107 protein-coding genes and 2 pseudogenes (2 of these 109 only partly in view) are annotated in these 115343 nt (G+C 70.8%); 66 read left to right on the forward strand and 43 right to left on the reverse strand.

Annotated features, from left to right (window positions below; translation table 11 throughout):
- The 5 genes from V6U86_RS07580 to V6U86_RS07600 all read left to right on the forward strand — a co-directional run.
- Positions 1-534 carry the 3' portion of an Fpg/Nei family DNA glycosylase gene (locus V6U86_RS07580; RefSeq protein WP_124778497.1) on the forward strand. 327 nt of this gene lie to the left of the window's left edge, so 534 of the gene's 861 nt are visible here — the last part of the coding sequence; its start codon lies off the left edge, out of view; it ends in the stop codon at positions 532-534.
- A 262-nt stretch (positions 535-796) separates the two neighbouring features.
- The gene (locus V6U86_RS07585; RefSeq protein ID WP_334500795.1) at positions 797-2368 is read left to right on the forward strand and encodes a sugar transferase; all 1572 of its coding nucleotides are present in this window, start codon (positions 797-799) and stop codon (positions 2366-2368) included.
- 39 nt (positions 2369-2407) lie between these two features.
- On the forward strand, positions 2408-3634 hold the full coding sequence (locus V6U86_RS07590) for a sensor histidine kinase (protein ID WP_334500082.1): 1227 nt from the start codon (positions 2408-2410) through the stop codon (positions 3632-3634).
- Positions 3635-3657: 23 nt separating this feature from the next.
- The gene (locus V6U86_RS07595; protein WP_124778501.1) at positions 3658-4419 is read left to right on the forward strand and encodes a LytR/AlgR family response regulator transcription factor; all 762 of its coding nucleotides are present in this window, start codon (positions 3658-3660) and stop codon (positions 4417-4419) included.
- Between the two features lie 65 nt (positions 4420-4484).
- Positions 4485-5147: a DUF5701 family protein gene (locus tag V6U86_RS07600; RefSeq protein WP_334500084.1), complete on the forward strand. Its 663-nt coding sequence runs from the start codon at positions 4485-4487 to the stop codon at positions 5145-5147.
- 70 nt (positions 5148-5217) lie between these two features.
- On the opposite strand, the gene V6U86_RS07605 is transcribed toward V6U86_RS07600, so the two are convergent.
- The 3 genes from V6U86_RS07605 to V6U86_RS07615 all read right to left on the reverse strand — a co-directional run bounded on the left by V6U86_RS07605 (position 5218) and on the right by V6U86_RS07615 (position 7969).
- Positions 5218-6480, reverse strand: a complete 1263-nt coding sequence (locus tag V6U86_RS07605; RefSeq protein ID WP_334500086.1) for a WD40/YVTN/BNR-like repeat-containing protein — start codon at positions 6478-6480, stop codon at positions 5218-5220.
- A complete protein-coding gene (locus V6U86_RS07610) occupies positions 6467-6988 on the reverse strand; it encodes an RNA polymerase sigma factor (RefSeq protein ID WP_334500088.1) in 522 nt (173 codons plus the stop codon). The genes V6U86_RS07605 and V6U86_RS07610 overlap by 14 nt, the downstream gene beginning before the upstream one ends.
- 429 nt (positions 6989-7417) lie before the next feature.
- Entirely contained in the window at positions 7418-7969 is a 552-nt protein-coding gene (locus V6U86_RS07615) for a Uma2 family endonuclease (protein WP_334500091.1), read from the reverse strand.
- A 214-nt stretch (positions 7970-8183) separates the two neighbouring features.
- On the opposite strand from V6U86_RS07615, the gene V6U86_RS07620 reads away from it, so the two are divergent.
- Together V6U86_RS07620 and V6U86_RS07625 are read left to right on the forward strand one after the other, a co-directional pair.
- A complete protein-coding gene (locus V6U86_RS07620) occupies positions 8184-8597 on the forward strand; it encodes a hypothetical protein (RefSeq protein WP_334500094.1) in 414 nt (137 codons plus the stop codon).
- Positions 8598-10238 carry a sodium/solute symporter gene (locus V6U86_RS07625; protein ID WP_334500096.1) on the forward strand — a complete coding sequence of 547 codons (1641 nt, stop codon included), beginning with the start codon at positions 8598-8600 and terminating at the stop codon, positions 10236-10238.
- A 35-nt stretch (positions 10239-10273) separates the two neighbouring features.
- On the opposite strand, the gene V6U86_RS07630 is transcribed toward V6U86_RS07625, so the two are convergent.
- Positions 10274-11116 (reverse strand): hypothetical protein, encoded by an 843-nt coding sequence (locus V6U86_RS07630; RefSeq protein ID WP_334500098.1) that lies wholly within the window; start codon positions 11114-11116, stop codon positions 10274-10276.
- The gene (locus V6U86_RS07635; protein WP_334500100.1) at positions 11109-11609 is read right to left on the reverse strand and encodes a SigE family RNA polymerase sigma factor; all 501 of its coding nucleotides are present in this window, start codon (positions 11607-11609) and stop codon (positions 11109-11111) included. The genes V6U86_RS07630 and V6U86_RS07635 overlap by 8 nt, the downstream gene beginning before the upstream one ends.
- Before the next feature lie 176 nt (positions 11610-11785).
- On the opposite strand from V6U86_RS07635, the gene V6U86_RS07640 reads away from it, so the two are divergent.
- Positions 11786-12550 carry an ABC transporter ATP-binding protein gene (locus tag V6U86_RS07640; RefSeq protein WP_334500103.1) on the forward strand — a complete coding sequence of 255 codons (765 nt, stop codon included), beginning with the start codon at positions 11786-11788 and terminating at the stop codon, positions 12548-12550.
- Positions 12535-14229: an ABC transporter permease gene (locus tag V6U86_RS07645; protein ID WP_334500106.1), complete on the forward strand. Its 1695-nt coding sequence runs from the start codon at positions 12535-12537 to the stop codon at positions 14227-14229. Before V6U86_RS07640 ends, V6U86_RS07645 begins: the two co-directional genes overlap by 16 nt.
- On the opposite strand, the gene V6U86_RS07650 is transcribed toward V6U86_RS07645, so the two are convergent.
- The gene (locus tag V6U86_RS07650) at positions 14226-14441 is read right to left on the reverse strand and encodes a DUF397 domain-containing protein (protein WP_334500799.1); all 216 of its coding nucleotides are present in this window, start codon (positions 14439-14441) and stop codon (positions 14226-14228) included. The genes V6U86_RS07645 and V6U86_RS07650 overlap by 4 nt on opposite strands.
- Positions 14442-14653: 212 nt before the next feature.
- Between V6U86_RS07650 and V6U86_RS07660 the strand changes: the two genes are divergently transcribed.
- The 12 genes from V6U86_RS07660 to V6U86_RS07715 all read left to right on the forward strand — a co-directional run bounded on the left by V6U86_RS07660 (position 14654) and on the right by V6U86_RS07715 (position 26562).
- A complete protein-coding gene (locus V6U86_RS07660) occupies positions 14654-15286 on the forward strand; it encodes a flavin reductase family protein (protein ID WP_442934904.1) in 633 nt (210 codons plus the stop codon).
- A 176-nt stretch (positions 15287-15462) separates the two neighbouring features.
- Positions 15463-15828 (forward strand): DUF485 domain-containing protein, encoded by a 366-nt coding sequence (locus tag V6U86_RS07665; RefSeq protein ID WP_334500108.1) that lies wholly within the window; start codon positions 15463-15465, stop codon positions 15826-15828.
- Positions 15806-17497, forward strand: coding sequence for a solute symporter family protein (locus V6U86_RS07670; protein WP_334500110.1), 1692 nt, complete (start codon positions 15806-15808; stop codon positions 17495-17497). The genes V6U86_RS07665 and V6U86_RS07670 overlap by 23 nt, the downstream gene beginning before the upstream one ends.
- 90 nt (positions 17498-17587) lie before the next feature.
- Positions 17588-18565, forward strand: a complete 978-nt coding sequence (locus tag V6U86_RS07675) for an NAD-dependent epimerase/dehydratase family protein (RefSeq protein ID WP_334500112.1) — start codon at positions 17588-17590, stop codon at positions 18563-18565.
- Positions 18566-18641: 76 nt separating this feature from the next.
- Positions 18642-19868 (forward strand): LCP family protein, encoded by a 1227-nt coding sequence (locus V6U86_RS07680; protein ID WP_334500114.1) that lies wholly within the window; start codon positions 18642-18644, stop codon positions 19866-19868.
- Positions 19869-20243: 375 nt separating this feature from the next.
- The gene (locus tag V6U86_RS07685) at positions 20244-21296 is read left to right on the forward strand and encodes an LCP family protein (RefSeq protein ID WP_442934894.1); all 1053 of its coding nucleotides are present in this window, start codon (positions 20244-20246) and stop codon (positions 21294-21296) included.
- A 261-nt stretch (positions 21297-21557) separates the two neighbouring features.
- Positions 21558-22433, forward strand: a complete 876-nt coding sequence (locus V6U86_RS07690) for an LCP family protein (RefSeq protein WP_442934895.1) — start codon at positions 21558-21560, stop codon at positions 22431-22433.
- A gap of 58 nt (positions 22434-22491) precedes the next feature.
- The gene (locus tag V6U86_RS07695) at positions 22492-22827 is read left to right on the forward strand and encodes a rhodanese-like domain-containing protein (protein ID WP_030487745.1); all 336 of its coding nucleotides are present in this window, start codon (positions 22492-22494) and stop codon (positions 22825-22827) included.
- A 9-nt stretch (positions 22828-22836) separates the two neighbouring features.
- A complete protein-coding gene (locus tag V6U86_RS07700; protein WP_334500124.1) occupies positions 22837-23625 on the forward strand; it encodes a glycerophosphodiester phosphodiesterase in 789 nt (262 codons plus the stop codon).
- A gap of 55 nt (positions 23626-23680) precedes the next feature.
- The gene (locus V6U86_RS07705; protein ID WP_334500126.1) at positions 23681-25135 is read left to right on the forward strand and encodes a PAS domain-containing sensor histidine kinase; all 1455 of its coding nucleotides are present in this window, start codon (positions 23681-23683) and stop codon (positions 25133-25135) included.
- Positions 25136-25195: 60 nt separating this feature from the next.
- Positions 25196-25615 carry an ATP-binding protein gene (locus V6U86_RS07710; protein ID WP_334500128.1) on the forward strand — a complete coding sequence of 140 codons (420 nt, stop codon included), beginning with the start codon at positions 25196-25198 and terminating at the stop codon, positions 25613-25615.
- Between the two features lie 59 nt (positions 25616-25674).
- On the forward strand, positions 25675-26562 hold the full coding sequence (locus V6U86_RS07715) for a DUF5926 family protein (protein ID WP_334500131.1): 888 nt from the start codon (positions 25675-25677) through the stop codon (positions 26560-26562).
- Between the two features lie 27 nt (positions 26563-26589).
- Here the strand turns inward: V6U86_RS07715 and V6U86_RS07720 are convergent, their stop codons facing one another.
- On the reverse strand, positions 26590-27807 hold the full coding sequence (locus V6U86_RS07720) for an arginine deiminase (RefSeq protein WP_334500132.1): 1218 nt from the start codon (positions 27805-27807) through the stop codon (positions 26590-26592).
- A 163-nt stretch (positions 27808-27970) separates the two neighbouring features.
- Between V6U86_RS07720 and V6U86_RS07725 the strand changes: the two genes are divergently transcribed.
- The 5 genes from V6U86_RS07725 to pheA all read left to right on the forward strand — a co-directional run bounded on the left by V6U86_RS07725 (position 27971) and on the right by pheA (position 31423).
- Positions 27971-28708 (forward strand): hypothetical protein, encoded by a 738-nt coding sequence (locus V6U86_RS07725; protein WP_334500134.1) that lies wholly within the window; start codon positions 27971-27973, stop codon positions 28706-28708.
- A gap of 166 nt (positions 28709-28874) precedes the next feature.
- A complete protein-coding gene (locus tag V6U86_RS07730) occupies positions 28875-29333 on the forward strand; it encodes a hypothetical protein (protein ID WP_334500136.1) in 459 nt (152 codons plus the stop codon).
- Between the two features lie 75 nt (positions 29334-29408).
- Entirely contained in the window at positions 29409-29792 is a 384-nt protein-coding gene (locus V6U86_RS07735; protein ID WP_334500138.1) for an ACT domain-containing protein, read from the forward strand.
- A 169-nt stretch (positions 29793-29961) separates the two neighbouring features.
- Entirely contained in the window at positions 29962-30456 is a 495-nt protein-coding gene (locus V6U86_RS07740) for a hypothetical protein (protein WP_334500803.1), read from the forward strand.
- A 10-nt stretch (positions 30457-30466) separates the two neighbouring features.
- Positions 30467-31423, forward strand: coding sequence for a prephenate dehydratase (pheA, locus tag V6U86_RS07745; protein WP_334500141.1), 957 nt, complete (start codon positions 30467-30469; stop codon positions 31421-31423).
- Between the two features lie 49 nt (positions 31424-31472).
- On the opposite strand, the gene V6U86_RS07750 is transcribed toward pheA, so the two are convergent.
- From V6U86_RS07750 to V6U86_RS07760, 3 genes are all read right to left on the reverse strand, one after another.
- Positions 31473-32195, reverse strand: coding sequence for an AIM24 family protein (locus V6U86_RS07750; protein WP_334500143.1), 723 nt, complete (start codon positions 32193-32195; stop codon positions 31473-31475).
- A gap of 101 nt (positions 32196-32296) precedes the next feature.
- Positions 32297-32644, reverse strand: coding sequence for a metallopeptidase family protein (locus V6U86_RS07755; RefSeq protein ID WP_334500806.1), 348 nt, complete (start codon positions 32642-32644; stop codon positions 32297-32299).
- Positions 32645-32809: 165 nt separating this feature from the next.
- Positions 32810-33241, reverse strand: a complete 432-nt coding sequence (locus V6U86_RS07760; RefSeq protein WP_130405704.1) for an OsmC family protein — start codon at positions 33239-33241, stop codon at positions 32810-32812.
- A 131-nt stretch (positions 33242-33372) separates the two neighbouring features.
- Here V6U86_RS07760 and V6U86_RS07765 point away from each other — a divergent pair, with 131 nt between their 5' ends.
- The 3 genes from V6U86_RS07765 to V6U86_RS07775 all read left to right on the forward strand — a co-directional run bounded on the left by V6U86_RS07765 (position 33373) and on the right by V6U86_RS07775 (position 35907).
- On the forward strand, positions 33373-34110 hold the full coding sequence (locus tag V6U86_RS07765; RefSeq protein WP_334500150.1) for a hypothetical protein: 738 nt from the start codon (positions 33373-33375) through the stop codon (positions 34108-34110).
- A gap of 163 nt (positions 34111-34273) precedes the next feature.
- Complete coding sequence (locus V6U86_RS07770) at positions 34274-35095, forward strand: HAD family hydrolase (RefSeq protein WP_334500153.1); 822 nt, start codon at positions 34274-34276, stop codon at positions 35093-35095.
- Positions 35095-35907, forward strand: coding sequence for an HAD family hydrolase (locus V6U86_RS07775; RefSeq protein WP_334500155.1), 813 nt, complete (start codon positions 35095-35097; stop codon positions 35905-35907). Before V6U86_RS07770 ends, V6U86_RS07775 begins: the two co-directional genes overlap by 1 nt.
- Before the next feature lie 2 nt (positions 35908-35909).
- Here V6U86_RS07775 and V6U86_RS07780 read toward each other — a convergent pair whose 3' ends face one another.
- Positions 35910-36512, reverse strand: a complete 603-nt coding sequence (locus V6U86_RS07780; RefSeq protein WP_334500157.1) for a bacterial proteasome activator family protein — start codon at positions 36510-36512, stop codon at positions 35910-35912.
- 84 nt (positions 36513-36596) lie between these two features.
- On the opposite strand from V6U86_RS07780, the gene V6U86_RS07785 reads away from it, so the two are divergent.
- Both V6U86_RS07785 and V6U86_RS07790 read left to right on the forward strand, forming a co-directional pair.
- Positions 36597-37394, forward strand: coding sequence for an alpha/beta hydrolase family protein (locus V6U86_RS07785; RefSeq protein ID WP_334500160.1), 798 nt, complete (start codon positions 36597-36599; stop codon positions 37392-37394).
- 81 nt (positions 37395-37475) lie between these two features.
- On the forward strand, positions 37476-38663 hold the full coding sequence (locus tag V6U86_RS07790; protein WP_334500162.1) for an ABC transporter substrate-binding protein: 1188 nt from the start codon (positions 37476-37478) through the stop codon (positions 38661-38663).
- A gap of 157 nt (positions 38664-38820) precedes the next feature.
- Here V6U86_RS07790 and ddaH read toward each other — a convergent pair whose 3' ends face one another.
- Positions 38821-39654, reverse strand: coding sequence for a dimethylargininase (gene ddaH, locus V6U86_RS07795; protein WP_334500164.1), 834 nt, complete (start codon positions 39652-39654; stop codon positions 38821-38823).
- Positions 39655-39713: 59 nt separating this feature from the next.
- Here ddaH and V6U86_RS07800 point away from each other — a divergent pair, with 59 nt between their 5' ends.
- Complete coding sequence (locus V6U86_RS07800; RefSeq protein WP_334500167.1) at positions 39714-40169, forward strand: Lrp/AsnC family transcriptional regulator; 456 nt, start codon at positions 39714-39716, stop codon at positions 40167-40169.
- A gap of 125 nt (positions 40170-40294) precedes the next feature.
- Here V6U86_RS07800 and V6U86_RS07805 read toward each other — a convergent pair whose 3' ends face one another.
- The 3 genes from V6U86_RS07805 to mobA form a co-directional block, all read right to left on the reverse strand.
- A complete protein-coding gene (locus V6U86_RS07805) occupies positions 40295-41401 on the reverse strand; it encodes a T3SS (YopN, CesT) and YbjN peptide-binding chaperone 1 (RefSeq protein WP_334500170.1) in 1107 nt (368 codons plus the stop codon).
- 81 nt (positions 41402-41482) lie between these two features.
- Positions 41483-41749 (reverse strand): DUF6457 domain-containing protein, encoded by a 267-nt coding sequence (locus tag V6U86_RS07810; RefSeq protein ID WP_334500172.1) that lies wholly within the window; start codon positions 41747-41749, stop codon positions 41483-41485.
- Complete coding sequence (mobA, locus tag V6U86_RS07815) at positions 41746-42513, reverse strand: molybdenum cofactor guanylyltransferase (protein ID WP_442934905.1); 768 nt, start codon at positions 42511-42513, stop codon at positions 41746-41748. Before mobA ends, V6U86_RS07810 begins: the two co-directional genes overlap by 4 nt.
- 355 nt (positions 42514-42868) lie before the next feature.
- On the opposite strand from mobA, the gene fdhD reads away from it, so the two are divergent.
- A complete protein-coding gene (fdhD, locus tag V6U86_RS07820; RefSeq protein ID WP_334500177.1) occupies positions 42869-43732 on the forward strand; it encodes a formate dehydrogenase accessory sulfurtransferase FdhD in 864 nt (287 codons plus the stop codon).
- A 13-nt stretch (positions 43733-43745) separates the two neighbouring features.
- Here the strand turns inward: fdhD and V6U86_RS07825 are convergent, their stop codons facing one another.
- Positions 43746-44462 carry a GAP family protein gene (locus V6U86_RS07825; RefSeq protein WP_334500179.1) on the reverse strand — a complete coding sequence of 239 codons (717 nt, stop codon included), beginning with the start codon at positions 44460-44462 and terminating at the stop codon, positions 43746-43748.
- Positions 44463-44687: 225 nt separating this feature from the next.
- Between V6U86_RS07825 and V6U86_RS07835 the strand changes: the two genes are divergently transcribed.
- Positions 44688-44891: a DUF397 domain-containing protein gene (locus tag V6U86_RS07835; RefSeq protein ID WP_334500182.1), complete on the forward strand. Its 204-nt coding sequence runs from the start codon at positions 44688-44690 to the stop codon at positions 44889-44891.
- 18 nt (positions 44892-44909) lie between these two features.
- On the opposite strand, the gene V6U86_RS07840 is transcribed toward V6U86_RS07835, so the two are convergent.
- The 3 genes from V6U86_RS07840 to V6U86_RS07850 form a co-directional block, all read right to left on the reverse strand.
- A complete protein-coding gene (locus V6U86_RS07840; protein WP_334500184.1) occupies positions 44910-45308 on the reverse strand; it encodes a hypothetical protein in 399 nt (132 codons plus the stop codon).
- Positions 45305-45556, reverse strand: coding sequence for a hypothetical protein (locus V6U86_RS07845; RefSeq protein WP_334500186.1), 252 nt, complete (start codon positions 45554-45556; stop codon positions 45305-45307). The genes V6U86_RS07840 and V6U86_RS07845 overlap by 4 nt, the downstream gene beginning before the upstream one ends.
- Positions 45557-45617: 61 nt before the next feature.
- Positions 45618-46661, reverse strand: a complete 1044-nt coding sequence (locus V6U86_RS07850; RefSeq protein WP_334500188.1) for a DUF4192 domain-containing protein — start codon at positions 46659-46661, stop codon at positions 45618-45620.
- A gap of 173 nt (positions 46662-46834) precedes the next feature.
- Between V6U86_RS07850 and V6U86_RS07855 the strand changes: the two genes are divergently transcribed.
- From V6U86_RS07855 to V6U86_RS07875, 5 genes are all read left to right on the forward strand, one after another.
- Complete coding sequence (locus V6U86_RS07855; protein ID WP_334500190.1) at positions 46835-47749, forward strand: fructosamine kinase family protein; 915 nt, start codon at positions 46835-46837, stop codon at positions 47747-47749.
- Complete coding sequence (gene moaA / locus V6U86_RS07860) at positions 47746-48759, forward strand: GTP 3',8-cyclase MoaA (protein WP_334500192.1); 1014 nt, start codon at positions 47746-47748, stop codon at positions 48757-48759. The genes V6U86_RS07855 and moaA overlap by 4 nt, the downstream gene beginning before the upstream one ends.
- Before the next feature lie 2 nt (positions 48760-48761).
- The gene (locus V6U86_RS07865) at positions 48762-49016 is read left to right on the forward strand and encodes a MoaD/ThiS family protein (RefSeq protein ID WP_334500194.1); all 255 of its coding nucleotides are present in this window, start codon (positions 48762-48764) and stop codon (positions 49014-49016) included.
- Positions 49017-49029: 13 nt separating this feature from the next.
- Positions 49030-50274, forward strand: a complete 1245-nt coding sequence (locus tag V6U86_RS07870) for a metallophosphoesterase (RefSeq protein ID WP_334500197.1) — start codon at positions 49030-49032, stop codon at positions 50272-50274.
- A 61-nt stretch (positions 50275-50335) separates the two neighbouring features.
- On the forward strand, positions 50336-53515 hold the full coding sequence (locus V6U86_RS07875; RefSeq protein ID WP_334500199.1) for a UvrD-helicase domain-containing protein: 3180 nt from the start codon (positions 50336-50338) through the stop codon (positions 53513-53515).
- Positions 53516-53680: 165 nt separating this feature from the next.
- Here the strand turns inward: V6U86_RS07875 and V6U86_RS07880 are convergent, their stop codons facing one another.
- Both V6U86_RS07880 and V6U86_RS07885 read right to left on the reverse strand, forming a co-directional pair.
- Positions 53681-54334 carry a prepilin peptidase gene (locus V6U86_RS07880; protein ID WP_334500201.1) on the reverse strand — a complete coding sequence of 218 codons (654 nt, stop codon included), beginning with the start codon at positions 54332-54334 and terminating at the stop codon, positions 53681-53683.
- Between the two features lie 10 nt (positions 54335-54344).
- Complete coding sequence (locus V6U86_RS07885; protein ID WP_334500203.1) at positions 54345-55349, reverse strand: EamA family transporter; 1005 nt, start codon at positions 55347-55349, stop codon at positions 54345-54347.
- Positions 55350-55748: 399 nt separating this feature from the next.
- On the opposite strand from V6U86_RS07885, the pseudogene V6U86_RS07890 reads away from it, so the two are divergent.
- The 3 genes and pseudogenes from V6U86_RS07890 to V6U86_RS07900 all read left to right on the forward strand — a co-directional run.
- A pseudogene (locus tag V6U86_RS07890) lies at positions 55749-56237 on the forward strand (LppU/SCO3897 family protein); the annotation flags it as partial.
- A 458-nt stretch (positions 56238-56695) separates the two neighbouring features.
- Positions 56696-57142, forward strand: coding sequence for an LppU/SCO3897 family protein (locus V6U86_RS07895; RefSeq protein WP_334500808.1), 447 nt, complete (start codon positions 56696-56698; stop codon positions 57140-57142).
- Between the two features lie 158 nt (positions 57143-57300).
- Positions 57301-58542 (forward strand): ATP-binding protein, encoded by a 1242-nt coding sequence (locus tag V6U86_RS07900; RefSeq protein WP_334500205.1) that lies wholly within the window; start codon positions 57301-57303, stop codon positions 58540-58542.
- A 24-nt stretch (positions 58543-58566) separates the two neighbouring features.
- On the opposite strand, the gene V6U86_RS07905 is transcribed toward V6U86_RS07900, so the two are convergent.
- Complete coding sequence (locus V6U86_RS07905) at positions 58567-59115, reverse strand: GNAT family N-acetyltransferase (RefSeq protein WP_334500208.1); 549 nt, start codon at positions 59113-59115, stop codon at positions 58567-58569.
- A gap of 133 nt (positions 59116-59248) precedes the next feature.
- On the opposite strand from V6U86_RS07905, the gene V6U86_RS07910 reads away from it, so the two are divergent.
- Together V6U86_RS07910 and V6U86_RS07915 are read left to right on the forward strand one after the other, a co-directional pair.
- On the forward strand, positions 59249-59794 hold the full coding sequence (locus V6U86_RS07910; protein WP_334500210.1) for a DoxX family protein: 546 nt from the start codon (positions 59249-59251) through the stop codon (positions 59792-59794).
- A 215-nt stretch (positions 59795-60009) separates the two neighbouring features.
- The gene (locus V6U86_RS07915; protein ID WP_334500212.1) at positions 60010-61476 is read left to right on the forward strand and encodes a glycosyltransferase 87 family protein; all 1467 of its coding nucleotides are present in this window, start codon (positions 60010-60012) and stop codon (positions 61474-61476) included.
- A gap of 22 nt (positions 61477-61498) precedes the next feature.
- Here V6U86_RS07915 and V6U86_RS07920 read toward each other — a convergent pair whose 3' ends face one another.
- The 5 genes from V6U86_RS07920 to V6U86_RS07940 form a co-directional block, all read right to left on the reverse strand.
- Positions 61499-61927 carry a molybdenum cofactor biosynthesis protein MoaE gene (locus tag V6U86_RS07920; protein WP_130405760.1) on the reverse strand — a complete coding sequence of 143 codons (429 nt, stop codon included), beginning with the start codon at positions 61925-61927 and terminating at the stop codon, positions 61499-61501.
- Positions 61924-63180: a molybdopterin molybdotransferase MoeA gene (locus tag V6U86_RS07925; protein WP_334500216.1), complete on the reverse strand. Its 1257-nt coding sequence runs from the start codon at positions 63178-63180 to the stop codon at positions 61924-61926. Before V6U86_RS07925 ends, V6U86_RS07920 begins: the two co-directional genes overlap by 4 nt.
- A gap of 77 nt (positions 63181-63257) precedes the next feature.
- Positions 63258-63728, reverse strand: a complete 471-nt coding sequence (locus tag V6U86_RS07930) for a MogA/MoaB family molybdenum cofactor biosynthesis protein (protein WP_334500218.1) — start codon at positions 63726-63728, stop codon at positions 63258-63260.
- Positions 63725-64216, reverse strand: a complete 492-nt coding sequence (moaC, locus tag V6U86_RS07935; RefSeq protein WP_334500220.1) for a cyclic pyranopterin monophosphate synthase MoaC — start codon at positions 64214-64216, stop codon at positions 63725-63727. Before moaC ends, V6U86_RS07930 begins: the two co-directional genes overlap by 4 nt.
- Before the next feature lie 214 nt (positions 64217-64430).
- The gene (locus V6U86_RS07940) at positions 64431-67577 is read right to left on the reverse strand and encodes an AfsR/SARP family transcriptional regulator (RefSeq protein ID WP_442934896.1); all 3147 of its coding nucleotides are present in this window, start codon (positions 67575-67577) and stop codon (positions 64431-64433) included.
- Positions 67578-68181: 604 nt separating this feature from the next.
- Between V6U86_RS07940 and V6U86_RS07945 the strand changes: the two genes are divergently transcribed.
- From V6U86_RS07945 to V6U86_RS07965, 5 genes are all read left to right on the forward strand, one after another.
- Positions 68182-70710 (forward strand): putative bifunctional diguanylate cyclase/phosphodiesterase, encoded by a 2529-nt coding sequence (locus V6U86_RS07945; protein ID WP_334500225.1) that lies wholly within the window; start codon positions 68182-68184, stop codon positions 70708-70710.
- 50 nt (positions 70711-70760) lie between these two features.
- Positions 70761-72110 (forward strand): glycosyltransferase family 87 protein, encoded by a 1350-nt coding sequence (locus V6U86_RS07950; protein ID WP_334500228.1) that lies wholly within the window; start codon positions 70761-70763, stop codon positions 72108-72110.
- A gap of 41 nt (positions 72111-72151) precedes the next feature.
- Positions 72152-72784, forward strand: a complete 633-nt coding sequence (locus V6U86_RS07955) for a phosphoribosyltransferase (protein ID WP_334500230.1) — start codon at positions 72152-72154, stop codon at positions 72782-72784.
- Between the two features lie 22 nt (positions 72785-72806).
- Positions 72807-73184: a TFIIB-type zinc ribbon-containing protein gene (locus V6U86_RS07960; protein ID WP_334500231.1), complete on the forward strand. Its 378-nt coding sequence runs from the start codon at positions 72807-72809 to the stop codon at positions 73182-73184.
- Positions 73185-73289: 105 nt separating this feature from the next.
- On the forward strand, positions 73290-73967 hold the full coding sequence (locus V6U86_RS07965; protein ID WP_334500233.1) for a maleylpyruvate isomerase N-terminal domain-containing protein: 678 nt from the start codon (positions 73290-73292) through the stop codon (positions 73965-73967).
- Positions 73968-73987: 20 nt separating this feature from the next.
- Here the strand turns inward: V6U86_RS07965 and V6U86_RS07970 are convergent, their stop codons facing one another.
- Positions 73988-78073 carry a replicative DNA helicase gene (locus V6U86_RS07970; RefSeq protein ID WP_334500810.1) on the reverse strand — a complete coding sequence of 1362 codons (4086 nt, stop codon included), beginning with the start codon at positions 78071-78073 and terminating at the stop codon, positions 73988-73990.
- Between the two features lie 414 nt (positions 78074-78487).
- Here V6U86_RS07970 and V6U86_RS07975 point away from each other — a divergent pair, with 414 nt between their 5' ends.
- Positions 78488-80032 (forward strand): hypothetical protein, encoded by a 1545-nt coding sequence (locus V6U86_RS07975; protein WP_334500235.1) that lies wholly within the window; start codon positions 78488-78490, stop codon positions 80030-80032.
- A 147-nt stretch (positions 80033-80179) separates the two neighbouring features.
- On the opposite strand, the gene rplI is transcribed toward V6U86_RS07975, so the two are convergent.
- The 4 genes from rplI to rpsF all read right to left on the reverse strand — a co-directional run bounded on the left by rplI (position 80180) and on the right by rpsF (position 81827).
- Positions 80180-80626 (reverse strand): 50S ribosomal protein L9, encoded by a 447-nt coding sequence (rplI, locus tag V6U86_RS07980; protein ID WP_334500238.1) that lies wholly within the window; start codon positions 80624-80626, stop codon positions 80180-80182.
- A gap of 14 nt (positions 80627-80640) precedes the next feature.
- Positions 80641-80922 (reverse strand): 30S ribosomal protein S18, encoded by a 282-nt coding sequence (rpsR, locus tag V6U86_RS07985; protein ID WP_051723758.1) that lies wholly within the window; start codon positions 80920-80922, stop codon positions 80641-80643.
- Entirely contained in the window at positions 80922-81455 is a 534-nt protein-coding gene (locus V6U86_RS07990; RefSeq protein WP_030331808.1) for a single-stranded DNA-binding protein, read from the reverse strand. Before V6U86_RS07990 ends, rpsR begins: the two co-directional genes overlap by 1 nt.
- A gap of 81 nt (positions 81456-81536) precedes the next feature.
- Positions 81537-81827 (reverse strand): 30S ribosomal protein S6, encoded by a 291-nt coding sequence (rpsF, locus tag V6U86_RS07995; protein WP_036391391.1) that lies wholly within the window; start codon positions 81825-81827, stop codon positions 81537-81539.
- Between the two features lie 631 nt (positions 81828-82458).
- Between rpsF and V6U86_RS08000 the strand changes: the two genes are divergently transcribed.
- The 3 genes and pseudogenes from V6U86_RS08000 to V6U86_RS08010 all read left to right on the forward strand — a co-directional run.
- Positions 82459-83250 carry a deoxyribonuclease IV gene (locus V6U86_RS08000; RefSeq protein ID WP_334500260.1) on the forward strand — a complete coding sequence of 264 codons (792 nt, stop codon included), beginning with the start codon at positions 82459-82461 and terminating at the stop codon, positions 83248-83250.
- Positions 83247-85541, forward strand: a complete 2295-nt coding sequence (locus tag V6U86_RS08005) for a hypothetical protein (RefSeq protein ID WP_334500262.1) — start codon at positions 83247-83249, stop codon at positions 85539-85541. Before V6U86_RS08000 ends, V6U86_RS08005 begins: the two co-directional genes overlap by 4 nt.
- 181 nt (positions 85542-85722) lie before the next feature.
- Positions 85723-86145: pseudogene (locus V6U86_RS08010) on the forward strand (hypothetical protein); the annotation flags it as partial.
- 123 nt (positions 86146-86268) lie between these two features.
- Here the strand turns inward: V6U86_RS08010 and V6U86_RS08015 are convergent.
- From V6U86_RS08015 to V6U86_RS08025, 3 genes are all read right to left on the reverse strand, one after another.
- The gene (locus tag V6U86_RS08015; RefSeq protein WP_334500264.1) at positions 86269-87771 is read right to left on the reverse strand and encodes a glycosyltransferase family 87 protein; all 1503 of its coding nucleotides are present in this window, start codon (positions 87769-87771) and stop codon (positions 86269-86271) included.
- 126 nt (positions 87772-87897) lie between these two features.
- The gene (locus V6U86_RS08020) at positions 87898-90834 is read right to left on the reverse strand and encodes a transglycosylase domain-containing protein (RefSeq protein ID WP_334500266.1); all 2937 of its coding nucleotides are present in this window, start codon (positions 90832-90834) and stop codon (positions 87898-87900) included.
- Positions 90835-91031: 197 nt separating this feature from the next.
- Positions 91032-91481: a DUF5318 domain-containing protein gene (locus V6U86_RS08025; protein ID WP_334500268.1), complete on the reverse strand. Its 450-nt coding sequence runs from the start codon at positions 91479-91481 to the stop codon at positions 91032-91034.
- A 175-nt stretch (positions 91482-91656) separates the two neighbouring features.
- On the opposite strand from V6U86_RS08025, the gene V6U86_RS08030 reads away from it, so the two are divergent.
- Entirely contained in the window at positions 91657-92295 is a 639-nt protein-coding gene (locus V6U86_RS08030) for a PadR family transcriptional regulator (protein WP_030331823.1), read from the forward strand.
- 23 nt (positions 92296-92318) lie between these two features.
- Complete coding sequence (locus V6U86_RS08035) at positions 92319-93398, forward strand: inositol-3-phosphate synthase (protein ID WP_030331825.1); 1080 nt, start codon at positions 92319-92321, stop codon at positions 93396-93398.
- A 101-nt stretch (positions 93399-93499) separates the two neighbouring features.
- Here V6U86_RS08035 and V6U86_RS08040 read toward each other — a convergent pair whose 3' ends face one another.
- The gene (locus tag V6U86_RS08040; protein ID WP_334500276.1) at positions 93500-93979 is read right to left on the reverse strand and encodes a methylated-DNA--[protein]-cysteine S-methyltransferase; all 480 of its coding nucleotides are present in this window, start codon (positions 93977-93979) and stop codon (positions 93500-93502) included.
- Between the two features lie 136 nt (positions 93980-94115).
- Here V6U86_RS08040 and V6U86_RS08045 point away from each other — a divergent pair, with 136 nt between their 5' ends.
- Both V6U86_RS08045 and V6U86_RS08050 read left to right on the forward strand, forming a co-directional pair.
- Positions 94116-94637, forward strand: coding sequence for a hypothetical protein (locus tag V6U86_RS08045; RefSeq protein ID WP_334500278.1), 522 nt, complete (start codon positions 94116-94118; stop codon positions 94635-94637).
- A gap of 26 nt (positions 94638-94663) precedes the next feature.
- Positions 94664-96166 carry a flotillin family protein gene (locus tag V6U86_RS08050; protein ID WP_334500280.1) on the forward strand — a complete coding sequence of 501 codons (1503 nt, stop codon included), beginning with the start codon at positions 94664-94666 and terminating at the stop codon, positions 96164-96166.
- A 143-nt stretch (positions 96167-96309) separates the two neighbouring features.
- Here the strand turns inward: V6U86_RS08050 and V6U86_RS08055 are convergent, their stop codons facing one another.
- Complete coding sequence (locus tag V6U86_RS08055; protein ID WP_334500282.1) at positions 96310-97770, reverse strand: CCA tRNA nucleotidyltransferase; 1461 nt, start codon at positions 97768-97770, stop codon at positions 96310-96312.
- 126 nt (positions 97771-97896) lie between these two features.
- On the opposite strand from V6U86_RS08055, the gene murJ reads away from it, so the two are divergent.
- From murJ to V6U86_RS08090, 7 genes are all read left to right on the forward strand, one after another.
- Positions 97897-99645, forward strand: a complete 1749-nt coding sequence (murJ, locus tag V6U86_RS08060; protein ID WP_334500283.1) for a murein biosynthesis integral membrane protein MurJ — start codon at positions 97897-97899, stop codon at positions 99643-99645.
- A 445-nt stretch (positions 99646-100090) separates the two neighbouring features.
- Complete coding sequence (locus V6U86_RS08065; RefSeq protein ID WP_334500286.1) at positions 100091-101698, forward strand: protein kinase family protein; 1608 nt, start codon at positions 100091-100093, stop codon at positions 101696-101698.
- A gap of 34 nt (positions 101699-101732) precedes the next feature.
- Positions 101733-102449, forward strand: coding sequence for an RNA polymerase sigma factor SigM (gene sigM / locus V6U86_RS08070; RefSeq protein ID WP_334500288.1), 717 nt, complete (start codon positions 101733-101735; stop codon positions 102447-102449).
- Positions 102446-103444, forward strand: coding sequence for a hypothetical protein (locus tag V6U86_RS08075; RefSeq protein WP_334500290.1), 999 nt, complete (start codon positions 102446-102448; stop codon positions 103442-103444). The genes sigM and V6U86_RS08075 overlap by 4 nt, the downstream gene beginning before the upstream one ends.
- A gap of 183 nt (positions 103445-103627) precedes the next feature.
- Positions 103628-104578, forward strand: a complete 951-nt coding sequence (gene trxB, locus V6U86_RS08080) for a thioredoxin-disulfide reductase (RefSeq protein WP_334500292.1) — start codon at positions 103628-103630, stop codon at positions 104576-104578.
- Positions 104579-104609: 31 nt separating this feature from the next.
- Positions 104610-104933 (forward strand): thioredoxin, encoded by a 324-nt coding sequence (trxA, locus tag V6U86_RS08085; protein WP_030331849.1) that lies wholly within the window; start codon positions 104610-104612, stop codon positions 104931-104933.
- Between the two features lie 170 nt (positions 104934-105103).
- Positions 105104-106267: an N-acetylmuramoyl-L-alanine amidase gene (locus V6U86_RS08090; protein ID WP_334500297.1), complete on the forward strand. Its 1164-nt coding sequence runs from the start codon at positions 105104-105106 to the stop codon at positions 106265-106267.
- Between the two features lie 13 nt (positions 106268-106280).
- Here V6U86_RS08090 and V6U86_RS08095 read toward each other — a convergent pair whose 3' ends face one another.
- Positions 106281-106946: a GNAT family N-acetyltransferase gene (locus V6U86_RS08095; protein WP_110564833.1), complete on the reverse strand. Its 666-nt coding sequence runs from the start codon at positions 106944-106946 to the stop codon at positions 106281-106283.
- 293 nt (positions 106947-107239) lie between these two features.
- Here V6U86_RS08095 and V6U86_RS08100 point away from each other — a divergent pair, with 293 nt between their 5' ends.
- Together V6U86_RS08100 and V6U86_RS08105 are read left to right on the forward strand one after the other, a co-directional pair.
- Positions 107240-108553, forward strand: a complete 1314-nt coding sequence (locus V6U86_RS08100; protein ID WP_334500300.1) for an aminotransferase-like domain-containing protein — start codon at positions 107240-107242, stop codon at positions 108551-108553.
- A 7-nt stretch (positions 108554-108560) separates the two neighbouring features.
- Positions 108561-109562, forward strand: coding sequence for a D-alanine--D-alanine ligase family protein (locus tag V6U86_RS08105; protein WP_334500302.1), 1002 nt, complete (start codon positions 108561-108563; stop codon positions 109560-109562).
- Positions 109563-109653: 91 nt separating this feature from the next.
- On the opposite strand, the gene V6U86_RS08110 is transcribed toward V6U86_RS08105, so the two are convergent.
- The 5 genes from V6U86_RS08110 to V6U86_RS08130 form a co-directional block, all read right to left on the reverse strand.
- Positions 109654-110514: a hypothetical protein gene (locus V6U86_RS08110; RefSeq protein WP_442934906.1), complete on the reverse strand. Its 861-nt coding sequence runs from the start codon at positions 110512-110514 to the stop codon at positions 109654-109656.
- Between the two features lie 1107 nt (positions 110515-111621).
- A complete protein-coding gene (locus V6U86_RS08115; RefSeq protein WP_334500307.1) occupies positions 111622-112638 on the reverse strand; it encodes a ParB/RepB/Spo0J family partition protein in 1017 nt (338 codons plus the stop codon).
- Between the two features lie 27 nt (positions 112639-112665).
- Complete coding sequence (locus V6U86_RS08120; protein ID WP_442934907.1) at positions 112666-113739, reverse strand: ParA family protein; 1074 nt, start codon at positions 113737-113739, stop codon at positions 112666-112668.
- A gap of 509 nt (positions 113740-114248) precedes the next feature.
- Complete coding sequence (gene rsmG / locus V6U86_RS08125) at positions 114249-115103, reverse strand: 16S rRNA (guanine(527)-N(7))-methyltransferase RsmG (RefSeq protein WP_334500311.1); 855 nt, start codon at positions 115101-115103, stop codon at positions 114249-114251.
- Between the two features lie 4 nt (positions 115104-115107).
- Positions 115108-115343, reverse strand: partial view of a Jag family protein gene (locus V6U86_RS08130; protein ID WP_334500313.1) — the final stretch only. The gene runs 388 nt beyond the window's last position; the window shows 236 of its 624 coding nt (coding positions 389-624); its start codon lies beyond the right edge, outside the window; it ends in the stop codon at positions 115108-115110.

Here is a 115343-nt window from a genome sequence, read left to right on the forward strand (position 1 = left end):
TTCGACCTCACCGAGGCGGGCACCCAGAAGAAGCTGGCCGCGTACCTGGTCACCGACCTTGCGGCGGTCCCCGGAGTGGCCAAGCTGGGCCCGGACGCGCTCGCCGCGGATCTGCCCACCTTCACCGAGCGGCTGCGGAGCCGGCGGGGGCAGGTCAAGGGGGTGCTGACCGACCAGTCGGTGCTCTCCGGGGTGGGCAACGCGTACTCCGACGAGATCCTGCACGCCGCCAAGCTGTCCCCGTTCGCGATCACCGATCGGCTCACCGACGCCCAGATCGCCACCCTGCACGCCGCCACCCGACAGGTCCTCGGCGACGCGGTCGAGCGCTCCCTCGGTCAGCGGGCCGCCGAACTCAAGGGCGAGAAGCGCTCCGGTTTGAAGGTGCACGCGCGCACCGGTCTGCCCTGCCCGGTGTGTGGGGACACCGTCCGTGAGGTGTCGTTCGCCGATTCCAGCCTGCAGTACTGCCCGACCTGCCAGACCGGTGGCAAGCCGCTCGCTGACCGTCGGTTGTCCCGTCTCGTACGGTGAGTAATTCCACTCGGTGATTACGGAGCGGAATCGCCCTGACTGTGTCGAAGCTCCGGTCTGCCGGTCCCGTCTTTCGGGTATCCATCGGTATAGTGGCCCGGTCCCCGGCTTCTGATTGGTGTGGAGCCGGCCAGTTCCCGCCGCAACCATCGGTCGCCAATCTCCTTCGGGGCGGCAACCGGTCGGGCCCGCGTGGGAGACTGGGACGGTGGGCGACCCGGGCCTTCACGCCGAGTGAGCGGCCCGTGTCATGCGGGAGGACATGGGTGAGGTGACGACAAGCCTCCAGCGCCCGGTAACCAACGAAGGCCGGAGCAAACTCGTGCGGCACGTCGACAGCTTCGAGATCCAGCCGCCGACGCCGAATACGCACAACGGTGTACCCCGGTCGGCGTGGGCCAGGGCGCGACGTCGCGTCTCCCGCTGGCACCGCCCCTACACGGCGATCCTGCTGTTGCTCGACTTCAGCGCGGCCGCGTTCGCCAGCTGGATCGCGATTCAGCTCTTCGACCAGGCCGCCTCCGGGTTCTCCGGCACCAAGCAGGACCCGACCTGGTTCCACACCATCTCCTACGTCCTGCTTCCGCTCGGCTGGGTCGTCATCCTCTGGGGCAACCGGGCGTACGACCGGCGCTATCTGGGGCTCGGGCCCGACGAGTACAAGCGGGTGATCCGGGCGTCGGTGACGGTGGCCGCGAGTGTCTCCTTCCTCGCCTTCGCCACCGTGACCCAGCTCTCCCGGTTCACCGTGGGCACCGCGCTGGTCGGTGCGGCGCTGCTGATCCTCTGGGGTCGGTTCGTAGCCCGGTGGGCCCTGCACTACATCCGCCGGCAGGCCGGCCAGGCCGCGCACCGGATGGTGCTGGTCGGCACCCTGCCGGAGTGCCTGGAGGTCTACGCGGCGGTCACCCGCAGCCCGTCCGCCGGGCTGATGCCCGTCGCCATCCACCTCACCAACGGGTACGCGGCGGCGCGGGGGATGCCGACCCCGGTGCCGGTGTACTCCGGCCGAGACGTGCTGGCCCTGGTCCGTGAGGTCGGCGGGGACACCATCGCCGTCTGCGGGTCGGCCAGCGCCGAGCCGGGCGAGCTGCGGCGGCTGGCCTGGCAGCTGGAGGGTTCCGGTGTCGACCTGGTGGTCGCCCCGCAGCTCACCGACATCGCCGGCCCCCGGGTGCACATCCGGCCGATCGAGGGTCTGCCGCTGCTGCACGTCGAGGAGCCGACCCTTTCCGGGCCGGCGCTGCTGGCCAAGAACCTGCTGGACCGGGTCGCCGCCGGCCTCGGTCTGCTGCTGCTGATCCCGCTCTTCCTGGCCGTCGGCGTGGCGATCCGGATCTCCGACCCGGGGCCGGTCTTCTTCCGCCAGCCTCGGGTGGGGCACGAGGGGCGCACGTTCCGGGTGTGGAAGTTCCGGACCATGTACGTCAACGCCGAGGAGCGGCTGGCCAGCCTGGTCGACCGGAACGACACCGACGGCATGCTGTTCAAGATGAAGGAGGACCCGCGGGTCTTCCCGGTCGGCCGTTTCCTGCGGGCCACCTCGCTGGACGAGCTGCCGCAGCTCATCAACGTGCTCTGGGGCGAGATGTCGCTGGTCGGGCCCCGACCGCTCCCGGCCGACGATGGTGACTTCCTGGGTGACGTGCGCCGCCGACTGCTGGTCCGCCCCGGCATGACCGGGCTGTGGCAGGTCTCCGGTCGCTCCGACCTGTCCTGGGACGAGTCGGTCCGCCTGGACCTCTACTACGTCGACAACTGGTCGCTCGCGTACGACCTGAGCATCCTGTGGCGCACGGTCGGGGTGGTGCTCGCCCGTAAGGGCGCGTACTAGAGGGTTGGCGTGCCGGCTCGCAGGGGCGAGGATCGCTGCGTGGCTGCCAACCTCTCCGCCGTGGTCGGCGTCGTCTCACTCGTCACCGCGCTGGCCGCAGCCCTGTTGGCGGTGCTGCGGCTGCGGGCCCGCCGGGGCATCGCCACCGCGACCCAACGGGCCACCTACGAGGTGCTGCACACCGCCGGGCTGGCCGCCGAGCCGCTGCGGGCGGGGTTGAGCGAGGCTGGCGCGGCGAAGGCCGTACGTCATCTGCGGGCTCTGGTGGGCGCGGTCGGGTTGGCGCTCACCGACGCCGACCGGCTGCTGGCCCTCGACGGACGCGGCACGCACCACGGTGAGCAACTGCTCGCGGCGGCCCAGCGGACGGTGGACACCGGCCGCTCGACGGTGCTGGGTGAGCAGGAGTTGCACTGCGACCGGGTCGACTGCCCGATCCGGGGGGCGGTGGTCGCGCCGTTGCTGGGGGCGGACGGCCGTGTGGTGGGCGCGCTGGTGGCGGTCGCCGACAGCCCACCACCTCCGGGGTTGGTGCAGGCCACCCTGGAGACGGCGCACTGGGCCGGCAACCAGCTCGCCCTGGCCGAGCTGGACTCGTCGCGGGAACGGCTGGCCCGCGCCGAGATCCGCGCGTTGCGGGCGCAGATCAGCCCGCACTTCATCTACAACGCGCTGACCGCGATCGGCTCGTTCGTGCGCACCGACCCGGAGCGCGCCCGGGAGCTGATCCTGGAGTTCGCGGAGTTCACCAGGTACTCGTTCCGCGCGCACGGGGAGTTCACCACACTGGCCGAGGAGCTGCGGTCGATCGACCGTTACCTGACCATCGAGCGGGCCCGGTTCGGCGACCGGTTGCAGGTGCGGTTGCAGATCGCCCCGGAGGTGCTGCCGGTGACGCTGCCGTTCCTCTGCCTCCAGCCGTTGGTGGAGAACGCGGTTCGCCACGGGTTGTCCCGCAAGCCGGGCACGGGCATGGTGAGCATCGAGGCCCGGGACGCGGGCGCCGAGTGTCACATCACGGTGGAGGACGACGGAGTGGGAATGGATCCGACCACGCTGACCGCCGGCATCGCCGAGCTGGCCCGCGGCACCGGCGACCCGGTTGACGACACGGGCCAGCACGTCGGCCTCTCCAACGTCGACGAGCGGTTGCGCTCGGTCTTCGGAGACCGGTTCGGCCTGGTCGTGGAGACCGGGCTGGGCTCGGGCACGAAGGTGAGCATGCGGGTGCCGAAGTTCCACCCCGGCGTACGGGCAGGGTCGTGAGCGAGCGAACCGGGACGGGCGTGGTGAACGCGTCCGGTTTCCTGCGCGTCCTCGCGGTGGACGACGAGCCGCCCGCGCTCGACGAGTTGGCGTACCACCTGCGGGCCGACCCCCGGGTGGCCCGGCTGCACACGGCCGGGGACGCCACCGAGGCGCTGCGGCTGCTGCGCGACGCCGACGTGGATGTGGTCTTCCTGGACATCCGGATGCCCGGCCTGGACGGCATGGAGTTGGCGCGGGTGCTGCGCCGCTTCGCCCGCCCGCCGGCGATCGTGTTCGTCACCGCGTACGACGACGGCGCGGTGGACGCCTTCGATCTGGGCGCTACCGACTACGTGCGGAAACCGGTTCGCGCCGATCGGTTGGCGGAGTCGTTGCGCCGGGTGATCGGCTCGCGGGTGGTGCCGTCGCACCCGGCGGCGTTGGCCCGCGCGGAGGAGGACCCGACCATCCCCATCGAGTTGGCCGGCACCACGCGGATGCTGCCCCGTTCGGCGGTGCGGTGGGTGGAGGCGCAGGGTGACTACGCCCGGTTGCACACCGCGGAGGGGTCGCATCTGGTGCGGGTCTCACTGGCCACGCTCGCGGAGCGCTGGGCCGATGCCGGTTTCGTCCGGGTGCACCGGTCGTACCTGGTGCAGTTGAAGTTGATCGCGGAGTTGCGGCTGGTCAACTCCGGCTACGTGGTGGTGATCGACTCGACCGAGCTGCCGGTGAGCCGGCGGCACACCCGGGAGCTGAAGGACAAGCTGGTCAGGGCCGCGAAGCAGGATTGGAGTCGTTGAGCCGGGAATGGGAAGCGCCCTACCGTACGTTGTACGATAGTCCGTACGACTTCCGGGAGGCCTGCGTGACCGAGACCCCGTTCAACGCCGCATCCGAGTTCGACAGTCAACTCGACCGACTGGTGCGGCTCGGCTATCCCGCCCTCGCCGGGCTGACCGAGAACGCCTTCCGCGACCTGGTCGCGCCACTGCGGGCCAGCGCGGTCGAGGGCACCGCCGGGCTGCCCGCCCCCACCGACGCCCGGGTGCCGTTCCTGCTCGTCACCACCCGGGACCTGATCGGAGTGCCGGAACGGATGGAGCTGACCACCCTGGCCGGCAAGCGAAAGCCTGGCGTCGTCGACCGGAACTACGCCGAGGACGACCTGCCCCGCTTCGACCCGATCAAGGAGTTGGAGGTGCCGGCCGGGCCGGCGTACCTGCTCTTCGACGTCGACCGGGGCGAGGAGTTCCGCAACCTGGCACCGGCCATCGCCATGGAGGGGATCACCGCACAGGACCGGCTGCCGCTCACCATCGACGAGGGGCTCGCCTTCATCACGCTGCACCCGGCCGCGTTGGCGAGCAACAGGTGCTTCTCGCTGATCGGCTCCCGCTGCGGCGACAAGCGCGTGCCGGCGCTCTGGATCAGCCAGGGCGCACCCAAGCTGGGCTGGTGCTGGTACGGCAACCCGCACACCTGGCTCGGCTCCGCCTCGGCCCGCCCGGAGCGCACCGGCCTGGAGTAACCGCCAAGATCAGTGCCATGCAGACGGGGCCGGTGGCAGTTCACCGGCCCCGCCGCACGTCCGGCGGCGCTCAGTCCGGGAGTGGAAAGCGCGTCCAGGATGTGCCGTCGGCGGTCAACTGCACGTGGTCCGCACCGCTGACCGTCATGTCGTCCCGGCCGTAGAGCCAGGCGTGTCCGGGCGCGGCACCGACGCCCCCGTCGCGTCGCTCGTACTCGCGCATCTTCTTGAAGCGTCGCCCGGCATCCAGGCCGATCATGGCCGTGGACCTGTTGCCGGAGGGCTGCATGTTCCCCGCCTCGACGAGCAGCAGGTCCCCGTCCGAGCCGACGACGAGGAACCGGGTCTCCAACGAGTTGGGCAGGTCGGTGCCCATGTCCGCCCAGGTTCGCCCGCCGTCCGTGGTACGCAGCAGCTGCGACGTGCCCCCGACCTCCATCGGCTGGGCGCCGGGCGGTGGTGGTGGCGCGATCAACAGGTACGCCTCCTGCGCGCTGACCCCGGCTATCGCGATCACGTTCGCCCCCGCGGCCGGCTGCCAGGTGGTCCAGGTGGCTCCCCGGTCCACACTCCGGGCGACCACCATGACGCCGATGTCACCCGGCCAGTAGTTCACCCAGATGGTTCCGTCCGCACTCGGATAGATGCTCGCGGGCGGATAGGGAGACGGCGGCTTGCCGCCGAGCCGGTACACCGTCCCCGTCGACGAGACCGCCAACGGTTCACGCAGCGCCCCGCAGCCCCGGCCCCACTGGCAGAAGACCGGCTGAGCGCTTGCCGGGAAGGACGACACCGTCACCATGGCCTGCTCGGCGTCGGCCCAGGTGCGGCCGTAGTCGGTGGAGAGCCGGAGCTGGTCGCCATCCTGGATCAGGTAGGAGCGCTGATTCAACACCGAGAACTCGGGGTTGCTCAGCGGATTCCCCTCCTCGTCCGATCCGCACTGGTTGGTGGTGCGATACCGGGTCGTCTCGTCATCGGTCCAGCTTCGCCCACCATCGTCGGTGTGCCGGAACCACACCGTGAAGCAACCCTCGTCGGCGTCCCGCACCCCTGCGACGACGGCGGAGTCCGGCCCGGTCAGGAAGAACTCGCCGCTGCGGCCCGGCATGACCGGCGGCTGGTCCGGACCGGTCCAGCCACTTCGGCCGGTGTTGCCGAACAGTGGCAGCATCGCCACGCCGGCCACGGCGACAACCAGACCCAGCGCCACCCCGCTGGTACGCCGCCGACGGCGGGCCCGCGCCACCGTCCGCACGTCGTCCAGGGGCGGCTGGCGGACCGCGTCGGCGACAGTGTCGACGTCGAAGCCGGTGAACTCACGTTCGGACATCGATCCTCCCGATGTTCGTGCTCTCGCTGATCTCCGAGTCGGTCAGCAGCGCAGCCAGCGCCTGCCGACCCCGGGACAACCGGGACTTCACCGTGCCCGGCGAAACGCCGAGGGTCGCCGCCACCTCGTCGATCGGCAGGTCGACCAGGTAGTGCAGGGCCAGCGCGTGCCGCTGCCCCTCGGGAAGGCCGCGCAGGGCGGCCAGCAGCGCCAAATGCTCCGGTGAACGGTCGGCGACCGCCGGCGGCGGGCCAATCCGACGCAGCAGCCCGTCCAGCAGCCGCCGTCGGCGGTAGCGACTGCGGGCGACGTTCACCGCGACCCGGCGCAGCCACGCCTCCGGATTGTCGAGGCCGGTGAACCGACCGGGTGCCACCAAGGCCCGGGTGAACGCCTCCTGGACCGCCTCCTGTGCCTCGTTCAGGTCTCCGGTCACCGCGTAGAGCTGAACCACCAGGCGGCGGAAACAGCCGGCGTACAGCTCGGAGATCGCATCACCGTCAGACACCGTCACCCCCTTCTTCACCTGTCCCACTCCCGGGCGAGAGGAAAGGTTCCGGGTGACCGGTCGAGGGGCTGCTCGAATGCATCGAGTGTCGCCACTCACAGCGAGGTCGCATGAGGACGCCGTGGCCTATCCTCCTGGGGCCGGATTCCTCACGGGGCAGCGGATCGGCGCGGGCAGAGCCTGCTCAGGCTGCCCCGCCATCCTCACATCGGGACACTGATGCAGCCGTTACCTGGTCACCCAACCTGATGGCACCCGCAAGCTGGAACGATTCACCGTTCCGGCCAGCGGCAGCACATCCGTCGGTCTGGTCGTAGCGACCAACTGACGTCTCACGTGGCGGGGCCGGTGGCGGTGTGCCACCGGCCCCGCTTCGTGTCCGAGGAACCTGTCCGCTCGTGAGCCGTGGGAAAGGTTTCGGGTGACGGGTCAGAAGATGTCGACCAGCGGCAGGGCGAGGGGGAACGGCTGCTCGGTGCGGTAGACGTCGCCGACCGGCAGAACGGCCTGCTCGCGGTAGCCGCCCGCGCCGTTCATCAGCACGGTCAGGATCTGCTTGCGGGGCTCCACCAGCCAGTAGAGCGGAATGCCGACGGCCGCGTACTCGTGACGCTTCAGCACGAGGTCACGGCCGGCGTTGCTCGGCGAGATCACCTCGACGACGAGGAGCACGTCGGCCGGGTCGAGTGCGGCACCGCCGCTCTCTAGTGCGCTCTCCCTGGCCACGAAGAGATCGGGCACGAAGTACGACGAGCGTTTCGCGCTGACGCCGATGTCCTGACCGACGAGCACACCGGCGGGGGCCTGCCGGTCAAGGATCCGGCGGAGGCGGTTGGCGACCGCGCCGTGGAAGACGTCCGCATGGGGGGACACGAGCAGGCTCCCGTCGAAGATCTCGTAGACCTGGTCGTCCTCGGGGAGGCTCTGGAGGTCGTCGACCGTCCAGGCGTCGCCCCAGCCGGGCCGGGCAGGGTTCGTCACCGTCACACCTCCTCTCTACCCGACCACCCTGACAGCTCGGCCGGTTGTCCACAACGAGCCACCGGAGTTCACACAGGCCAGCCTGCGTCGCCACCGGTTTATCCACAGGGGTGAGCGGTTGTCCACAGGTTATGCACAACGCCACCCACCGATGTGAACAACGTCGATCGGTGGCTCTGCTTGACAATCCGGCCCGGCGGGCAAGACTGCCGGGGTGGCCAAGCAACTCCCTGATGTGGGGTCGGGCGGTGCGGTACCGCCGCCGCGGCGGTCCCGGATCGTGCTGGCCGAGATCACCCGGCAGGACACCCGCGCCGAGCGGACCCGCGCCGAGTTGGCCCAGCAGACCCAGGTCGGCGAGGCGCTGGTCCGCGGCCTGGTCCGGGCCCAACTCGCCCTCGCGGTGCGGATGTCCCTGGTGGTGGCCATCGGGTTGGGCGGGCTGCCCTGGCTGTTCGCGATCGCGCCCTCGCTCGGTCGGACCACAATCGTCGGCGTCAACCTGCCGTGGCTGCTGCTCGGGGTGGTCTCCTTCCCGTTCCTGATCGGGGTGGGCTGGGCGTACGTGCGGCTGGCCGAGCGCAACGAGCAGGACTTCACCGACCTGGTGCAACGGCCGGAGCGCTGAGTGGGCAACGACTTCGTGGTCCCGGCCATCGTCGCGGTCACCCTGGTCACCGTCGGGATCGGCTTCTACGGGCTGCGATTGGCCCGGACCACGTCCGACTTCCTGGTGGCGTCCCGGGCGATCAGTCCGACGTGGAACGCCGCCGCCATCGGCGGGGAGTACCTGTCGGCGGCGAGCTTCCTCGGCATCGCGGGGCTGGTCCTCAAGTACGGCGTGGACGTGCTCTGGTACCCCGTCGGGTTCGCCGCCGGATACCTGGCCCTGCTGCTCTTCGTTGCCGCGCCGCTACGCCGCTCCGGCGCGTTCACCCTGCCCGACTTCTGCGAGCTGCGGCTGGGGTCGCGTCGGCTCCGCATCCTGGCCACCGCGTTCGTGATCTTCATCGGCTGGCTGTACCTGGTGCCGCAACTCCAGGGCGCCGGGCTGACCCTGGCCACGGTGGCCGGCTCCCCGTACCCCCTCGGAGCCCTGCTGGTGGCCGCCGTGGTCACCGCGAACGTGGCGCTGGGCGGCATGCGCGCGATCACCTTCGTGCAGGCGTTCCAGTACTGGCTCAAGCTGACCGCTCTCGCCGTACCGGTGATCTTCCTGGCCCTGCAGTGGCAGGCCGACGGCCGCCCGGCGGTGACCCCACCCGACGGGCCGACGTTCCGGGCCGCGACCACCGTCGTGGTCGAGCACCGAGCGACCCTCACCCTGCCCGACGGTGACATCCGGGAGGTACGCCCCGGCGACGAGCTGACCTTCGCCGCCGGGGACCCGGTACCGGCGGTGTCCGGGGTGGCCACCGACGCCAACGACTGGTTGCTGCCCAGCGCCGCCGGTGACGACGACCGGGGGCTGTTCGCCACGTACTCGCTGATCCTGGCCACCTTCCTGGGCACCATGGGCCTGCCGCACGTGCTGGTGCGCTTCTACACCAACCCCGACGGCGCGGCGGCCCGCCGGACCACACTGGTCGTGCTGGCGTTGGTCGGCGTCTTCTACCTGCTGCCCACCCTGTACGGGGTCCTCGGTCGGATCTACACCCCGCAACTGCTGCTCAGCGGCCAGACCGACGCGGTGGTGGTGCTGCTACCCGGCGCGGCCCTGGGCGACGGGCTGGTCGGGCGGCTACTCGCCGCGCTGGTCGCCGCTGGCGCGTTCGCGGCGTTCCTCTCCACCTCGTCCGGGCTGCTGACCAGCGTCGCCGGGGTGATCTCGACGGACGTGCTCGGTCGGGGCTCGGTACGCGGTTTCCGGCTGGCCACCGTCATCGCCGGTGGTGTGCCGACGGTGCTGGCGCTGCACGTCGACGGACTGGACGTGTCCCAGGTCGTCGGGCTGGCCTTCGCGGTCGCCGCGTCGAGCTTCTGCCCGCTGCTGGTGCTCGGCATCTGGTGGCGCGGGCTGACCGACGTGGGCGCCGCCGCCGGCGTGGTGGCCGGCGGCGGCGCGGCGATCGGCGCGGTGCTGGTCACCGTGCTCGGCCCACCGCTGTCCGGCTGGCCGGCCACGCTCATCGCGCAGCCGGCAGCCTGGACGGTGCCGCTGGCCTTCACCGTGATGGTCGCCGTGTCGATGGCAACCCGCCGGCGAGCCCCGGCTGACATCGCTGCCACCATGCTCCGCCTGCACACCCCGGAAGCCCTCCGCATGTGAGCCGGATCGGCACACCCGCAGTTGAAGCAGAACGGTCAACAGGCGTCCGTGCCGGCGCAGAGCCGATCGGCAACCTTGGGCGCGTACTCCGTAGCGGCGGCGCGATCGGCCACCGTGAGTTCGGCGGTCAGATCGCCCACCCTGACGAACAGGTAGTGGGTAACGGCATCGCCGTGGTGCTCGACACGGACCAGCACAGACTGCGTGCCGGCGAGATCCTCGGCGAGCACAGTGATCTTCACTTCCGGCCCACCGCACTTCTCGGCCCGGTCCCGCACAGCGCCGAGGTAACGGGCGGCGTCCCCCGCCGAGTACCGGGTCACCGTCTCGTCCAATGGCGCGATCTGGCCCTGGACGAAGACGATCCCCCGTTGGGCGCGGGGATTCAGCCGGAACAGTTGGTGATTCGACGGTTCACACCCACCGGTGCTGAAGGCGAAGCTGGAGTCCCCCTCACTGCTCGGCGCCTGCCCGCGCCAGTCGGACGGGACATCGGACGCCTGCAACAGCGCCGACGCCGGGATCGCCGGGTCGGTGGTACCAGCCGACGGCCGACCACTGGTCCGGGACGGGGTGGACGGCGGTGCCACGGGAGTGCGGCTGGCCTTCGGTGGGGACGGCGTCGGGGTGGCTGACGGATCGGGTGTCGGGGTGGGTGAACCGGTCGCCGGCAGCACCGGTGTCGGTGCCCCGTCCTGGCCGTCGGCCAGAGCCACCGCCCCGGTGGCGATCACGGCCACCGCCACCGCGCCCGCGAGCGTCGCCGCGATCCTCGTCCGACGGGTCCGCCGCCTGCCGCGCTCCCGCACCTGCTCGCTCGGCGCCCACGTCAGGTGCTCGGTGTCGCGGTAGATGTCGGCGAAGAACTGATCAGGCATTGCTGACCTCCTCGGGGAGGGTGGTGCCGAGCAGAGGGGCCATGGCCTGGCGGCCGCGGGCGAGCCGAGCCTTGACGGTGCCGGCCGGTACACCGATCTGGGTCGCGATGTCCGCGACCGAGAGGTCCGCCAGGTAGTGCAGGACGATCGCCTCGCGTTGTTCCGGCGGCAATCGACGTAACGCCGCGACCAGCGCGACCGTGTTCTCCGATGGTGGTCCCACGGCGGTGGCCGGACCGTGCCGCCGGGTTGCGCGGATGCCGTTGCGGATCTTGCGCCATCGGTTCATGAGGAGGCGGTGCCCCACGCTGCGCACCCACGCCTCCGGATCGCCGTACTCGCCGATGCGCTGCCAGCGTTGCCAGGCCCGCACGTACGCCTCCTGTGCGGCGTCCTGCGCCTCATGGACGTCGCCACCGAGCGCGTACAGCACGGTGACGACCCGGTGCCTGCTGGCTCGGTAGAACTCCTCGAAGCCGTCATCTCTGTCCAACGTCCCCTCCCCGTGTCGCTCCTGCCTCTGTCACCCGCCAGCACGGTGTCCGGTTGCATCAGGTGCGGCGAGGAGCAGTTTTCAGGGGCGCTGAGCGGCGTGTCCGTCTCGGGGATGATCGCGGGTCCGTCCGTCGCCGGACGGCGGAACTGGCGGTCGACGGATAACGTCGGCGCATGACTGTTGAGCATCCCGCGCTCGCACTGCGTGGCCTGGCCAAGCGGTTCGACGGCACGATCGCGGTGGCCGGCGTCGACCTGGACGTCCCCGCCGGCTCCTTCTACGGCCTGCTCGGCCCGAACGGCGCCGGCAAGACCACCACCCTGTCGATGGCGGTCGGGCTGTTGCGTCCGGACGCCGGCTCGGCCTGGGTGCTCGGGCACGACGTCTGGCAGGACCCGATCACCGCCAAGCGGTTGCTCGGCGTGATGCCCGACGGGGTCCGGCTGTTCGACCGGCTGACCGGGGCGGAGCTGCTGGCGTACAACGGGTTGTTGCGGGGGATGGACCCGACGGTGGTCGACCAGCGGGCTGCCGAGCTGCTGGACGTGCTGGCGCTCGGCGACGCCGGTCGGACTCTGGTGGTGGACTACTCGGCGGGCATGAAGAAGAAGATCGGCCTGGCCTGCGCGCTGCTGCACGGCCCTCGGGTGCTGGTGTTGGATGAGCCGTTCGAGGCGGTCGACCCGGTCTCCGCGGCGCTGATCCGGGACATCCTCACCCGGTACGCGGCCGGCGGCGGCACTGTGGTGTTCTCCAGTCACGTGATGGAGGTCGTCGAGCGGCTCTGCTCGCACGTGGCGATCCTGGCCGGCGGCACCATCAAGCGGGTCGGGACCCTCGACGAGGTCCGTGGGGATCGCTCGTTGGAGCAGGTCTTCGTCGAGGTGGTCGGCGGGCGCACCGCGACCGGCGAGGAGCTGTCATGGCTCTCCCGGTGAGCGCGGACGCCACCCCCGTACGGCCGGTCTCCGCTCGGCACTTCGCGCGGCTCAAGCTGCGGGTGATGGGCAACAACTTTCGGGGCCAGGGCTGGCGGATCGCCATGTTCATCGGCGGCGCGTTGCTGGGGCTCTGGTTCGCCGCCAGCGGCTTCTTCCTCTTCGCCGCGCCGGGCCTGAGTGGCAACGGCCAGTACGCGGTGCTGATCGCGGCGGGCGGCGGCGGGCTGCTGGTGCTCGGTTGGCTGCTCCTGCCACTGGTCTTCTTCGGCGTGGACGAGACCCTGGACCCGGCCCGGTTCGCGCTGCTGCCGCTGTCCCGACGCACGTTGGTGACCGGCCTGTTCGTCGCGGCCCTGCTCAGCGTGCCGGTGCTGGCGGTGCTCATCGCGTCGTTCGGGCTGGTGCTGACCGCCTGGTCGCTGGGTGGCTGGTCGGCGGGCTTGCTCGCCGTCGTGGGTGTGCTCGCTGGGCTGCTGCTCTGTGTGGCCGCCAGCCGGGCGGTGACCAGTGCCTTCGCCACCATGTTGCGGTCCCGCCGGGTCCGGGACCTGGCGGCCGTGCTGCTGGCGGTGACGGCCGCGCTGCTCGGCCCGTTGCAGCTCTTCGGCCTCGCCGCGCTGCGGGAGGCGGACTGGGCCCGGTTGACCAGTGTGGCGACGGTGATCGGTTGGACACCGCTGGGCGCTCCGTGGACCGTCGGCATCGACGTGGCCCAGGGGCGGGTGTGGGCGGCACCGGTCAAGTTGCTGATCACGGTGGTGGCACTCGGCGCCCTGCTGGCCTGGTGGTCCCGGTCGCTCGAGTCGGCGATGGTGGGTGCGGCGAGCGGCGGTAAGGCCCCGGCGCGACGCGAGGTCTCCGGTGGCGCGGTCGCCCAACTGTTTCCCCGGGTCGCCGGGTGGGCCGGCCGGGACCGGTTCGGTGCCCTGGTCGCACGGGAGGCCCGTTACTGGTGGCGGGACGCCCGCCGCCGGGCCAACCTGATCACGATCGCGGTGGTCGGCATCTTCGTGCCCGTGATGATCAACGTTACCGGCGGGGACTTCGCGGCCATGGGCGAGGCGGGGTTCACGGCGGCGGCCAACGACAGCTCACCGGTCGTGGTCACCATCTCGATGCTCTTCGTGGGTGTGCTCGCCGCCGTCACCCTGGCCAATCAGTTCGGGTTCGACGGCAGCGCGTACGCCGCGCACGTGGTGGCCGGGGTGCCCGGCCGGGTCGAGCTACGGGCCCGGATGACGGCCTTCTCGCTGTACGTGCTGCCGATGTTGGCAGTCGTCGCGGTGGTGCTGTCGGTGCTGCTCGGTCGACCGGGTTGGATCGGGCTCACGGTCGGCAGCCTGGTCGCCACCTACGGCGCCGGGCTGGCGGTGAACAGCCTGGTCTCGGTGCTCGGGGCGTACTCGCTGCCGGAGACGAGCAACCCGTTCGCGATGAACAGCGGCGCGGGCATGGCGAAGGGGCTGCTCACCCTGCTGGCCATGCTCGCCTCGGCGGTCGCCGCGGTGCCGATGGTGGTGGCCGCCGCGCTGCTCGGTGACGCCTGGCTCTGGTTGGCCCTGCCGGTCGGTGCCGCGTACGGGCTGGGCGCGGCGCTGCTGGGCGCGTACCTGGCCGGCGACGTACTGGACCGCCGCCAACCGGAGCTGCTCGCCACGGTCACGCCGCGTCGTTAACCGGCGCGGCGGCCCGGGGCCTGGGCGGCGTCGACGACGAAGCCACGCCAAGCGGCCGGAGCGAAGGTGAGGGTCGGGCCGGAACGGTCCTTGCTGTCCCGGACCAGCACGACGCCGGGCACGTTGTCCGCCACCTCGACGCAGGCGCCGCCCGTATCCTGGCAGCCGGATCGGGCCTCAGACCACGCAAGCGACCGGACGGCGCATCGCAGCAGGGATCGGTGTGTCACCGCGAGCGTGATGTCCCTGAGGCATCAATATGACTCAGAGGCATCACGGCCATTCGGGAATCGCCCTCCGCCGACGCCGAGCGGAGCGCGCGGCGGCCGGGCGACTCCACCTCCCAGGTCGGCCGGAGAGCCGAGGTGAGCCGGCCGCACCTGCCGATGCGGCCGCTCTGGCGGTGTCGCGGCTGCGGGGCGCCCTGGCCGTGCCCGGCGCGGCTGGCGCTGCTCGGCTCAACGGGCGACCCGCCGACCTGCACGAGCGCTTCCTTGGTTGGGCGCGGGGCCGGGGCGGCACAATGTTTCACGTGAATCATGAGCCGGGTGCCGAGATCCACCACACCGATCCGTTCGCCGTGCCGACCGGGCAGCGGTCGCCGGTACGCCGGCTGCGTGGTCGGCTCGCCGCACCGGTGACCCTCTGGACGGCGCCCGGTCCGGCCGGGCTGACCGTTTCGTCCACCCTGGTGGCCGAGGGCGAACCGGACCGGTTGCTCGGGCTGATCGACCCGGAGTCCGACCTCTGGGCGGCCGTCGAGGAGTCGGGCCGGTTCGCGGTCACGCCGCTCGGCCCGCCACACCGGCAGCTCGCCGATCGCTTCGCCGGCCTCTTTCCCGCCCCGGGAGGGCTCTTCGCCACCGGCGGGTGGGTCGAGACGCCGTACGGGCCGGTCCCGGCGGACGCCGGAGGCTGGGCCGGGTGCCGGCTGGACACCGCCCGGGAGTACGGCTGGGGCCTGCTGGTCGAGGCCACGATCGAGGCGGTCGACCTGGCCGAGGATGGCGCTCCGCTGCTGCACTACCGCGGTCGCTATCACGAGTTGCCGGCTTGAACGGACGCCCCGCCCGGGTCCGACCGATCACCGCAGTGACCTGAGTCACTTGGCGCAGCCAGCCAACCGCTCGGCGCACTCGCCGACCGGCGTCGATCTCAGCCTTCCCTGCCGGGGAGTGCGCTCTTTACGGTGCGCGAAACTCCTCTGACGCCTGTGAAGGTGGTGATCCACAGATGTCCACGGACACACCCGCTCCGACCGCTTCCGAGTCGGACAAGTACCTGGCCGTACAACGGTCGGACGAGTTCGCCGGGCTGCGGCGTGCGCTGCGCGGCTTCGTCTTCCCGATGACCGTCGCTTTCTTCCTGTGGTATGCGCTCTACGTCATTCTCTCCGCGTACGCCCGGGACTTCATGGGCACGAAGCTGTTCGGCAGCAACATCAACGTCGCGCTGGTCTTCGGCCTGCTCCAGTTCGTCTCCACGTTCCTGATCGCCTGGCTCTACTCCCGCTACGCGGACCGGAAGATCGACCCCATCGCGGACCGGATCCGCGCCGAGATCGGGGAGGTGACCCATGAGCAAGGTCCTCGCGGTTGAGACGTTCCTCGCGGCTGAGGCGGGCAACCACACCGCCCGCAACCTGACCATCACGCTCTTCCTGGTCTTCGTGGCGGTGACCCTGGGCATCACCATCTGGGCCAGCCGGCAGACCAAGACGGCGACCGACTTCTACGCGGGCGGCCGGTCCTTCTCCGGCTTCCAGAATGGCATGGCGATCGGCGGCGACTACATGTCGGCCGCCTCGTTCCTCGGTATCGCCGGCATCATCGCGCTGTACGGCTACGACGGCTTCCTCTACTCGATCGGCTTCCTGGTCGCCTGGCTGGTGGCCCTGCTGCTGGTCGCGGAGCTGCTGCGGAACTCGGGCCGGTACACGATGGCGGACGTGCTGGCCTTCCGGATGCGTCAGCGTCCGGTGCGTACGGCGGCGGCGGTCTCCACCATCACGGTGTCGATCTTCTACCTGCTCGCACAGATGGTGGGCGCCGGTGCGCTGGTCGCGCTGCTGCTCGGGATCAAGCCGGGGACGACCTTCCTCGGCATGGACGCGGACGCCGCGAAGATCGCCACGATCATCATGGTCGGCGCCCTGATGATCATCTACGTCACCGTGGGCGGCATGAAGGGCACCACCTACGTGCAGATCGTCAAGGCGTTCCTGCTCATGAGCGGTGCGCTGTTGATGACCATCCTGGTGCTGGCGAAGTTCAACTTCAACCTGTCGGAGCTGCTCGGCCAGGCGGCCGAGGCATCCGGCAAGGGCAGCGCGTTCCTCGAACCCGGGCTGCGGTACGGCGTCGAGGCCGCCGGCAACTCGACGCAGACCTTCTACAACAAGATGGACCTGCTCTCGCTCGGCATCGCCCTGGTGCTCGGCACCGCCGGTCTGCCGCACATCCTGATCCGCTTCTACACGGTGCCGACCGCCAAGGCGGCCCGTAAGAGCGTGCTCTGGGCGATCGGCATCATCGGCACCTTCTACCTGCTCACCCTGGCCCTCGGCTTCGGTGCGGCGGCGCTGGTCGGCGGTCAGGCGATCACGGCGCAGGACAAGGCCGGAAACACGGCGGCGCCGCAGTTGGCCGAGGCGCTCGGCATCGACTTCTTCGGCGGCGAACTGGGTGGGGCAGCCCTGCTGGCGATCATCGCGGCCGTCGCCTTCGCGACCATCCTCGCGGTGGTCGCCGGGTTGACGCTGGCCTCGTCGTCCAGCCTGGCGCACGACTTCTACGCGAACGTGCTGAAGAAGGGCGAGGCGTCGGAGCGGCAGGAGGTACGGGTCGCCCGGATCTCGGCCCTGGTGATCGGCGCCGTGTCGATCGCATTGTCGATCTACGCGCAGAACCTGAACGTGGCGTTCCTGGTGGCACTGGCCTTCGCGGTCGCCGCCTCGGGCAACCTGCCGGCGATCCTCTACAGCCTCTTCTGGCGGCGGTTCAACACGTCCGGCGCGGTGTGGGCGATCTACGGCGGGCTGATCTCGGCCGTGCTGCTGGTGTTCTTCTCGCCGGTGGTCTCCGGTGCGGCGACGTCGATGTTCCCGAACCACGACTGGCAGTGGTTCCCGCTGTCCAACCCGGGCATCCTCTCCATCCCGTTCGGTTTCCTCTGCGGGTGGATCGGCACTGTCATCTCCAAGGAGCACGACGAGGACAAGTACGCGGAACTGGAGGTGCGCTCCCTCACCGGGGCTGGCGCCCACTGACCGCGGTACCCGTCAAAGGGGTCCCCTGCTGACGCACGACGTCAACAGGGGACCCCCTGCGTGGATTCGGCTGTCGGTAGGCTGATCGGCATGAAGGTTGCTGAGCGCTTTGGTTCCGGTCACCGCGTCCTCGTCACCGGCGGAGCGGGCTTCGTCCCCTCGCACCTGGTAGACGCCCTGATCGCCCGAGGTTGCACAGTGGTGGCGCTGGACAATTTCGTCACCGGCTCCAAGGAGAACGTCGCCCACCTGCTGGATCGGCCGACCTTCACCCTCGTCGAAGCGGACATCTCCGAGGGCCTGCCGACCCACCACCCGGCGCTGACCGAGCGGTTCGACGCGATCCTGCACATGGCCTCTCCGGCCAGCCCCACCGACTTCGCCCAACTGCCGGTGGAGATCCTCCGGGTCGGCTCGGTCGGCACCCTGCACCTGCTGGAGCGCGCGGTCGCCGACGGCGCCCGGTTCCTGATGGCCTCCACCTCCGAGGCGTACGGGGACCCGAAGGAGCACCCGCAGCGGGAGACCTACTGGGGCAACGTCAACCCGATCGGGGTCCGCAGCGTCTACGACGAGGCGAAGCGCTTCTCCGAGGCGGCGACGATGGCGTACCACCGCTACCGCGGGCTCGACGCGGCGATCGTCCGGATCTTCAACACGTACGGCCCGCGGATGCGCCCGGACGACGGCCGTGCCATCCCCACCTTCATCTCCCAGGCGTTGCGCGGCGAGCCGATCACCGTGCACGGCACGGGCGACCAGACCCGGTCCATCTGCTTCGTCGAGGACCTGGTGCGCGGCATCCTGCTGCTGCTCGACTCGACCGAGACGGGCCCGGTCAACTGCGGCACCGAGCACGAGCTGAGCATGCGGCAACTCGCCGAGTTGATCGTGTCGCTCTCCGACAGCACCTCGAAGGTGACCTATGTCACCCGTGGCTCGGATGACCCGGAGATGCGTCGGCCGGATCTCACGCTCGCGCGTGAACTGCTCGGATACGAGCCGTCGGTCGCGCCCGAAGATGGCCTGCGGCGCACGATCGAGTACTTCCGCACGCGACTGGGGTGACCGGATCTTCAGGTACCACCCGCCGCTGAGTGTCGCCTGAAGGCGGCAGTGGCTCTGGCTACGTACCCTGAGTTACATGTCCGCGACCTCGTCTGCCGGCGTCCCGCTTCCGTACCTGCACCGCAGCGCCGGGCGCGCGTCCGTGCCCGGCCCCGACCGGAGCGCCTCCGGGCGTGCCCGTCCGTCCGAGGCGCGCTTCTACCCGTCGTACGACGAGGAGGAGCCGCAGCCCGGCGGCCCGGCGGGGCCCACGGGGCCCGGCGGCCCGGGTGGCACCGGTGGGCCGGGGCGGCGTGGCCCACGACCGCGCTGGGGTCGGATCGCCCTGGTGGCCGGGGTCGCGGTGCTGGTGCTGGCGCTGCTCGGCAGCGTCGGCGCCTGGCTGTACGCCCGCAACCTCAACAGTGACCTGGCCCGCACCGACCCGTTCGCGGAGATCACCGGTGGTCGGCCCGCCAAGACCGTCGATGGCGCGCTGAACATCCTGCTGGTCGGCAGCGACTCGCGGGACCCGGACGCACCGGTCGACACCAAGAGTCAGTGGCGTGCCGACACGATCATCGTCATGCACATCCCGGCGGACCACCAGGAGGCCTATCTGGTCTCCATCCCCCGGGACCTGTACGTGCCGATCCCGGAGAGCGCCGGCGCGGACTGCGGCTCCGGTTCGCGCGCGAAGATCAACGCAGCGTTCGCGTTCGGTGGGCTGCCGCTGGCGGTACGCACCGTGGAGTGCTTCACCGACGTTCGGATCGACCACGTGATGGCGATCGACTTCGGCGGTTTCAAGGAGGTCACCGACGCCCTCGGCGGGGTGGACCTGAAGGTGGAACGCACCATCACCTCGATCCACAAGCCGTACCGGACGTTCACCAAGGGCACCAACCACATGGACGGCGCGGAGGCACTGGACTGGATCCGGCAGCGCAAGCAGTTCCCGGACGGGGACTTCGCCCGGATGCGGCACCAGCAGGAGTTCCTGCGGGCGCTGATGGACAAGGCGGCGAGCACGGGCACGCTGGCGAACCCGAAGAAGCTCAACGATTTCCTCAAGTCGGTGACCGCGGCCGTAACCGTCGACCAGTCTTTCTCGGTTACAGACATGGCGCTGCAGTTCCGTAACCTGCGCGGCCAGAACCTCACCTTTGTGACCAGCCCGAACTCGGGCAGCGACACCATCAACGGCGAGTCGGTGGTGGTGTCGGACCGGGAGAAGGCGCTCGCGATGTACCAGGCCATGTCCGCTGACACGATGGCCGACTGGGTCAAGGCCAACCCGCCGAAGAGCAACGACGGCGGCTGAGCGCGGCCGAGGGGGCACCAGCCGTTCGGATCATCGAACGGCGACGATCGTCTGAGTCTGCGAAATTCGACGTCCGGATTGACCTGAGATGAACTCGCCAAGTCGTTTTGATGTACGTACAGTGGTGCCGCCCCCTCCTGATCACGAGCTGGAGCACGAATGCCGGTTCAGGCCAGTCGTCGCCCTTCTTCCCCCGGGTCCGCCGCCCCCAGCGGTCGAGTCGCTGCGGCCATACCCGTGCAGGCGCGTCCCGCTGGTGGCGGGCCGGGCTCGCGCCCTCCCGGCAGCGGCGGTGATGGCGGTGGCGACCGCCCGGGTGGCGGTGGGTCCAAGAAGCGAACCAAGCGCAAGGACCCCCTCTGGGCCAGGCTGACCGTGGTCTTCGGTGCCGTGCTGATGCTGACCAGCGGCGTGGCCATCGTCGGCAGCAAGGCGCTGATCGGGCAGGCGACCGGCGGCATCGCGAAGGGCAACCTGCTGGGTGACGCGGGCAAGTCCGACGCCGAGGGCGGGGCGAGCCTGGACGGCCCGATCGACATGCTGCTGCTCGGCGTGGACGCGCGGGAGCGCTGGGCCGCCGACGACGTCCGCTCGGACAGCATCATCATCCTGCACATCCCGGCCACCCACGACCAGGCGTACCTGATCTCGATCCCCCGGGACACCGAGGCGCAGATCCCGGCATTCAAGAAGAGCGGCTACGGCGGCGGCTCCGGGAAGATCAATGCCGCGTTCCAGGCCGGTGCCGCCAACGGCGGTGGCTGGGAGGGTGGCGCCCAGCTGATGGCCCAGACGATCAAGCGGCTCACCGGGATCAGCTTCGACGGCGCGGCGATCATCAACTTCGGCGGCTTCAAGAGCGTCATCGACGCCCTGGGCACGGTGCGGATCTGCGTCAGCCAAGAGGTCAAGTCCCTGCACATGTCGTACGTCGACGGCAAGCCGATGTGGAACGCGGACGCCAAGAAGACCGGCAAGCCGCGGACCCCGGTGGTGCACAAGAAGGGCTGCCAGGAGATGGAGGGTTGGGCCGCGCTCGACTACTCCCGGCAGCGCAAGACCCTCAAGAACGGCGACTACGACCGGCAGGCCAACCAGCAGCAGCTGATCAAGGCGATGGCCAAGAAGGCCACCGAGGGCGGGATGTTGAGCAACCCGGCCAAGATGAACAACCTGATCAAGGCGGCGGGCAAGGCGTTCGTCCTGGACACCGGCGGCGTGGCGATCGAGAACTTCATCTTCACCATGCGCGGGGTCACCGGCAACGAGCTGACCATGCTCAAGACCAACAACGGCACCTTCAACGCCAACGGCAACAACACCGAGGGCTTGAACGAAGAGACGATGGCGATGTTCCGGGCGGTCAAGCAGGACAAACTCGCCGAGTTCGTCTTCACCCACCCCGAGGTGATCTCCACCCGCAAGTGAGGCGGTAGTCGCGGAAAGCCAGCGACGACCTCGTCACCGCCCGTAGCCTGACGTGAGCAGGTTTCACGTATCGGCTGCGGGGAGGCGGTCACGTCCAGGTGGGGACGGAACGCAGCGGGCCGGGCCGGAGCGGCCCCGCCCGCCCGGTCACCCCGCGCCCGTGGGTCGCGGATCCTGCTCGGCGTCGGCCTGGCCCTCGTCCTGCTGGCGGGGCTCGCCGTGGTCGGGCTCAAGACGCTCAGCCACCGGTACGACCGCACGGTGACCAAGGAGCAACTGCTCGACCCCGACGCCCGCACCGGGCGCACCGACCTGGACGGGCCGCTCAACTATCTCCTGGTCGGCTCCGACCGACGCCCCGGCGACACTGGCCCGGACCAACGCTCGGACACCATCCTCATCGTGCACGTCCCCGCCGGGCAGCGGGAGGCGTACCTGGTCTCCATCCCGCGTGACCTGCTGGTCGCCATCCCGCCCACCAACGGGTTCGGTGGTGGCCAAGACAAGATCAACGCGGCGTACGAGCACGGCGGCGGCGGCCCAGCCGGCGCCCAACTGCTCTCCGCCACCCTGCACCGGCTCACCGGAATCCAGTTCGACGGCGCCGCCCTGATCGACTTCTCCGGCTTCCGGAAGGTCATCGACCTGCTCGGCGGGGTGGAGATGTGCGTCGACACCGAGGTCCGCTCGATCCACACCAACCGGGTCTTCACCACCGGCTGCCACCAGATGGACGGGGCGCAGGCGTTGGACTACGTCCGACAGCGCTACGACCTGCCCGGCGGTGACTACGACCGGCAGCACCACCAGCAGCAGTTGCTCCGGGCGATGCTGGACAGCGCCGGCAGAGCGGACCTGCGGAGCAACCCCGTCAAACTGGACCAGGTGCTCCGGGCGGTCGGCGGCTCGCTGACCGTCGACACCAACGGCGTACCCCTGGAGGACCTGCTCCTCGCGCTGCGCGCGCTGCCGCCCGACGGGATGCGCGGCGTCCAGGTGCCCTCCTCACCGCAGACAATCGACGAGGTCTCGTACGTGGTGCTGGACAACGGGGGCAACGGGCTCTTCGAGGCGCTGCGCGGCACCCGGGTGCCGGCCTGGGCGCGGGCCAACCCCCGGTGGGTGACCCGGTTGTGATGGTTCCGACGGCCCGGTCGACGGCGAACCGGGCCACGAGGATCTAGTGTTGCTTCCTGTGTTCGGACCCCAGGTTCCCACCGTGCCCGTGACCGAGATCGCCGACGAGACCTACCTGCTGGATGTGCGGGAGGACGACGAGTGGGCGGCCGGCCACGCGCCCACCGCCCACCACCTGCCGATGATGGAGCTACCGGCCCGGCTGGCCGAGGTGCCCACCGACCGGGAGGTGGCGGTCGTCTGCCGTTCCGGCGGACGCTCCGCCCAGGTCGTCGCCTATCTGATCAACAACGGCTGGGAGCAGGTGCGCAACGCCGACGGCGGGATGCGCCAGTGGGCTGCGGTCGGCCGACCGGTGGTCGACGCGAACGGGCAGCCCGGCCAGGTCATCTGAGGCCGGCGGATGGGCGGGCCACTGGTCTTCGCGCACCGCGGCGCCTCGTTCGACCTACCCGAGCACACCCTCGCCGCGTACCTGCGCGCCCTCGACGAGGGCGCCGACGGCCTGGAGTGCGACGTCCGGCTGACCCGGGACGGGCACCTGGTCTGCGTACACGACCGACGACTCGACCGCACCAGCAACGGTCGCGGTCTGGTCAGCGCGCGTACGCTCGCCGAGCTGGACGCCCTGGACTTCGGGTCGTGGCACCCGGGCAGCGCGCCGGCCGGCGACCTGCCACCGGATGAGTCGCACACCCGGCTGCTGACCCTGACCCGGCTCCTGGACGCGGTGCTCGCCGCCGGCCGGCCGGTCCGGCTGCTGGTCGAGACGAAGCACCCGTCCCGTTACGGCACGAACGTGGAACGGCGACTGGTCAGCCTGCTGCGCCGGTACGGGCTCGCCGATCCAACTCCGGACGACCCGGTGCAGGTCACGGTCATGTCGTTCTCCCCGTTGGCGGTCCGTCGGGTGCGCGAGCTGGCCCCGACGCTGCCCACTGTGCTGTTGCTGGAGGTGTTGCCGCCCTGGTTGCCGTTGAGTCGGCTACCGTTCGGCGCCCGGATCGCCGGGCCGGGCATCGGCCTGGTCCGGGCCCGCCCGCGGTTGCTGCCCGCACTGCGAGCGGGCGGCAACCAGGTCTACGTCTGGACTGTCAACGAACCGGACGACCTGGAGTTGGTGCTGGCCGCCGGGGTGGACGGGATCATCACCGACCGGCCGGCGTATGCCCTCGCCCGGCTGGACCGGTGACCCCATCGGCCGGGCGGGGGTGCCCAAAATCGGGTCGGCGGGGCAGACTCGGCACATGCCGGAGCGTATCGATTTCCCCGCTCTCATCGCCGGCCACACCGTCGTGATCGAGATGATCAACTCTGGGGACGCTGGCCTGCCGGTCCTCACCCAACTGCTCCGGGTGGCCCAGCCGGCGCTCGGCGCGACCGGGATGGCGTTCGTCGAGTTCGGGCCGACCGGCGGTCGGGTGATCGCCGCGACCGGTGCGGCGGAGTGGGCCCTCGGCCGACCACTGGCAATCGACGACCCGGACACCGTCTGCCTGCTCGCCGGGCCACGGGTGCGCCAGGTGCGGGTGGGTGACCTCAACGGCAAGCTGGCCAGCGAACTGGCCGGCAGCGGCCTGCGCCGGATGGTGGTCTCCCGGGCCGAGATCGGCGGGCACACCGTCGGCAGCCTGCACGCGCTCTATCCGGGCGACGACGAGCCGGGCCCCGAGCAGCAGGGGGTGATCACCTACCTCGCGTCCTGCGTCGGGCACATGTACGGCGACCAGAGTGGCCTGCCGGTGCACGGCGACGGCCCGGTGGTGGCGGCCCTCGCCGACGGGTTGGCCGTCGTCGACCGCGACGGGCACGTCCGGCTCTGGAACCCGGCCGCCGCCCAGGTCACCGGCCGCACGGTCGAGCAGGCACTGAGCCGCCCGTTGCCGTTCCCGCTGCCACCCTCGGGGCAGGTTCGGGACCACCGGATGCCGGACGGCCGCTGGCTGCGGATCACCTCCGGCGAGCTGCCCGGACCGGGCACGTTGCGGGTGGTCACCTTCCGCGACATCACCGACCAGCAGCGCCGCGACCACGACCGGGAGCTGTTCGTCGCCGTGACCAGCCACGAGCTGCGCACCCCGGTCACCGTCATCAAGGGGTACGCGGACACCCTCACCGACCACTGGGAGTCGCTGACCGAGGTCGACCGCCGGCAGGCGGCCCGGGTGATCGGCCAACGCGCCAACGAGCTGGCCCGGTTGGTCGACCGGCTCCTCAGCTCCGCGGCCGAGGTGGGGCCGGGCGACGACCCTCCCACCCCGTTCGACCTCGGCGAGGCGCTGCGCTGCGCCGTCGTGGACCTGCCGGCGGAGCTACGCCGCCGGCTGGTGCTCCGCCTCCCCGGCGATCTGCCCAAGGCGCTCGGTCACCGCCCCAGCCTGGCCACCGTGCTGACCGAGTTGACGACCAACGCCGGTAAGTACTCGGCACCGGGTTCACCCATCGAGATCACCGCCTCGGTCGACGGCCAGTTGGTGGCGTTCCGGGTCAGCGACCAGGGCATCGGCATCCGACCGGAGCACGTGGAACGGGCGTTCGACCGGTTCTGGCAGGGCGAGTCCGGCGACCGTCGCGGCTATCCGGGGGCCGGGCTCGGCCTGTATCTCGTCCGCCGGATCGTTGAACAACAGAATGGATGGGTATCCCTACGTCCGAGGACCGGCGGCGGTACGGTCGCAGAGGTGCGGCTACCACGCGGTTGACCGAGGTGGCGCGACGTGGAGGCGACGGTGGCAGCGGCAGCGAGGGATCAAGCTTGGTGCGTGGTGGTTCCCCACCACCCGGGCGGGGCACGGCTGGCCCGACACCGGCTCGCCGCTGAGCTGGCGGACGCCGTACCCCCGACGCTCCTCGCGGACCTGATCGCGGTGCTCGCGGAGCTGGTGGGCAACGCGGTGCGGCACGCCAGACCGCTGCCCGGCGGCGTGATCCGGGTGGCCTGGCGGCTGCGGCCCTCGGCCGAGGGCGCCCTGATCCAGCTGCGGGTCACCGACGGCGGCGGTGCGGGCGCCGGGCCACGGCTCCGGACGGCCAGCCCGGATTCTGCGGACGGGCGCGGGCTGCACATCGTGGCCGGCCTGGCCACCCGCTGGGGCGTCGAGCAGGACGGCATGGGCCAGCAGGTCTGGGCGGAGTTCGACCCGGTGCCGGCACCCCGACCCGACCTGGTGCCGGCGGGCTGAGTACGGCTCGGGCGGGTCCCGGCCACGGCGAGCCGCTCGGGGCTCTAGGCTGTGACGCCGTGAGTAAGCGTCGAAAGAGCCAGCGCACTGCCACCGACACCACCCCCCGCCGCGACAAGGTGCGGGACGTCTTCGTGCCGCGTCCGTTCGACGGGCTGGTCGACGAGTGCGAGTGGATCGCGCTACGCGAATTGGTGCCCGCCGCCTCCGCCCCGCTGCGACTGGCGCCCGCCCTGGTCGAGGAGTTCGGTGACCGGGCGGCGACGCTCGCCACGGTGCTGCCGATGGCCGCCCCGGCGATCACCAAGCCGGACGGCCGCGTGCTCATCGGTCTCCAGCGCCACCAGCAGTCCGGCGACGTCTCCCGGGATCTGGCCGACGCGTTGCTCAGCGCGTTGCGCACCGAGCCGGGTGGCCAGGTGGCCGTGCCGCCACTGCCCGGGCCCGGGCCCCGTCTGCAGGACATCCTCGTGGACGGTCCGCTGGACATCACCATGCACGACGGTTTCGAGTTCTGGCTCGACCCCGGGGCCGCCGACGATCCGACCGTTCAGGCGTCGCTGGAGCGTGCGAACGCGGCCATCTACCCGACGGTGCGGCTGACCGCGGCGAAGGCGGCGTACTGGTGTCAGGTGCCAGAGAAGGCCCACGTGCGCTGGGTGCTGCCGGACGACGAGGACGCCGCCCTCGACGCGCTGGCCCGCCTCGGCGCGGCCGGCACGCTGACGCTCGGCGAGCAGACCAAGTTCGCCGGCATGTTCCGCGCACACGGTCGGCTCGTGCCGGTCTGGGACCTGCCGGAGGAGACTCCGGCGGCCGAGTGGGAGGAGCCGGTGGCGCAGTTCGCCAAGCGGTACGCCGAGGCTCTCGCCGTCACCGACCCGCTCGACGCCGCCGACCGTCGGGCCCGGCAGGGGCTGCTCGGTCGCCAGCTCACCCTGCGCTGAGCCGTAGAGCCCGCTGCCCGTTGGCGCTCAGCGGGTGACGGCCAGCGGGTCGCGGGTGATCGGGCAGGACATGCAGCGCGGTCCGCCCCGGCCGGAGCCCAACTCGGAGCCGGCGATCGGGATCACCTCGATGCCGGCCCGCTCCAGTTGCGCGTTGGTCTCGGTGTTGCGCTCGTAGCCGACGCAGAGCCGGGGGGCCAGCGCGAGGGTGTTGTTGCCGTCATCCCACTGCTCGCGTTCGGCGGTGACGGGATCCAGCCCGGTGTCGATGACCCGGAGCAGGTCGAGGTCCATCGCGTCGGCGGCGGCCCGCAGGAACGGCGCCGGCCCGTCCACCCGCGGGTCCTCGCCGTCCCCGCCGGCGATCACCGTGTACGCCGACAGCGTGCTCGCGATGTTGGGATACATCAGGACGGCATCCACGTCGACCATCGTGCACACGGTGTCCAGGTGCATGGTGGCGCGCTTCTGGGCGATCGGCACCACCAGGATGGTGTGGGCCAGGCCGGCGGCGAAGACCTGCCGGCCGAGGCGTTCGGCGCCGGCCGGGGTCGTCCGTTCGCCCACCCCGACCGCCAGCACCCCGGGTGCGAGCAGCAGCACGTCGCCGCCCTCCAGGTGCTCCAGGTTGGGGCGGTAGACGAACTCGGTGCCGGCGAACCGGGGGTGGTGGCGGTAGATGGCGTCGGTCAGGGTGGTTTCGCGGCGGCGGGCCGGCATGGCCAGGCTGGTGACACCGACCCGGTCGCCGATCCAGAGCGACGAGTCGCGGGTGAACAGCAGGTTGGGCAGTGGGTCGATGACGAAGTCGTGTCGGTCCATCAGCGTGTAGACCAGCCCACCCGGCCGCTCCGAGCTGATCCGCAACTCCTCGTGGGCCAGCCCGGCGGTGAGCACGTCGGCGAGGGCGGCCGGGTCCAGGTAGGAGAGGTGGTCGGCGACGCGGGCGCGCAGGGTGTCGCCGAGCCGTTCCGAGCGCAGCACCTCGTCGGTGAGTTCGGCCCGGGCATCAGCGACGGCGAGCGTCTCGGCCAACAGGGTGGCCAGGTAGAGCACCTCGACGCCACGCTCGCGCAGGGCGGCGGCGAACGCGTCGTGCTCCTCCTGGGCGCGTCCCACCCAGGGGATCGCGTCGAACAGGAGTGAGTCGTTGTTGCGTGGGGTGAGCCGGGCCAGTTCGGGGCCGGGCCGGTGCAGCAGTACGGTGCCGAGCCGCCCGACTTCACTGTCGACGTAGTGGGTCACTCCCGCAGCGTAGGGCAGGGTTTAGCGGTATCCGAGAAAAGAACTGTGGATGAATATGGCATTCATCCACAGTCACTCCGGCGTTCCGGCTTGCCGAACACCGGTAGTGGCAACGTAGGGTAGTGAGGACATAACTTCGAGGGACCTTTTGCCGGAGGTCGCGATGACTGTCTTTCCCGCACGACGAGCCGTACCGTCCGCTCGGGCACTGCCGCCCGTGGCGGTGCCACACCCCCGCGTCGAGGCGCCATCGGTTCTCGAACCGGTCCGTCCGACACCGCTCGAATGGGCCCGCCGCCGTCGGGCCGAGCGGGGTGCCCGACGCCTGGAGGCGGCCGGGGCGCGGGCGTTGGGCCAACTCGACCACCTCGGGCCGGCCTGGCACGTGATCGAGTGGCCGCGCACCGACGTGACAGACGTGCTCGACCGAGGGCAGGACGACCGAGCCGGGTTCCTCGCCATCGGGCCTAGCGGCCTCTTTGCCGTGACCATCGCCGACCACGGCCGGGCCAGGGTGCTCGTCGCCGGCGACGTGGTGCAGATCAACGGCAAACGGCCCCCGTACGTGGCGGAGTCCCGCCGGGACGCCAAGCGGGCCAGCAAGGCCCTCTCCGACGCGGTCGGGCTGCCCGTTCCGGTGACGCCGGTGCTGACCTTCGTCGGCTCCGGCGTGATCAGCGTCTACGGCCTCCCGAAGGACTGCCTGATGGCCACCCACCGGGAACTGGACCGGCTCCTCGTGGCCGGTGGCAGCCGGATCAGCCCCGCCACAGCCGAAAAGCTTTCCCGGGTCGCACAGCACCCCGGCACCTGGCTGAACGGCACGTACCGTCCAACGGCCGACTACCGGTGGTATGACGAGGGCCGAACGGCCGCTGACAAGCCGGCCCACCGCCGGTAACGTCACCGGCGACGCCACGCGGCTCCGGTCCCCCTTCACCTCACCGGTCTCCGCGCCGTCACCGGTCGCCCCGGCAAACGCCGCGCGCCCGGTGACCCGGTGCGCTCGGTGATTCCGTCGGCGACCCGCTAGCGTGGACAGTCGATCGGTGCACATAGGAGGCGCGGTGGCCCACGTCGAACTTTCGCTCTCGGAGGCGTTCGTGCCGGCGGCGCGGGCCTCGACAGAGCCGGAGTCCGACAACGTCGGCCAATGGTCGTCGACAGTCTCCCGGGCCGATGAGCCGTGTCTGCTGATCGACGCCGACACCCTGGTGGTGGCGATCTCCACGGCCGGCTGCGAGTTGCTCTGTCTCGGCGAGCCGGACGGGCTGATCGGGCGACCGCTGCTCGCCGGCGGGCTGCGCCTGCTCGACTTCACTGCCAACCGGGGCGAGCTGACCGAAGCCGAGATCGACAAGATCCCGCCCCTGTTGGCGCTCTCCTCCGGCCGACTCGCCCGTGGGCTGCTCCGAGTGCAGGCCGCCTCGGCGAACAGCTCCGACGCGACAGTCGACGCGATCTCCACCCCGGTGCTCACCGACGGCGCCGTCGCCGGCTCACTCACCTTCTTCTCCGAGGTCTGACCTGCGGCGCAGTGCGTCCTTCGCCGCTTGCGGCGTTGCCGGGGCAGGCACGCCCGAAGGCCGTAGGGTGCCCTCATGCTCGATATCGCTCTGCTGCCGGGGGAATACGCTGTGTGCCGGATGGGTGCCGGCGCCACCCTGCCGTACGCGCTGTCGAGCGGGCTGCGCGGTGCGGACGTGGTGACGGTGAGCTGGACCTCCGACGGGATCTCCGTGATCTGCCCCATCGACCGGGCTCCGGCGCAGGCGGTGGTGGAGACGACCTGGCGTTGTCTGCGGGTCACCGCCCCGGTGACGCTGGCCGGCAGCCTGGCCGCGCTCGTCGACCCGCTCGCCGAGGCCCGGGTCAGCGCCGTCACGTTCTCCACGTTCGACACCGACTATCTGCTGGTGCCGACCGTCCGGCTGACCGAGGGAACGGCCGCGCTCCAGCGGGCCGGGCACCGCGTCACCGGCTGACCTTCACCCGATCGGCCGCCCACCCTACGATGGGCTCGGCCACCCCGGCCGCGACGAATTCTCCGATGTCTTCGAGGATCGGCCCGTGCCGTTCACCCCACCCCACCCCGCTCCCCCCTCACCGCGGGCGGCGATCGTTCCCGCGCGGACCATCGCCCGAGCCCTGCCGATGGCACTCGCCGTCGCGGTGCTGGCCGGCTGTGGCGCCCCACCCGAGCTGGGGGAGCCGACCGGTGTGCCCACGCACGCCACGACCCCGACGACGCCCGGCCCGAGCACCGCACCGGCGACCACGCCGGCCACCGCACCGCCTCTCGCCACGGTCACGCCCACAGCGGACGCCGGGTTGGTCGCGACCGCCTGCCGCAACGGGCCGACCGGGCAGCGGGTGCTGCAACTGTTGCGCGGGCGGGCCGGAGTGCTGCCGGCGAACGTCCGGGTCCAGGTCCGCACCGGGCCGCTCTGTGCCGGCGACTGGCAGTTCACCGTGTTGGACGTGACCGGGCACGAGGAACTCCAGGTGGTCACCCGGGGCAAGCCCAGCGCCCCGGCGCTGGTCACCGCCGGCACGGACGTCTGCACCATCGAGGTACGCGCCACCAGCCCGGCCGGGATCCGCACCCTCGCCTGTGACGCCGGCCCGGCCAGCGGACCGGGTGCGTAGGCTGATCGGCATGCCAGGAACACCGCCGACGCACTTCGTCTACCTGGGGCCGGAGGGCACCTTCGCCGAGCAGGCTCTGCGCTCCGTGCCCGCCGCCGAACGCGGCACCCGTACGCCCGCCCGTAGCGTCGGGGAGGCGCTGGACAGCGTCCGCGCCGGCGACGCCGATGCCGCGCTGGTGCCACTGGAAAACTCGATCGGCGGCGCGGTGGGCGTCACGCTGGACGAGATGGCCGAGGGCGAGCCGTTGGTGATCACCCGGGAGGTGATCCTGCCGGTGGAGTTCGTGCTCGCCGCGCGGCCCGGCACCTCGCTGACCTCGATCCACACCGTGGCGGCCCACCCACAGGCATCCACCCAGTGCCGGGGCTGGCTGCGCGATCACCTGCCCGACGCCGTGGTGGTCGATGTGCTCTCCAACGGCGCGGCCGCCGCCGGTGCCGGCACGGGCGAGTACGACGCGGCGATCTGCGCGCCGATCGGAGCCTCCCGGCACCGACTCACCACGCTCGCCGACAAGATCGCCGACCACCCTGACGCGGTGACCCGGTTCGCGCTGGTGTCCCGTCCCGGGCCGCCCCCGCCGCCGACCGGTGACGACCTCACGTCGCTCGCGGTCTACATCGCCCACGACCGCGTCGGCGCGCTGCTGTCCGTGCTGATGGAGTTGGCCGTCCGGGGGGTCAACCTGACCCGGATCGAGTCCCGTCCGACCGGCGAGGCGCTGGGCCGCTACGTCTTCTTCCTGGACTGCACGGGCCACGTCGCCGACGTACGACTGGGCGAGGCGTTGCAGGGGCTGCGCCGGGTCTGTGCCGACGTCCGCTTCCTGGGCTCCTATCCCCGGCACCGGTGGGCCGAGGCGGCGGGCGAACGCCCGGTACCCGCCCCGGCGGGCCTCTCCGACGTCGACTACGCCGACGCGGCGGCCTGGCTGACCCGACTGCGTACCGGTGAGTTGACCTGACCGGACGGGGGCACCCTCAACAGATCGGGAGCGCCCGCGCCCGCAGCGGTCAGCTCAGCAGACCGCCGAGCAGGCCGCCCTCCTGCTGCTGCTGGCCGCTGCCCATGACCGGCGGCTCTTCGGACGGCTGCACCACGACGAAGCCCTGACCGGCGAAGCTCATGGTGAACGACTCACCGGTGCGGCGGCCGAGCAGTGTGCCCAGGCCGAGCTGCTCGGCCCGGTGGTAGCCGGTCTGGAGGTTGGCCGACCAGCAGACCGCGGCCTGCGGGTCGACGTACGTCGGTGCGTCCACGTTGAGCACGACAGGGGTGCCCTTGGTGGTGATGGCGATCCGCCCGTAGCCGCTGAACACACAGTTGAAGAGGCCGGACGAGGACGCCATCCCGGCGCCGCCGACCATCCGGATGTCGTACTGGAGGGTGGAGTCGAAGGCGAGCACGCTGCTGCCGTTGATGGAGAGGGCGTCGCCCGGCTCCAGGTCGATGATGTGCACGTCCTTGGCGAGCTCGGCGAGGAAGACGTCACCGTGACCGGAGACCTTCATCAGCGGGACGCCCTCGCCGGTGAGCTTCTGCTTGAGGAACTTGCCGAGGCCGCCCGAGCCCAGCGCCTGGAACTGCACGTTCCCCTGGTAGGCGACCATCGACCCGACCCGGGCCATCGCCTCGCCGTTGAGCTCGATCTTCAACATCTTGGAGTTTTGCAACCGCATGCCGGGCTGCGCGGACTCCTTCTCCAGATTCTCCGTGGAGAACAGCTCGCTGCGCATGAAAAGGCCTCCTGAATAGGGTCGCGTTCGCTGCACCGACGGTAGGCGACCTCGGCAAGCACCAGCCATCAGTCGGGCGGCGTGGGCGTCGAGCGGCGGGCTCAGCCCCAGCCGAGCGCGTGCAGCCGCGCGTCGTCGATGCCGAAGTGGTGGGCGATCTCGTGCACCACGGTCACCGCCACCTCGTCGATGACGTCCTCGTCGTTGTCGCAGATCCGCAGGATCGGACGGCGGTAGATGAAGATCCGGTCCGGCAGTACGCCGGAGTAACCCCAACCGCGCTCGGTGAGCGCGTGCCCCTCGTAGAGGCCGAGCAGATCGGCCTCTCCCGGTGGCGGCTCGTCCTCGACCAGGATCACCACGTTGTTCATCAGGCCGAGCAGTTCTTCGGGCACCTCGTCGAGGGCTTCGCCGACCAACTCCTCGAAGCGCTCACGGCTCATCTCCACCGGCACCTCGCCCATTGTGCCCCACGCGGGGGGACGCGACCCGGTCGTGCCCGACGACAGTGGCCGTCAGTCACGCATGCGTGCCGTCTTTCGCACATGCACGGAAGGAGCGACCACCCGGGACCGGGCGGAGGCTCCTTCCGTGGACTGCGTGGATCGACTCGCTCAGGCGGCCAGGCGGGCGCTGAGGGTGATCTCGGCACCCGGCGAGAGCAGGCGGGAGATCGGGCAGTTGGCCTTGGCGGCCTCGGCGAGCTTCTGGAACTCCGCGTCGTCGATCCCCGGGACCTGGCCCACCGTCTCCAGGTCGATCCGGGTCACGGTCATGCCGGCGTCGGTCTTGTCCAGGTGCACCTTGGCGGTGGTCTCGACCGAGGTGGCCGTCGAGCCCGCGTCGGCAAGCGCCTTGGAGAACGCCATCGAGAAGCAGCCGGCGTGCGCGGCGGCGATCAGCTCCTCGGGGTTGGTGCCCTCACCCTCCTCGAAGCGCGACTTGAAGGAGTAGTTGCCGGACAGGCCGCCCTTACCGGTGCGGACGGTGCCCGCGCCCTCGGTGAGATTGCCCTGCCACTGTGCTGAAGCGGTACGGATTGGCATGAGGCAAACGCTAGCGGAAAGGCGACCGCCGAGCGACAGACCGGCGCGCTCGCCAGCCCTGCGATCCGTGTCACCGCCAACTCGCTGTGCCATGATGCGACCCAGGACCGTGACCGGCGGAAGGATGGCCGATGTCCGAGGAGCTTCCAATCCCGCGGCAGGGCGACCGATCCGAGGCCCCGGCCGTGATCGAGTGGGGTGCCGTCGACACGGCCCGGCGACGCCGGTTCACCTGGTCCCTGGCCAGCTTCACGCAGGATCCTCGGCTGCCTCTGCTGCTCGCCGGTCTGGGTGCGGTGGCCGCGATCGCCTCACTCATCGGTGAGTGGCTGGTGATGAGCCTGCCAAACGACGGGCCCGACGGGAACTCGACGCTCGAGGTGCCCGCCGGGGTGTCCGAGATCGGCGGCTTCGGGGTCGGTTACCTGGTCGGGGTGCTCGTCCTCGTTTGCACCGTGGCGCTGGCGTTGCGCGGCACGGCGGCCGTGCGGCCGAACGCCAGGCTGCTCGGTCTCACCCTGGCCGGTGCCCTGCTGGCACTGCTGGTGGTCGCCACGGCCACCCTTGACGACCCCGGTCAGCGGAACTTCTTCTACCCGCCGGAGGAGGGCTACCACACCGAGTACGGCCGTGGGCTGGTGATGGCGTTCGCCGCCTGTGTGCTGTTCGCGGCCGCCCTGCGGCTGGCGCCCGTCGCACCCCCCGGCGCATTCGGCCCAGCGGACGAGGACCGGCCCGCCGACGGGCCAGCGCCGGGCCCGTGGCGCCGCCGTCGCGACCGGGACCCGGTCGAGGACGGCCTGCCGGCCCCGACCGACCTGACAGTCACCCCCGCCGCCCCCTTCGCCCGCCCCGAGCACTTGTCCTGACTCAAAGGTCGGGCATCGCACGGCCACTGGGGGTTGGGGTCCGATTCGCCTGGAAGCCATGGATGCGACCCGTTCCGCGAGGTACGGTTGCTGCCCGCCGTCACGCCGGGCCACAGTTTCCTTGGCCATGGCAGGTGCGACGGCGGCGGGCGAAGGAGGAACGATGACCCGCCCGGGACTGCCCAAGTTGATCGCGACCGACCTCGACGGGACGCTGGTCCGCAGCGATGACACCGTCTCCGCGTACACCCATGGGGTGCTCGACAGGGTGCGCGCCGCCGGAATTCCGGTGGTCGGCGCGACCGGACGCGGCCCTCGGTTGAGCGAGTTGACCCGCAACGACATCCGCGCCGCCGACTTCCTGGTGATGGCCGGCGGCGGGTGGGTTGTCGACCAGAGCGACCCCAGCGGCCCGGTGGTGCTGCGCGACGAGCGGCTGCCCGCCGAGGTGCTGGCCCGGCTCCTCGCCGATCTGGAGGCGGAGGTCGGCCCGCTGACCGTCATGGTCGAGGCGTCCGACGAGCACGACGCCCCGCTGTGGGGTGACTACCACGAGAGCTGGCCCTACCAGGACCGCTTCGAAGCGCGCACCCGTGACGAGTGCCTCGCCTCCGACGTGATCAAGGCCTTTGCCCGGACCGCCGACCACCACGTTGACGAACTGCTGGAGGTGGCCCGCCAGATCGTCCCGCCGCACGTCGCCACGCTCACCCAGGCCGGGCTCGGGTTCGTCGAGATCTGCCCGCCCGGCGTGGACAAGGCAACCGGGCTGACCGTGGTGGCGCAGACCCTCGGGGTCGACCCGGCCGACGTGCTGGTCTTCGGTGACATGCCCAATGACCTGCCGATGTTCGGGTGGGCCGGCTGGTCGCGGGTGGCCGTGGCCAACGCGCACCCCGCGCTGCGCGCCGTCGCCGACGAGGTGACCTTGCGCAACGACGACGACGGGGTGGCGGTGTATCTCGACCGGCTACTGTCCCGCTGATGGAAGACACGCCCCGCCTCGTCGCCACCGACATCGACGGCACGCTGATCCGCGACGACCACACACTCAGCCCGCGCACCGCCGACCTGCTCGCCCGGATCTCCGCGCAAGGCACGCCGGTCGTCCTGGTCACCGGCCGTCCGGTCCGCTGGCTCAAGATGGTGTACGACCAGCTCGCCCAGCCGCTGCCGGCGGTCTGCGCCAACGGCGCCGTGGTCTACGACCCGTTCGAAGACGAGGTGGTGCGGGCCGACCCGCTCGCACCGCACCACCTGGCCGAGGTGGCCCGGAGGCTACGGGCCGAGGTGCCCGGGATCAGCTTCGCCGTGGAGATCCTGGACAGCCGGGAAATGCGACATGAGGCGCACTACCCGCTGCGCTGGGACGCCGACGCTGGCGCCATCAGGCCCGTCGAAACGCCGGAGGAGCTGCTCTCGGCCCCGGCGGTGAAGCTCCTCGCCCGAGCCGGCGAGCAGGACCCGGATGCCTTCGCCGAGCTGATCGCCACGGCGGTGGCGGGGTTGGCCGAGGCCACGCACTCGTCGTCCTCGGGGCTGGTGGAGATCTCCGCGGCCGGTGTGACCAAGGCGGCCGGGCTGGCCTGGTACTGCGACCAGCTCGGGGTGGCCGCGGCGGACGTGCTGGCCTTCGGTGACATGCCCAACGACGTACCGATGCTGACCTGGGCCGGTCGTGGCGTGGCGGTGGCCAACGCGCACCGCGCCGTCCTGGCGGTCGCCGACGACGTGACGACGGCGAACACCGAGGACGGCGTGGCGGCGTACCTGGAAAAGATCTTCGGGGTGGACTGAGGTCAGAGGTACTGGCCGGTGTTGTGACCCTCGCCGCCGCCCGGCTGGCCGATGCCCGGCATCCCGGGGACGACCCCGCCGGGGCCGCTGGGCAGCGCCTGCCGGCCACCGCGCATTTGCTCCAGCTGCACCCGGGCAGCCATCTGCTGGGCCACCAGCGCCGCCTGGATGCCGTGGAACAGGCCCTCCAGCCAGCCGACGAGCTGGGCGTGCGCGATCCGCAGCTCACCCTCGCTGGGGGCCTTGTCCTCGGCGAAGGGCAGCGAGATGCGCTCCAGCTCGTCGCGCAGCTCGGGGGCGAGGCCCTCCTTGAGCTCGACGATCGACCGCTCGTGGATCTCCCGCATCCGGTTGCGGCTGGCGTCGTCGAGAGGTGCGGCCTTCACCTCCTCCAGCAACTGCTTGATCATGCTGCCGATCCGCATCACCTTGGCCGGCTGTTCGACCAGGCGGGTCGGGTCCTCACCCTGGCCCTCGTCGGTCTGCATCGTGCCGATCGGCTTACCGTCCGGGCCGACCACCACAACTGTGCCGGAGTGGCCGGAGTCGTCGGGGCCGGGCTCGTCGTTCTGTCCAGCGGAGCGCGCTTCGGTCATGTGGTCCATCTTTACCCAGCGGGCCCGAGGCATGCCGCCCGGGACCGACTCCCGGGGCCGAACCACCCGGGCGGGGCGCGCTACCGTCGCGCCATGCCTGTCGACCCGCGCGCAGTGTTGACCCGGCCCGCACCGGAGCCCGACCGGACCGTGGCGTACGGGGACGACCCGAACCAGGTGGCCGATCTACGCCTTCCGGCGGGGGCCGGGCCGGCCCGGCGGTTGGTCGTCGTCCTGCACGGCGGGTTCTGGCGGGCCGAGTACGACCGACGGCACACCGGCCCTCTGGCCGCGGCCCTCGCCGCGCACGGCTACCCGGTGGCGCAGCTGGAATACCGCCGGACGGGGCAGCCCGGGGGCGGCTGGCCGGGCACCCTGACCGACGTGCTGACCGGGGTGGCCGAGTTGCCCGTGCTGGCGGCCGAGGCGCTGCCCGGCCGGGTGAGCCTGGCCGCGCCGATCCTGGTCGGGCACTCCGCCGGCGGCCACCTGGCGCTGTACGTGGCGGCCACCGCCCCGGCAACGGTGGGCGGGGTGCTCGCCCTGGCCCCGGTGGCCGATCTGGGGGAGGCGTACCGGCGAGATCTGGACTCGGGCGCGGTCGCCGCGCTGCTCGGCGGCGGCCCGACGCAGGTCCCGGACCGGTACGCGACCACGGATCCACGGATGTTGGTACCGACGCGAACACGTACGGTAGTCGTTCATGGTACGGACGATCAGCAGGTCCCGGTGGAGATGAGCCGGGATTCCGTCCCGGAGGCGCGTGCCGCAGGTTCCGATATTTCCCTTGTTGAACTGCCCCAATGCGAGCATTTCGGGCTTATCGATCCGGACTCCGTCGCCTGGCCTCAGGTTCTCGCCGCGTTGCGGTCCCTGCACGATGATCACTAGCCATTGACGCAGCGTCGCGGACCAGGTAGAACGCCGGAGGGGCGGTGTTCTGCCCTGCAACGCTTCCGTGGAAGGAACTCGGTGTCGCAGATGAATCGCAGACGGGCGCTCCAACTGTTGGCCGCGCTCGGTACCACCGGGTTCGTCGCCGGGTGTGGCTCAGACAGTGACGCCGAACCGACCGCCAACCGCAGCCCGGTCAAGATCGGGTTGATCACGCCGCAGGCCGGTGGTCTCAAGAGCATCGGCGACGACATCACCAATGGTTTCCAGCTCTTCCTCGACCTGCACGACCAGCGGCTGGGCGGCCACCCGGTCGAGTTGCTGACCGCTGACGAGGGCGACACCGCCAAGACGGGCAAGGCCGCCGTCGAGGGTCTGCTCAAGCAGGGCGTGCTGGCACTCACCGGCGTGGTCAACTCGGCGGTGATGGTCGGCATCCGGGACACCGTGGAGCAGGCCCGGGTCCCACTGATCGGCTCCAACGCCTCACCGAGCAGCCTGCAGAGCGTCTTCTACATCTGGCGGACCTCGTACGTGCTCGACGAGGCCGGCCGGGCGATCGGCCGCTACCTGCGCGACCAACTGCCCGCCAACGGCCGGGTCGCGATCATCATGCCGGAGAACGTCGGCAGCCCGGACGTGGTGCGCGGCTTCAAGCAGGACTTCGGCTTGAACGACCCGCGGATCAGCGACCCGGTGACCTACACCAGCGCCACCGGCAACCCCGGCAAGACGACATACGCCTCGGACATCTCCAAGGCGCTGGCCAAGAAGCCCACGGCGGTCTTCTGCTTCTTCGCCGGGGCGGCCGCTGTGGAGTTCATCAAGCAGCTGCGCGAGAAGTTCGCCGGGCCGATCTACGCACCGGGCTTCCTCACCGAGGGCACCGTGCTGGAGAACCTGAAGGACAACGCGCTGGGCATCCAGACCGCGTTGAACTACTCGGCCGACCTCAACAACACGTCGAACCGGGTCTTCGCCTCGGCGTACCGCAAGAAGTACCAGGTCACCCCCACCACGTACGCGATGGCGTCGTACGACGCAGCGCAGGTGCTCGACCAGGCCATCCAGCTGGCCGGCGGAAAGCCCACGCCGCAGCAGGTCAACCTGGCCCTGGGCAAGATCGGCCAGATCGACAGCCCGCGCGGCATCTGGCAGTTCAACCAGCCGCGTACGCCGCAGCAGAAGTGGTACCTGCGCGAGGTGCAACGCGACGGTCAGGTCATGTCGAACGTGCTGATCAACGAGCTGGCCACGCTGGGCTGAACGCCCACCCGGAGCACGATTCGGGGCCGGTCTCCCAGTGGGAGGCCGGCCCCGAGGCGTTCGCGGGTCAGTGCCGCAGCTCAGGCCAGTGCCACAGCCCAGGTCAGTGCCGCAGCTCGGCTCAGTGCCACAGCCCAGGTCAGTGCCGCAGCTCGGCTCAGTGCCGCAGCTCGGCGATGCAGCACTTCACGCTGCCGCCGCCCTTCTTCAGCTCGGCCAACTCGACGGGGACCGGGGTGTACCCGGCCGCCTTGAGCTTTCCGGCCAGGCGGATGGCCTCGCTGTTGAGGACCACGTTCGCGCCGTCGCTGACCAGGTTGAGCCCGAAGGCCATCGCGTCCTCGTCGTCGGCGATCACCGCGTCCGGGAAGAGTTGGGTGAGCACCCGCTGGCTGGCCGCGGAGAACGCGCCCGGGAAGTAGACGATGTTCTCGTCGTCGATGGCCGCCAGCGCGACGTCCAGGTGGTAGAAGCGCGGGTCGATCAGGCGCAGCGACACCACCGGACGACCCAACGCCTCCTGCGCCTCGACGTGCGCCGGGATCTCGGTGCGGAAGCCGTGCCCGGCCAGGATGAGCCCGCCGTGCGCCTCCGGCACGTACGCGAAGTCGCCCTCACCCTCGTTGATCTCGCTGGGCGCGATGAACCGCCAGCCCTGCGCCTCGTAGAAGGCGTGGTGGGCGGCGGCCTCGGCGGCCCGCTGCTCATGCTTGAACCGGGCACCGTAGACGCTGCCGTCCACAACGAAGCCACCGTTGGCGGCGTAGACCATGTCGGGCAGGCCCTGCTCGGGACTGAGCAGGTGCACCTCGTGGCCGAGGCCGACCAGCGTCTCGCGCAGCCGGTCCCACTGCTTGACGGCCAGGTCCCGGTCGACGGCGGTGGTCACGTCCATCCACGGGTTGATCGCGTACTCGACCGCGAAATACTCCGGCGAGCACATGAGATATGTCCGCTTTCGCGGGAAACGCTGCTGGTTCACGGTCACCAAGAGTAGGTACCGTGGAACTTTGAAAACAGCCACAAGCGTTGCTTCCCAGAGGCGGAACGTTGCAGATAGACGCGGTAGACCAGCGAATCATTGCGTTACTCGTCGCGGACGCCCGCGCGTCCTATGCCGACATCGGCGCTCGGGTGTCACTCTCCGCCCCAGCGGTCAAGCGTCGCGTCGATCGACTACGCGCCACCGGTGTGATCAGGGGATTCACGGCCGTCGTTGATCCGGCCGCCGTCGGCTGGACGACGGAGGCCTTCGTCGAGCTGTTCTGCGCCGGCCGGACCACCCCGGCGCAGATCGGCGTGGCCGCCCGCCGACACCCCGAGGTGGTCGGCGCGTACACCGTCTCCGGGGAGGCGGACGCGCTCGTGCACCTGCGCGCCGCCGACATCGGCCACCTGGAGGCGGCACTGGAGCGGCTGCGCGCCGAGTCGTTCGTGACCTCCACCCGCAGCACCATCGTGCTCTCCCGGCTGGTCGAATCGCCCGGCGTCGGCCCGTCCGCCTGAGCGTCACCCGCCTCGGCGGGCAATCTTGGACACTTTCCGTTCGCGCAGAACGGAAAGTGTCCAAGATCTACCCTGCCAGCTCCCGAAACGGCGCCTCCGCCGACGGGGCCACTGAACAGTCGGGCTCAGAGGTACATACCGGTGCGGTGCTCCGACTCGTCGCGCCGGACCGGCTTGTCACCCTCGCCGAAGAACCGCTTGCCGCCGAACTCGCCGTGCAGACGGTCGTCCAACTCGTCGGCGAGCCCGGTCATCACCTGCACCGCCAGCATCAGATGGGTCGCCTGGAAATTGCGGCCGAACACCGGAATTGACGCCCAGACCGTGTCGTCGGCGCAGTAGAGGCGGCCGATCGGCATCCGGTTCGTCAACTCGGAGAGCTTGACGTAGAGCCGCTCGGTCGGCTCCACCTCGGTGAGCACCGGGGAGAAGACGTCCACCAGCGCCGGGTTGTCCCGCACCCGCACGAAGACCATCGCCGAGCCGGCGCGGATGTTGATGTCGCCGTCCGAGTCGACCTGCAACCGGTCGGTGTCCGACTTCAACATCGTGGAGACCACGGTACGGACCCGGTCGGCCAGGTCGAGCACGTCGTCCCGCTCGACCTGCGCGGCGGCTGCCTCGGCCAACGCCTCCTCCAGGTCCGCCTCGACATCGCCGTCCGGGCCGAACTCGCTGCGCGCGGTGCCCAACGGGTCCACGGTCAACGGTTCGCCCTCGGCGTCGTGCACCAGGTAGACGAGGAAGGCCGGGTGCGGGGCACCGTAGACGTCCCGCAGCGTCCGGGAGAGCAGCGTGGCGACCTGGGTCGACTCGGCGGTGGTGGCGTTCAACCCGAAGGAACCGCCGGAGCCGGCGACCACCCCGGGTGGGGACCAACCGAGCGCGACCATGTCCGCCACCGCGCCCCGGTCCAGTCGGTAACCCGCCGGCAGGGTGGCGTTGCCGACCGCGCGGGCGGACAGCACCCGGTCCGCGTCCACGTCGACGCTGATCGAATAGACGGCGTCCCCCGTGCCGGAGGCGGTGGGGTCGAGGGTCACGTCGAGGTGCGCGCCGACGGGAAGTTCCCGCAGCCGCACGGCGAGCGCGCGGGCGAACTCCCGCCACGCCTCGGTCACCTTCGCCCGCAGGTCGGTGGTGCTGGGCTCGTCGAGCAGGATCGATTCCGCCGGCTCGGTCGAAGCGCCGGGCAGCTCACCGTGCGGGGCCGAGGGGTGGTCAGCCGTCATGATCGCCTCCGTCCGTCACGATCACCCTACCCACGCCGCCGGTGGGTCGGATCAGCCCGGACCGGGATCGGACAACGGCGGTCAGGGAGCCGTCGGGTCCGCCGGGTCGGCACCCAACTCGACCGGCCAGGTGCCCGCCAGCGCGCTGAGCCGGGCCGCCGCGTCCGCCGGCTCCGCACCCCGGCCAACCGCCAAACCAAAGAGGTACGCGGTGACCGGCGCCCCCGGACGCAGCACCTGGTGGGCGACGTCCCGGGCCAGATCCAGCACCGCCGGCACCGGCACCGCGGCCGGATCCAGATCCAACTCGGCGCACACCGCCGTGACCCAGTCGTCCATCACCGTCATCGCGCCCACTCCTCCGCCCGGCGTACGTCCTCGTCAGTGTCGCAGTCGAACCACGGCGGCGGGCCCTCACCGGACCAGGGCACCTCCCGCACGACGAGACCGGCGAGCAGCGCCCGGACCGGGGCTCCGGCCAGACTGCCGCCCCGCTCGACCGTCAACCGGTCCACCGCTGCCCGCAGCGCGCCGACCTGCCAGACACCGCAGAGCGACTGCCGCCGCCCGTCCCCGTCCACGAAGCACGCCCCGTCCGGTCCCGGCTCGCCATCGAGGCCGCCGCCAGCCGGCGGCACCGGAGCGAGGCCGCTGCGGGCCGGCGACACCGGAGCAGAGTCGCCGCGGGCCGGTTCGGTGTCGGGGATCTCCCGGTCGAGGTGCTTCAGCAGGTCACCGATCGCCGCCCGGGTGAGCAACGGCAGGTCGGCGGCGAGCAGCGCGACCACTGTGGTGTCGGGAGGCAGCAGCGCCAGGCCGGCAGCCGCCGCAGCGACCGGGCCTCCACCGGGTGGGTCCTCCCGGACGACCCGCACACCCGCCGGCACGGCCTGGGCCGCACCGACCAGCACCCGCGGCGTCGCGTCGGCGACGGCGGCCAGCACCCGGTCACGCATCGGCCGGCCACCGACCGGAAGCGCGGGCTTGTCGACCCCGCCCATCCGTCGGGCGGCCCCACCCGCGAGCACCACGGCGGCGTACGTCCCCACCCGGCCACCGTAGCCGTGCCACCGCTCCGTCGTGCCCGACGCACGGTCCGCCCCGCGCAGGATCCCCCCGGCGCACGATCCGCCCGGCGCGCGGTCAGGCCGGCGCGCGGTCAGGCCGGCGCGCGGTCAGGCCGGCGCGCGGTCAGGCCCGTTCACAAGGCCCTCACCCGGTTCCTCCGGCCCTGCTGACCCAGCCCCCTCGCCCCTCGCCCCTCGCCCCTCGCCCCTCGCCCCTCGCCCCTCGCCCCTCGCCCCTCGCCCCGGTGATCATGGAGTTATCGCTCGACACGCCGACGACACGCGCGGATAACTTCATGATCACCGCGCGTGGGGTGGGGGCGGGGTGGGGTTTGGGGATGGGGTGGGGTGATGGCTGGTGGTTGTGCGGGCGGGCCGGCGCGGGGTGGAGGATGGCGGGATGGGACGGGCAACTGATCGACGTGGCGTACTCCGGATCGACCTGGACGCGGCGACCGGGCGCGGATCGGTCCGCCGACCGGACACGCTCGCCGTGGAGGAGCCGCTGGAGATCCGGGTCGGCGCGGCTGGCCCCGGCCGACGCCAGCCTCTCGCCGTCACCATGCGCACCCCCGGCGACGACCTGGACCTGGCCATCGGGTTCCTGTTGACGGAGGGACTGATCCGGTCGACCGACGACGTGCTGACCGCACAGCTCTGCGCCGGCGCGGAGACACCTAACACGTACAACGTGGTGGACGTGGTGCTCGCGCCCGGCGTACCGGAACCGACCACCGACCCGTCCCGGAACTTCTACACGACCAGCTCCTGCGGGGTCTGCGGCAAGGCCAGCATCGACGCCGTCCGCACCCGGTCGCTCTTCCCGGTCGCGGCGGATCCGCTCAGCGTGCCGGCCACGCTGCTCGCCGAGCTGCCGGACCGGTTGCGCGCCGCCCAGCGCGGCTTCGATCGGACCGGCGGGCTGCACGCGGCCGGCTTGTTCACCCCCGACGGCGAGCTGGTGGTGCTCCGGGAGGACGTGGGCCGGCACAACGCCGTGGACAAGGTGATCGGCTGGGCCGTGCGGGAACGCCGGCTGCCGCTCGCCGGGCACCTGCTGCTGGTCTCTGGACGGGCCAGCTTCGAGCTGACCCAGAAGGCCTGGATGGCGGGGTTGCCGCTGCTGGCCGCGGTGTCCGCCCCGAGCACCCTCGCTGCCGAACTGGCCGACGAGGCGGGGATGACACTCGTCGGCTTCCTGCGCGGGCGGACCATGAACGTCTACACCGGGCCGCACCGGATCACGGTGGAACAGCCAGCCTGACGCGAGCGGCCCGTCAGCGACCGATCTGGTCGATCAGGTCGAACAGGGCCAGCCGTGCGGCGGCGTCGCGGGCGATCAGGAAACCGGCGATGCCGAGGATCCAGCCCAACGCGCTGCCCGCCTTCGTGACGATCCAGGTGTTCAGGCGGGCCAGCACCGGCTCGACCAGCCGCGGGCGGACCACCCTGGCACCCAGCAACAACACCGCCGGCAGCACCATGACCAGGCAGTACCCGGTGAGCAACCCCACCACGCCCGCCGCTGGAACTCCCGAGGTGGTCAACAGACCCACCGCGCCGAGGTACGGGAGCATGGTCGCCACCTCGGCGAGCGCCGCGAGCAGCGCGAGCCCTACCAACCAGCGGGCCGACGAATCCCCGGCGGTGGCCCGGTCCCGCCACCGCAACACACCACCGGTACGGGGACGCCGCTTGCCGTCGTAGCGGAAGCTGAGCGCCAGCATTCCCACGCCCAGGACGAGTTGTGCCCAGAGGACGCCCCGGTTGTCCAGGGCACCGCCCAGCGCGTCGCCCAGCGTGCTGCCGCCCCAGACCAGCAGCAGCCCCACCGCGAGGTAGAACGCCGCGATGGTGGCGAGGTAACCCAGGATCCGCCGGACGTTGACCGGACCGGGCGCGAGCAGCAGCCAGACCGGGATGAAGAGGGTGCCGATGCTGGTGCTGTCGATCAAGGCCAGCCCGGCCAGCGACAGCAGCAACTCGGGGGTCATGTCTTACCAACACGGAGAACGGTCACGAGATCATTCTCTGGCGGTGGTGACCGGGTTGCGTCGGCCGTGGTCAGGAGCGACGCGTACATCCTTCGACGGAGGGCGTTGCCGCCAGGCTGCCGGACGCCTCAGTAATGACGTTGCTCCACTCTGGGCGGTCTGGGATAGCGTGAGGTCGCTAGCGCTACCGCGAGACCTGACCATCGACCTGATGAGAGCGCGAGCATGGATGACCTGACCGGCGCCCGTTGGCGCACGAGCACCCGCAGCAGCTCGAACGGTGGCAACTGCGTCGAGGTGGCCGACAACCTGCCGGGTGTCGTGCTCGTACGCGACACCAAGGACCGGGACGGCGGCACGCTGACGTTCGAGCCGGCCGCCTGGGCGGGCTTCGTCCGGCTGGCGAGGGAGATCGGCCCCGTCGGCTAGGGCTCGCCCAGTCGCCCGTCAGGCCAGGTCGAGGATGCTCCAGTTGGTCGGTAGCACCTTCGCCGCCACCTTGGGCTGCACGGTCGCGTAGTGCGCCTCGTGTGTCAGGGCCGCAATGGCGGCCTGGCCGAACGAGATGTCTCCGTCCACCGCGCGGGCCAGCTTGCCGGTGTCTCGCACGTCATCGGCGTCGAGCGGCAGCAGACGGATCATCGGGGCACTCATCATCAGAGCCAGTAGCGCGGCATCAATCTCGTCAGCCACGCTCGCGAAGGCCGCCGCCAGGCAGGTCGCTGGGACGGCAACCTGCCGGCCCTCGTCGGCGACCTCCAGCATCAACTCCCCCACCGAGGCGTTGCCCTCGATGTAGGCCGTCAAGGCCGACGCGTCGAACACGACCGCGATCTCATCGCTCATTCGGCGCGACCCAACATCCGACGCCCCTCGGCCAGAGCGTCCGCCGGAATGGGCGTCGCCAGGCGCTCCCGCCACCGCGCCCGGCCCGCCTCCGTCACCTCAATGCCGGCTCGCCGCAGCACCTCGTCGAGGTGCGTCCCGCCCATCTGGGCCCGCACCGCTGCGGTGATGGCGGCCGAGACGTTGGGCTGCTGGTCGAGCCACTCCGCGACGTCGTCAGGGAGGCTCACGGAGCGCTTCACGGTCATGCCCTCCAGCGTATCAATTCCGGTAGCACCGTCGGTATTACCGCGTGCACGGCGGGGCGGGTCAACGGCGACCACGTCGGCTCCTCTTACGGGGGCGGATGACCCCGGGCATCCCGACCGACGGCCAGCCGTCCAGCTCGACCGGGGGCACGCCGCGCCGGAGCAGGTCGTCCAGCAGCAGGGCGAGCGAGTAGTCGGGGTGCAGCCTGAGCGTGCGTTCGAGCGCGACCGCCGCCAACGCGCCCTGTCCCGCACGCCAGGCGGCGAATGCCAGCAGCGCACCTGGCGCGGCGGCCACCTCCGGCTCGGCGCGGCGCAGCACGTCGGTCCAGAGCGCGATGTCCCGGTCCCGGCCGTCGGTGCGTTCCCAGGCATGGTCACGGACCGGCAGATGGGTCATCAGCAGGCTCAGCCACGCCACCTCGTCGTCGTCGAGCCGTTCGCCACGCCGCTGCCGGCGCTGGGCCTCGCGGACCGCCGCCACCCCGGCGGCGCGCAGCGCCCGAGCGCCGAGCAGGTCGCTCTCGGGCGCCTGCTCGAGCAGCTCGGCCAGTCTCAGCTCGGCGCGTGCGGTGGCCTCGCGGGCGGCGGCCCGAGCCGGGCCGTCCACCGGTGCCACCTGCGCCACCAGGGCAGCCCGGTCGGGCAGTGCGACCTGACCGGCGAAGACCGCCGAGGCGGTCACCCGGTTGACGGTCGGGTCGTAGCGGCGGCCCTCGGGCGGGCAGCAGTCGGGCTCGGTGCAGAGGTAGGACCACCAGCGGTCGTCGGTGACCCGCAGCGCGTCGAGCACCTGCAGGCCGGTGCCGACCAGCGCGTCGCGCACCGCGTCCACCGCCGGAGTGACCCGTTCGGGTTGCCCGTAACCCACCACGGTGGCCGCCTCCGCGCCCTGCCGACGGATCACACCAGCCAGGTGCTCGGCCAGCCCGCCCGGATCGGTCGGGTCGGGCAGATCGGCGCGGGCGGCAAAGATGATCTGCCGACCGACCAGCGCCACGGCGACCACGCTGTCGGTGGGGTGAAACCCGAGCAGGTACGGCACGGCGGCGATCAGGTCGGCGGGTGAGCGGACGGCGAGCTGAGGGCGTTCGGTCGAGGTCATGTCGGAAGCCTGCGGTGGGGGCACCGAGCCCGGCCACCCCTGTGGACGACACGCGGCTTATCCACAGTTACTTAGCGTGTTTTCCCTGCTCACGCCACACCTACGAGTGCGGAAAGAGCGCCGATGTCGTCGGGGGACACCTGGCTGTCGTAAGGAGCGGTTACCGTGCGCTGATGGACCTGGCGTACCTGCGCGCGCATCCGGCGCACCTCCCGACCTTCCGGACCCATCAGCGGCTCCGGGAGACGCCGGTCGCCGGTGGAAACATCTGCGCCGCCGCCCGGCTCACCCTCGAAGACGGCCACTCCGTCTTCGCCAAGTCATGGCCGGAGAACGCCGACCGACCGGTGCCGGAGGGCTTCTTCGCCGCCGAGGCCGCCGGCCTGCGCTGGCTGCGGGAGGCGGGCGCGGTCGCCGTACCCGAGGTGATCGTGGTGTTGCCGGAGCTGCTGGCGCTCGACTGGGTGGAGCCCGGCGAACCGACGCCGGAGGCCGCGGAGCGCTTCGGCCGGGAGTTGGCCGGGCTGCATCGGGCAGGCGCAACCGCCTTCGGTGCCACCTGGCCCGGGTTCATCGGCTCGCTCCCACAGGACAACACACCCACCGGCGGGCGCTGGTCGACCTGGTTCGCCGAGCGGCGCCTCACCCCCTACCTGCGGCGCTCAGTTGACAGTGGTGCGCTGACCAGCGCCGATGCGGTTCTGGTCGAGCAGGTGACAGGTCGCCTGGACGGGCTCGGCGGCGACGAGCCGCCCGCGCGCATCCATGGCGACCTGTGGCCGGGCAACGTGCTGTGGGGGGCCGACGACCGGGCCTGGCTCGTCGACCCGGCCGCGCACGGTGGGCACCGGGAGACGGATCTCGCCCAGCTCGCCCTCTTCGGTGGCGTCCCCCACCTGGGCCGGGTGCTCGCCGCCTACCAGGAGAGTTGGCCACTGGCGGACGGCTGGCAGGAACGTGTGCCACTGCATCAGCTGCACCTGCTGCTCGTGCACACCGCGCTCTTCGGTGCCAGCTACCGAGATGTGGTCGTCCAGACCTCCCGTGCCGTCCTGGGCCGGGCCGAGCGCGCTACGGTCGACAGGTGAGCGCCGCCCCGGGGACCGACGGCGTCCTCGTCGACCGGTACGGCCGGGTCGCCCGGGACCTGCGCGTGTCCCTCACCGACAAGTGCAACCTGCGCTGCACCTACTGCATGCCGGCGGAGGGGCTGCCCTGGCTGGCCGGCCCTGAGTTGCTGACCGACGAGGAGATCGTCCGGCTGGTCCGGGTGGCTGTCGAGCTGCTCGGCGTGACCGAGGTGCGGTTCACCGGCGGTGAGCCGCTGATCCGACCCGGGCTGGTCGACATCGTGACGGCGGTCGCCGCCCTCGAACCCCGCCCCCGGGTCTCGCTGACCACCAACGGCATCGGCCTGGACCGGCTGGCCCCGGCGCTGCGGGCGGCCGGCCTGGATCGGGTGAACGTCTCCCTGGACACCCTGGATCCGGACCGGTTCACCAGGCTCACCCGCCGCCCCCGCCTCGACGCGGTGCTGGCCGGGCTCGCCGGGGCGGCGGCCGCCGGGCTCAGCCCCGTGAAGATCAATTCAGTGCTGATGCGTGGTGTCAACGAGGACGAGGCTCCGGCGCTGCTCCGCTTCGCCCTCGACCACGACTACCAGCTGCGGATCATCGAGCAGATGCCGCTGGACGCCCAGCACGGTTGGGCCCGCGACACCATGGTCACCGCCGAGGAGATCCTGGCCTCGCTGCGTACCGTCTTCGATCTCAGCCCCGACCCGGCCGAGCGCGGCGCGGCACCAGCGGAAACCTGGCTGGTCGACGGCGGCCCGGCCCGCGTCGGTGTGATCGCGAGCGTCACCCGCCCCTTCTGTGGGGACTGCGACCGCACCCGGTTGACCGCCGACGGCCAGGTCCGCGCCTGCCTCTTCGCCACCGAGGAGTCCGATCTGCGCGCCGCGCTGCGCGCCGGGGCGGACGACGACGAGTTGGCCCGACGCTGGCGTGCCGCGATGTGGGGCAAGCGCGCCGGGCACGGCATCGACGATCCCACCTTCCTCCAGCCGACCCGCCCGATGTCCGCGATCGGAGGCTGAGCGTGCAGGGGCCTTCGCTGACCATCCGCTACTTCGCGGGCGCCCGCGCCGCCGCCGGCCGCGCCGAGGAGGCCGTCCCCGCCGGGCGGTCACTCGACGACCTCACGGCCGAGCTGACCCAGCGCCACGGCGACCGGCTCGCCGGAGTGCTGCGGGTGGCGAGTTTCCTCGTGAACGGCGTCACCTGTCATGATCGTCAGGCACCCCTACCGGCCGGGGCCACGATCGATGTCCTGCCCCCGTTCGCGGGCGGTTGAGGGAGGCGCACACATGATGGCGGTTCTGGGGTTCGTGGCTGTCCTGGCGCTGGTCACCGGTCTCATCCACCTCTACCTGTGGAAGCGGCTCGTTCGGGACACCACCACACCGGGCCGCTGGCGACGGATCGGCGGGGTCGCCGCCCTGGTGCTGGCCCTGCTCGTGCCGGTCACGATGGCCGGGACGCAGGCCGGGCTCTACTGGCTCGCCTGGCCGGGCTACGTGTGGCTCGCGCTGATGTTCTACCTGCTGATCGTGCTTGTCGTGCTGGAAGTCCCGATGCTCGTCACCCGGCTGGTGCAGCGCCGTCGGGTGGTCGCCGCGGAGCCGACCACCGCCGCGCCGGAGCCGGTGCTTGTCGGTGCCGCCGGGCCGACCGAGCCGCCGGCCGCCGGCGCCGTCGCGGCACCGGACCACGACCCGTCCCGTCGGTTGCTGCTGGCCCGTGGGGCGGCCATCTTCGCCGGCCTCACCGCCACTGGCACAGTGGGGTACGGCGTCCGCACGGCGCTCGGCCCGCCGCACCTCGACCGGGTACAGATCCCGCTCGCCAAACTCCCCCGCAGCATGGACGGCCTGCGCATCGCCACCGTCTCCGACATCCACCTCGGCCCGCTGCGTGGCCGGGCACACACCGAGCGGATCGTCGCCGCGATCAACCGGCTCGACGCGGACCTCGTCGCGGTCGTCGGTGACCTGGTCGACGGGTCCGTCGCCGAGCTCGGCTCGGCAGCCGCGCCGCTGCGCGACCTGCGCTCCCGCTACGGCAGCTTCTTCGTCACCGGCAACCACGAGTACTACTCCGGCGTTGAGGAGTGGGTCCAGGAGGTCGACCGGCTCGGTCTGCGGGTGCTGCAGAACCGGCGGCAGGAGATCCAGGCCCGGGGCGGCGTGCTCGACCTGGCCGGCGTGAACGACCTCACCGGGGCGGGCACCGGCCTCGCCGCCGGGCCGGACTTCGCCGCCGCTCTCGGTGACCGCGACCCGAGCCGGCCCGTGATCCTGCTCGCGCACCAACCGCTGGCGGCCAAGGAGGCGGCCCGCTACGGCGTCGACCTGCAACTGTCCGGGCACACCCACGGCGGGCAGATGGTGCCGTTCAACCTGGCCGTCCGGTTGGAGCAGCCGGTGGTCAGCGGGCTCGGTGAGGTCGACGGCACCAAGGTCTACGTGACCAACGGCGCCGGCTTCTGGGGGCCGCCGGTCCGGGTCGGCGCGGAGCCGCAGATCAGTCTGGTCGAGCTGCGCTCGGCATAGCGGATGTCACGTCCGCGCGTGGCGGCGGGTGGCCGGCGCGGCGGGCGTGACAGGATGCGGCGTGCCCCCGTTCAGCGCCGTACCCCCCGGTGGCCTCCCGCCATTCGTCGCGGACCTGCACATCCACTCGAAGTACTCGCGCGCGTGCAGCCGTGACCTCACCCTGCCGAACCTCGCGTGGTGGGCCCGACGTAAGGGCATCGGCCTGCTCGGCACCGGCGACTTCACCCACCCCGCCTGGTACGACCACCTGGTGGAGACGCTGCGCCCGGCCGAGCCGGGTCTCTACCGGCTCGACCCGGAGGCGGAACGGGACATCGCCCGCCGGTTGCCACCCCGACTCGCCGGGACGGCGGAGGCGGACCCGGTCCGGTTCATGCTGAGCGTGGAGATCTCCACCATCTACAAGCGGGACGACCGGACCCGCAAGGTGCACCACCTGATCTACCTGCCGGATCTTGAGGCGGTGGCCCGGTTCAACACCGCGCTCGGCCGGATCGGCAACCTCGGCTCCGACGGCCGGCCGATCCTCGGACTTGACTCCCGCGACCTGCTGGAGATCACCCTGGAAGCCAGCCCCGACGGTTTCCTGGTGCCGGCGCACATCTGGACGCCCTGGTTCTCCGCACTGGGCTCGAAGTCCGGCTTCGACGCAATCGCGGACTGCTACGCCGACCTGGCCGAACACATCTTCGCCGTGGAGACCGGGCTCTCCTCCGACCCTGCGATGAACTGGCGGGTCGGCAGCCTGGACGGCTACCAGCTGGTGTCCAACTCGGACGCGCACTCGCCACCGGCTCTCGGCCGGGAGGCGACGGTGCTGACCGCCGAACGGGACTACTTCGCCGTTCGGGAGGCGCTGCGTACCGGCGACGGCTTGGCCGGCACCATCGAGTTCTTCCCGGAGGAGGGCAAGTACCACGCGGACGGTCACCGGCTGTGTGGGGTCAACTGGTCTCCGGAGCGCACCCGGGCCGCCGACGGGCGCTGCCCCGAGTGCGGCAAACCCCTCACCGTGGGTGTCCTCAGCCGGATCGAGGAGCTGGCCGACCGCCCGGACGGGCACCGGCCGGCGCACGCCCGGGACGTCACCCACCTGGTGCCGCTGGCCGAAATCCTCGGCGAGATCAACAAGGTGGGTGCCCGCTCGAAGAAGGTCGAGGGGCGGTTCAACGAGTTGCTGGCCGCACTCGGCCCCGAGCTGGAGATCCTGACCACGACGCCGCTGAGCGAGATCGCGCAGGCCGGTGGTGAGCTGCTCGCCGAGGGCATCGGGCGACTGCGGCGCGGCGACGTCCGCCGGGTGCCCGGCTACGACGGCGAGTACGGCGTGATCACTCTCTTCGAGCCGGCCGAGCTGGGCGCGCAGGAGACGCTGTTCGACGTACCGGTGCCGGCGCAGCGACGGCCCACCGAGCCGGCTCCCCGGGTCGCGGCCAAGCGTCCCGCGGCGGCGAAGTCGGAGCCGAAGCGTAAGCCGACCCCGACGCCCGCGCCGCCGATCGCGTCGCCGCCGTCTCCGCACGAGCCGTTCGAGCCGATGCTCTCCGGCATGGAGGAGGTCGGCACCGGTCTGCTGGACCGACTGGACGCCATGCAGCGGGTGGCGGCCTCCGCACCCGGCGGCCCGCTGCTCATCGTGGCCGGTCCGGGCACCGGCAAGACCAGGACGCTCACCCACCGGATCGCGTACCTCTGCGCGGAGCTGAACGTCTTTCCCGAGCACTGCCTCGCGATCACGTTCACCCGCCGCGCCGCCGAGGAGCTGCGGCACCGCCTCGACGGCCTGCTCGGCCCGGTCGCCGAGGACGTCACCGTGGGCACGTTCCACGCGCTGGGGTTGATGATCCTCCGGGAGAACGCCGACGCGGCGGGCCTCCCGGCCGACTTCCGGATCGCCGACGACGCCGAGCGGGCGGCGGCCCGCACCGAGGCCGGCGACGACAGCGCCACCTACACGTCGCTGCTGCGCAAGCAGGACCTGGTCGACCTGGACGAGCTGGTGACCCTGCCGGTGGAGCTGCTGCGGGCCGACCGGAAGTTGGTCGAGCGGTACCGGGACCGCTGGCGGTGGATCTTCGTCGACGAGTACCAGGACGTCGACGAGGTGCAGTACGAGCTGCTGCGGCTGCTCAGCCCCGCCGACGGCAACCTCTGCGCGATCGGCGACCCGGACCAGGCGATCTACTCGTTCCGGGGCGCCGACGTCGGCTACTTCCTGCGCTTCTCCGAAGACTTCACCGACGCCCGACTGGTCCGGCTCAACCGCAACTACCGCTCGTCGGCCCCGATCCTGGCCGCCGCCGTGCAGGCCATCGCACCGTCGTCGCTGGTCCGGGGTCGACGACTGGACCCAGCCCGGCTCGACCCGGAGGCCCCGCTGGTCGGGCGCTACCCGGCGGCGTCGGTGGCCGAGGAGGCCGACTTCGTGGTGCGTACCGTCGACGACCTGGTCGGCGGGCTGTCGCACCGGTCGCTGGACTCGGGTCGCATCGACGGCCGGTCCACCTCGCTGTCGTTCTCCGACATCGCCGTGCTGTACCGCACCGACGCGCAGGCCGCCCCGATCGTGGACGCCCTGACCCGGGCCAACATCCCCGTGCAGAAGCGTTCCCACGACCGCCTGCGGGATCGGCCCGGGGTGGCGGCCATCGCCCGCGAGCTGCGGCACGCCGACGGTCTGGCCGGCTCGCTGGCCGCCCGGGTGCGGCTGGCCGGTCAGGTGGTCGCGGAGCGGTTCGCCGTGCCCACCCTGGATGGCGCGGGCAGCGCGGTCCGTCCCGAGGACGTCCGCTCGGCCGTGGACCTGCTGACCCCGCTGGCCCGACGCTGCGGCGACGACCTGGAGACCTTCCTGTCGCAGTTGGCCACCGGCGCCGAGGTGGACGCGCTCGACCCGCGTGCCGAGGCGGTCACGCTGCTCACCCTGCACGCCGCGAAGGGCCTGGAGTTTCCGGTGGTCTTCCTGGTCGGCGTCGAGGACGGGCTGCTGCCGCTGCGCTGGCCGGGCTCGACGCCGGACGAGGACGCCGTCGCGGAGGAGCGCCGGCTCTTCTTCGTCGGCCTGACCCGGGCCCAGGACCGGCTGTACGTCAGTCACGCCGCCCGCCGCACCCGCCACGGCAGCGAGCGCGACTGCGCCCCCTCGCCGTTCCTCGCCACCATCGACCCCGGCCTGTTCGAACGCTTCGGCGAAACGGAACCCCGCCGCCCCAAGGACCGCCAACTCCGCCTGATCTGACCCACCCCGCGCGCACCCTCGTCGATCTTGCACTTTTGGTCGCCGCTCTGCGCGGAATGCACCTTTTGTCGCCGCAGAAACCGCAAGATCGGCGGAGCTGGGGGTGGGGTGGGGTGGGGTGGGGTGGGGTGGGGTGGGTGGGGTGGGGTGGGTGGGGTGGGGGGGTCAGGTCAGGAGGACGGCGAGCCAGGCTCCCAGCAGCAGGGCCGGGCCGAGCGGCAGAAGGGTGTGCCGACGGACCCGCCGTGCGGCAAGGAGACCGAGCGCCAGACCGCCGTGCAGCACGTGCGGCAGGAGTAGCCCGGTGAGCAGGGCATCCCGGCCCAACCAGCCGAGCGGTAGGCCGAGGACGGCGGCGAGTTTCACGTCCCCGAAGCCCAGTCGTGAGCCGGGCAACAGGGCCAGCAGCACGTGCGCCGCGACCGCGACAGTCGCACCGCCCAGCGCGCCGAGCAGCCGGCCGGGAGTGCCGGCCAGCAGCGCCGCGGCGGTCAGACCACCAAGGGCCAGCATCCCCGCGACGAGGACCAACGGGTCGGGCAGCCGCAGGCAGGCCAGGTCGACCCGCGCCAGCACCAGACCGACCGTCGCGACCGCCAGGAAGACCGGCAGCGCCGGATTGTCACCCACGGCGACGGCAAGGCCGACAAAGACGATGGCCGCCACCATCGGGTCGACCCAGGGCCGCCGGACCGGCTGCGACCCCGGGAACGCCCGTGAGTGGGCGTCCGCCGTGGCGAAGCGCCGCGACACCGGGGGTACGACGAGGCCCACCAACGTGCCGAGTAGCGCGATCGACACCAGCGCGACGGCCGACATGGGCCGGACGTTACTGGCGCTCGCGCACCCGCGTGGTCCCCGATCGTGATCCCGCGCCCGCCCGACCCGGCCGTTCGGTGGTCACCACCAGGGCGACCCCGGCGACGATGACGGCACCGCCGAGCAGCACCTGCGGGGTGACCTGCTCGGCCACCAGCAGCGCGCCGAGCCCCACCGCGACTGCCGGGTTCACGTAGGCGTACGTCGACACCAGCGAGATCGGCGCGTTGTGCAGCAGCCAGACGTACGCGGTGAAGGCCACCAGTGAGCCGGCCACCATGAGGTAGCCCAGCGCCAACCAGGATCGGGTGCTGACCGCCGCCGGGTGGAAGTCGGCCAGTTCACCCCGACCGGCGGCGACGACCGCCAGCACCAGCGCGCCGGCCATCATCTCGTACACCGTGGCCACGAAGGGGTCGGCGGGCATCCGAATCCGTCCGGACAGGAACGACCCGACCGACCAGGAGGAGGCCGCCGCCACCACGGTCAGCGCCCCGAGCAGCGGCACCGCTGACGAACTACCGCCCGGCAGCACCAGCAGGACGAGGCCGACGAAGCCCAGGGTGACCCCGGCGAACGTCCAGAGCGGCGGCCGGTCCCCGGTGGCCGAGCGCAACAGCACCACCAGCAGCGGCACCGTGGCCACCAGCAGCGCGGCGATCCCGGACGGCACCGCCACACCCGGCGGCCCCGATTCGGCGAGCACCACCAGGCCGTTGCCGGCGGCGAGCAGGAGCACCCCGACCAACGCGGCGGAGCCGAGTTGCCGTCGGTCCACCCGCAGCGCGCCGGGGCCTCGACGCAGTCGCAGCACCACCGCCAGGATCAGGCTGGCCACGGCGAAACGCAGGGCGGCCGACAGCAGCGGAGGCAACGTCTCCACGGCGATCCGGATGGCCAGATAGGTCGACCCCCAGAGCAGGTAGACCACGATCAACGCGGTCCAGATCAGGGCTGGCGTGGTGGTGGCGCGACGGCCGGCGAGGGCCGTGGTGCTCGGTGCAGGTGAGCTCATCAGTGGGCCACGCTACGGTGACCTCGGAGTCCGCGTCGCGCTTTGGTGGCCGGCCTCTCACCACTCGTGCAGGAGGGCGGCATGACGAACTACGGACAGCCGGGGGGCGGCCACCCGGGGCCGTGGCGTGGCCAGAGACCCGATGAGACACCGGGCCACCCGGTGCAGCAGCCCTACCCGCCCGCGCCGGAGTCCTATCCGCCGGCGGTTCCGTCGTACCCGCCCCCGCCGCAGGGACGGCCCGGGCCGTACGGCGACCCACCCACTGCTGGCTACGGAGGCGGTACGGGGACGCCCTACGGTGCCGCGCCCGGCACGCCCTACGGCGGCTCGTACCAGCCGACCCCGACATACGGCGGGCAGCCGCCCTACCAGCCTGACGACCCGTACGGCGGGCAGCCGCCGTACCGGCCCGACGACCCGTACGGCGAGGATCCGGCCCCGGGTCGGCGCGGTCGGGGGCCGCTGATCGCGGTACTGGCCGTCGTCCTGCTGGTGGCCGTCGCTGGCGCGTTCTGGTTCCGCAGCGGGCAGAGCGACACGCCACCGGCAGCCGCGCCGAGCAGTTCGGCGGTTGCCGGTGAGCCCAGCGCAGATGTGGCCGAGCCCCCGCCGAGCGCGGCCGCCCCGGAGTCGTCGGCCGATCCCCGGTTCGCGAAGGTCGGCCAGTGTGTCCGCAACGAGGGCGCCGCTGGCGGCAAGCCCAAGCTGCTGATCAGCGGCTGTGCCGCGAAGTCGTACGAGGTGCTGAGCCGGATCGACGGCCCGACCAGCGGCGAGCGGGACGCCAAGGCCAAGTGCGACAAGGTCGAGGGCTATACCGACTGGTACCTCTTCGACAGTGCGCTGGACTCTCTCGACTTCGTCCTCTGCCTCAAGAAACGCTGAGACCACCCACCCCCGGGGATGACATGACGACCTACGGACCTGCGGGTTCCGATCAACCGGACGACCCGTACCAGCGCCCGCCCGGCGGCCCTGACAGCTCACCACCGGCCGATCCGACAGTGCCCCAGTGGAGCGCCCCGCCACCCGGGGACGACCCGACCCGGCAGCAGTGGGGTCCCCCGCCGGTCGGCGCGGAGCCACCGACGGCACCCATGTGGGCGCCGCCGCCCAGCGACCCGGAGCCGCCGACCACGCCGATGTGGGCGCCGCCGCCGACCTCCGGCCCGGGATACCCACCGCCCGGGCCGTTCCCACCGCCCGGGCCGTTCCCGCCGGCCGGGCCGTTCCCGCCGGCCGGGCCGTTCCCGCCGGCCGGCCCGACGCCCGGTCAGCCGGCCGGGCCGATACCGGGTCAGCCTCCCGCGCCGTGGGCTCAGGAGCCTGCCGGCGGGTACGGGATGCCGCCCGCCGCGCCGACGAAGAGCGGCCGCAACGTCGCTCTCATCATCGCGGCGGTGGTGTTGCTCGTGCTGTGTCCGTGCCTCGGCCTGGCCGGTTGGGCGATCTGGAAGGTGGCCGACGCTGGCAGCGACGTGGCGCGGACCCCGTCGACGAGCGCTCCGGTCGTTCCACCAGCGCTGCCCAGTGACGCGCCACCGTCGGCCGTGCCGACGCTCGACGAGGAGTTCGCGCGGGGCGACTGCGTGGTGAACGACGGCAGTGAGGACGACGCGCAGCTCCGCAAGGTGCCGTGCGGCCCGAACACCTATCAGGTGTTGCTGCGCATTCCGGCTACCACCGACGGCGACCGGTGCGAGACGCTCGCGCCGCAGGCGACCGCGAACTACGTGCACGACAACTCGGTGGACCTGTTCGACTACGTGCTCTGTCTGAAGAAGCGGTAGCCCGATCGGGAGGGTCGATCGCCCCCGATTGGCAAAACTAGGGCTGTCTAGCGTGGAGGCTAGACAGCACTAGTTTGTTGTCGACGGTTCCGACACGCCGGTAGCTCCATCTATCCATGTCTAGCCCCGCAGCTAGACGGCCCGATAATCTGCGATGCGTGGATCCGGTCCGCAACCCGTACGCGCCGGGCGCCGGCCAGCGTCCGCCCGAACTCGCTGGGCGGGGGCGGGAGCTGGACGTCTTCGACATCGTGCTCGAGCGCATCGCCAGAGGCCGACCCGAGCGCAGCCTGATGCTCACCGGCCTGCGTGGCGTCGGCAAGACGGTCCTGCTCAACACCCTCCGATCGCAGGCGATCAACCGGCTCTGGGGCAGCGGCAAGATCGAGGCTCGACCGGACCAGTCGTTGCGCCGGCCGGTCGCCGCCGCGCTGCACATGGCGGTCCGGGAGTTGGCCCCCCGGCACCGGGCACCGGACCGGATCGACGCGTTCCTCGGCGTCCTCAAGGCGTTCGCCCAGCGGTCCACCCCGACCGGCCGGGCCGGTGCCGCCACCAAGCTGCGCGACCGGTGGCAGCCCGGCATCGACGTACCGGCCGCCAGTGGTCGGGCCGACTCCGGCGACATCGAGATCGACCTGGTCGAGCTGTTCAGTGACGCCGCCGCCGTGGCCAGCGACGTCGGCACCGGCATCGCCATCTTCATCGACGAAATGCAGGATCTCGGCCCGGAGGACGTGTCGGCGCTCTGCGCCGCCTGCCACGAGCTGTCCCAGCTCGGCGCGCCGCTGATCGTCGTCGGCGCCGGCCTTCCACACCTGCCGGCCGTGCTCAGTGCCGCCAAGTCGTACTCGGAACGGTTGTTCCGCTATCAACGCATCGACCGGCTCGACCGGATCGCCGCCGACCGGGCGCTCTGCGCGCCCGCCGAGCGCGAGGAGGTCGAATACGAACAGAAGGCCCTCGACCTGCTCTACGAGAAGTCCGGCGGCTACCCCTACTTCGTCCAGGCGTACGGCAAGGCGACCTGGGATCATGCGCCGCGATCGCCGATCACCGCCGCCGATGTGCGGGTCGCCGCGCCCGAGGCGGAGGCCGAGTTGGCGGTCGGGTTCTTCGGGTCCCGCTTCGAACGGGCCACTCCCGCCGAACGCGAGTACATGCGGGCGATGGCCACGATGTCCGCGGTGGAGGGCGAGCCCGGCGCGGTGGTCCGCGACGACATGGACGCGGCCGTGCCCACCGCGGAGATTGCCCGAGCCCTCGGCCGCAAACCGGCCAGCCTCTCCCCAGCCCGGGACGCGCTGATCAAGAAAGGGCTGATCTACTCCGGTGAGCGGGGCACTGTCGCCTTCACGGTCCCGCACTTCGGCCGGTATCTGCGGACGCAGCCGGCCTGACCGCCACCCACCGCGTCGTCCCGGTCAGACCTTCGACCAGGGCGCCGGAAAGAGCACCTCACCGCGAGGCGGGGTGCCTTCCTCGCTGGTGGACGGCGGCAGCACCAGCGCCTGCCACGGCTCACCGAGGCCCGCCCACGGGCCGGTCAGGCCCAGCTCACTCGCCGGGCCGAACCCGAACCGGCGGTAGAAGGCCGGGGCGCCGAGAACGACGACGAGCCGCTCACCCAACTCGGTGGCGGCGTCCAGGGCGGCCTGCACGACCGCCGTGCCGTGGCCGACACGCTGCCGGTGCGGCGCGACGGCGACCGGGCCGAGTGCCAGCGCAGGCACGTCGGAGCCGCGATCCGGCCGCAGCCGCACCCGGGTGAGCAACGCGTAACCGACCACCTCACCGCCGTACTCGGCGACCATGGCCAACTCCGACAACCAGACGGTGGTGCCGCGCAGCTCGTCGACCAGGCTGACCTCCGGCGGCGTCACCACGTCCGGGCGGGCGAAGGCCGCGGCCAGCACGCGGCGGACCGAGCCGGCGTCGGCCGGATCCTCGGGGCGTAGCCGCAGCGTGGTCACCCGCGCGACGTTACCTGCCAGCGCCCGTCCATCCGTGACGGTCGCTCGATTCGGCGTGGCGCACGTGTACGAACACCAATCCGATCCTGCGGTTGCCCGGGTAGCAAACGCCGCGACGGGGTATGACTGATCCATGACGCCCGTACGCTCCCTCGCCCGCGCCATGCTGAGCGGCATCTTCGTGGTCAGCGGGTATCGCAACTTCCGTGCTCCCGGCCGGCTGGCGGTCGCCGCCAAACCGGTGACCGACAAGGTCGCACCGATGCTGAAGAAGGCACACCCGAGCTTCCCCACCGAGACCGAGACGTTGATCCGACTCAACGCGGTCGCGCAGGTCAGCGCCGGGTTGATGTTGGCCACCGGCCGGTTCAGCCGACCCGCGGCGCTGGTCCTCGCCGGCACGCTGGTGCCGGTGACCATCGCCGGGCATCCCTTCTGGAAGAACGACGACCCGATCGCCAAGAACAACAACCAGGTCCACGCCCTGAAGAACCTCGGGCTCCTCGGCGGTCTGCTGCTCGCCGCGGCGGACACCGGCGGCAAGCCGGGTCTGCGGTGGCGGACGGGCCATCGCATCGGCCACTCTCGACGTTCCGTGCAACGTGCCGTCCGGACCGCCCGACGCGAGGCCCGGATCGCCGTCCGCTCCGCGTCCACCGCACGTCGGCTCCCCGGCTGACCTGCGTCGATCCGTCTCCGCCCCACGCCCACCCCCCGCTAAGGGCACGAATTACCTGAACCACCCGCTAGGCGTTAACGCGGTGGAAATGTCAAAAACATGTGTGGGATCGGACACGGTCGCATAACGCGGGAGGCACTGACGTGAGGCGCCGTTCTAGGCTCCGTGCAGGACCTGGACGGATAGGACGACCTTGGTACGGGGGTGGCCACGCCATGCCGACGGCTGTCGGTAGACGGGCGGACCGCCTCGCCCCAATCCAACGTGTGACGCGCGGGATCGACCGTGTGACGCGCGGGATCGATCGCAGGAACGTCGTACGGGTTGCCATCGTGGCTGCCGTCGCCTATGCCGCATGGCTCGCCATCGGCACCTTCGGGCGACCGTACAACTTCTTCGATATGAAGATCTACCACGGTGCCGTGGTGTGGTGGGCGAGCGGTCACGAGCTCTACGAGTTCATCGCGCCCGAAACCACGCTCGGGTTCACCTACCCACCCTTCGCGGGGCTGGTCATGCTGCCGATGGCGCAGCTGCCGATCGGTGCGGCCGGCCTGGTCAACGCCGCCGCCAGCATCGCCGCGTTGGCGCTGGTGCTGGCCGGGCTGCTCCGACCCATCGTGGACCGACTGGGTTGGCCACTGTGGTTCACGGTGGCCGTGGCCGTGCCGCTCGCGGTCGCCATCGAGCCAGGTCGGGAGACGCTCGGCTACGGCCAGGTCAACATCCTGCTGTTCGCCTTGATCATGGCCGACCTGATCGGCCTCCGCTGGCGGTCCCGCCGGGGCACCCACTACGCCGCCACCGACGGCCCACTGCTGCGCTTCATCTACGGCGGGGCCTGGGCCGGGGCCGGTATCGGCCTCGCCACCGCGGTCAAGCTCACCCCCGCGCTGTTCATCGCCTACCTGTTGATCACCCGTCAGTGGCGGGTGGCGGCCACCGCCATCGGCACCACGATCGGTGTGACGGTGGGAAGCTTCGCGATCGTCGGTGACGAGTCGCGGACCTACTTCGGCAGCGTGCTGTGGCAGACCGAACGGGTCGGCGCGGCGGACATGACGCCCAACCAGTCCCTCGCCGGTCTGCTCGCCCGGCTGTACGACTCGATCGAGACCCCAGGGCTGCTGTGGCTCGCCTTCTCGGTGCTGGTCCTGGCGCTGGGCCTGTCCCGAGCGGCCAGTTCCCGCGCCGACGGTGACGAGTTGACCGCCTTCACGCTGGTGGGTCTCACCGCGAACGTGATCAGCCCGATCTCCTGGACGCACCACCTGGTCTGGGTGATCCCGGCGATCATCGTGCTGGCCGACGCGGCTGTGCGTCGCCGCGAGGCGAGCCGGGGGATACCGCAGCGCACCGGCCAGGGGCAGGCCTTCGGCGGGCTACCCGGAGTCAACGGGCTCCGCCCGCCGATCTGGTACCCGACGCTGACCGGGCTCCGCCACGGCGTCGCCGCGATCGGGCTCTACCTGCTCTTCCTGATCTCTCCGATCTGGCCGTACGAACACCAACTGCCGGAGATGTCGCACTACCAGGACGGCCTGTTCGGCGCACTGATGGAAAACTCGCTCGCGCTCGCGCTGATCGTGCTGGTCGCCGCGCTGCCCTGGCGACCAGGTGCGGAGCCGGCGTTCTACGGCGATCGGCTCTCCAGGGCCGCGGTGGTCAACGGCCACCGTTGAGGGGCCAGGGCACGTCGACCCGTCAGGGGCAGTTGACCCACTCCTCGGTGCCGTCGGTGAAGACCTGCCGCTTCCAGATCGGCAGTCGCGCCTTGACCTCGTCGACCAGCCGGGCGCAGGCCGCGAAGGCCGCCGCACGGTGCGCGGTGCTCACCGCGGCGACCAACGCCACGTCACCGATCGCCAAGGGGCCGACCCGGTGCGAGACAGCCACCGCGTAGACGTCGGGCTCCGCCGCGATCTCGGCGGCCACCTCGCGCAGCACCTGCGCGGCGCTCGGGTGCCCCTCGTACTCCAGGCTCGTGACCTGGCGGCCGTGGTCGTGGTCGCGGACCACACCCTGGAAGGACACCACGGCGCCGGCCCGGCGGTCGGCGACCGCCGCCTCGTGGGTGGCGAGGTCGAGTGGCTGGTCGGTGACCTCGCCGAAGGTGATCGCTGGTGCGGTCACGATGCACGCTCCCCGGGAAACAACGGCAGTGGCACGATCGGCACCCGGTCGCCCGGCTCGCCGCTGGTGCCGGGTCGGATGACGGCGAACCCGTCCGCGCCGGCCAGGCCCCGCAGCATCGCCGAGCCGACGTGGCGGACCGGGGACGCGACGCCGGCGGCCCGGTCCAGTCGGACCAGCGCCAGGTGGGTGTGGTCACCGCGACCGGGAACCGGCTCGGCCAACGTGGCCTGCGGCAGCACCGGCATCGACCGGCCCTGGAGGCCGGCGAGCAGCGGGGCGACCAACGACACCAGCGCGACGATGGCGGACTGCGGGTTGCCCGGCAGCCCGGCCACGAACCGGGCTCGCCCGTCGGGGCCGGTCAGCCGGGCCAGCAGCATCGGGAAGCCAGGCCGGACCGCCACCGTGTTGACCACGTAGTCGGCGCCCAGCGCCTCCAGCGTCGGGTGCAGGTGGTCGACCGGGCCGTTCATCGTGCCACCGGTGGTGCAGACCAGGTCGGTGTTGCTCAGCGCCGAGCGCAGGGCCGCCACGTGCGCGGGCAGCGTGTCGGCCACCGGGCCGACCACGTCGGATGGGCGGACCTGGCAGCCGTACCGCCGCAGCCACGCCGGCACCGCCGGGCCCAGCGCGTCACGGACGCGACCGGCCGCGGGCGGGCCCGCCGTCAGCAGTTCGTCGCCGAAGACCAGCAGCGCGGCACGCGGCGCCCGCCGAACCCGCAGCGTGTCGTGCCCACAGGCGGCCGCCAGGCCGATCACCGCCGGGTCGACCGGCGTGCCGGCCGGCAACAACTCCTCGTCGGCGTACGCCTCCTCGCCGGGCTTCCGCCACTCGGGTGTCTCCCGGGGAACGCCGCTCACCAGGCCGTCGGCGCTCGTCGACTCTTCCACGCGCAGCACGGCGGTGGCCCCGTCGGGCACCATCGCACCGGTCGCGATCTCCACGGTCGTGTCGTCCTCGGTGAGCGGCGCGGGGGTGCTGCCGGCCAGGACCCGGCCGACGACGCGCCACGGCCCACGGCCGCGCACCGCCCAGCCATCGACGCTGGAGGTCGGGAACGCCGGCAGGTCGGTGCGGGTCGTCAACGGCTCGGCCAGGGTCGACCCGTCAGTGTCGACAAGTGGTCGGGCGACGGCGGGCAGCGCGGCGGCCAGACCGACCGCGTAGACCCGCGAACGCGCTTCCTCCCACTCGGCTGGCGGGGGTGCGGTGACCCGATCCGCTGTGGGTGCGGTTTCCGTGCTCACCGACCGAGCCTATCGGCACGGACCGACAGCCGCCCGGGCCTGGCGTGCACCGGCCGGCCGTGACCACCGCGAAGCGGTCAGTGGTCCCCACCGCGAAGCTGGTCGATGGTGTGCCCGAGGATCGGCCCGAGAACGGCCAGGCCGTCCCGGGCGCCACCGGTCGAGCCGGGCAGGTTGACCACGAGCATCCGACCGGCGACCCCGGCCAGACCCCGGGACAGCACCGACGTCGGCACCCGGTGACGACTGTGCGCGCGGATCGCCTCGGCGATGCCGGGGATCTCGTAATCCAGCAGGCTCCGGGTCACGTCCGGGGTCCGATCCGACGGGGTCACTCCGGTGCCACCGCTGGTCAGCACCACGTCGACACCGTCGGCGCGGGCGGCCCGCAAGGCGTCGCCGACCGGCTCGCCGTCGGGCACCACGACCGGGTCGTCGACCTGGCAGCCCAGCTCACGCAGCCCGGCGACGAGCAGCGGCCCGCTGGTGTCGGCGTAGACACCGGCCGCGGCCCGGTTGGAAGCGACGATCACCCGCGCCCGGATCACGGCCGGTCCTCCGGCCGGACCCACTCGCCGGTCTTGCCGCCCTCCTTGCGCAGCACCCGGACCGCCTCCACCGAGGCCGCCGGGTCGACCGCCTTGACCATGTCGACCAAGGCGAGACCAGCGACCGCGACCGCCGTGAGTGCCTCCATCTCCACCCCCGTCCGGTCCGCCGTGCGGGCAGTGGCCGTGATCTCCACGGTGTCGGCGGTCAACCGCAGGTCGACGGTGACGGCGTGCAGGGCGATCGGGTGGCAGAGCGGGATCAGGTCAGGAGTGCGCTTGGCCCCCATGATCCCGGCCAGCCGCCCGACGGCCAGCGCGTCTCCCTTGGGCAGCCCGTCGCGATGCAACAGGTCGATGACCTCGGGGGTGGTCCGCAGACGGCCGGCCGCGACGGCCAACCGGCCCGTCACCGCCTTGGCGGAGACGTCGACCATGCGGGCCGCACCGGCGCGGTCGACGTGGCTGAGCTGGGCGGGTTCGGTCACGGTCGTGAGCCTATCGGTGCGGTACGACGGCGAGCGGAAGGAGCGGCGTCACGCTGACGATCGCACCGGGTGCTGACGGCGCAACGGCTGGCGCCGCTCCTTCCCTACCGACCCGCCGCCGAGGTCGCTGGGGGGACCTGGCAGCGGGGGAGTGTCGACGACCCGGTTCTGCCCTGGGGCAGAACCTCCCCCGTTCGCCGATACAGCGGGAAAGTTACCGGGCCTGCCGATAAGAAATCGATAAGCGGCGTTCAGGCTGGCCAGCGCTCTGCGACCAGGGTTGGTCAACCAACTCGGCGAGGCGACGTTCGGCCTCGAAGCGCTCCGGCACACCCATCCGTCGGAAGATCGCCAACGCCCGCTCCCAGTGCCGTCGGGCCTCGGCCGGGTCGATGCGGGCGAAGTGTTCGGCGAGCCCGGCCAGCGCTCGACCCTGCTCGTGTGGGTGCGCGATCCGAGTAGCCAACCGCAAGGCCTCCTGGTGCACCTCGTACGCCTCGCCGCCTCGCCCCTGCGCCAGCAGGGTGCGCCCGAGTTCGTTCAGCGCGGCCGCCTCGACGTGGCGCTCCCCCGAACCGATCGCCAGCTTCCGGGCCAACTCGTGCTCCTGCTGGGCCTCGACCAGACGACCCAGACCGCGATAGGCCATCCCGAGGTCGTTGCGCACCTCGGCCTCGGCGTACCGGTGGCCGGTGCGATCGCGCAGGGCCAACGAGGCCAGGAGAATTCGGATCGCCTGCGGAAGGTCACCCATCCGGAGGCGTACGGCGCCGATGTGACTGAGAGCGTTGAGCGTGTGGAACTCGTCGGAGTTCGTCCGGGCCCACGCCAGGTGCAGACGATGCAGGCGCAGCGCCTCCTCATAACGTCCCAGGGCCATCAGCGCTATGCCGAGATTCGGCAGCACCATCGGCACCCTGATGTTGCCGTACCCCTTGTAGTCGCGCAGGCACTCCAGACCGACCGTCACCGCTTCGGTCAGATTGCCGCTCCACCAGAAGACGGCGGCGAGATTGGCCCGGTATCGCGCGGCGTTCAGTACGTCTCGCGAGTCTGTGGCGAGGGCGACGGCGCGGGTCAGATGATGCAACGCTTTCCGGTTGTCGCCGGTGCGGACGTAGCCGGAGGCGAGGTAGTTGTTCATCAATGCCGTCGCACTGACGTCCCCAGATGTTTCCGCAGCGGTGAGCGCGTCCCGATGGGTCGTGATGATGTCCTCGAAGTATCCGCGGATGTAACAGAATCGCCAGAGAGCACGGGCCAGTAGCCAGGAGTGCTCGTGGAATCCCTCATCGAGCGCTGCCCTCACCATCGTCACCAGGTCCGTCCGTTCCGTCTCCATCCAGTCGGCGGTGGGCTCCCCGATCGCGTCGAGCAACTCGGGTCGCTCGAACGGGAGTCGGGTGACGCGAGAGCCCAGGTCGTTGAACTCCAACGTCTTGGCGACCCTCAGCGCCATCTCCAGGGTGAAGTCGAATAGGTGAGCCAGCCCAGCCTTTCGGTCGCTCGCGGAGTCGGTACCGGAGCACAGGTCGATGGAGTACTGCCGCATAAGGTCGTGCAGTCGGTATCGCGTCGAGTCCAGGTCCTCCACGAGGTTCCTGTCGACGAGGTCGTCCAGCGCCGCGCGCGCTTCCGCGATCGTCGAGCCGGTCAGCGCGGCGACTGCCGGCACGCTGAAGCGGCTGCCGGGATAGAGGCCCAGGGATCGGAACACCCGCTTGGTCGAACTCGGTAGCGGCTCATAGGAGGCAGCGAAGGCCCCGGTGACAGTGCTGTCTTCCTGGGCCAGTTGGTGCAGAAGCGGAGCGTCGCCAGCCATCTGCCCGGCCAGGTCCGCCAACCGCCAGCCGCTCCGGTGCGCCAATCTGGCACCAGCCAGCCGAATCGCCAGCGGGAGGTACCCGCATAGACGCACCACGTCGGCGGCCGCCTCCGGCTCGGCCTCGACCCTGTCCCGACCGACGTTCAGGCTGAGGAGATCGATGCTCTCCTGGGCGTTCAGGAGCGGCAGCGTCCGCGAGGGCCCAACATCGGGGTGGGACAGCCGCCGCCGCGAGGTCACCAGCACGACGGTGGTCGGCTCGGCCGGCAGCAGGGGCATGATCTGCTCGCTGCTGGCCGCGTTGTCGAGCACCACCACCGACCTCCGGCGAGCCAACTCCTGTCGCCACAACTCCACCCTGTCGTCGAACTCCACAGGTACCCGGCCGGCCGGAACGCCCAGCTGTCGAAGCAGGGTGACCAAAGCACTGGCCGGTTCAACCCGGTTCTTCTCGCCGTGCCCGCACAGGTCGATGAAGAGCGCGCCGTCCGGGTATCGATCGGACAGCCGGCGGGCCAGGTGCACAGCGAGGGTGGTCTTGCCGCTACCCGCCATGCCATCGATGATGTGCACGGCCGGCACCCGCGCCTCGACCCGCCAGGTCTCCGCCAGCAGCCGCGACACCACGTCCTCCCGGCCGACGAAGTCGGTGACCGCTCGGGGGAGGTGATCCACTGGGTCGATCCGATCAGACTCTCCCGATGCCGCGTCGACCGCCGCAGCCCCGGCCGCCACCGAGCGAGCCCGGCTGGTTCCCCCAGCGCGGACGACGGGACGCGCCGAACCGGGGCGCGACATCGCCGTGACAATGGAGTGGCGCAACTCTTCAAGGTTGCCCCCGGGGCCCACTCCCAACTCCGTGGTCAGTGTTGTTCGGATCTCGTCGTAAGCCGCCAGCGCCTCCGCGCTGTCGCCGCGCTCGTGCAGAGCCCGCATCAGAAGAACGTGGGCAGGCTCGCGGAGAGGATGGCGGGCCACCACTTCACGCAGCAGCGGAATCGCCAGGTCGTCCCGGTCCGATCGCAGTTGCACGTCGGCGAGAAGCTCCACGGTCAGCAGCCGCTCCTCCTCGGCGGCGACGGTTCGGGAGGTGAGGACGGGCCCGAGCGGGACGCCTGCGAACATCGGACCCTGCCACCGAGCCAAGGCGCGCTCCAGTAGCTCGCGGGCATACTCCAGATGGCCAGCCGTCAGTGCTTCCCGGCCCGCGTTCCTTTCCCGCTCGAAGCAGAAGACGTCGACCTGTTCCGGGTCGACTACGAGCCGATAGCCGTTGCGGTGACGCGCGACGGCGTCATGACCGTCCGGGTACGCCTCGAAAGCCCGACGCAGATTAGCCGCATAGGTCCGCACATTAGCCACGGCCGATCGCGGTGGGCAATCGGCCCATAACTCATCGACGAGGTCGTCCACCGTCACCAGTCGCCCAGGCTGTAGGGCGAGCATCGCGAAGACCACCTGTTGTTTAGGCGTCCCCAGTTGCAATGTGCGGCCGGGCAGTTGCACAGAGAGGCCGCCAAGAACTCGAATCTCCACCCGGCCCTCCCGACCTCAGCGACAGCCTTGTGTCCAGTCGATCACACAACGGAGCTTACGGACACGAGCCCGCCCAGGTCGCCAGCCTTAGCCTCAGCTGGAATGATCTGCTCAGACACTTGCGTACGAACGATCCGATTCGCCTCCCGTGAAGGCCCGAACTGCGGATGAGCCCGCTAGCGGGCTCCACAACACTTAATGCACCTCGGAAGGGGTCGGCGGCCAATGGTCGATTCGTCCCGACCGCCCGTGGAGCGGGTTGAGCGCTCCGCTCAGGAGTGCGGACAGAAAGTGACATATCCGCTTCAGCTTGGCTAATGTTGCGCATACCGACATTAATTGTTCCTTCCTGCCCATCAACTCTCCTACTCTCAGCCCTACAAACGAATGGCGCCCGGGATGGCGCTCCGTAGCGGCGAGGGAGGTCGAACGATGCGCAACAGCACCGAGTGGGACTAGTCCACCTTCAGCCCGACGCAAATCCTCGACGCTGAAGGGGTGTCAGATGCGTAGCACCGAATGGGACTGAGTCCTTATCACCGCACCGTCACAGCGGTACGCTGCCCGTCAGCGGACACCGACAGTGGGTTACGGGTGAGGTTGAGTGAGCCGGACGACGCGTCGTCACAGGGGATCCGACCCGCGCCTGCTGAGCCTCGTCGGACTGCTGGCAGCGCTGGCAATCGTCGTCGCCTTGGCGGCAGCGATCGCAACGAGACGCAACGTGCCAGACAGCGCGGGAGATGTCTCGACCGTCTCAGCGCTCGTCCTGATGATCGCCCTAGGGGCAGTCGTCAAGGCGCGCCTCCGGATCAGGTCGACGACGTTCTCGTTCGCCTGGGTAGAGACGGCCATCGTCCTTGGACTCGCCCTAGCCCCGCCACCCTGGGTGATCCTGTCGACGGGCGTTGGCATCGCGTGTGTATCACTCGTCAACCGGCTGACCGCGATCAAGACGGTATTCGGTATCGCCAAGCACACCCTCGTGGCCGGCGGCGCCACCCTAGTGATCATGCTCCTTGGCCAACGCTGGCCGCCAGACGGACTATGGAACCACCTCGTCCTGCTTGGGGTGGTCTACCTCGCCGCCGCAGTCCTCGACGACCTGTTGGCCATCCCGGTAATCGCCCTGGCCTCGGGCACCAGGGTCGTCCGACAGTTCCGTAACCACCTCGACCTACGGTTGGCGGGATTCGCCGTCCGGTTCATAGTGGCCGCTCTCACCTTGATCATTCTTCAGGCGGACCAACGGCTGCTGCTCGCCGTTCCACCCCTGGTCCTGAGCCTGCACCTGGCCTACTCCGCGCGCATCCGAGGCCGCACCGAACAGCAGGCGTGGCAGCGACTCGCCCGCACCACCGACGCGCTCAACGTGGTCGACCTCGATGAGGTCCTCACCACCGCCGTCACCCAGGCCGCCGAGTTGTTCTCCGCCGACGAGGTCGAGATCGAGCTACGCGACGGCCGCCGCACCGTACGCGGTGGCACCGGTGGCATCACCTTCGACGGCCCGACCGGCACGCCCACCGACGTGGACGGCACGATCATTCCCGCGCCCCTCGAAGGCCACGACCGGACCGTCGACGTCGGCGTGCTCCGGCTGCGCTTCCGCGGCCCGGTGCAGCTCTCCGAGCGGGAGCAGTACACCCTGCGCACCTTCGCCTCCGCGCTCTGCACCGCCGTCCGCAACGCCCAGGCGTACGCCGAACTGGCCCGGGTCGCCGACGAGCACGCGTACGCGGCCTCGCACGACGCGCTGACCGGCCTGGCCAACCGCCGACACCTCCTCGACGAGGGCACCGAGCAGTTGAGCAACCGCCACGCCGACGGGGTGACCGCGCTGGTGCTGATCGACCTCAACCACTTCAAGGAGGTCAACGACACGCTCGGGCACGCCGCCGGCGACCAGGTGCTGGTGCAGGTGGCCGACCGGTTGCAAAGCGCGGCCCAGGCGACCGACCTGGTGGCCCGCCTCGGCGGCGACGAGTTCGCCGTACTCCTGCGTGGTCTGCCGGCCCCGGCGGTGGCCGCGCACCGGGCCGAGACGCTGCTCGCCGCCCTGCACGAGCCGTTCGAACTGGACGGCATGCGGATCAGCGTCGAGGCCAGCGGCGGGATCTCCGCCGCCCCGTCAAACGGTGGCATGGCCGAGCTGCTACGCCGCGCCGACGTGGCCATGTACCAGGCCAAGCGGGCCGGGCAGCGGATCTCCACCTACGCACCGACCCGGGACACCGCCGACCTCGGCCGCCTCACCCTCGGCGGTGACCTGCCGCGCGCGGTCGCCGACCACGAGTTCGTGGTCAACTTCCAACCGATCGTCGACCTGGGCACCGGCGAGGTGACCAGCGCGGAGGCGCTGGCCCGCTGGCACCACCCCACCCACGGCCTGATCGACCCGCTGCGGTTCCTGGAGGCGGTGGAACGGTCGGGCCTGCTACCGGCCTTCGCCGAAGCGATCCTCGACCAGGCGCTGATCGCGGCGGTGAGCTGGCGCGACGCCGGCTTCGACGTACCCGTCGCGGTCAACGTGTCCCCGCGCAGCCTGCTCGACGCGCGGTTCCCGGGCTCGGTGCTGGCCCACCTCCGCGCCCACGACCTACCACCGGACCGGCTGGTCCTGGAACTGACCGAGACGCTGACCCTCAGCCAACTCGACGTCGTCGACCGAGTGCTCAGCCGGCTACGCGACGAGGGAGTCCGGCTGGCGTTGGACGACTTCGGCACCGGCTACTCCTCCCTCTCCCTGCTCTCCCGGATCCCCGTACACGAGCTGAAGATCGACCGGAGCTTCGTGACGACGATGGAGAGTTCGGCCGAGGCCGCCGCCGTCATCCGTTCCACCCTCGACCTGGGTCGCAGCCTCGACCTGGACGTGGTGGCCGAGGGGGTGGAGAGCGAGCCGCAGCGGCGAGCCCTCTGGGAGTTGGGCTGCGTCGCCGGCCAGGGGCATCTGTTCGCCCGACCGATGCCGTCCGGCACCCTGCTCGCGGCGATGCAGCGCGGCTCGGGCGGCCGACCCGGCACCCTGGCCGCGCCGCTGCACGACGCCGGGGCGGTGATCCGGCTCAGCCAGAACCGCCGCCAGGCTGGTCGCTACCACCCCGACCGACTCCCACACCTGCCCGCCTGAGCAGGCGACGGCCCGCTGCGCGGGCAGCCCGATCTGCCAGACTGTCGCGCGTGATCGTCGACGACCCGACCGCCCGCCGCCGCCGGTGGCACTGGCGGACGCTCGACAACGCCGCCGGAGGGCTCGCCCTCGACCTGGGCCTCTACGCCGTCTCGGCCACCTTCGCCGCGATCACCGCGGTCACGTCGACCCTGCTGCCGCACCGCGCCTGGGGCGCGGTCGCCGCCGTCGGGTACCTGCTGGCAACGCTGACGGTGATCGCTCAACTCCTGCTGCGTCGACGCTCTGCGACCTCCCGGCTGACCGGTCTGCCAGCCCGCTGGGCAGTCACCGGTCTCGCCTGGGCTACCACCACGCTGCTCCCCCTGGCCTGGCAGAGCATCGACCGGGCCGGCGGGCGCACCGACCGGGCCCAGGAGGAGGTGCTGGTCGTGGAGCAGGCCGGCATCCGCCTCCTGGAACACGGCACCCCATACCTCGGACCCGACGCCATCGCGGCCCTGCCACCCGGCGAGCAACTGATGGGCTACACCCCGTACCAGCCCGGCATGGCGATGTTCGGCCTGCCCAGAGCGTTGCTCGACACCTGGTGGACCGACTCCCGGATCTGGTTCGCGGTCGGCACCGCGCTGGCGCTCGCCCTGGCCGTGGCCGCCCTCCGCGGCACACCAGCCACCGCCGGCCAGGGCACCCCCGGGGCCACCCACCGGCGGGACGCCGCCCTGCTGCGCGGCGTGCAGGCCGCCACCGTACTGCCCATCTGTGCCCTGACCCTCGCCACCGGCGGCGACGACCTACCCGTACTCGCGCTCTGCCTGCTGGCTCTCGCGTTCGCCGCCGCCGACCGACCCGGCCGGGCCGGCATCGCGGTCGGGCTCGCCGGCGCGCTGAAGCTGTTCGCCTGGCCGGTCGCCCTGGTCCTGATCGTCTGGGGTCTGACCCGCCGCGCCGGCACCCGAGTCGCCGCCGGCGCCATCGGCCTGCCCATCGCCGCACTACTGCCGGCGCTGCTGGTGGACCGCGACGCCCTCACCGAGAACGTGCTGCGCTTCCCCCTCGGCCACGGGCTGGTCACCAGCCCCGCGCAGTCCCCGTTCCCCGGCTACCTGATCGCCAGCGCGCTACCCGCCGGCCGGCTGATCGCCGCCGCGCTGCTGGTCGCAGCCGGAGTGGCCATCGCCGTCCGGCTCGCCCGCCGCCCGCCCCGCACCGCCGTCGCCGCCACCCTCATCTGCGGGTACGGGCTGCTCGTCGCCATCGCCCTGATGCCCTCGACCCGCTTCGGCTACCTGCTGTACCCGCTGGCCCTGCTGACCTGGGCACCCGCGCTGCACCGCCCGGTCGACACGCCGGCCACCCCGGTTCCCGCCGAACGGCCCGGTCGGAGCACTTCGGCGTAACTCCCGGGCGCAACGGCACGTCAGGGCGTAGACCTGAAGGCATGAGGACGTACCGCGACCGGGCCGATGCGGGCCGGATGCTCTCCGAACGGCTCACCGCGCTCATCGGCGAACCGGACGTCGTCGTCCTCGGCCTCGTCCGCGGCGGCGTGCCGGTCGCCCGAGTCGTCGCCGAACGGCTCGGCGCGCCACTGGACGTGCTGGTCGTCCGCAAGCTCGGCATGCCGTGGGCCCGGGAGGTCGCCTTCGGCGCACTCGGGCCGGGCGGTGTCCAAGTGCTCAACGACGCGGTGGCCGGCCGACTCAGCAGCGACGACATCGCCGAGGTCAGCCACCAGGAGCAGGCCGAGTTGGAACGCCGCGAACGGCTCTACCGGGGCGGTCGAGCACAGTTGGACCTCACCGGACGGACTGCGGTGATCGTCGACGACGGCCTCGCCACCGGCGCGACTGCCCGCGTCGCCGTCGAGGTCGTCCGCCAACTCGGGGCGCACCGGGTCGTGGTCGCGGTCCCGGTCGGCGCGCAGGAGGCGTACGAGCTGCTGACCGCCGAAGCGGACCAGGTCATCTGCGCCCAACGCCCACCCGACTTCGGCGCGGTGAGCGTCTACTACGACGACTTCCACGAGGTGTCCGACGAAGAAGTCACCGAGGCGCTCACAGCAACTGCTTAGGTCCACCAGGTACCGTCGGGAGATGAGCCTCACCTGTCCCAAGTGTCACGGAGAAATGCGCCAGTACGAGCGCAGCGGCGTCGTCATCGACCAGTGCGGGGAGTGCCGGGGCATCTTCCTGGACCGCGGCGAACTGGAGAAGCTGTTCGAGGCGGAGGCCAACTGGAGCAGCCAACAGGCCGGTGGCGCGCCACCGCAGCCCGCGCAGCAGCCGGCTGGCTACCCGCCCCCGCCGCCCCCGCCGCACCAGCCCGGCTACGGTGCCGTCCCGCCGCCGCCCCCGCCCGCCCACGGCTACCCGCCGCAGCCGGCCTACGGCCACCAGCAGCAGCATTACGGCTACCACGGCCACTACCGGAAGAAGAAGCGCAAGGGCTTCCTCGACGAGATGTTCGGGTGATCCCAGGCCGACCATCCGCCCGGGTCGATCCACACGTCGGCCCGGGCACCCCACCCGAGCCATAGATCGTTGGCGGGCGCCCTGCGTCGTGCGAGGCTGAATCGCATGACCGTGATCCGAGCGGACGAGGCGCTGGCCCAGGCGTACCACGGGATCACCGCGGTGGTCGGTGGCCTGGACGACGCCGGCCTGCAACGCGCCACCCGCTGTCAGGGATGGCTCATCGCTGACCTGCTCCTGCACGTGCTCGGCGACGCTCAGCGGGCACTCGTCACTCTGGCCAGCCCCGTCGACGGCCCCGCCGACGTCGACGACGTGAGCTACTGGCGTGACTTTCCCGGCAACGATGAGGTGGCCACCCAGCACGCCTGGTGGGTCCGCCGCTCGGCTGCCGCCTTCGACCGTCCGGCCGGGATCGTCGACCTCTGGCGGGACACCGCCCCGGCGGCGGTCCGCGCCGCCGCGTCAGCCGACCCCGACGGGTACGTGACCACGCAGGGACACGTGCTGCGCGTACCTGATTTCCTCGCGAGCCTGACCACCGAGGCCGCCGTCCACCACCTGGATCTGACGCTGGAACTGCCCGACGCCCCGCCGCCCGGCCCACTTGCGGTACGCGTCGCGGTGGCGACGATGGACGGCCTACTCAGCGACGACACCGTCAGACCCACCGCGTGGGACGACCACGACTTCCTGCTGAAGGCCACCGGGCGCGTGCCGCTGACCGACCGGGACCGGCTGGAGCTGGGTGAGTCGGCGGGCTGGTTTCCACTGCTCGGCTGACCGACGACGGGGCGCTGCGGTCAGCCGATGGCCATGTCGACGAAGCGGGACAGGTGCAGCTGGGCCGCGACGGTCACCGTGTCGGTGGGGCCATTCCGATGCTTGGCAACAATAAAATCCGCCTCCCCGGCCCGCGGCGACTCCTTGTCGTAGTAGTCGTCGCGGTGCAGCAGGATGACAACGTCGGCATCTTGCTCGATCGAGTTGTGGGTGGCGATGCCGTTGGCGATGAAGTTGTGCTTCCCGAGCACAGTCGCGTCGAACACTTCCCGCTCACCGAGCGACTCAATGGACACAATCGAGTCCCAGAAGATGTCGTTCGTCGCGTGCAGGTCGAGGTCGGCCGCGTCGAGGACGGTGGCGATCGCCGCCAGCCGGGAACGGCTAGGCGCGCGCTTCCAGAGGGCGCTGCCACAGAACTGGGTGCCGATGGCCGCGGCGAACTCACGGTGGGTCATCCCCTGCTCGACCAAGATCTCCTTCACCCTGGTCCACACCTCGCGCGGCACGGTGTCGACGTTGGTGTTGCTCTCCGTCGACTCCAGAGCAGCAAGCAGAGCGGCGCAGCCCTCCGAGCGCTCCCCGTGGACGCCAATCTCGCGCAGGAACCTCAACTGGTCGTCCCGACCGGAGATGTCGAGCGTGTACTGAAGGCGGTGCCCCACGACCGGTACGGCCCGCAGCCGGGCTGTAATGCCGTATCTGAGGAGCAGTCGAGAGATGTCTTCGAGCATTCGTCGGCTCGTGGACGCGAAATAGACGCGCCCTCCGCGGCCGGTGCCGTTGACGGTCACCGAACCGTCCGTGGCCCAGAGGTGCCGCAGGAAGCTGGTGATCTGCTCCTTGGGCAGGCTGAAAACGGCAGCAGGGATGAATTTCTCGTGTGACCTCAGACCGAAGAGGCCCAACTCGTCCAGCCAAGCCGCGATCGGATTGCGCCGACCGCGAGCCAGGCGGTACGGCGCCGGCAGGCGGAGTGTTGTGACCCGCGCGGCCGCGTAGTCGTCGCGGACGGCGGAAATCCCGAAATGCTTCGCTGCTTCCGTCACGGCCTGCAGGTTCAGCTCATCACGACTTGCGTACCGGATGGGTTGGCGGCGCACGAACGAGCCGTCGCCCAACAGGTGAGCCAGCATGACCACCTCGGCGTCTACCCACGGGCGGGTGACCATCGGAGGCGGTAGGTGTCGCGGCGTGGCGATGCGATCTCCGGGCGACAGCTCACCGAGCGGCACCCATCCGGTGAACGCGAGGAAGGGGTGGTTCGCTGTGGCATCGATCTGCTTGCCCGATGCGAGGGTCAGCCGGAACACCTCGCGGATGCCGCTGGGGAAGACGTGGGTCATGGTGCGGGGCGTATAGCGAAGGCTCTCGTCCAACGCCCAGACCGGGATCTCTTTAGCGTTGCTTGCCAACAACTCACCGAGCGTGATCTCGGTGTTGTTATCCGCTCGAATCACCCGGGTCTCCGCCGTGAGACACCCAGATTCCCGCAGGTCGGACAATTGTGGGCGCTTGTCGGTGCGCTGCTCGGGGCCACGGTTCAGCTGACTCACCGCGATGACCGGGCATTCGACCTCCTTGGCCAGCAGCTTGAGGCCACGGGACAGGTCGGCGACCTCCTGCTGGCGGCTCTCGGTGCGCTTCGGCGAGGTCATCAGCTGGAGATAGTCGACGACGATCATCTTGAGGTCGTGCCGCTGCTTGAGCCGCCGAGCCTTGGCCCGAATCTCCATCAGGTTCATGCTCGGTGTGTCGTCGACGAAGAGCGGCGCCTCGCTGATCTCACCCATGCACCGGGCGAGCTTGGTCCAGTCGTCGTCGGAGAGCTGGCCACTGCGCAGCACGTGCAGCGGCACCCGCGCCTCGGCGGAGAGCAGCCGCATGACGATCTCGACCTTGCTCATTTCCAGCGAGAAGATGGCCGCGGCCTGGTTGGCGCGAATAGCAGCATTTCGGGCAAAGTCCATACTTGCCGTGCTGTTGTGGGTAGGAATCATCGCCCGACTGGCCAGGTACAGGTGTTCGTCGTTATCGACGGTCACGCACCGCACCGGAACGCTGGGGACCGGCCGGACGTCGACGATGAACCGCGAGGTCGTTCGAACGTCGGAGGTGGTGCGGCGGCGTTCGGCGTGCGCATCCTGCTTCCGACTGAGCCGGAAGATGACATCCGGGGTGGAGAAGTTCAAGGTGTACGCGATCGACGACTCGCGGGTGCGCCCGCGCACCGGCTTCGCGTTGACCGTGCAGCGGTAGCCGAGGCTGACGATGAGTTCGCGTACGTCATCAGCCAGCCGCTTCGAGGTCGACGTGTACTGGAGGTTGCCGGAGGGGCCGACCGTCCCATCGGTGTCCATCAGCCCAGCGAGCAATGCCCTGCGCTGAGCCTCCGAGGCGCGCAGGTAGACGCCCGGGATGTGCTTGTTCCCCGCTACCCCGACCTGACGCAACAGCCCCAGGAAGGAACCGTTCCGATGACGGCAGTCGGCACACGTCCTCGTCGCCGGATTCTCACGCAACGCCCTGGTGGAGACGCCACAGTCCACGCAGACACCGTTCCCCGGAGCAGCGGACGTGGGCGGCAGCAGAATGGTGTAGACCATCGGCCCGCTGGGCCGCACGACGAAGCCGTCCGCCGCGACGTGCGTGACCATCTCCGGATCTGCCGTGGTGAAGCGGCTGGCGTCGCTGTGCCCGTCACCGAGCCACGTTCCCAAGGTGTAGGGCGGCACCAGCAGCTCACGGTCCGGGAGTTGGATGGGAGCGCAGTTCCGTACGGCATGGTTGAGCCGCCGCTGGGCGGTGTCGGTACGCAGCGTGGCTGCGATCTGGGCAGTGGTGACGACGCCGTCGTGGTCGGCCCGGTTCCCGGCCCTGACCTCCCGCTCGGCTCGTTGTTGAAGAAGCGTGCTCAGAAGCGGACCGGCTGGATAGCCCGGTGCAGTCCAGTTCCGTGGCTTGCCGCTGCGGACGATGGGACGGCTGATCCGGCCGACCGACCCGACCTCACGTGCGACGGTGTGCAGGACATGCCGAAACTCCGGCCCAACCTGCTCAATCGTGTCGAAGAGCGTGATCGGCTGGTTCCCCAGGGGGCTCAGCCGCTCGTGTGCCGCGCGCACATTGGCCAGCGACGATTCGGGCCAGTACCGCCTCTGCCGCGCCGGTTCCTGCCGTCGGATCGCCCGCGTGGTCGTCTTCCACAGGTGCTCAGCGTCCGCCACGATGACCGTGCCGTCCGAGAACTCGACCTCGTAGCAGGGACGGTCGCGCATCACGTCGAAGGCGTGTGTGACAGTGGTCGGTGAGCCGTCCGCCGCCAGTAGCTGATCGCCCGCCTTGACCTCGCCCATCGTGGTCCAGCCGTCCGGGGTCGGCAGTGGGGTGTCGAGCGCGAGCGCCTTGCCCAGACCAGGTCGCCCGGCCACGATAATAAGTTGCCCGGCGTGCAGACCGTTGAGCAGTCGGTCCAGGTCGCTGAAGCCGGTGGGCACACCGGTCATCACACCGCCCTGCGCACCCACCGCCTCGATCTCGTCCAGCGTCGGTTGCAACATGTCGGCCAGGATCGCGAAGTCCTCGCTGACCCGGCGTTCGGTGACGTCGTAGACGGCCTGCTGGGCGAGGTCGACGACGTCGTCCACGTCGCGGCTGCCGCCGCTGGCGGTGCCGTAGCCCAGCTGCACGATCTTGGTGCCGGCCTCGACCAGCCGGCGCAGCACCGCCCGCTCGCTGACGATTCGCGCGTAGTAGGCCGCGTTCGCCGCGGTGGGCACGCTGGCGATGAGGGTGTGCAGGTAGGGCGCGCCACCGATGCGGGCCAGGTCGCCCGAGTCGGTCAGCGCAGCGGCGACGGTGATCGGGTCAGCCGGCTCACCCCGGCCGTAGATGTCGAGGATGATGTCGAAGATGGTGGCGTGCACTGGCCGGTAGAAGTCGTTGGTCTTGAGGATCTCGACGACGTCGGCGATGGCGTCCTTGGAGAGCAGCATGCCGCCGAGGACGCACTGCTCGGCGGCGACGTCCTGGGGCGGGGTCTTGTCGAACTGGCCATCCCGCTGCGCAGGTGGCTGGCCTCCGCCGGAGCGTGGCTCTGCCCGCATGTCGTCGGTGACCGACACGGGTCCCCCCTCCACTGCGCCGGATCCAACCCCAGCTCTACTGCTGGGGTACGACACTTCTCCTCCGACCGGGCCGGTCGATCGGGGGCCATCGCCGGCGGTCGAGGGCCAACCATACGGACCCCGAGGTCAGAGACTCAACAACGCCGGTGGACGAGCCTCGGGACAACCTGTGGATCCCGGTGGACAGCATGTGCGCAGCGTGTGCACAGCCTGTGGAAAACCATTGGGGAATTCTCGGCCAGAAGTCGTTGACCTGCGGAAACATGCTCCCCAGCCTGTGGAGGAGAATATTTCGGTCGGGCCTGTGACACGATCGTCCCGTACTATCTCCAGCGAACGGCTACACCTGGACAGCGGATGCCGCTTTCGGTTCAGAAGGGTCACACTCCGGCCGTGAATTACCGGGACTGGGGACGCGGCGACAGCAGCCCGCGCGAGCGCCAGCCAACCGCCTCGTGGAGTGAGCGCGCGGCGTCCGTTCCGGTTGATCCGTACGACGAGGACGGGCGCTACCGCACCTCCAGCCGACGGCGTGCGTTGGACCGTGGCCAGGACGAGCCGGTCGACGCCTACCTGCCCCGGTGGGCGTTGGAGTCGGGGGTCCGGCACGCCGACGGCGGTGGCCGCCACGCGGCACCGGACGAGGACGATGACGAGCCCGAGCGGCCGACGTCGGGCACCGGCCGGCGGTCCGCCGAGTCGTGGAGTGCTCAGCGGCGGGGCAGCGAGACGCGTCGGCGAGAGCAGGCGGCGATCGGCCCGGCACCAGACTCGGACCACACCCGGGAGTGGACGCTCGACCGACCGCAGGATCAGGGTTACGCGGGCCGCCGACGGGCCGACGCCGGGGAGGGCGAGCCGGTCTCTGGCGCTGTCTCGGACCGGCGTCCCCGCCGCGCGCCCGCCGGCCGTCCGCAGGTGATCTGGTCGGGCGGGGATGTGGAGTCCACCCCGACCGAGCAGGTGCCGGACCAGGAGCCGAGCCGTCCCAGCCGGCGTAGCCGTCGTGCGGCGGAGGAATCCTGGTCCCGACCGGCGGCCGACCCGTGGGCACGCGGATCGGACCGGGTGGCGGAGCCCGAACCGTCGTACCCGCCGGCGGTGGACCCGTGGGACGCCTCGGGCGTGCACGCGTGGCCGCCTGCGGCCGGCGCGGACGGCGGGGACCTGAGCGAGCAGTGGTCGGCGGTGGAGAGCGTCGGCGGCTGGGAGCGCTCGGACCGCACCGGCCAGTGGGAGCGGGCCGCGATCGAGGATGACCAGTGGGACCGTACGCTGCCTCCGCGCTCGGTGGCGGCTGACGGGGGGCCGAGCCGGGAAGACGGTTTCTGGTCCGGCACTCGGCTGGCCGACGACGACCCGCGTTGGATCGACCCTCCGACGTCGGCCCCCCGGTCTCCGGTGGTCGGCTACACCGCTCCACGACCGCGCAGCGCGCCTGCGCCACGGGCCGCTGTGCCGCGCGCGGGTGCGTCCCGTCGTCGGGCGGACCGGCCGGCGGTGGGAACGGCATCGGTGCGTCAGCGGGTCGAGTCGGCGGCCACGGGTGCCTGGGCCCGCCGCCTGGAGGACGACCTGCTGGACCCGGACCCGGGTGGGTCCGTCCGGCCGCTGTTGTACACGGCGGCCTGTTACCTGGTGCCGGCGATGCTGATCTTCGCCTGGTTGTTGACGTTGGACAGCCAGGCACCGGCTGGTTGTGTGACCGACATCAGCGGGGGTGGGTGCGACTCGGCCCGGTCCCGCGCGTTGGGGTCACTCCTCGCCGGTTCGCCGCGCTTCGGGTTGGCCCTGGTGAGCAGTCTGGTGGTGGCGGCGCTGCTGCGCCGGGTTGGTACGACGTGGCGCTCGGCGACCATCGCGGTTGCCGCCGCGGTGGTGGGCGGTGGCCTCTCCACGGTGCTGATCAGCGCGGTGACGGGCCAGCCCATCGGGTGACCCGTCGGCGGGGCGGGGTCGCCCTGGGCGGGTGGCGGATCGCTGGGCGGGCCATCGGGGCTTCCGGCAGCGCCGGATCGATGACGTACGCACGAAGGGCCCGCACCGATCGCTCGGTGCGGGCCCTTCGTGGTGGTGTTGCGGACGTCAGCCCTGAACGACGTTCAGGTTGAACGACGCGGTCACCTCAGGGTGCAGCTTGATCTTCACCGGGTAGGTGCCGGTCGACTTGATGTGACCGGCCACCTCCAGCCGACGCCGGTCGAGGACCGGGCCGCTGGCCGCCTTGACGGCGTCGACGATCTCGGCCGGGGTGACCGAGCCGAAGAGCCGTCCGCCGTCGCCGGCGCGGACCTTCAGGTTGATCTTGAGACCCTCGAGCTGAGCCTTGACCTCGTTGGCGTGGTCGAGGTCGCGGATCTCGCGGGCCCCACGGGCCCGCTTGATGACCGTGACCTGCTTTTCCGCGCCCTTGGTCCAGGCGATCGCGAAGCCCTGCGGCAGCAGGTAGTTACGGCCGTAGCCGTTCTTGACCTCGACGATGTCGCCTGGGGCACCGAGGCCGGACACTTCCTGAGTCAGGATGATCTTCATATCGGTGCCTCCTCTCAGCGGGTGGTGGCCGTGTACGGCAGGAGCGCCATCTCACGGGCGTTCTTGACCGCACGGGCGATCTGCCGCTGCTGCTGCGAGGTCACGCCGGTCACCCGACGAGCGCGGATCTTGCCGCGATCGGAGATGAACTTGCGCAGCAGCGCGGTGTCCTTGTAATCGATGTAGGCGATCCCGTCCTTGTCGAGCGGGTTCACCTTCTTCTTCGGCTTGCGCAGTGCCGCAGCCTTGGCCGTTGCACGTGCTCCTGGTTTGCGATCGCGAGCGCTAGGCGCCATTAGAACGGTGGCTCCTCGTCAAAATTGGCGCCCGAACCAGCACGCGCGGGAGAGGGAGCGGCCGAAGCCCAGGGGTCGTCGAAGTTGCCTCCGCCGCCACCCTGGTTGCCACCACCACCGCCACCGAAGCCGCCGCCACCGCCGCCGGAGCGGGACATCTTCTGCACCTTCGCCGTGGCGTAGCGCAGCGACGGGCCGATCTCGTCAACCTCAAGCTCGATGACGGTGCGCTTCTCACCCTCGCGGGTCTCGTACGACCGCTGACGCAGCCGGCCCGACACGATCACCCGGGCGCCACGCTGTAGCGACTCGGCAACGTGCTCGGCGGCCTGACGCCAGACGGTGCAAGCGAGGAACAGCGGCTCGCCGTCCTTCCACTCGTTCGACGCCTTGTCCATGAAACGGGGCGTCGAAGCGACTCGGAACTTGGCGACCGCAGCCCCGGAGGGGGTGAACCGCAACTCGGGGTCATCGGTCAGATTGCCGATGACCGTGATGGTGGTGTCTCCTGCCATGACCATCTCCTCGCGCACTCAGCGTCTCGTCGTACAGGCTCTCAGAGCCCTCCGACAGAGTCGCGGAGGCTGATCCGGACGAACCGGGGGTTGGAAGGCTTAGCGCATTTCCGGTCGGATGACCTTGGTGCGCAGCACGGACTCGTTGAGCCGGAGCTGACGGTCCAGCTCGGCCACCGCAGCAGGCGTGGCCTGCAGGTCGATGACGGCGTAGATGCCTTCGGCCTTCTTGTTGATCTCGTACGCGAGGCGCCGGCGGCCCCACACGTCGGTCTTCTCAACCGAGCCACCCGCGGTCCGAATCACGTTCAGGTACGTGTCGAGCGACGGTGCGACGGTGCGCTCCTCGAGACTGGAATCGAGGATGACCATCAGTTCGTAGTGACGCAAGACGTGCTCACCTCCTGTGGGCTAAGCGGCCACGGTCCTTCCGTGGCAGGAGGTCTTGTGTCGCTGCCCGCACGCGCCGAGGGAACCCGGCCGGACGCGGACAACCTGACCAGGATACCCGGTCCGGACGATCATGCCCGGGGTGGTCGGGCCCGGACCCGGACATGTCGGCGGGGGCCCACCTTCCGACCGTCAATCGGCCGGTGGTGGACCCCCGTCTACGAGGCCGCGGGGCGTCCGGTCCGCATTCCTTGGGTGGGACCTGGGGAGGAACGACCACACCGATGAGGTTGGACCGAAGACGCCCCGCGGAGCTTTATCGTGTTGTTATCTGACGATACAACAGCACTCGTACCCTGTCGGGGGGAAAAGCACAATTTTCCGAGATTCGTCGTTGCTCGGTAGCCGCTCTGCGATGGGGTCGCCCCCGCTGCGCCGGGCCGCGCGGCGGGGGTGACCTCGCTGTCGGCCGTCGACCCCCGGTCGCCGGGTGCGACGCGCTCGCGCCGCAGGCGGCACCGGGATGCTGGTCGCCGGTTCAAACCCATCAACGATCGTCGGTCCGTCCGGTGACGCGACACCGCCCCGGCCGTCGCCCCGGCCGTCGGGGTCGCGACGTAGGCTCGCTCGCATGCGTATCGGAGCCCACGTCGATTCGACCGACCCGCTGGCGGAGGCGGCCGCCCGGTCCGCCGACACCGTGCAGTTCTTCCTCTCCGACCCACAGGGTTGGAAGGCGCCCAAGCCTCGCGAAGACGCCGAGCGGCTACGCGCCGCCGAGGTCGACCTGTACGTGCACGCGCCGTACGTCATCAACGTGGCCACCCTCAACAACCGCATCCGGATCCCGAGCCGGAAGCTGCTGCTCGGGCACGCCAACGCGGCCGCCGCCATCGGCGCCAAGGGCCTGATCGTCCACGGTGGGCACGTCAACGCGGGCGACGACCTGGCCGTCGGCTTCGACAACTGGCGCAAGACCTTCGCGTACGCGGCAGACTCCGGCGGTTTCGGCGTGCCGGTCCTGATCGAGAACACCGCTGGCGGCGACAACGCCTGCGCCCGACGGCTGGACGCGCTCGCCCGACTCTGGGACGCCATCGGTGACCACGAGGTCGGCTTCTGCCTGGACACCTGCCACGCGTACGCGGGCGGCGAGGAGCTGCTCGGCCTGGTCGACCGGGTCAAGGCGATCACCGGGCGAATCGACCTGGTGCACGCCAACAACTCCAAGGGGGCCTTCAACTCCGGCCAGGACCGACACGACAACCTCGGCGGCGGGACGATCGACCCGGAGCTCGTGGTGGCCGTGATCCGGGCGGCCGGCGCTCCGGTTGTCGTCGAGACACCGGGTGGGGTGGCCGGCCAGGCCGCCGATATCGACTTTCTGCGTGAGCAACTCGGAGCGGAGAGCCCGGCGGCATGACGAGCGGACAGCCCGGAACCGGCAACACCCGGCCCATCCCCACCGGCGCGGACACCGAGAGCCGACCCGCCGCTCCGGCCGCAGCGGGCACACCCGCCCAGCCGGCTCGCACCTCCGACAAGACCTCCACCGAGAGCACCGAGGCCCCCACGGACCACTCGCCACCGGGCGACGGTGCAACGAGCGGAGCCGCTCCGAGTGGCGACCCCGCGACGAGCGTTCCCGCCAAGGACGCGGCCCGGCGCGGCGACGAGCAGGCCGCCGCCGAGCAGGCCACCACCGAGGGCGGCAGCACAGCCAGTCACAGCACGACCAAGGACAGCACCACCGGTAAGGACAGCACCACCGGTAAGGACAGCACCACCGGTAAGAAGAGCAGCGCGGCCAAGGACAGCGCCGCCGCCAAGGACAGCGACGCGGGGGATGGCGCGACCAAGGGCGACGACCTGGCCAAGGGCGCGAAGGGTGGCGACGCCGACGGTCCGGACAAGGCCGACGGCGAGGCGAAGCCGGTCGGCCCGGAGCGTTGGGAGGCGTTCGCCTCCGCGCCGGAGCCACGGCCCTCCATCTTCAGTCGGGCTGGCCGAGCCGTCGGTCGGTTCCTGATCCACGAGTGGACCCTGGCCACCCTCGCCTCAATGGCACTGGCCGTGCTGATGACCTGGCCGACCCTGCGCTATCCGCGCTACACCCTCCCGCAGGACTACTGGGACCCGAGCCTGCAAGCCTGGCAGATGGCCTGGTCCGGGCACATCCTGCTGGCCGACCCAGCGCGCCTGTGGCAGTCCAACACGTTCTTCCCCGAGCTGTGGAGCTTCGCGTTCTCCGACACGCTGCTCGGCTACGCCCCGGCCGGAATGCTCGGCAGCGGCCCCGAGGACGCCATCCTGCGCTACAACATCATGTTCGTGTTGGCGCACGCGCTCGCCACGCTCGGGGCGTACGCGCTGGCCCGACAGCTCGGGGCCGGCCGGATCGGTGCCGCCGTCGCCGGCGTGAGCTACACCTACGCGCCGTGGCTGCTGGCCCAGGCCGGGCACCTGCACGTGCTCTCCAACGGGGGCATCCCGCTGGCGCTGGCGATGTTGGCACGCGGGCACGGGTGGTCGCTGCGACACGGCTACCGGCCCGAGCGCCGGCACGACGGCTGGGTCTACGCCGGTTGGCTGGTGGCGGCCTGGCAGCTCAGCCTCGGTTTCGGCATCGGGCTGCCGTTCGCGTACTTCCTGGCCGGCACGGTGCTGGTCGCTGCCGTCCTCTTCTTCGCGCGGCGGCTGCGCACCAGGCAGCCCGTTCCGTTCGGTCGCCGGTTGTTCACCGCCGACGTGCTCGGCGGGGTGTTGTTCGCCGGTATTGGTCTGTTGATGGCGTTCCCGTTCTACAAGGTGACCGAGCTGCACCCGTACGCCGAGCGCACCATCGGCGACATCAGCATCTTCTCGCCGCCGGTGTCGGGCTTCGTGACGGCGCCCGCCGAGTCGCGGATCTGGGGTGGGCTGCACGAGGGTGCCCGGGCGGCACTGCCGTGGCATCCGGAGATGACGCTGCTGCCGGGCTTCGTGCTCTACGCGCTCGCCTTGGGTGGGTTGCTCTTCTCGGTCTGGCGGCTGCGGCACCGACTGCTGCTGCTGGCCGGGGTGCTGGTGACGATGGCCTTCGCGATGGGCACCCGGTTCTTCGACGGCACCTTCACCTACGTGCCGCTCTTCGAGCATCTGCCGGGGTGGAGCGGGCTGCGTACCCCGGGGCGGTTGATGCTCTGGACCACGTTGTTGCTCGCCCTGCTGGCGGCGGGCGCGGTCACCGCGCTCACCGACCGGGTCCGCGAGTTGACCGCGCAACGGATTCCGTCGTGGCCGGGGCCGTGGCTGCGGATGGCCACCCTGCTGCCACTGCTGCTGGTCACCGTCGAGGGCCTCAACACCACCCCGCATCCGGTGGTGCCGACCCAGCCGGCCGCGATGCGGTCGGCGGAGGGGCCGATGCTGGTGCTGCCCAGCAATCAGAGCCTGGACCAGCACGTGATGCTCTGGTCGACCAGCGGGTTCCCCGACGTGGTCAACGGCGGTAGCGGCTTCACGCCGCGTCAACTCGACGACGTCCGTCGGGTGAGCCAGTCGTTCCCGGACCAGACGAGCGTCGACTACCTGCGCACGCTCGGTGTCCGCACGGTGGTGTTGCTGCGCGGTCAGATCGCCGGCACACCGTGGGAGATCAACATCGACGCACCTGTCGAGTCGCTCGGCATCGGTCGGCAGGAGGTCGGCGACGCGGTCGTCTATCGGCTCTGAAGCTCTCCATGGGCGGGTTTTCGGGGGAGCCCGCCCGGCTCCGGGCGGTCAGGCTTGATCCCTGCGCCGGGCGGGCTCCCCCGAAAACCCTGACGTGGTTCCTGCCGCGTGCGGCCTGGGGGGTCAGGTGGTGATCACTTCCACGGAGGGTTCGCTTCTCGTGGGGCGGCGCCAGCGGTCTATGCGGATGGCCACCCTGCTGCCACTGCTGCTGGTCACCGTCGAGGGCCTCAACACCACCCCGCATCCGGTGGTGCCGACCCAGCCGGCCGCGATGCGGTCGGCGGAGGGGCCGATGCTGGTGCTGCCCAGCAATCAGAGCCTGGACCAGCACGTGATGCTCTGGTCGACCAGCGGGTTCCCCGACGTGGTCAACGGCGGTAGCGGCTTCACGCCGCGTCAACTCGACGACGTCCGTCGGGTGAGCCAGTCGTTCCCGGACCAGACGAGCGTCGACTACCTGCGCACGCTCGGTGTCCGCACGGTGGTGTTGCTGCGCGGTCAGATCGCCGGCACACCGTGGGAGATCAACATCGACGCACCTGTCGAGTCGCTCGGCATCGGTCGGCAGGAGGTCGGCGACGCGGTCGTCTATCGGCTCTGAAGCTCTCCATGGGCGGGTTTTCGGGGGAGCCCGCCCGGCTCCGGGCGGTCAGGCTTGATCCCTGCGCCGGGCGGGCTCCCCCGAAAACCCTGACGTGGTTCCTGCCGCGTGCGGCCTGGGGGGTCAGGTGGTGATCACTTCCACGGAGGGTTCGCTTCTCGTGGGGCGGCGCCAGCGGTCTATCCAGGGGGCGTCTGGTGCGCCGTCGAAGACGCCGCCGTCCGGGTCGTCCGGGTAGGTGGCCCGCACCGCGTCCTGCTCGGGGTGCAGGATTTCCTTGACCACGAACACGCAGAGCGCCACCACAGTGGCCAGCCGCAACGTCGAGGCCAGCACGAACACGCCCTCCGGGAAGACCGGACGGCTCGTTGCCGCGCCGAGCAGTTCGCCGTAGAAGGCGACGAAGTAGCAGACCTCGGCGATCTGCCAGGCCAGGAACGCGCCCCACTTCGGCCGGGCCAGCACCACAAGCGGGAGCAGCCAGAGGACGAACTGCTGTGACCAGACCTTGCTGAAGATGAGGAACGCCGCCACGACCAGGAAGCCGAGCTGCGCCAGCCGTGGTCGACGCGGTGCCCGCAGCGCCAGCACTGCCACGCCGAGGCAGGCCAGCCCGAACAGCGCGTACGAGAGGGTGTTGAGGGTCGGGATGTTGGCGTTGAGCCACTCGAACGGGCCGAGCTGGGTGGGGTCGTTGCCGACCTTGCCGTCCAGATAACGCCCGATGTACCAGAGCGTGCCCCAGTCGATGGGCCGGGTGGTGTTCAGCTCGAAGAACCGGTCCCAGTTCTCCGGGTACGCCCGTGCGGCCGGTAGGTTCACCAGCACCACGGCCGCGATCGCGGTTCCGACGGCGACAAGCGCGGCACGTACCCGGTCGGCGCGCAGCGCCAGGATGAGGATCGGCCCGAGCAGGAACAGCGGCCAGAGTTTCGCCGCGCCGGCCAGCCCGAGCAGCACGCCGGCCACCGCCGGTCGTTTTCGGGCCCAGGCCAGCAGGCCGAAGGCGGCCAGCCCGATGGCGAGCAGGTCCCAGTTGACGGTGGCGGTGAGCAGCAGGGCCGGGGCCAGTGCGAACAGCGCGGCGTCCCAGGGTCGTCGGCGGCGCAGCGCCAGGATCACCGCCACCGTGGCCACCGCGAGCGCACCCAGCACCAGCGCGTTGAGGTTGTAGAACCACTGGCCCTGGTTGATGCTCGGGTCGTCGACACCGATGGCGTGGACCGGCAGGCCCAGCGCCCCCATGAAGTAGCCGGTCAGCACCGGGTACTCGACCGGGTGGTCGCGGTAGGGCACCTTGCCCTCGTTGAGACCTTCGGCGTAGTACAGGGCGAGGACGTCGGTGTAGCAGAACCGGGTGTACTGCACGTTGTTCTGCCAGGCGCCGTTCTGGCAGGGCGACTTCTGCACCCAGTGCAGCGCGAGCGTGAGGCACACCAGTGCCAGCACGATCCGCACGGCCGTCCAGAAGCGACGCTCCCGACCGGCCGGCCGGTCCAGCGCGGTCGCGTGGTCGCCCAGCGGGCCGCCGATGACGTTGGAGACGCCGCGGACGAACCCGTCGGAGCGAGACGGGTGATCAGTGGTTCCGGCGTCGTCGATGCCGGGCGTCGACTGGGTGCTCATGAAGAGGCATCCTGCCGTACGACAGGGGTGCCCGTCCCGTCCCGGCGCGGAGTTCCGGGTACGAAAACGCCGCCGCCGGCCGGGATCTGTCGTCCGGCCGGCGGCGGCGTCGTGCGATGGTGCGGGTCAGTCCCGGTTGGGTGGCAGGCTGGGCAACAGCCCACCGCCGCCACCTGTTCCGCCGCCACCACCACCGGGGTTGCCACCGGGGTTACCGCCAGGGTTGCCACCGGGGTTACCGCCAGGATTGCCACCGGGGTTACCACCTTGGTTACCGCCGGGGAGGTTGCAGAACAGGTCGATCAGCGGGTTACACCCCCCGCCGGGTGGGGGGGTTGGCGGCGGCGGTGGCGGTGGCGGCTCGCCGTTTCCGGAATCCGGATCGCCGACGTTCGCAGCGGGCGGGAAGTCGACCTTGGGCTTGCCCTTCAACGCCTCGTTCATGAACCGCTCCCAGATGTCGCCCGGGAGGTTTCCACCACTGACCTTACGGCCGTCCTTGAGGAGGAGTGGCTTTCGGTCCCGCACGTTGCCCACCCACACCGCAGTGGCCAACTGTGGTGTGTAACCGATCATCCAGGCGTCGCCGTTGTCCCTGCTGTCACCCTTGAGCTCCCAGGTGCCGGTCTTGGAGGCCGCCTTGCGACCGTCATCGAGCCGGTGGTTGACAGCGGCCGGGTAGTCCTTCAGCACGGACGTCACGTCGTCGACGACGCCCTTGTCGATTCGGCGCTTCGAGTCCAACTTCTCGCTGTAGACCTTGTCCCACTTGCCGGTGGTCGGGTTCTGCTTCTCCACCGAGTAGAGGAAGTGCGCCTTGTTGTAGACGCCCCCGTTGGCGAAGGTGGCAACACCGTTGGCGTGGTCCAGCACGGTGATCGGATACTGGCCGTAGCCGACCACGTTGAAGAACGGCTCCGGCGTGATGTCCTTCGGGTCGGTCTTGGTCAGGTCGTAGGCCTTCGCCGGGTTGGTGTCCGTGCGCCACATGGTGGTGACGCCGGCCTGCTTGGCCATGTCGACGACCTTGTCGGCGCCGATCTCCTCGGTGACGTAGTAGAACGGCACGTTCAGGGACTTGAGCGTGGACACCCTGAGGGTGCAGGAGTTACCGCAGGTGGGGTTGTCGTCGCCCGCGTTGCTGACCTTGAACTCGGTGCCTTCCGGCGTGAAAGCCTTGCCCTTCCACCGGGACTCGAGCGCCTTCTTCGCCTTGAGCGCCGCCGCCAGGGTGTAGATCTTGAAGCTTGAACCGGGCGAGTGACCGCCGCTGATCGCCCCGGTGGAGTCGGTGTTCTTACCGGCATAGTCGGTGCCGGTGCCGTTGTCACCGCCGTAGTAGGCGACCACCCGACCGTTGGTGGGGTCGATCGCCACCACCGCGGCCATGATGTTGCTTCGCTGGCCGGCCACTTCGGAGCCCTTGGACTTGCGCTGGGCCGTCGCGACCGCCGCCGCCTGGATCTTGGTGTCCACGGTGGTGCGGATCCGGTAACCGCCGGCCATCAGCGCCTGGGAGCACGACGGCTTGGCATCCGTCGCCTCCGTGTCCTTCTCGACGCAGATGCCCCTGTCCCGCATCTCCTGCCGGACGTAGTTGATGACGTTGCCGTACGGCGTGTCGACGCCGAAGTCGACGCCGATGCCGCCCTTCTTCGGGGACTTGATGCTCTTGGGGTAGGCGGCCGGCCGCTCCGGCTTGCCGGCCACACCGAGCCAGCCCTCCTTGACCATGCCGTCGATCACGTAGTTCCAGCGGTCCTGGGCTGCGGTCGGGTTGACCGCCGGGTCGTACCCCTGGTGGGTGGAGCTGGGTTCTGGCTGCTTGATCAGGGCCGCGAGCACCGCACCCTCGCCCGGGTCGAGCTTGCTCACCGACTTGCCGAAGTAGGTCTGCGCCGCGGCCTCGATGCCGTAGGCACCCCGGCCGAAGTAGATCACGTTGAGGTAGTGCTGCATGATCTGCGGCTTCGTGTACTCGTCGTTGAGCTTGGAGGCGAAGATCGCCTCCTTCACCTTCCGGGCGTACGTGTCGTCCTTCAGGTTGTCGTAGGCGTTGCGCGCGTACTGCTGGGTGATGGTGGAGGCACCCTGCTTGTCGCCGCCGGAGAGGTTGTTCCAGCCGGCACGGGCGATGCCCTTGTAGTCCACACCGGAGTGCCGGTAGAAGTTCCGGTCCTCGGCCGCGGCCACCGCGTTCTGCACGTACTCCGGAATCTGGTTGATGGTGACCAGCGTCCGGTTCTGATCGCCCACCTTGGCGATGATCGTCTTGTTGTCGAACGCGTACAGGGTGGTCGCCTGCGGCGGCGTGATCTCGTCTGGAAGCACCACGCTGGTCGAGTAGTAGGTGAACCCGACCACGCCGATGCCGGCGAGCATGATGAAGACGGCGAACCCGGCGATCAGCAGGTTCATCCGCTTGCGCTTCTTTGCCCGCGCCGCAGCGCCCGAGTCACCCGGACCACGACCGCCGCGACCGAAACCGCCCGGCCCTCCCGGCCCTCCGGGGCCGCCTGGCCCGCCCGGCCCACCGGAGACCGGCGAGACGCTCGCCCGAGCGACCGCCGCGCGACCACCGACCGACGCGGAGCCGACGCTGGCCCGACCCGCCGAGGCGGTGCCGACCGAGGCGGCTCCAACGGCGGCGGCTCCGACGGCGGCTCGACCTGCCGGTGCGCCCGGCGCCGGGGAGACGGGCACCGAGGCCCGACCGGCGCCAGCGCGACCAGCGGCCACACCCGGTGCCGGCGACACCGGCACCGAGGCCCGTCCGGCCCGTCCGGTAGCTGCCGACCCCACCGAGGCGGATCCGGCGGCGGCACCACCATGCGCCGGCACCGAGGCCGAACCACCGACGGTGGCCCGACCACCGGACGCCCGTGGTGTCACCGAGGCCCGACCCGGGGTTGCCGCGCCGCCGCCTGAGGCAGACCAGCCGGTCCCGCCGGAGTCACCGCCGGGGCGGCGGTACGCGTCGTCCGCGCCCGGTCCGGGGTCACCGTCTGGACCCGAGTGCTGGGTCCGTCCGCGCGCAGAACTGGGATCGCCGTACGAGTTCATTCCTCACACCCTGCCGGTCGCGGTGGGGCGCAACTGCGCCGCCACCGGGTTGCCGTGAGTTGCTTCACCCTGGATGCCGGCACGAGGGTGCCCGCCAACCGGGTTCATTGCCGTATCAATCGGGCCAATCGGACCTACAAGCGGTCGACCGCCCCGGGTTCCGTCTGCGGCCCCGGGGCCGGTACAACCAGCTGAGATCACCGTTGCGCCTCTCGCCTCCGCCGACCGGCGCCTTCGGCGCCCGCCGCGTCCTGCTCGCTGGTGCCGTCACTGTCGCCGGACAGACCGTCCCGGCCGAGCAGGTACTGCTCGACGAGATGGTTCCAGTCACAGCCGAGGCACACCTCCACCACGAAGACCTGGAACTCACGCAGCGTCATCGCCAGCACGGGCAACTCGGCCAGTGTCCGTGCCTGCCCGGCGGACTGCTTGAGTTCGTCACCGTAAATGTAGTGGACGAGGGTCAGGTTTTCGCTGCGGCAGATCGGGCAACGCCGGTCGGTCGGCTCGCCGTGGAACCGAGCGGCGTTCTTCAGGTACGGCGACGCGTCGCAGACGTCGTACGTGCCGACTCGGCCAGCCAGGAGCTCACGCAGCACCGCTCGCTTCTGAAGCGAGTAGTCGACGACCTGGCGCTGCGTACGCATGCGGAGAAGGGTACGCGGTCCGGCCCGAGCAGGCGACCGCGCTCACAATCCGTGACGACGGCATCTCGGAACGGGGGTTTGCCCCGGCCCTCCCAACCCGCTAACGTGCGATGTATCGGTCCGATACATCGCGGCGGTTATCGCTCCACGCCGGAGGGTAAAGAGAGGGTGGCCCGTGCTTGAGTTCGCCATCCTCGGCCTCCTGCAGGAGTCTCCGATGCACGGCTATGAGCTGCGCAAGGAGCTGACCGCCAAACTCGGCGCGATCCGGGCGGCGATCAGCTACGGCTCGCTCTATCCCACGTTACGCAGGCTGCAGGCGGCGGGATGGATCACCGAAGCTGCTGAGACGCCCGCCACTGCCGAGGAGGTTCCCGCGTTGACCAGCCGACGAGGTCGGGTGGTCTACAAAATCACCGCGGAAGGCAAGGAACGCTTCGCCCAGCTGATCGCACAGGCCGGGCCCGAGACGTACGACGACACGGGCTTCGGGGTGCACTTCGCGTTCTTCGCCCGGACCGACCAGGCGACCCGACTGCGCATTCTGGAGGGTCGCCGCCGCAAGATCGAGGAGCGTCGCGAAGGGCTTCGTGACGTGCTGGGCCGGGCGGCCGAGCGCCTCGACGCTTACACGCTGGAACTGCAGCGCCACGGCCTTGATGCCTGTGAGCGCGAGGTCCGCTGGCTGGAGGAGCTCATCGCCAACGAGCGCTCCGGCCGAGCCCCGACGGTCCCGAACATCGGGACAGCCGGCGGCCGACGAGAAGACAACAGCCCGCCTCCGCCTGGAGAGACCAGGAATGAGCGGCCGTGACAGAAAAGAAGGAGGCAGACGCTATGGGCTCCGTCCGCGTCGCCATCGTCGGTGTGGGTAACTGCGCCTCGTCCCTGGTTCAGGGCGTCGAGTACTACCGGAACGCCAACCCGAACGACCGCGTCCCGGGTCTCATGCACGTCGCCTTCGGCGACTACCACGTCAACGCCGTGGAGTTCGTCGCGGCATTCGACGTGGACGCCAAGAAGGTGGGCATGGACCTCGCGGAGGCGATCGTCGCCAGCGAGAACAACACCATCAAGCTCTGTGACGTGCCGCCGACCGGCGTCACCGTGCAGCGCGGTCCGACCTTCGACGGTCTGGGCCAGTACTACCGCGAGATCGTCGAGGAGTCGGACGCCACCCCGGTCGACGTGGCGCAGGCGCTGCGCGACGCGCAGGTCGACGTCGTCGTCTGCTACCTGCCGGTCGGCTCCGAGCAGGCCGCCAAGTTCTACGCCCAGGCCGCGATCGACGCCGGCTGCGCGTTCGTCAACGCCCTGCCGGTCTTCATCGCCTCCGACCCGGAGTGGGCCCAGAAGTTCACCGACGCTGGCCTGCCGATCGTCGGTGACGACATCAAGAGCCAGGTCGGCGCCACCATCGTGCACCGCGCCCTCGCGAAGCTCTTCGAGGACCGCGGCGTCGAGCTGCTGCGCACGTACCAGCTCAACTTCGGCGGCAACATGGACTTCATGAACATGCTGGAGCGCAAGCGGCTGGTCTCGAAGAAGATCTCGAAGACCCAGTCGGTCACCTCGCAGATCCCGCACGAGATGAGCAAGAGCGACGTGCACATCGGCCCGTCGGACCACGTGCCGTGGCTGGACGACCGCAAGTGGGCGTACATCCGCCTGGAGGGTCGCTCGTTCGGTGACACCCCCCTCAACGCCGAGCTCAAGCTCGAGGTGTGGGACTCCCCGAACTCGGCCGGCGTCATCATCGACGCGGTCCGGGCCGCGAAGATCGCCCTGGACCGAAAGATCGGCGGCCCGATCCTGTCGGCCTCGTCGTACTTCATGAAGTCCCCGCCGGTGCAGTACGCCGACCACGACGCCCACCAGGCCGTCGAGGAGTTCATCGCCGGTGAGGTCGCGCGCTGACGCGCTGAGTCACCAAGCATGTCGAAGGGCCAGGTCCGTGCGGACCTGGCCCTTCGACGTGGGTCCTTCCCAAGGCGTCCCAGGGGGCGTCGCGGAACGGGTCAGGACCAGGCGTGTCGCAGCGCGACCCCGGCCTCCAACTCCAACAGCTTGACCTTGCGGGGCAGGCCCCCACCGAAACCGACCAGCTTGCCGCCCGCGCCGACGATCCGGTGACACGGCACGATCACCGGGATCGGATTGCGGTTGCAGGCCACTCCCACCGCCCGCGCCGCCCCGGGATCGCCGACCAGGCGCGCCACCTCGCCGTACGTCAGCGTCTCCCCGTACGGGATCTGCGTCATCTCCCGCCACACCGCGCGCTCGAAGTCGGAGCCGCGCGGCACCGACACCGGGACGGAGAACCCGGTCAACTCACCGGCGAAGTACGCCCGCAGCTCGTTGACGGCCTGCCGGGGCAGCCCGTGGTCGGGCTCGTCGAACGCTGCGTCGACCCGGCCGAAATGCGCACCGCAGACGCTGGTGCCGTCGGTGGCGACGGAGAACTCGCCGATCGGTGAGTCGAGCACGGTCCAGCGCATCAGCCCATTCTCCCCGACCCGGACGACGTTGCCGGCACGGCTACCGGCGTCGGGCCGAACGCCACTCCCCGGCGGCGCGGATCGCCTCCGCGGCCGCCTCGCGACGGGCCGTTCGTCGTTGCGCGGCGTCGATACCGTGCAGGTCGTGGCAACGGGGACGCTCATTTTTCTGATCATCGGCGGGGCGGGCATCGGTGTGCTCGCGCTCGCCCTGCTCGGCACCGAGCTGCTCCACTTCGGGCACGCCGACGTGGACGGGCCGATCTCGGTCGAGACGGTCGCCGGCTTCGCCGGTGCTTTCGGGTTCGGCGCGGCAATCGTCAACGAACTGCTCGGTGCGCGTACCCCCGGCATGATCGTCGGGGCGGTGGCCGGCGGTGTGCTCGCGGCCGTGCCCACCGGCTGGTTGGCGTCCCGGCTGAGCCGGGCGGCGCGGAACATGCGCACCGACCCCACCCCCACCCGGGACGACCTGGTCGGCGCGCTCGGCCTGGTCGTCACCCCGGTGCCGGCCGACGGGTACGGCGAGGTCCGCATCCGCCTCGCCGGCCAACCGGTCAAGCTCAGCGCCCGCGCGGACCAGCCGATCCCGATCGGCGCCCAGGTCTTCGTCGTGCAGGCGCTCAGCGAGACCAGTGTGCACGTAGAGACCTACTGACCCCCTCAAAGACGGGACTCCTTTATATGGCCCTCCTCATCGCCATCGGTGGCGCGGTCGTCCTCGTGCTCATCCTGGTGTTCTTCGTGCTCTCCCGGATCAAGGTCGCCGGCCCGAACGAGGCGTTCATCGTCACCGGTCGCAAGGGCCGCACCACGCAGACGGCCGACGGTGGGCGGTCCACCGACACCTCCGGGCAGAAGGTCGTGCTGGGCGCCTCGGTCTTCGTCCTGCCGGTGGTGCAGAAGCTCCAGTCGCTCGACCTGTCCAGCCGGCGGATCGACGTCGGCATCCGGGGCGCTGTGAGCAAGCAGGGCATCCGCGCCGACCTGCACGGCGTGGCGATCGTCAAGGTCGGCGGCACCGAGGACGCGATCCGGGCCGCCGCCCAGCGGTTCCTGCACCAGCAGGACGAGATCGACAACTTCACCCGGGAGGTGCTGGCCGGCGCGCTGCGCTCGATCGTCGGCCGGCTCACCGTCGAAGAGGTCATCCGGGACCGGGCGGCGTTTGCCAGCGCGGTCGCCGAGGAGGCCGAGCACTCGATGACCAACCAGGGTCTGGTGCTGGACACCTTCCAGCTCCAGGACATCCTCGCCGAAGGCTCATACCTGCAGGACCTGGGCCGACCCGAGGCCGCCCGGGTGCTCAAGGACGCGGCGATCGCCGAGGCGCGGGCTCGGCAGCAGGCCGAGCAGGAGCGGCTGCTCGCCGAGGAGGCCATCGCCGAGGCGAACCGCAACCTGGCCCTCAAGCAGGCCGGCATCCAGGCCGAAATCGATGCGGCGAAGGCGAAGTCCGCGGCGGCCGGGCCGCTCGCCCAGGCCGAACGGGACCAGGCGATCCTCTCCGAGCAGCAGAAGGTGGCCGAGCGCAACGCCGAACTCAAGCAGCGCCAACTCGACACCGAGGTTCGCAAGCCGGCCGACGCCGCCCGATACAAGGTGGAGCAGGAGGCCGAGGCGTCCCGCAACGCGGCGGTGCTGCACGCGGACGCACAGCGGCAGTCGGTCATCGCCGCCGCGCAGGCTTCCGCCGAACAGGCCCGGCTCACCGGTGAGGGCGAGCGGGCCCGGCGGGCCGCACTCGCCGAGGCGAACGCCATCGAAGGCGCCAAGGAGGGTGAGGCCGAGCAGCGCCGGCGCTCCGCCATCGCCGAGGCGGTGGAGCGGGAAGGTCAGGCCGAGGCCGCGGCCATCCTGGCGAAGGGTGAGGCCGAGGCGGACGCGATGGCGCGCAAGGCCGAGGCTTTCGCCGCGTACGGCGAGGCGGCCGTGCTGGACCTGCTGGTCAAGGTGCTCCCGCAGGTCGTCGAGGCGGCCAGTGCGCCGATCGGGGCGATCGACAAGATGACAGTGATCTCCACCGACGGCGCGTCGTCGCTCACCAAGTCGGTGGCCGGCAACGTGGCCCAGGGGCTCCAGCTCGGCAGCGACCTCACCGGGATCGACCTGCCCGGCCTGCTGGCACGGCTCGGGGCGGCGTCCACCCCGACCGGCAACGGCACGCCAGCCGTAGAAACCCGCTAATCCCCACCCACCCGAACCCCACCCACCCCACCCCGCCCCACCGATCTTGCGGTTTCTGCTGCGACATAACTAGACATTCCACTCATGTCGCCAGCAGGAATTGCAAGATCGCGCGGGTGGGGAGGGCGGGGTGGGGTGGGGGGCTAGCTGATCAGGCCCTCGGCGCGAGCCCAGCGCAGCAACTCCGCCTCGGCGGCGTCACGGTCCAGTGGGCCGTGTTCGAGGCGCTGCTCCTTGAGGTGCTTCCATGCGCGCCCGACCACCGGCCCCGGCGGTACGCCGAGCAGCTCCATGATCGCGTTGCCGTCCAGGTCGGGTCGGACCCGCGCCAGGTCCTCCTCGGCGGCGATCCGGGCGATCCGATCCTCCAGCGCGTCGTAGTCGGCAGCGAGTTGGGCCGCCTTGCGCCGGTTACGGGTCGTGCAGTCCGAACGGGTCAGCTTGTGCAGGCGGGGCAGCAGGTCACCGGCATCGGCGACGTAGCGGCGCACCGCCGAGTCGGTCCACTCGCCGCGCCCGTACCCGTAGAAGCGCAGGTGCAGCGCGACCAGCGCGGTCACCTTCGCGGTGACCTCCTTCGGGTACCGCATCGCCTTCATCCGGGCCTTGGTCAGCCGGGCACCGACCACCTCGTGGTGGTGGAAGCTGACCCGGCCGTCGGACCCGACCGCCTTCGTCGCCGGCTTGCCCACGTCGTGCAGGAGTGCGGCCATCCGCAGGATGAAGTCGCAGCCCTCCTCCTCGTACGAGACCGCGTTCTCGACGACCGTCAGGGTGTGCTCGTAGACGTCCTTGTGCTGGGCGTGCTCGTCGATCTCCAGCTTCAGCCCGGTCAGCTCCGGCAGGAACCGCTCGGCCAGCCCGGTGTCGACAAGCAGCCGCAGCCCGGTGATCGGGTCGGCGCCGCAGAGCAGCTTGGTGAACTCGTCGCGGATCCGCTCGGCGGTGATCCGGTCCAGGTCGGCGGCCATCTCGGTCATCGCCAGGTGCACGTCGGGGTGCACGGCGAACCGCAGCTGCGCCGCGAACCGGGCGGCCCGCAGCATCCGCAGCGGGTCGTCGCCGAACGACTCACCCGGCGTGCTCGGGGTACGGATCACCTTGGCCGAGAGATCGTCCAGCCCGCCGTGGGGGTCGGTGAACCGGTGGTCCGGCAGGCTGACCGCCATCGCGTTGATGGTGAAGTCACGCCGCTTCAGGTCCTCGTCGAGGCTGGTGCCGTACACCACCACCGGGTTGCGGCTGACCTGGTCGTACGACTCCGCGCGGAAGGTGGTGATCTCCAGCCGGAGGCCGTCGCGCTGAGCGCCGATGGTGCCGAACTCCCGGCCGGTCTCCCAGATCGACTCGGCCCAGCCCTTGATGATCCGCAGGGTCTCGTCGGGGTGCGCGTCGGTGCAGAAGTCGAGGTCGTCCCCGAGTCGACCGAGCAGGGCATCCCGCACCGAACCGCCCACCAGGTGCAGTTCGTGACCGGCGCGGACAAAGCGACGGCCCAACTCGTCGGCGACCGGGGACACCCGGAGCAGTTCGGCGACGGCGTTGCGCTGCGCGGCGGTGAGTTCGCGGCGGTCGGCGGCGTGAGGAGCGGAGGCTTCGGACATGGGATCGCCAGCTTATCGGGCCGGGGTGTGATCCGATCCGCCGGGCGCGGGTATCGGGTGTGGGTTGACTATGGTCTGTGGCGTGCGGGTCGGTGTCCGACTCGACGTACCCCTGGGAGGCTGGAGATGAGCGGCGGGCTCTACCGCAGCGCCAACGCCGCGAACGATGGCGGGGCCGCACCCCGTCCCGGGGACGGTGCCACCTTCATCTCCGCGGAGCCGCTGAACCAGCCGGCCATGGAGTCGACAGCGCCGCCGCCGGAGGTCGTCGCCGAGACCAGCGCCGCCGCGAACAGCGCGGTCATGGCGGTTGGCAGTCTGGTGAGCCGGGGCACGGGCTTCCTACGGACCCTGGTGCTCACCGCCGCGCTCGGTGGCGCGCTGGTCGGTGACGCCTACACCACCGCACAGATCCTGCCCGGAATGGTCTACGAGTTCCTCCTCGGCGGAATCCTCACCAGCGTGCTGATCCCGGTGCTGGTCCGTCGGCGCAAGGTCGACACCGACGGCGGCCAGGCGTACGCCCAGCGGCTGCTCACCCTGGCGGTGGTCACCCTGGCGGTGGCCGCGCTGGTCGCGGTGGCCGCCGCGACGCTGCTGACCAAGCTCTACACCAGCGACAACCGCGGGCCGGATTACCAGGATCTGGTCACCAACCTGTCGTACCTGATGTTGCCGATGATCTTCTTCACCGGCCTCAGTGCGCTGATCAGCGCGGTGCTCAACACCCGGGGTCACTTCGCCGCCCCGATGTGGGCGCCGATCCTCAACAACATCGTGGTGATCGCCACCGCCGGCCTCTACATCGCGATCTTCGGTGCGGAGATCGTGAAGCCGAACGAGATGACCACCGGCCGGATCCTCCTGATCAGCGGTGGCACCCTGCTCGGTGTCGCGATCCAGGCCGCCGGCCTGCTGCCGGCGCTGCGCAAGGTCGGCTTCCGATGGAAGCTCCGGTTCGACTTCCGCGCGCTCGGCCTGCGTGAGCTGGGCCGGCTCGGCGGCTGGATGTTCTGCTACGTGGCTGTCAGCCAGGTCGGTCTGATCGTGCTGTTCAACCTGCTCAACCGGGCGGGCGACGGGGACGCCGGCGCCCTGATCTACAACAACGTCTTCCTGCTGCTGATGATGGCGCACGGCATCATCGCCGTCTCGATCATCACCGCGTTGATGCCCCGGATGAGCGCCGCCGCCGCCGACGGCCGCTACGCCGACGTGGCCGCCGACCTGTCCCGGGGCACCCGGACGGTCTCCGCGGTGCTCGCTCCGATCGCCGTCTGCTACGCCGTGCTCGCCACCCCGCTGGCGGTGGTGCTGTTCCGCTACGGCGCGTTCAGCGACGAAAACGCCGCCGACACCTCACTCGTACTGCTGCTAGCCGCGCTCGCTCTGGTGCCGTTCGCGATCAGCCAGCTCTTCACCTTCGCCTTCTACGCCCTGCCGGACACCCGCACCCCGGCGTTGATCAACATTCCGGTCGTGGCGCTGCGGATCGGCGTGCAGATCGTGCTGTTCGCCGCGTTCGCCGCCCATTTCGCGGCGGCCGGGATGATGATCGGTAACGCTGTCTCGTATCTGGCGGCGGCGATCGGATCCGCCTGGCTGCTCCGTCCGCGGGTCGGCCGGATCGGGCTGGGCCACATCATGCGCACCCTGGGCCGGGTCCTGGTCGCCGCGCTCGGCGCCGCGCTGGTCGGCCTGCTCGTGGTCAACCTGCTGCCCGGTGGCGAAACGCCGAGCTGGGCCCAGGCCGTCATCCAACTGGTGATCGGTGGCGCGGTGATCGGCGGGACCTACCTGGGTCTGGCCATGCTGCTGCGGATCGGCGAGATCACCGAGGTGGTCGGGATGGTTCGCCGCCGTCTCGGTCGCTGATCGCCAGCAGCTGATTACAACAAGTTGGCACTCATACGGACCGTGACCACGGATCACCAGGCTGGGGATGCTTCTGTGGATAACTCCGCGATTCGCCGGTCAACCGCCGCTTCAGCCTGTGGATAACCAACCGTACGGCTGAGCGTGGCGAACCGATCGGTGGGAACGTACGGGGCAGCGCGAGCGCCAGGCCGGCCCAGCCCCGGCTTCGGTCACTTGCGGTGAAGCCGTAGATTAGCTAGTACATGTGCCAGCAACGTGGCTGACAACGGTCGTAACCGGACGACTTCTCCGACTGCCAGAACCCCGCCAGTTACAGCGGGAAGATGACATGTCGGAGAGACGGGCAACCCGGGTAAGGTCGCTCTCGACGGGTACGGCAGGGGTCGACGCTGGGCGTCGACACCGGTCGGCCGGTTCCTTCAACGGCAGAGCGGGAAGCCACATGCCCAGCAGTTCGGGTTCATCGATCGACACGATCACCGAGGGAGGACGGGTGACCCAGGTCGGCGAGGGTCAGGAGGCGGACGAAAGCGCTCCTCCGGTCATGACCTTCGGTGCTCCCACGGCCGGTGAAGTCCTCGCCGAGCGGTACGAGCTGGTTGAGCACATCAACAACGACAGTGCGGGTCGGCTGGTCTGGCGCGGGGTCGACGTCATCCTGCGCCGTCCCGTTGCCGTGGTGCTGCGCTACCCGGGCGGCGACTCCGCCACCGAGATGCTTCAGGCCGCCGTCGCGGCCAGCCGGGTCATCCACCCCAACCTGGTCGGCGTCTACGACGCGATCGACGAGGCCGATCGGGCGTACGTGGTGCGCGAGTGGGTCGACGGGCAGTCCCTGCGGGATCTGGCGACCGACGGCCCCCTGGATCCGGCTCGGGCCACCGCCATCGGCAACGCCGTGGCCAGCGCGCTCGCCGCAGTGCACGCCACCGGCATGGTGCACGGCAACGTCCACCCCGGCACCGTCATGATCAGTGACGAGGGCCGCGTGGTCCTGGCCGACGCCCGCACCGACGGCGCCGACAGCCAGGAGAACGACATCCGGGCAGTCGGCGGCATCCTCTACTTCGCGCTGACCGGCTCCTGGCCGCACGCCGAGGCACCGCTGCGCGGCGCCACCGCCGGCCATGGCCGCGCCGCCATCCCGGACGCTGTTCGGGACGCTGGGGGTGCCATCGCGGCACCCCGCCAGGTTCGGGCGGGCGTCCCGGCGTACCTGGACGACCTGACCATGGATCTGCTCGACGCCGAGATCGCGCCGCCGTCCTCCGACGTGCTCGCCGCCGAGTTGGCGCGACTGGACGTGCCGGCCGAGGATGAGCACTACCTCGACAACAGCGGGCCGTTGCGGTTCGCCGCCGACACCGAGGAAGAGCCGTCGCCGCTGGCCGCGGCGGGGGGGCGCAAGGTCGCCGTCGGCATCGCTGGTCTGCTGGCCGTCGCCCTGGTCGGTCTGCTGATCGGGATCATCGCGCTGGGCGGCGACGACGAGGACCCGCAGTCCAACACGGTCGCCGCGCCGACCTCCAGTGCCCCGGCCGGTGACGCCACCCCGGCCGCCGTCACGGCGCGCAAGCTGACGATCAAGGGCGTCCGGATCATCGACCCGGACAGCAAGAACCGCAGCGAGGTAAAGGACGCCGAGAAGGTCATCGACGGTGACGAGGACAAGGGCTGGGAGACCGAGACCTACAAGAACAGGCCCAACTTCGGCAACCTGAAGAAGGGCATGGGCGTCTGGATCGACCTCGGCGAGCCGCACACCGTCAAGTCGGTGCAGGCGGTGCTGTCGGCCACCAACGCGTCCGCCCAACTGCTCGCCGGCACGACCAACCCGCCGTCCAGCACCAACGGTGACAAGCAGTTGGTGGCGAACTACACGACCGCCATCGGCCAGCCGTTCGAGGACCACGACGGCACGACCATGACGTTCAACGGCTTCGACGCCGACAAGAAATACCAGTACCTGCTGTTCTGGATCACCGAGCTACCGCCGACCGAGGACGGTTTCAAGCTGGGGGTGCAGGAGATCACGGTCCAGGGGTCGTGAGCCGATCCGGGCACCGTACGCACTGGACGCGGTGATGGAGGGGCGCGCCGCCGCAAAGGACCTGGAGCTGCTGCGCGCGCACGTCGACGGTGACCGGGACGCCTTCGCCGAACTGTTCCACCGGCACCGCGACCGGTTGTGGGCGGTGGCCCTGCGGACGCTCGGCGACCGCGAGGAGGCAGCCGACGCACTCCAGGACGCCCTGCTGTCGGCCCACCGCGCGGCGGCCCGGTTCCGCGGTGACTCCGCCGTCACCACCTGGCTGCACCGGATCGTGGTCAACGCCTGCCTGGACCGGATCCGGCGTCGGCAGGCGCACCCCACCGTGCCCCTGCCGGACGGCAACCGGGCCGAGGACGGATCGGGCACCGGCCGGCTGGAGCCGGCGGCACCGGCAACGGACCACGACACCGTGCTGGTGGTCCGGGAGGCGCTCGCCGCGCTGCCCGTTGAGCAACGCGCCGCGCTGGTGCTGGTCGACGTGCAGGGCTATTCGGTAGCCGAGGTCGCCCGCATCCTCGGCGTCGCCGAAGGGACGGTGAAGAGCCGATGTGCCCGGGGGCGGGCGCGGCTGGCCGTGCTGCTCGGGCATCTCCGCCCCGCTGCCGTCGGGAAGCCTTCGGCCCGACCGGGCACTGCCGCCCCGATCACGGGCGTGCCCGGCGTCACGCCGGGGAACCCTGGCCCGGTGGAGGGCGTCGGATCGAGGTCGGGCCGGTTCCGGCGGGACGCCAACCAGGAGGACACGTGACGACCGAGGGGTTCCGGGAGGTCGACGCCGACCTCCTCGCTGACTACCTCGGCGGGGCGCTGGACGGCACCCCGCAGCAGGACGAGGTCGCCCAGTTGGTCGCTGCGGACCCGTCCTGGGCCGAGGCGTACGCGCTGCTGGCCCCCGCCGTGGCCGAGGTCCGGACGGACCTGGCCCGCTGGGCCGAGCCGCCCCCGGAGATGCCGCCGGCGATCACCGACCGTCTCCTGGCCTCGCTGGCCGCAGAACCGACGAACGACGGCGCCACCGAAGAGGCGCCCAGCGTCGATCCGGGCGGCGATGCGGCGACGCCGGTGGTCGTACCGGCGCAGGGCGGTCGCCGACCGGCCGCGCCGACGCCCGCCGGTTCGAAACGTTGGGCGTCCACCGGTCCGGGCCGCCGCAAACACGGCTGGGCCCGCCGTGGCGCACCCGTGGCCGGCGCCGTGATCGCCGTCCTCGCCGTCTCGCTGGGCCTCAACCAGCTCTCGCGCGGGTCGGACGACACCAGCGGTGCCAGCCCCATGAATCAGCCGGTCAACGCTCCCGAGGACGCAGCGGGGGCCGCGCCGTTCCGCACCACCGTGTCGGCACTGCACAGTGGTACGAACTACACCCCGGAGACCCTCGGCAACGTCTACGGCACAAACGCGTTGAGCACACCCGGTGCCAGCCGGGCGACCGGCTCCACCCCCGGCGGGCAGTCGGGCGTGGATGCCGAGGGCGGACGGCGGCCCTCTCCCGACGGGTCGGACCAGCTGGCCCGGCTGACCGACGAGGCCGCGCTGAGTCGCTGTCTGGCCAGCATCGCGACGGACCACGGCACCGCCCCGCTGGTGGTCGATTTGATCGACTACGCGCGGTTCCAGGGAGAGCAGGCGCTGATCATCCGCTTCACCGATGCGAACGGAGTCCGGTGGGCCTGGGTGAGCGGCCCGGAGTGCGGAGTGCCTGGGTCCGGCTCGGACAGCCGGTATTGGGCGCGGGTAGGCTGAATCCACGGTCAATGGCACGATGACCGCCCACGTGACCTGACCCACCGGATGCCCGGCTCGGGAATCCCCGGTTCGTACGATGACGTTCTGGAAGTCAGCTGCCGGCCCCACCCAGGCGTCGGCAACTCGGATCGGCATCGGTGCTCGCGCCGACGCCGAACACACACAACTCGGGAGACGGCAGTGGACGAGGTCCGCAACCTGATCATCATCGGCTCCGGGCCGGCTGGCTACACGGCGGCGGTCTACGCCTCGCGCGCCAACCTGAAGCCGCTGATCATTGAGGGCGTGCAGTCCGGTGGCGCGCTGATGACGACGACCGAGGTGGAGAACTTCCCCGGTTTCGCCGACGGCATCCTCGGCCCCGAGCTGATGGACAACATGCGCAAGCAGGCCGAGCGGTTCGGTGCCGAGTTCCTCACCGACGACGTGACCCGGGTCGAGCTGGTCGACACCGGCGACGCCGGCTCCAACGCGGTGAGCACCGTCTGGGTCGGCGAGACCGCCTACCGGGCGCGCTCCATCATCCTCTCCACCGGTTCGGCCTGGCGCCCGCTGGGCGTTCCCGGCGAGCAGGAATACCTGGGCCACGGTGTCTCCGCGTGTGCCACCTGTGACGGCTTCTTCTTCCGCAACCAGCACATCGTGGTCGTCGGCGGCGGCGACTCGGCGATGGAGGAGGCCACCTTCCTCACCCGCTTCGCGGAGTCGGTGACCATCATCCACCGCCGCGACTCATTCCGGGCCAGCAAGATCATGGCCGACCGGGCGCTGAGCAACGAGAAGATCAAGGTCGAGTGGAACAGCACCGTCGAGGAGATCCTCGGCGACGACGGCAAGGTCACCGGCGTCCGTGTTCGCAACGTGCACACCGGCGAGACCAAGGTGATGGACGTGACCGGCGTCTTCGTCGCCATCGGTCACGACCCTCGCAGCGAGCTGTTCCAGGGCCAGATCGAGCTGGACGACGAGGGCTACGTGAAGGTCGACGCCCCGAGCACCCGCACCAACGTGCCCGGTGTCTTCGCCGCCGGCGACGTGGTCGACCACACCTACCGTCAGGCGATCACCGCGGCCGGCACCGGTTGTGCCGCCGCGCTCGACGCCGAGCGGTTCATCGCGACGCTCAGCTGACAAAGGAACACATCCCGGAGGAGGGGCAATAGTGGGAACAACCAAGGCGGTCACGGACAAGAGCTTCGTCGCTGACGTGCTACAGGCCGACAAGCCGGTGCTGGTGGACTTCTGGGCGGAGTGGTGCGGGCCGTGCCGCAAGGTGTCGCCGCTGCTCGAGGAGATCGCCCGGGAGATGGGTGACCAGGTCACCATCGTCAAGCTCAACATCGACGAGAACCCGGAGACCGCTCGGGCCTACCGGGTGATGTCGGTGCCGACGCTCACCGTCTTCAAGAACGGCCAGCCGGTGCAGTCGATCGCTGGTGCCAAGCCGAAGGGCGAGCTGGTCCGGCTCATCGAGTCGGCCCTCTGACCAGCAGAAACATCAACCGAACCCCGTACCCGCTCGCCGGGTGCGGGGTTCGGCGTCTTCCCGGCCGCACCGTCGACGTATTTCGCGGCCCAGCCACCTCGCCGTCCCGGAGCGCATAACCTCAAGCCTGGGCCGCCCGGCCAGCCAGTGTCGTGCAGAGGGGGTCGTGCGTGCGTCCGATCCGACCCGGTGACCGGGGACCCGCGGTCACGGAGATCCGTACCATCCTGACCGGCCTCGACCTGCTCGCCGCCGCCGGCCCGCACACCGACGAGTTCGACCTCGACACCGAGCGGGCGGTCCGCGCGTTCCAGCAGTCGCGAGGGCTCAGCGTGGACGGCCGCGTCGGAGCGGAGACCTGGCGCGCTCTGGAGGCCGCCCGTTGGCGGCTCGGCGCCCGCACCCTCTACCACGCGGTCCCCGAGCCGCTCACCGGCGAGGATGTCCGGTCGCTGCAGGAGCGACTGCTGGAGATGGGGTACGACGTGGGCCGCGCGGACGCCATCTACGGTGTCCGGACATCTCGGGCGTTGGCCCAGTTCCAACGCGAGGTCGGGCTCACCCCCGACGGCTCCTGCGGCCCTCACACGATGAACGCCCTGCGCCGGATCGGCCGCAAGGTGGTCGGTGGCCGCCCGCAGTGGCTCCGCGAATCCGACGCGATCCGGCAGTCCGGGCCGGCGCTGGTCGGTAAGACGGTCGTCATCGACCCGGGGCACGGGGGCACCGACCCCGGAATGGTGGTGCCCGACGGCTCGCTTCGCTGGACGGAGGCGGACCTGATGCACGACCTGGCCAGTCGTCTGGAGGGGCGGCTCGCCGCCTCCGGGGTGCGGGTGCAGCTCACCCGGGGCCCGTCGCCCGACAGTTGCCTGCCGGACACCGAACGGGCCCTGCTCGCCAACTCACTCGGCGCCGACGTGTTCATCTCGCTGCACCTGGACGGCCACGCCAACCCGGACGCGGAAGGCGTCGCGACCTATCACTACGGCACTGACAACGGGGTGACCTCGGCGACCGGTGAACGCCTGGCCGGGCTGGTGCAGCGGGAGATCGTCGCCCGCACCGGGCTGCGGGACTGCCGTACCCACGCCAAGACGTGGGAGTTGCTGCGACTGACGCGGATGCCCGCCGTCCGGGTGGAGGTCGGCTACCTCACCTCGCCGACGGACCGCGCCCGCCTCGTCGATCCCCGGTTCCGGGACCGGGTGGTGGAGGCGATCGTGGCCGCGGTGCAGCGGATGTACTACCCCATCGAACGAGACGTGCCGACCGGGTCGCTGGACGTCAGCGAACTGCGCGCCGTCGTGACCGCCGGCACCGTGGTCGACTGATCCGCCGCCAGGGTCAGCCGTTGGTGGAGCGGGTGGCCGGGGCGGGACGGACCGGCCGGAGCAGCGTCTCCGGGCTCATCGATCCGAGCAGCTTCTCCAGCGCGTACTCGACGTCGGACTTCCAGCTCAGCGCCGTCCGCAACTCGAGGCGCAACCGGGGGAAACGCGGATGCGGACGGACGGTCTTGAAACCCACGGAGAGGAAGAAGTCGACCGGGGCCACGCAACCGCCGGCCGGGTCGTCCGCGTCGCCGAACTTGGCGTCGCCGAACGCCTCGATGGCCTTGATCCCCCGCTTGGTCAGATCCCGGGCGACACCCTGCACCAGCATTCGCCCCAACCCGCCGCCGGCGAACGCGGCGACGACGTTGGCGGTCATCAACAGTGCCGCGTCCGCGGAGACCGGTGAGGTCGGGAACGCCATCGAACGGGGCACGTAGGCGGGCGGGGCGTACATCACGAAGCCGGCCGGCATGCCGTCGACGTACGCGAGCTTGCCGCAGGAGCCCCACTCCAGCAGCGTCTGGGAGACCCATGCCTCCTTCTCCAGGCCCGGATCGCCGGCGGCGCAGGCCCGGTCCGCGGAGACCGGATCAAGCTCCCAGTAGACGCACTGCCGGCACGGGCGCGGAAGGTCCTCCAACGTGTCGAGGGTCAGGCTGACCAGACGTCGCGACATTGGCGCATCCCCACAATAGGCTCGGTGGTGAGACCGGCATGGAACGACAGCGCCGCCTTCCTGCCCCCGACGAGCGATCGTACGCCGCCGATCGACGGTACGGGAGGGGACGCGCAGATGCCCACTCCCGCGGGGGACGCCGAGCAGGTCCGCCATGTGGTCGATCTGCCTCGGCACGGCGGCAGCACGGCTCTGGCGGACTACGATCGACAATCGGTGTGTCCGACGCCATGGTCAGCGGCGTGCGGGGTACCCGGGGCGGGAGCCACCCGAGCAGCGATCGAGGTGAGGTCATGACCGGCACGACACTCGACGACTACACCGACCGGTACGCCCGGCGGGTACGCGGGATGACCGCCTCCGAAATCCGAGCATTGTTCGCGGTGGCCAGTCGCCCGGAGGTCGTCTCGCTTGCCGGCGGCGCTCCGTACATCGCCGCTCTTCCGCTGGACGCGGTCGGCGAGATGCTCGGCCGGCTCGGCTCCGAGCACGGCGTGACCACCCTCCAGTACGGCATCGGTCAGGGCACCCTCGAACTGCGCGAGCGGATCTGCGAGGTGATGTCGCTCTCCGGGATCGACGCCGCGTGCGGTGCCTCCCCGGAGGACGTGGTGGTCACCGTGGGCGGGCAGCAGGCACTCGACCTGGTGGCCCGGCTCTTCCTCGACCCGGGTGACGTGGTGCTCGCCGAGGGGCCGACGTACGTCGGTGCGCTCGGCGTGTTTCAGGCCGCCCAGGCGCAGGTCGTCCACGTGCCGATGGATGCGGACGGGCTGATCCCGGAGGCGCTGGAGACAGCCATCGCCGACCTGGCCCGCACGGGCCAGCGGGTCAAGTTCCTCTACACGATCCCCACCTACCAGAACCCGACCGGCGTGACGCTCAGCGAGGAGCGCCGGGAACGGGTGCTCGACATCTGCGAGCGCGCGGGCCTGCTCGTGGTCGAGGACGACCCGTACGGTCAGCTGGGGTTCGAGGGTGAGGCGCCGGCCCCCCTGCGGGCCCGCCGCCGGGACGGCGTCTTCTACCTCAGCACGTTCTCCAAGACCTTCGCCCCCGGGCTGCGGGTCGGCTGGATCCTGGCGCCGCACGCGGTCCGCGACAAACTGGTGATCGCCAGCGAGGCGCAGATCCTGTGCCCCAGCGGTTACGCCCAGGCCGCCGTGTCCACCTACCTGGGCACGATGCCCTGGCGGCAGCAGCTCAAGGTCTACCGCGAGGTCTACCGGGAACGCCGGGACGCCCTGCTCGACGCGATGGCCGACCTGATGCCCGAGGGCACCAGCTGGACCACACCGGCCGGTGGTCTCTTCGTGTGGGCCAGCCTGCCGGACGGGCTCGACTCGAAGGCCATGATGCCCCGAGCGGTCGCCGCCCGGGTCGCCTACGTTCCCGGCACCGGCTTCTACGCCGACGGCACCGGCACCGACGCCATGCGGCTCAACTTCAGCTTCCCGCCGCCGGAACGGATCCGTGAGGGCGTCCGCCGGCTGGCCGGTGTGATGGAGCAGGAAATCGCCATGCGTCGGGTCTTCGGTCCCGTGGGTGGCGCCGCCGGCCGACGCGGCCGGGCCGGCTCCGACGTGCCCGGGCCCGACTTGGCATGATGCCGGCATGGCTACGACCGCCGAGCATCTCCTCGTGACCGATTCCGCCGTCTCGGCCGACCTGCGCGTGGTGGTGCTCGCGGGCGGGCTCTCCTACGAACGGGACGTGTCGCTGCGCTCCGGTCGTCGGGTGCTCGACGCGCTGCGCGCCGTCGGGGTGGAGGCCGATCTGCGGGACGCGGACGTGGCGCTCCTACCGGCGCTCGCGGCCGACCCGCCGGACGCGGTGGTGATCGCACTGCACGGCGCGACCGGCGAGGACGGCTCACTGCGCGGGGTGCTGGATCTGTGCGACATCCCGTACGTCGGCTGCGACGCTCGGGCCTCCCGGGTCGCCTGGGACAAGCCCTCCGCCAAGGCGGTGCTCCGCGAAGCCGGCATCCCCACCCCGGACTGGGTGGCGCTTCCGCACGATCGTTTCTCGGAGCTCGGCGCGGTCGCCGTCCTGGATCGGATCGTCGAGCGTCTGGGCGTACCCCTGATGGTCAAGCCGGCGCAGGGCGGGTCCGGGCTGGGCGCAGCGGTCGTCCGGGACGCCGCCGCGCTGCCCGCCGCGATGGTCGGCTGCTTCGCGTACGACTCCACGGCGCTGGTCGAGCGGTACGTGCCGGGAATCGACGTGGCGGTCTCCGTCGTCGACCTGGGCGACGGCCCGCGGGCGCTGCCGCCGGTGGAGATCGTGCCGCGCAACGGCGTGTACGACTACGCCGCCCGCTACACGGCGGGGCGGACCACCTGGCACGCCCCGGCCCGACTGGACCCGGAGGTGGCCGCCACGGTCGCCGACGTGGCCCTCGCCGCGCACACCGCGCTCGGTCTACGGGACCTCTCGCGCGTCGACGTGATCGTGGACGCGGCTGGCCAGCCGCACGTCCTGGAGGTCAACGTCTCGCCGGGCATGACGGAGACGTCCCTGCTGCCGCTCGCCGTGCAGGCGGCCGGACTGGACTTCGGCCGACTCCTCGGCACCCTGGTCGCCCGAGCAGCGGCCCGCCTCACCACTCACTGACCTACCTGCCAGCCCGTCGCCGGGTGGCACCGCCCGCGCGGGTCGACCATGAGGTTGGCCTGTCCGGACCAACCTCATGGTCAGTTCCAGATCAGTGGCTCGCGCGTACGTCTGGTGTGTCGTTGCCGTTGGTGCTCGCGGTTGCGCCCGACGTGCTGGCACCCCCGACGCTGTTCCCGGGGATGGTCTTCCTGACGGCCTCCCCGGAGACACCGCCGTTGTCGGGGTCCGAGGCGGTCGGTTCGGCGGGAGTCGAGGGGGTCTCGTCGGCGCTCCCGCTCGCCGGGCCGACGGAGGGCCCGGCGGTGGGCGTTCCCGCCGTGGCAGCGCTGCCGGAACCCGTCTCGGCAGGTTCAGCCGACCGGTCGGTGACGGTGGCCGCCGTCGGGCCGGCATCGGCGTCGGTCTCCAGAACCGGTTCGACAGGCGCGCTGTCGACGTCTGTCGAATCGGAAGCGGAGTCCAGCGCTGGTTCCGGGATCTCCTCGGCAGCCTCGATGACCGAGACCACCTCTGCCCCGGCTGCCGCCGCTGAGGCGGCCTCCGCTGCGGCAGCGGCATCCGCGGCAGCAGACTGGGCCAGCAGACTGGACGGTGCCTGCCACTGGATGCGGGGCGGCTCGGCGAGCGGACGGCCACCGAACTCGGCGAGCCAGGCCGCAACCAGTGCCAGATTTTCCCGCCACTGTGACTCGGAGATCGGCGGCAGGATCGAGTCCCACAGTGACAGGAACGTGCCCCGCAACTGAAGACGGCCGTACGGACGGGCGAGGAACCACATGTGCAGGTGGGCCGAGCCGTCGCCCCAGCGGTTGACGTGCACCCGCGCCACGCCGTCGAGCGAGCGGATGGCCCGCTCCAGACGTACGGTCATCACTCCCAGTTCGGCGGCCAGCAGGTTCGGCAGGTCACCGAGATCCAGGTGGGTCCGCGATTCCAGGATGAGCACCATCGGCAGGCCGGTGGGCCGGTCCATGGCGCGTACTCGCCACCGCTCGCCCACCCAGATGTAGGCGTCGTCAGGGGCGTTGCAGGCGGTGCATTCCCGGAGACCCTCGCCCTTCCGGGGCGGTTCGACCGGGACCGGATCATCGAGTTGCTTCACGTGGAGGTCACCCTCGAAGGGAAATGACGGCCACTGGGTGAAGTCCGGGACTGAGGGAGGGGTGTCGTGCACGACGCTGACCCTAACCGAGTCTGGCACCGCTGTCCCTACCTGTTTGAGTGGTTCCGGGGCACCGGATCGCTGCCCTTCACCGGCCGAGCTCGCGTGGGTCGCGCGGCAGCGAGAGGCGATATCCACAGGCTGCCGAGATCCTCAACACACCCCGTCATCCACAGGCCCACACCCACTCCCACGCGCTGTTTCACGTGAAACGAGGGGTGCCTGTGGACAACCGGTGTGGATAACTTTTCGACCGGTCGGTCGTTGCCCGCGAACCCGTGCGCCGAAGCGGATCGAACGCTCCGGCTCTCCGAGGGCGGGAGGCTGAACGACGGCATCGACGCCCCGCGTACCCGAGACGTGGCGGCCGGCCCGCTGACCATCAGACCAACCCACAGAGGGGTACGAGCCGGCTTCTCTGTTTCACGTGAAACCGGGCCCGCAGGAGCGGCGCCGGGCCAGAGGCTCGGTCGCCTCCCGCCCGACTCGCTCGCGGGTTGCCCGACAGGACTGACGACAGCCCGGACTCTCGACTCACCTGACGATCACCGTGAGGGCGTCGTACACGCCACTCAGCGGCTCGCTGCGGCGTCGAGCGGGGTAGGGGGTGGTTGCGGTCGACGGAACCATTTCGGAGCCCTCTGTGACGCGCGTAGAGGATCGTCCGTCACCACGGCGCCGGGGGCCTGTGCGCCTCCAGAGATGCTGGGCAACGCCAGCCGCACTCCTGGCGCTCGGACCCGGGGTCAGGGGCGACGACGGCTGGCCGAGCTGCGGACGACGGATCCGCTGAAGCGAGAGCCGCCGGCTGTTTCACGTGAAACGCGACGACCCCGGGATGCAGAACGGCCGCGCCCCCGAATGGGTAGCGCGGCCGTGAGCGAGTGGGCGGGCTCAGTCCCCGCTCTCCTCCTGTTGCACGCCGATGATCCCGACGATCCGCTCGAGGTCGTCGACCGTCGCGAACTCAATCGTGATCTTGCCCTTGCTCCGGCCGATGTCCACCTTCACCCGGGTGTCGAACCGGTCGGACAGCCGATCGGCGAGATCAGTCAGGGCCGGCGCGTGCGCCTTGGGTCGCCGCTTCGCGGCCTGCCCCTTCGCGGGACCGTCGTTCAGGGCCAGGGCCACGATCTCCTCGGTCGCCCGAACCGACAGTCCCTCGGCCACGATCCGCAGCGCCAACTGCTCCTGCGCCTCCGCCTCATCGAGGCTCAGCAGAGCACGGGCGTGCCCCGCCGACAAGACGCCGGCGGCGACCCGGCGCTGCACCTGCGCGGGCAGATTCAGCAGCCGGATCGTGTTCGAGATCTGCGGGCGGCTCCGGCCGATCCGGCGGGCCAACTCCTCGTGAGTGGCCCCGAACTCCTCCAGCAGTTGCTGGTACGCGGCAGCCTCTTCCAACGGGTTGAGGTTCGCCCGGTGGATGTTCTCCAGCAGGGCGTCGCGGAGCATGGCGTCGTCGCGGGTGTCCCGGACGATGGCCGGGATGCTCTCCCGACCCACCGCCTGGGCGGCGCGCCAGCGCCGCTCACCCATCACCAGTTCGTACTTCTCGTCGTCGAGCTGCCGAACGACGATGGGCTGAAGGAAGCCGACCTCCTGGATCGAGGTCTTCAGCTCCTCCAGTGCCTCCTCATCGAAGACCTGGCGCGGCTGCTTCGGGTTGGGCATGATCGCGTCGACCGGAATCTCGGCGAATCGAGCACCGGGCACCGGGCTGAGCACAGGCTCGGGCTCGTGGACTGGTGCCCGGACGGGCACCGCGGAGGCGGCGGCGGTAGGGCCCGCGCCGTCCAGGCGCTCATTGTCCGGCTCGGCCGTCGCGGTGCCTGCGGCACCCGGCACCGGCCCGGTCGGGATCAGTGCCCCCAGGCCCTTACCCAGACCGCCCCGAGGACGGTTCTTCATGCCACGCCTCCCAGCGACTCGTCCGCACTACGCATTCCGGCCCACCGGCTCCTTGACGCCCCGCTCGGCGATTTCCTGGGCGGCCTCGAAGTAACTCGTGGCGCCCCGCGAACCGGGATCGTAGGTCATCACCGACTGGCCGTAGCTCGGTGCCTCCGAGACTCGGACGTTGCGGGGGATGACCGCCTGGAGCACCTTGTCGCCGAAGTGGTTCCGGACGTCCTGCTCGACGGCGTCGGCCAACCGGGTCCGACGGTCGTACATGGTCAGCAGGATGGTGGAGACGTCGAGCTTCGGGTTGAGGTGCTGGCGTACCAGGTTGATGTTGTTGATCAGCTGGTTGAGCCCTTCCAGTGCGTAGTACTCGCACTGGATCGGGATCAGCACCTCCTGCGCGGCAACCAGAGCGTTGACCGTGAGCAGACCGAGCGAGGGCGGGCAGTCGATGAAGACGTAGTCGAACTCGCCCGGGTAGGCGGCGATCGCCCGGTCCAGACGCGACTCCCGTGCCACGACCGACACCAACTCGATCTCGGCCCCGGCCAGATCGATGGTCGCGGGTACGCACCACAGGTTGGGGATGCCCTCGACCGCCTGTGCCACCTCGGCCAGAGGCACGCTGTTGATCAGGCAGTCGTACACGTCCGGGATCCCGGTGTGGTGTGGGACGTTGAGCCCGGTCGAGGCGTTGCCCTGCGGGTCGAGGTCGACCACCAGCACCCGGTTGCCGTGCAGGGCGAGCGCCACCGCAAGGTTGACGGTGGTGGTGGTCTTACCCACGCCGCCCTTCTGGTTGGCGACGCACATGACCCGGGTCCGGTCTGGCCGAGGCATGGTCACCTCGCCACTGGGATTCAGGATCTGCACGGCGCGCATCGCCTCCATAGCCAACGGTGGGTCATCCTCTTCGCGCGTCGGGGTTTCACGTGAAACGTACGTGGGGTCGGCCGCCACGGCAGCCAACGACTCGGTCGAAGCGACCGGCGCGTCGGCGACCACGGGCGCGGCGTCCCGAACGACGGCCGCTGTGGGTTGGTGCGGGACCGCCGGCTCGAAGCGAACCGCCGCAGCGGTGTTGCGGCGACCCGAGGTCGACCGCACCTCGGCGGCGTTGACCGGTCGACTCGACGTCTCCGGCGTCCGACGAACACCTGCCGGCTCCGCCACGGCCGAGCCCTCCGGTCGCCCGGCGCCCGACGGCGGGTCGAGCGCTGCCGGCGGATCGCTGTCGGTAGGTCGGTTCGATGGCCCGGTCGCGCCGGGCGACCAGTTCGGGTAGTCGGTTTCACGTGAAACGGGATCGCTGGTTGACCCGGTCACGCGTGGATCGTCGTACCTGCCGTCGTCATGCACCTGTCATCCCTGCCCGCTTCGGATGGTCGGTCCGCGCCCCGGTCAACTTGGCCGCATCCACGCCCGCATCCCGGGAGCGTACGGCCCACGAGAGCGGTCGGAGACCCGCGACGTCCGTCACCCGCTCCACACTATCGACGCGCGGTCAGCCTACGGCGGACGGGCGCGGCCGGTCCACGTCGGGTTCTCATCCCCTCGTCCATCCGTACCGGTACAACGAGGCAACCCACCAGCCGGAAGCCCGATGGCGCGAAGTGTCAACCGCGGCGCGGGCGTCCGCCCCGGGCGCGCTTCTTCGCCGCCGGACGAGCAGGGCCGACCATCCGCTCGCGCACGATCTCCACCACGGTGGTGGGTGGATCGATCACTCCGACGCCGCAGAGCCGCACGGTCGGCTCCCCGCCGCCGAGTCGCGCCACCACCTCGGCGTGCTCCTCGACCTCGGCAGCGGCGGACGAGCCCTTGAGCGCCAACAGACGGCCGCCCCGAACAGCCAGGGGGAGACTCCAGCCGGCCAGCCGATCCAGGGGCGCTACCGCGCGGGCGGTCACCACGTCTCCGCTTATCGGGTCCCGGCCGCTCGATCCGCTGGCCGCCTCGTCGGCCCGGCCGCGGAACACCCGTACCGACTTGGCCAGGCCGAGTCGCTCGACGACCTCGATCAGGAACGACGTCCGTCGGGCGAGCGGCTCGATCAGGGTGACGGTGAGGTCGGGTCGCGCGATGGCCAGGACGAGGCCCGGCAGACCGGCGCCGGAGCCGACGTCGAGCACCGTCGCGCCGGACGGGATCCGCTCGGCGACCGCAGCACAGTTGAGCAGGTGCCGATCCCAGATGCGGGGAGCCTCCCGGGGGCCGATCAGGCCGCGGACCACCCCGTCGGTGGCCAGCAGTTCGGCGTACGCGGCAGCCAGGTCCAGACGATCACCGAAGAGGGTCAGCGCGGCCGGAGCCAGTTCCGGCGGCAACGCCGCGTCGGCCGGTGACGGGGCGGTGTCGCGCCCGGTCGGTTCGGCATCGACGTCGGAGGTGACGGGGCGGACAGCGGACGGCCCGGGCGGCGTGCCGCCCGGGCCGGACACGGCATCGGCCGTGATGTCGTCGTGGGTCACCCGGTCAGTCCGCCGGCCGTACGACGATGCGCCGGTTCGGCTCCACACCCTCGGACTCGCTCGCCACACCCGACATGGCGTTGACGACGTCGTGCACGCACTTGCGCTCGAACGCGGACATCGCCTCCAGCCGGACCGGCTCGCCGTACTCCTTGACCTTCTCGACGGCGTTCTTGGCAACCGCTGCGAGTTCCTTGCGGCGGTTCGCCCGGTAGCCGCCGACGTCGAGCAGCAGACGGC

Source organism: Micromonospora sp. CPCC 205558 (genome assembly GCF_036902955.1).
Lineage (GTDB): Bacteria > Actinomycetota > Actinomycetes > Mycobacteriales > Micromonosporaceae > Micromonospora.

Excerpts from the sequence above, each read along its gene's own strand:
- V6U86_RS07960 (WP_334500231.1), top strand. The coding sequence starts at position 72,807 with ATGAGCCTCACCTGTCCCAAGTGTCACGGAGAAATGCGCCAGTACGAG.
- V6U86_RS07775 (WP_334500155.1), top strand. The coding sequence starts at position 35,095 with ATGGAAGACACGCCCCGCCTCGTCGCCACCGACATCGACGGCACGCTG.
- V6U86_RS07825 (WP_334500179.1), bottom strand. The coding sequence starts at position 44,462 with ATGACCCCCGAGTTGCTGCTGTCGCTGGCCGGGCTGGCCTTGATCGAC.
- V6U86_RS08005 (WP_334500262.1), top strand. The coding sequence starts at position 83,247 with ATGACGAGCGGACAGCCCGGAACCGGCAACACCCGGCCCATCCCCACC.
- V6U86_RS07585 (WP_334500795.1), top strand. The coding sequence starts at position 797 with ATGGGTGAGGTGACGACAAGCCTCCAGCGCCCGGTAACCAACGAAGGC.
- murJ (WP_334500283.1), top strand. The coding sequence starts at position 97,897 with ATGAGCGGCGGGCTCTACCGCAGCGCCAACGCCGCGAACGATGGCGGG.
- V6U86_RS07840 (WP_334500184.1), bottom strand. The coding sequence starts at position 45,308 with ATGAGCGATGAGATCGCGGTCGTGTTCGACGCGTCGGCCTTGACGGCC.
- V6U86_RS07805 (WP_334500170.1), bottom strand. The coding sequence starts at position 41,401 with ATGACGGCTGACCACCCCTCGGCCCCGCACGGTGAGCTGCCCGGCGCT.
- V6U86_RS07670 (WP_334500110.1), top strand. The coding sequence starts at position 15,806 with ATGAGCAAGGTCCTCGCGGTTGAGACGTTCCTCGCGGCTGAGGCGGGC.
- sigM (WP_334500288.1), top strand. The coding sequence starts at position 101,733 with ATGGAGGGGCGCGCCGCCGCAAAGGACCTGGAGCTGCTGCGCGCGCAC.
- rplI (WP_334500238.1), bottom strand. The coding sequence starts at position 80,626 with ATGAAGATCATCCTGACTCAGGAAGTGTCCGGCCTCGGTGCCCCAGGC.
- V6U86_RS07810 (WP_334500172.1), bottom strand. The coding sequence starts at position 41,749 with ATGACGGTGATGGACGACTGGGTCACGGCGGTGTGCGCCGAGTTGGAT.
- V6U86_RS07725 (WP_334500134.1), top strand. The coding sequence starts at position 27,971 with ATGACTGTCTTTCCCGCACGACGAGCCGTACCGTCCGCTCGGGCACTG.
- V6U86_RS07760 (WP_130405704.1), bottom strand. The coding sequence starts at position 33,241 with ATGCCAATCCGTACCGCTTCAGCACAGTGGCAGGGCAATCTCACCGAG.
- V6U86_RS08040 (WP_334500276.1), bottom strand. The coding sequence starts at position 93,979 with ATGCGCTGGACCGTGCTCGACTCACCGATCGGCGAGTTCTCCGTCGCC.
- V6U86_RS07970 (WP_334500810.1), bottom strand. The coding sequence starts at position 78,073 with ATGCGGGCAGAGCCACGCTCCGGCGGAGGCCAGCCACCTGCGCAGCGG.
- V6U86_RS07645 (WP_334500106.1), top strand. The coding sequence starts at position 12,535 with ATGGCTCTCCCGGTGAGCGCGGACGCCACCCCCGTACGGCCGGTCTCC.
- V6U86_RS08065 (WP_334500286.1), top strand. The coding sequence starts at position 100,091 with ATGCCCAGCAGTTCGGGTTCATCGATCGACACGATCACCGAGGGAGGA.
- V6U86_RS07895 (WP_334500808.1), top strand. The coding sequence starts at position 56,696 with ATGCCGCCCGCCGCGCCGACGAAGAGCGGCCGCAACGTCGCTCTCATC.
- V6U86_RS07750 (WP_334500143.1), bottom strand. The coding sequence starts at position 32,195 with ATGCGCAGCGAGCTGTTCTCCACGGAGAATCTGGAGAAGGAGTCCGCG.
- rpsR (WP_051723758.1), bottom strand. The coding sequence starts at position 80,922 with ATGGCGCCTAGCGCTCGCGATCGCAAACCAGGAGCACGTGCAACGGCC.
- V6U86_RS07740 (WP_334500803.1), top strand. The coding sequence starts at position 29,962 with ATGGCACTCGCCGTCGCGGTGCTGGCCGGCTGTGGCGCCCCACCCGAG.
- V6U86_RS07910 (WP_334500210.1), top strand. The coding sequence starts at position 59,249 with ATGACGCCCGTACGCTCCCTCGCCCGCGCCATGCTGAGCGGCATCTTC.
- V6U86_RS07765 (WP_334500150.1), top strand. The coding sequence starts at position 33,373 with ATGTCCGAGGAGCTTCCAATCCCGCGGCAGGGCGACCGATCCGAGGCC.
- V6U86_RS07845 (WP_334500186.1), bottom strand. The coding sequence starts at position 45,556 with ATGACCGTGAAGCGCTCCGTGAGCCTCCCTGACGACGTCGCGGAGTGG.
- V6U86_RS07770 (WP_334500153.1), top strand. The coding sequence starts at position 34,274 with ATGACCCGCCCGGGACTGCCCAAGTTGATCGCGACCGACCTCGACGGG.
- V6U86_RS07915 (WP_334500212.1), top strand. The coding sequence starts at position 60,010 with ATGCCGACGGCTGTCGGTAGACGGGCGGACCGCCTCGCCCCAATCCAA.
- fdhD (WP_334500177.1), top strand. The coding sequence starts at position 42,869 with ATGGGACGGGCAACTGATCGACGTGGCGTACTCCGGATCGACCTGGAC.
- V6U86_RS07605 (WP_334500086.1), bottom strand. The coding sequence starts at position 6,480 with ATGTCCGAACGTGAGTTCACCGGCTTCGACGTCGACACTGTCGCCGAC.
- V6U86_RS08115 (WP_334500307.1), bottom strand. The coding sequence starts at position 112,638 with ATGAAGAACCGTCCTCGGGGCGGTCTGGGTAAGGGCCTGGGGGCACTG.
- V6U86_RS07850 (WP_334500188.1), bottom strand. The coding sequence starts at position 46,661 with ATGACCTCGACCGAACGCCCTCAGCTCGCCGTCCGCTCACCCGCCGAC.
- V6U86_RS08095 (WP_110564833.1), bottom strand. The coding sequence starts at position 106,946 with ATGTCGCGACGTCTGGTCAGCCTGACCCTCGACACGTTGGAGGACCTT.
- V6U86_RS08000 (WP_334500260.1), top strand. The coding sequence starts at position 82,459 with ATGCGTATCGGAGCCCACGTCGATTCGACCGACCCGCTGGCGGAGGCG.
- V6U86_RS07735 (WP_334500138.1), top strand. The coding sequence starts at position 29,409 with ATGCTCGATATCGCTCTGCTGCCGGGGGAATACGCTGTGTGCCGGATG.
- V6U86_RS08055 (WP_334500282.1), bottom strand. The coding sequence starts at position 97,770 with ATGTCCGAAGCCTCCGCTCCTCACGCCGCCGACCGCCGCGAACTCACC.
- V6U86_RS07885 (WP_334500203.1), bottom strand. The coding sequence starts at position 55,349 with ATGAGCTCACCTGCACCGAGCACCACGGCCCTCGCCGGCCGTCGCGCC.
- V6U86_RS08050 (WP_334500280.1), top strand. The coding sequence starts at position 94,664 with ATGGCCCTCCTCATCGCCATCGGTGGCGCGGTCGTCCTCGTGCTCATC.
- V6U86_RS07640 (WP_334500103.1), top strand. The coding sequence starts at position 11,786 with ATGACTGTTGAGCATCCCGCGCTCGCACTGCGTGGCCTGGCCAAGCGG.
- V6U86_RS07705 (WP_334500126.1), top strand. The coding sequence starts at position 23,681 with ATGCCGGAGCGTATCGATTTCCCCGCTCTCATCGCCGGCCACACCGTC.
- V6U86_RS07665 (WP_334500108.1), top strand. The coding sequence starts at position 15,463 with ATGTCCACGGACACACCCGCTCCGACCGCTTCCGAGTCGGACAAGTAC.
- V6U86_RS08035 (WP_030331825.1), top strand. The coding sequence starts at position 92,319 with ATGGGCTCCGTCCGCGTCGCCATCGTCGGTGTGGGTAACTGCGCCTCG.
- V6U86_RS07965 (WP_334500233.1), top strand. The coding sequence starts at position 73,290 with ATGACCGTGATCCGAGCGGACGAGGCGCTGGCCCAGGCGTACCACGGG.
- V6U86_RS07835 (WP_334500182.1), top strand. The coding sequence starts at position 44,688 with ATGGATGACCTGACCGGCGCCCGTTGGCGCACGAGCACCCGCAGCAGC.
- pheA (WP_334500141.1), top strand. The coding sequence starts at position 30,467 with ATGCCAGGAACACCGCCGACGCACTTCGTCTACCTGGGGCCGGAGGGC.
- V6U86_RS07880 (WP_334500201.1), bottom strand. The coding sequence starts at position 54,334 with ATGTCGGCCGTCGCGCTGGTGTCGATCGCGCTACTCGGCACGTTGGTG.
- V6U86_RS07870 (WP_334500197.1), top strand. The coding sequence starts at position 49,030 with ATGATGGCGGTTCTGGGGTTCGTGGCTGTCCTGGCGCTGGTCACCGGT.
- V6U86_RS08015 (WP_334500264.1), bottom strand. The coding sequence starts at position 87,771 with ATGAGCACCCAGTCGACGCCCGGCATCGACGACGCCGGAACCACTGAT.
- V6U86_RS07785 (WP_334500160.1), top strand. The coding sequence starts at position 36,597 with ATGCCTGTCGACCCGCGCGCAGTGTTGACCCGGCCCGCACCGGAGCCC.
- V6U86_RS07955 (WP_334500230.1), top strand. The coding sequence starts at position 72,152 with ATGAGGACGTACCGCGACCGGGCCGATGCGGGCCGGATGCTCTCCGAA.
- V6U86_RS08025 (WP_334500268.1), bottom strand. The coding sequence starts at position 91,481 with ATGCGTACGCAGCGCCAGGTCGTCGACTACTCGCTTCAGAAGCGAGCG.
- V6U86_RS07630 (WP_334500098.1), bottom strand. The coding sequence starts at position 11,116 with ATGCCTGATCAGTTCTTCGCCGACATCTACCGCGACACCGAGCACCTG.
- V6U86_RS07780 (WP_334500157.1), bottom strand. The coding sequence starts at position 36,512 with ATGGACCACATGACCGAAGCGCGCTCCGCTGGACAGAACGACGAGCCC.
- V6U86_RS08020 (WP_334500266.1), bottom strand. The coding sequence starts at position 90,834 with ATGAACTCGTACGGCGATCCCAGTTCTGCGCGCGGACGGACCCAGCAC.
- V6U86_RS07700 (WP_334500124.1), top strand. The coding sequence starts at position 22,837 with ATGGGCGGGCCACTGGTCTTCGCGCACCGCGGCGCCTCGTTCGACCTA.
- V6U86_RS08105 (WP_334500302.1), top strand. The coding sequence starts at position 108,561 with ATGGCTACGACCGCCGAGCATCTCCTCGTGACCGATTCCGCCGTCTCG.
- V6U86_RS08110 (WP_442934906.1), bottom strand. The coding sequence starts at position 110,514 with ATGGTGCTCATCCTGGAATCGCGGACCCACCTGGATCTCGGTGACCTG.
- V6U86_RS07680 (WP_334500114.1), top strand. The coding sequence starts at position 18,642 with ATGTCCGCGACCTCGTCTGCCGGCGTCCCGCTTCCGTACCTGCACCGC.
- V6U86_RS07675 (WP_334500112.1), top strand. The coding sequence starts at position 17,588 with ATGAAGGTTGCTGAGCGCTTTGGTTCCGGTCACCGCGTCCTCGTCACC.
- V6U86_RS08100 (WP_334500300.1), top strand. The coding sequence starts at position 107,240 with ATGACCGGCACGACACTCGACGACTACACCGACCGGTACGCCCGGCGG.
- V6U86_RS07855 (WP_334500190.1), top strand. The coding sequence starts at position 46,835 with ATGGACCTGGCGTACCTGCGCGCGCATCCGGCGCACCTCCCGACCTTC.